The 113,509-nt window shown below is 62.7% G+C and carries 109 protein-coding genes, 1 tRNA gene and 7 pseudogenes (1 of these 117 cut by a window edge); 77 read left to right on the forward strand and 40 right to left on the reverse strand.

Annotated features, from left to right (window positions below; genetic code table 11):
* The first annotated feature begins 378 nt into the window (after positions 1-378).
* A complete protein-coding gene (locus HDG34_RS17660; protein WP_184061493.1) occupies positions 379-1,563 on the forward strand; it encodes a TIGR03118 family protein in 1,185 nt (394 codons plus the stop codon).
* A gap of 186 nt (positions 1,564-1,749) precedes the next feature.
* On the opposite strand, the gene HDG34_RS17665 is transcribed toward HDG34_RS17660, so the two are convergent.
* On the reverse strand, positions 1,750-2,487 hold the full coding sequence (locus HDG34_RS17665) for a transporter substrate-binding domain-containing protein (RefSeq protein ID WP_184061494.1): 738 nt from the start codon (positions 2,485-2,487) through the stop codon (positions 1,750-1,752).
* Positions 2,488-2,792: 305 nt separating this feature from the next.
* Between HDG34_RS17665 and HDG34_RS17670 the strand changes: the two genes are divergently transcribed.
* From HDG34_RS17670 to HDG34_RS17690, 6 genes and pseudogenes are all read left to right on the forward strand, one after another.
* The gene (locus HDG34_RS17670; RefSeq protein ID WP_184061495.1) at positions 2,793-3,374 is read left to right on the forward strand and encodes an RNA polymerase sigma factor; all 582 of its coding nucleotides are present in this window, start codon (positions 2,793-2,795) and stop codon (positions 3,372-3,374) included.
* Positions 3,375-3,386: 12 nt separating this feature from the next.
* On the forward strand, positions 3,387-3,695 hold the full coding sequence (locus tag HDG34_RS17675; protein ID WP_184061496.1) for a hypothetical protein: 309 nt from the start codon (positions 3,387-3,389) through the stop codon (positions 3,693-3,695).
* A gap of 2 nt (positions 3,696-3,697) precedes the next feature.
* Positions 3,698-3,994, forward strand: a complete 297-nt coding sequence (locus HDG34_RS17680) for a 4Fe-4S dicluster domain-containing protein (RefSeq protein ID WP_184061497.1) — start codon at positions 3,698-3,700, stop codon at positions 3,992-3,994.
* 74 nt (positions 3,995-4,068) lie between these two features.
* Positions 4,069-4,785, forward strand: coding sequence for an O-methyltransferase (locus HDG34_RS17685; RefSeq protein ID WP_184061498.1), 717 nt, complete (start codon positions 4,069-4,071; stop codon positions 4,783-4,785).
* Positions 4,786-4,846: 61 nt separating this feature from the next.
* A pseudogene (locus tag HDG34_RS39205) lies at positions 4,847-4,963 on the forward strand (DinB family protein); the annotation flags it as partial.
* Positions 4,964-4,987: 24 nt separating this feature from the next.
* Positions 4,988-5,296, forward strand: a pseudogene (locus tag HDG34_RS17690) (alpha/beta fold hydrolase); the annotation flags it as partial.
* 56 nt (positions 5,297-5,352) lie between these two features.
* Here the strand turns inward: HDG34_RS17690 and HDG34_RS17695 are convergent.
* Positions 5,353-5,964, reverse strand: a complete 612-nt coding sequence (locus HDG34_RS17695; protein ID WP_184061671.1) for a TetR/AcrR family transcriptional regulator — start codon at positions 5,962-5,964, stop codon at positions 5,353-5,355.
* A 335-nt stretch (positions 5,965-6,299) separates the two neighbouring features.
* Between HDG34_RS17695 and HDG34_RS17700 the strand changes: the two genes are divergently transcribed.
* Positions 6,300-7,004, forward strand: a complete 705-nt coding sequence (locus HDG34_RS17700; protein WP_184004977.1) for an SDR family oxidoreductase — start codon at positions 6,300-6,302, stop codon at positions 7,002-7,004.
* A pseudogene (locus HDG34_RS17705) lies at positions 7,003-7,170 on the forward strand (hypothetical protein); the annotation flags it as partial. The gene HDG34_RS17700 and the pseudogene HDG34_RS17705, both read left to right, overlap by 2 nt.
* Before the next feature lie 257 nt (positions 7,171-7,427).
* Here the strand turns inward: HDG34_RS17705 and HDG34_RS17710 are convergent.
* A complete protein-coding gene (locus HDG34_RS17710) occupies positions 7,428-7,772 on the reverse strand; it encodes a DoxX family protein (RefSeq protein WP_184061499.1) in 345 nt (114 codons plus the stop codon).
* Positions 7,773-7,774: 2 nt separating this feature from the next.
* Positions 7,775-8,698 (reverse strand): NAD-dependent epimerase/dehydratase family protein, encoded by a 924-nt coding sequence (locus HDG34_RS17715; RefSeq protein ID WP_184061500.1) that lies wholly within the window; start codon positions 8,696-8,698, stop codon positions 7,775-7,777.
* A 130-nt stretch (positions 8,699-8,828) separates the two neighbouring features.
* Between HDG34_RS17715 and HDG34_RS17720 the strand changes: the two genes are divergently transcribed.
* The 4 genes from HDG34_RS17720 to HDG34_RS17735 all read left to right on the forward strand — a co-directional run bounded on the left by HDG34_RS17720 (position 8,829) and on the right by HDG34_RS17735 (position 10,447).
* A complete protein-coding gene (locus HDG34_RS17720) occupies positions 8,829-9,434 on the forward strand; it encodes a TetR/AcrR family transcriptional regulator (protein WP_184061501.1) in 606 nt (201 codons plus the stop codon).
* Positions 9,435-9,560: 126 nt separating this feature from the next.
* Complete coding sequence (locus HDG34_RS17725) at positions 9,561-9,698, forward strand: hypothetical protein (RefSeq protein ID WP_184061502.1); 138 nt, start codon at positions 9,561-9,563, stop codon at positions 9,696-9,698.
* A gap of 110 nt (positions 9,699-9,808) precedes the next feature.
* Entirely contained in the window at positions 9,809-10,126 is a 318-nt protein-coding gene (locus HDG34_RS17730) for a hypothetical protein (protein ID WP_090807765.1), read from the forward strand.
* A 69-nt stretch (positions 10,127-10,195) separates the two neighbouring features.
* A complete protein-coding gene (locus tag HDG34_RS17735; protein ID WP_018425166.1) occupies positions 10,196-10,447 on the forward strand; it encodes a DUF1488 domain-containing protein in 252 nt (83 codons plus the stop codon).
* A gap of 284 nt (positions 10,448-10,731) precedes the next feature.
* Here HDG34_RS17735 and HDG34_RS17740 read toward each other — a convergent pair whose 3' ends face one another.
* Entirely contained in the window at positions 10,732-14,688 is a 3,957-nt protein-coding gene (locus tag HDG34_RS17740) for an autotransporter outer membrane beta-barrel domain-containing protein (protein ID WP_184061503.1), read from the reverse strand.
* Positions 14,689-15,120: 432 nt separating this feature from the next.
* The gene (locus HDG34_RS17745; protein WP_184061504.1) at positions 15,121-16,032 is read right to left on the reverse strand and encodes a CHAD domain-containing protein; all 912 of its coding nucleotides are present in this window, start codon (positions 16,030-16,032) and stop codon (positions 15,121-15,123) included.
* Between the two features lie 242 nt (positions 16,033-16,274).
* On the opposite strand from HDG34_RS17745, the gene HDG34_RS17750 reads away from it, so the two are divergent.
* The gene (locus tag HDG34_RS17750; protein WP_090807757.1) at positions 16,275-16,643 is read left to right on the forward strand and encodes an NUDIX hydrolase; all 369 of its coding nucleotides are present in this window, start codon (positions 16,275-16,277) and stop codon (positions 16,641-16,643) included.
* Positions 16,644-16,747: 104 nt separating this feature from the next.
* Here the strand turns inward: HDG34_RS17750 and HDG34_RS17755 are convergent, their stop codons facing one another.
* Positions 16,748-17,989: a cystathionine gamma-synthase family protein gene (locus tag HDG34_RS17755; RefSeq protein WP_184061505.1), complete on the reverse strand. Its 1,242-nt coding sequence runs from the start codon at positions 17,987-17,989 to the stop codon at positions 16,748-16,750.
* 202 nt (positions 17,990-18,191) lie between these two features.
* Between HDG34_RS17755 and HDG34_RS17760 the strand changes: the two genes are divergently transcribed.
* Positions 18,192-19,832, forward strand: a complete 1,641-nt coding sequence (locus HDG34_RS17760) for an MFS transporter (protein ID WP_184061506.1) — start codon at positions 18,192-18,194, stop codon at positions 19,830-19,832.
* A 10-nt stretch (positions 19,833-19,842) separates the two neighbouring features.
* Here the strand turns inward: HDG34_RS17760 and HDG34_RS17765 are convergent, their stop codons facing one another.
* Together HDG34_RS17765 and HDG34_RS17770 are read right to left on the reverse strand one after the other, a co-directional pair.
* Positions 19,843-20,235: a hypothetical protein gene (locus tag HDG34_RS17765; RefSeq protein ID WP_184005010.1), complete on the reverse strand. Its 393-nt coding sequence runs from the start codon at positions 20,233-20,235 to the stop codon at positions 19,843-19,845.
* 93 nt (positions 20,236-20,328) lie between these two features.
* On the reverse strand, positions 20,329-21,324 hold the full coding sequence (locus HDG34_RS17770; protein WP_184061672.1) for an aldo/keto reductase: 996 nt from the start codon (positions 21,322-21,324) through the stop codon (positions 20,329-20,331).
* A 233-nt stretch (positions 21,325-21,557) separates the two neighbouring features.
* Between HDG34_RS17770 and HDG34_RS17775 the strand changes: the two genes are divergently transcribed.
* The 9 genes from HDG34_RS17775 (at position 21,558) to HDG34_RS17815 (ending at position 29,781) form a co-directional block, all read left to right on the forward strand.
* Complete coding sequence (locus tag HDG34_RS17775; protein ID WP_184061507.1) at positions 21,558-22,190, forward strand: isochorismatase family cysteine hydrolase; 633 nt, start codon at positions 21,558-21,560, stop codon at positions 22,188-22,190.
* A gap of 213 nt (positions 22,191-22,403) precedes the next feature.
* Positions 22,404-22,916, forward strand: a complete 513-nt coding sequence (locus HDG34_RS17780) for a hypothetical protein (RefSeq protein WP_409259415.1) — start codon at positions 22,404-22,406, stop codon at positions 22,914-22,916.
* A gap of 105 nt (positions 22,917-23,021) precedes the next feature.
* On the forward strand, positions 23,022-23,867 hold the full coding sequence (locus HDG34_RS17785) for an AraC family transcriptional regulator (RefSeq protein WP_184061508.1): 846 nt from the start codon (positions 23,022-23,024) through the stop codon (positions 23,865-23,867).
* Between the two features lie 44 nt (positions 23,868-23,911).
* Positions 23,912-24,319: a DUF2000 domain-containing protein gene (locus HDG34_RS17790; protein WP_184061509.1), complete on the forward strand. Its 408-nt coding sequence runs from the start codon at positions 23,912-23,914 to the stop codon at positions 24,317-24,319.
* 208 nt (positions 24,320-24,527) lie between these two features.
* Positions 24,528-24,770, forward strand: a complete 243-nt coding sequence (locus HDG34_RS17795; RefSeq protein WP_184061510.1) for a hypothetical protein — start codon at positions 24,528-24,530, stop codon at positions 24,768-24,770.
* Between the two features lie 101 nt (positions 24,771-24,871).
* Complete coding sequence (locus HDG34_RS17800; protein WP_090807735.1) at positions 24,872-26,263, forward strand: class I SAM-dependent methyltransferase; 1,392 nt, start codon at positions 24,872-24,874, stop codon at positions 26,261-26,263.
* A gap of 22 nt (positions 26,264-26,285) precedes the next feature.
* On the forward strand, positions 26,286-27,641 hold the full coding sequence (locus tag HDG34_RS17805) for a sensor histidine kinase (RefSeq protein WP_184061511.1): 1,356 nt from the start codon (positions 26,286-26,288) through the stop codon (positions 27,639-27,641).
* 8 nt (positions 27,642-27,649) lie between these two features.
* Positions 27,650-28,774 carry a hybrid sensor histidine kinase/response regulator gene (locus HDG34_RS17810; protein ID WP_090807730.1) on the forward strand — a complete coding sequence of 375 codons (1,125 nt, stop codon included), beginning with the start codon at positions 27,650-27,652 and terminating at the stop codon, positions 28,772-28,774.
* Positions 28,774-29,781 carry a response regulator gene (locus tag HDG34_RS17815; protein ID WP_184061512.1) on the forward strand — a complete coding sequence of 336 codons (1,008 nt, stop codon included), beginning with the start codon at positions 28,774-28,776 and terminating at the stop codon, positions 29,779-29,781. The genes HDG34_RS17810 and HDG34_RS17815 overlap by 1 nt, the downstream gene beginning before the upstream one ends.
* 188 nt (positions 29,782-29,969) lie before the next feature.
* Here the strand turns inward: HDG34_RS17815 and HDG34_RS17820 are convergent, their stop codons facing one another.
* Complete coding sequence (locus HDG34_RS17820; RefSeq protein ID WP_184061513.1) at positions 29,970-30,860, reverse strand: 2OG-Fe(II) oxygenase; 891 nt, start codon at positions 30,858-30,860, stop codon at positions 29,970-29,972.
* 441 nt (positions 30,861-31,301) lie between these two features.
* Here HDG34_RS17820 and HDG34_RS17825 point away from each other — a divergent pair, with 441 nt between their 5' ends.
* The 6 genes from HDG34_RS17825 to HDG34_RS17850 are packed head-to-tail and all read left to right on the forward strand — an operon-like array spanning position 31,302 to position 41,879.
* On the forward strand, positions 31,302-32,549 hold the full coding sequence (locus tag HDG34_RS17825; protein ID WP_184061514.1) for an efflux RND transporter periplasmic adaptor subunit: 1,248 nt from the start codon (positions 31,302-31,304) through the stop codon (positions 32,547-32,549).
* A 15-nt stretch (positions 32,550-32,564) separates the two neighbouring features.
* On the forward strand, positions 32,565-35,720 hold the full coding sequence (locus HDG34_RS17830) for an efflux RND transporter permease subunit (RefSeq protein ID WP_184061515.1): 3,156 nt from the start codon (positions 32,565-32,567) through the stop codon (positions 35,718-35,720).
* Positions 35,717-39,031, forward strand: a complete 3,315-nt coding sequence (locus HDG34_RS17835) for an efflux RND transporter permease subunit (RefSeq protein WP_184061516.1) — start codon at positions 35,717-35,719, stop codon at positions 39,029-39,031. The genes HDG34_RS17830 and HDG34_RS17835 overlap by 4 nt, the downstream gene beginning before the upstream one ends.
* Entirely contained in the window at positions 39,028-40,662 is a 1,635-nt protein-coding gene (locus tag HDG34_RS17840; protein WP_184061517.1) for an efflux transporter outer membrane subunit, read from the forward strand. The genes HDG34_RS17835 and HDG34_RS17840 overlap by 4 nt, the downstream gene beginning before the upstream one ends.
* Before the next feature lie 9 nt (positions 40,663-40,671).
* Positions 40,672-41,298 (forward strand): chromate transporter, encoded by a 627-nt coding sequence (locus tag HDG34_RS17845; protein ID WP_090807716.1) that lies wholly within the window; start codon positions 40,672-40,674, stop codon positions 41,296-41,298.
* A gap of 44 nt (positions 41,299-41,342) precedes the next feature.
* A complete protein-coding gene (locus HDG34_RS17850; protein ID WP_184061518.1) occupies positions 41,343-41,879 on the forward strand; it encodes a chromate transporter in 537 nt (178 codons plus the stop codon).
* 20 nt (positions 41,880-41,899) lie between these two features.
* Here the strand turns inward: HDG34_RS17850 and HDG34_RS17855 are convergent, their stop codons facing one another.
* Positions 41,900-43,315, reverse strand: a complete 1,416-nt coding sequence (locus tag HDG34_RS17855) for a PQQ-dependent sugar dehydrogenase (RefSeq protein WP_311734779.1) — start codon at positions 43,313-43,315, stop codon at positions 41,900-41,902.
* Between the two features lie 404 nt (positions 43,316-43,719).
* On the opposite strand from HDG34_RS17855, the gene HDG34_RS17860 reads away from it, so the two are divergent.
* The 7 genes from HDG34_RS17860 to HDG34_RS17890 all read left to right on the forward strand — a co-directional run bounded on the left by HDG34_RS17860 (position 43,720) and on the right by HDG34_RS17890 (position 52,071).
* Positions 43,720-45,117, forward strand: a complete 1,398-nt coding sequence (locus tag HDG34_RS17860) for a PLP-dependent aminotransferase family protein (protein WP_184061519.1) — start codon at positions 43,720-43,722, stop codon at positions 45,115-45,117.
* 183 nt (positions 45,118-45,300) lie between these two features.
* The gene (gene eutB / locus HDG34_RS17865) at positions 45,301-46,347 is read left to right on the forward strand and encodes a hydroxyectoine utilization dehydratase EutB (RefSeq protein ID WP_184061520.1); all 1,047 of its coding nucleotides are present in this window, start codon (positions 45,301-45,303) and stop codon (positions 46,345-46,347) included.
* Positions 46,344-47,348, forward strand: a complete 1,005-nt coding sequence (locus tag HDG34_RS17870; RefSeq protein WP_184061521.1) for a cyclodeaminase — start codon at positions 46,344-46,346, stop codon at positions 47,346-47,348. The genes eutB and HDG34_RS17870 overlap by 4 nt, the downstream gene beginning before the upstream one ends.
* A gap of 53 nt (positions 47,349-47,401) precedes the next feature.
* Positions 47,402-48,448, forward strand: a complete 1,047-nt coding sequence (gene doeB, locus HDG34_RS17875) for a N(2)-acetyl-L-2,4-diaminobutanoate deacetylase DoeB (protein WP_184061522.1) — start codon at positions 47,402-47,404, stop codon at positions 48,446-48,448.
* Complete coding sequence (locus tag HDG34_RS17880) at positions 48,448-48,939, forward strand: Lrp/AsnC family transcriptional regulator (RefSeq protein ID WP_184061523.1); 492 nt, start codon at positions 48,448-48,450, stop codon at positions 48,937-48,939. The genes doeB and HDG34_RS17880 overlap by 1 nt, the downstream gene beginning before the upstream one ends.
* A 166-nt stretch (positions 48,940-49,105) precedes the next feature.
* Positions 49,106-50,629: an NAD-dependent succinate-semialdehyde dehydrogenase gene (locus HDG34_RS17885; RefSeq protein ID WP_184061524.1), complete on the forward strand. Its 1,524-nt coding sequence runs from the start codon at positions 49,106-49,108 to the stop codon at positions 50,627-50,629.
* A 44-nt stretch (positions 50,630-50,673) separates the two neighbouring features.
* Complete coding sequence (locus tag HDG34_RS17890; RefSeq protein ID WP_184061525.1) at positions 50,674-52,071, forward strand: aspartate aminotransferase family protein; 1,398 nt, start codon at positions 50,674-50,676, stop codon at positions 52,069-52,071.
* Positions 52,072-52,131: 60 nt separating this feature from the next.
* Here the strand turns inward: HDG34_RS17890 and HDG34_RS39210 are convergent.
* The 5 genes and pseudogenes from HDG34_RS39210 to doeA form a co-directional block, all read right to left on the reverse strand.
* Positions 52,132-52,351: pseudogene (locus HDG34_RS39210) on the reverse strand (hypothetical protein).
* On the reverse strand, positions 52,352-52,597 hold the full coding sequence (locus tag HDG34_RS17895; protein ID WP_184040027.1) for a hypothetical protein: 246 nt from the start codon (positions 52,595-52,597) through the stop codon (positions 52,352-52,354). It lies immediately after the preceding pseudogene.
* Positions 52,597-53,118 (reverse strand): hypothetical protein, encoded by a 522-nt coding sequence (locus tag HDG34_RS17900; protein ID WP_184061526.1) that lies wholly within the window; start codon positions 53,116-53,118, stop codon positions 52,597-52,599. Before HDG34_RS17900 ends, HDG34_RS17895 begins: the two co-directional genes overlap by 1 nt.
* A 183-nt stretch (positions 53,119-53,301) precedes the next feature.
* On the reverse strand, positions 53,302-54,393 hold the full coding sequence (locus tag HDG34_RS17905; protein WP_184061527.1) for an alcohol dehydrogenase family protein: 1,092 nt from the start codon (positions 54,391-54,393) through the stop codon (positions 53,302-53,304).
* A gap of 65 nt (positions 54,394-54,458) precedes the next feature.
* Positions 54,459-55,679: an ectoine hydrolase DoeA gene (gene doeA / locus HDG34_RS17910; RefSeq protein WP_184061528.1), complete on the reverse strand. Its 1,221-nt coding sequence runs from the start codon at positions 55,677-55,679 to the stop codon at positions 54,459-54,461.
* A 288-nt stretch (positions 55,680-55,967) separates the two neighbouring features.
* Between doeA and ehuA the strand changes: the two genes are divergently transcribed.
* The 6 genes from ehuA (at position 55,968) to HDG34_RS17940 (ending at position 61,533) form a co-directional block, all read left to right on the forward strand.
* Positions 55,968-56,873, forward strand: a complete 906-nt coding sequence (gene ehuA, locus HDG34_RS17915; protein ID WP_311541786.1) for an ectoine/hydroxyectoine ABC transporter ATP-binding protein EhuA — start codon at positions 55,968-55,970, stop codon at positions 56,871-56,873.
* An 83-nt stretch (positions 56,874-56,956) separates the two neighbouring features.
* The gene (gene ehuB, locus HDG34_RS17920) at positions 56,957-57,799 is read left to right on the forward strand and encodes an ectoine/hydroxyectoine ABC transporter substrate-binding protein EhuB (RefSeq protein WP_184061529.1); all 843 of its coding nucleotides are present in this window, start codon (positions 56,957-56,959) and stop codon (positions 57,797-57,799) included.
* Positions 57,800-57,873: 74 nt separating this feature from the next.
* Positions 57,874-58,533: an ectoine/hydroxyectoine ABC transporter permease subunit EhuC gene (gene ehuC, locus HDG34_RS17925; RefSeq protein ID WP_018423791.1), complete on the forward strand. Its 660-nt coding sequence runs from the start codon at positions 57,874-57,876 to the stop codon at positions 58,531-58,533.
* Between the two features lie 4 nt (positions 58,534-58,537).
* Positions 58,538-59,197 carry an ectoine/hydroxyectoine ABC transporter permease subunit EhuD gene (ehuD, locus tag HDG34_RS17930; protein ID WP_184061530.1) on the forward strand — a complete coding sequence of 220 codons (660 nt, stop codon included), beginning with the start codon at positions 58,538-58,540 and terminating at the stop codon, positions 59,195-59,197.
* 3 nt (positions 59,198-59,200) lie between these two features.
* The gene (eutA, locus tag HDG34_RS17935) at positions 59,201-59,974 is read left to right on the forward strand and encodes an ectoine utilization protein EutA (protein ID WP_184061531.1); all 774 of its coding nucleotides are present in this window, start codon (positions 59,201-59,203) and stop codon (positions 59,972-59,974) included.
* Positions 59,975-60,183: 209 nt separating this feature from the next.
* Positions 60,184-61,533 carry an MFS transporter gene (locus HDG34_RS17940; protein ID WP_184061532.1) on the forward strand — a complete coding sequence of 450 codons (1,350 nt, stop codon included), beginning with the start codon at positions 60,184-60,186 and terminating at the stop codon, positions 61,531-61,533.
* 62 nt (positions 61,534-61,595) lie between these two features.
* Here the strand turns inward: HDG34_RS17940 and HDG34_RS17945 are convergent, their stop codons facing one another.
* From HDG34_RS17945 to coxB, 8 genes are all read right to left on the reverse strand, one after another.
* Positions 61,596-61,985 (reverse strand): hypothetical protein, encoded by a 390-nt coding sequence (locus HDG34_RS17945; protein ID WP_184061533.1) that lies wholly within the window; start codon positions 61,983-61,985, stop codon positions 61,596-61,598.
* 267 nt (positions 61,986-62,252) lie between these two features.
* Positions 62,253-62,408 (reverse strand): hypothetical protein, encoded by a 156-nt coding sequence (locus HDG34_RS17950; protein WP_184061682.1) that lies wholly within the window; start codon positions 62,406-62,408, stop codon positions 62,253-62,255.
* 86 nt (positions 62,409-62,494) lie between these two features.
* Positions 62,495-63,193, reverse strand: a complete 699-nt coding sequence (locus HDG34_RS17955; protein WP_184061534.1) for a hypothetical protein — start codon at positions 63,191-63,193, stop codon at positions 62,495-62,497.
* Between the two features lie 20 nt (positions 63,194-63,213).
* A complete protein-coding gene (locus HDG34_RS17960) occupies positions 63,214-63,984 on the reverse strand; it encodes a tetratricopeptide repeat protein (protein WP_184061535.1) in 771 nt (256 codons plus the stop codon).
* A gap of 176 nt (positions 63,985-64,160) precedes the next feature.
* Positions 64,161-65,486, reverse strand: coding sequence for a ferric reductase-like transmembrane domain-containing protein (locus tag HDG34_RS17965; protein WP_184061536.1), 1,326 nt, complete (start codon positions 65,484-65,486; stop codon positions 64,161-64,163).
* A gap of 51 nt (positions 65,487-65,537) precedes the next feature.
* A complete protein-coding gene (locus HDG34_RS17970; protein ID WP_184055744.1) occupies positions 65,538-65,873 on the reverse strand; it encodes a hypothetical protein in 336 nt (111 codons plus the stop codon).
* Positions 65,870-68,407 (reverse strand): cytochrome c oxidase subunit I, encoded by a 2,538-nt coding sequence (ctaD, locus tag HDG34_RS17975; protein WP_184061537.1) that lies wholly within the window; start codon positions 68,405-68,407, stop codon positions 65,870-65,872. The genes HDG34_RS17970 and ctaD overlap by 4 nt, the downstream gene beginning before the upstream one ends.
* On the reverse strand, positions 68,404-69,090 hold the full coding sequence (coxB, locus tag HDG34_RS17980) for a cytochrome c oxidase subunit II (RefSeq protein ID WP_090807672.1): 687 nt from the start codon (positions 69,088-69,090) through the stop codon (positions 68,404-68,406). The genes ctaD and coxB overlap by 4 nt, the downstream gene beginning before the upstream one ends.
* A gap of 51 nt (positions 69,091-69,141) precedes the next feature.
* On the opposite strand from coxB, the gene HDG34_RS17985 reads away from it, so the two are divergent.
* Positions 69,142-69,654 carry a DUF2231 domain-containing protein gene (locus HDG34_RS17985; RefSeq protein WP_184061538.1) on the forward strand — a complete coding sequence of 171 codons (513 nt, stop codon included), beginning with the start codon at positions 69,142-69,144 and terminating at the stop codon, positions 69,652-69,654.
* On the opposite strand, the gene HDG34_RS17990 is transcribed toward HDG34_RS17985, so the two are convergent.
* From HDG34_RS17990 to HDG34_RS18005, 4 genes are all read right to left on the reverse strand, one after another.
* Complete coding sequence (locus HDG34_RS17990) at positions 69,618-70,130, reverse strand: CopD family protein (protein ID WP_184040088.1); 513 nt, start codon at positions 70,128-70,130, stop codon at positions 69,618-69,620. The genes HDG34_RS17985 and HDG34_RS17990 overlap by 37 nt on opposite strands.
* Positions 70,127-70,852 carry a cytochrome c oxidase assembly protein gene (locus HDG34_RS17995; protein ID WP_260321208.1) on the reverse strand — a complete coding sequence of 242 codons (726 nt, stop codon included), beginning with the start codon at positions 70,850-70,852 and terminating at the stop codon, positions 70,127-70,129. Before HDG34_RS17995 ends, HDG34_RS17990 begins: the two co-directional genes overlap by 4 nt.
* A 587-nt stretch (positions 70,853-71,439) precedes the next feature.
* Positions 71,440-72,072, reverse strand: a complete 633-nt coding sequence (gene yfcF / locus HDG34_RS18000; RefSeq protein WP_184061539.1) for a glutathione transferase — start codon at positions 72,070-72,072, stop codon at positions 71,440-71,442.
* A 72-nt stretch (positions 72,073-72,144) separates the two neighbouring features.
* Positions 72,145-72,342, reverse strand: a complete 198-nt coding sequence (locus tag HDG34_RS18005; protein ID WP_162634082.1) for a hypothetical protein — start codon at positions 72,340-72,342, stop codon at positions 72,145-72,147.
* Between the two features lie 265 nt (positions 72,343-72,607).
* On the opposite strand from HDG34_RS18005, the gene HDG34_RS18010 reads away from it, so the two are divergent.
* A tRNA-Leu gene (locus tag HDG34_RS18010) sits at positions 72,608-72,692 on the forward strand.
* 93 nt (positions 72,693-72,785) lie between these two features.
* Here the strand turns inward: HDG34_RS18010 and HDG34_RS18015 are convergent.
* The 4 genes and pseudogenes from HDG34_RS18015 to HDG34_RS18025 all read right to left on the reverse strand — a co-directional run bounded on the left by HDG34_RS18015 (position 72,786) and on the right by HDG34_RS18025 (position 76,594).
* Entirely contained in the window at positions 72,786-73,805 is a 1,020-nt protein-coding gene (locus HDG34_RS18015) for a D-cysteine desulfhydrase family protein (protein WP_184061540.1), read from the reverse strand.
* Positions 73,806-73,883: 78 nt separating this feature from the next.
* Complete coding sequence (locus tag HDG34_RS18020; RefSeq protein ID WP_184061541.1) at positions 73,884-75,080, reverse strand: aminotransferase class V-fold PLP-dependent enzyme; 1,197 nt, start codon at positions 75,078-75,080, stop codon at positions 73,884-73,886.
* 27 nt (positions 75,081-75,107) lie between these two features.
* Positions 75,108-75,277, reverse strand: a pseudogene (locus HDG34_RS39215) (RidA family protein); the annotation flags it as partial.
* Between the two features lie 21 nt (positions 75,278-75,298).
* Entirely contained in the window at positions 75,299-76,594 is a 1,296-nt protein-coding gene (locus tag HDG34_RS18025) for an L-fuconate dehydratase (protein ID WP_184061542.1), read from the reverse strand.
* A 190-nt stretch (positions 76,595-76,784) separates the two neighbouring features.
* Here HDG34_RS18025 and HDG34_RS18030 point away from each other — a divergent pair, with 190 nt between their 5' ends.
* The 19 genes and pseudogenes from HDG34_RS18030 to HDG34_RS18110 all read left to right on the forward strand — a co-directional run bounded on the left by HDG34_RS18030 (position 76,785) and on the right by HDG34_RS18110 (position 94,065).
* Complete coding sequence (locus HDG34_RS18030; RefSeq protein ID WP_184061543.1) at positions 76,785-77,546, forward strand: GntR family transcriptional regulator; 762 nt, start codon at positions 76,785-76,787, stop codon at positions 77,544-77,546.
* Between the two features lie 91 nt (positions 77,547-77,637).
* On the forward strand, positions 77,638-79,155 hold the full coding sequence (locus tag HDG34_RS18035; protein ID WP_090807657.1) for a sugar ABC transporter ATP-binding protein: 1,518 nt from the start codon (positions 77,638-77,640) through the stop codon (positions 79,153-79,155).
* Positions 79,156-79,168: 13 nt separating this feature from the next.
* A complete protein-coding gene (locus HDG34_RS18040) occupies positions 79,169-80,197 on the forward strand; it encodes an ABC transporter permease (protein WP_184061544.1) in 1,029 nt (342 codons plus the stop codon).
* A 117-nt stretch (positions 80,198-80,314) separates the two neighbouring features.
* Positions 80,315-81,256, forward strand: coding sequence for an ABC transporter substrate-binding protein (locus tag HDG34_RS18045; RefSeq protein ID WP_090807654.1), 942 nt, complete (start codon positions 80,315-80,317; stop codon positions 81,254-81,256).
* A 331-nt stretch (positions 81,257-81,587) separates the two neighbouring features.
* On the forward strand, positions 81,588-83,537 hold the full coding sequence (locus HDG34_RS18050) for a bifunctional diguanylate cyclase/phosphodiesterase (protein ID WP_184061545.1): 1,950 nt from the start codon (positions 81,588-81,590) through the stop codon (positions 83,535-83,537).
* Positions 83,538-83,566: 29 nt separating this feature from the next.
* Positions 83,567-83,989 carry a hypothetical protein gene (locus HDG34_RS18055; RefSeq protein WP_184061546.1) on the forward strand — a complete coding sequence of 141 codons (423 nt, stop codon included), beginning with the start codon at positions 83,567-83,569 and terminating at the stop codon, positions 83,987-83,989.
* A gap of 115 nt (positions 83,990-84,104) precedes the next feature.
* Positions 84,105-84,329 (forward strand): hypothetical protein, encoded by a 225-nt coding sequence (locus HDG34_RS18060; protein ID WP_184061547.1) that lies wholly within the window; start codon positions 84,105-84,107, stop codon positions 84,327-84,329.
* A 231-nt stretch (positions 84,330-84,560) separates the two neighbouring features.
* Entirely contained in the window at positions 84,561-86,267 is a 1,707-nt protein-coding gene (locus tag HDG34_RS18065; RefSeq protein WP_184061548.1) for a fibronectin type III domain-containing protein, read from the forward strand.
* 477 nt (positions 86,268-86,744) lie between these two features.
* Complete coding sequence (locus HDG34_RS40160) at positions 86,745-87,020, forward strand: hypothetical protein (RefSeq protein ID WP_409259419.1); 276 nt, start codon at positions 86,745-86,747, stop codon at positions 87,018-87,020.
* Between the two features lie 8 nt (positions 87,021-87,028).
* A pseudogene (locus tag HDG34_RS18070) lies at positions 87,029-87,285 on the forward strand (reverse transcriptase domain-containing protein); the annotation flags it as partial.
* A 19-nt stretch (positions 87,286-87,304) separates the two neighbouring features.
* Positions 87,305-87,467: pseudogene (locus HDG34_RS39220) on the forward strand (transposase); the annotation flags it as partial.
* 310 nt (positions 87,468-87,777) lie between these two features.
* A complete protein-coding gene (locus HDG34_RS18075) occupies positions 87,778-88,413 on the forward strand; it encodes an NAD(P)H-dependent oxidoreductase (RefSeq protein ID WP_184061549.1) in 636 nt (211 codons plus the stop codon).
* Positions 88,414-88,423: 10 nt separating this feature from the next.
* Positions 88,424-88,924: a DUF2867 domain-containing protein gene (locus tag HDG34_RS18080; protein ID WP_409259420.1), complete on the forward strand. Its 501-nt coding sequence runs from the start codon at positions 88,424-88,426 to the stop codon at positions 88,922-88,924.
* Positions 88,925-88,942: 18 nt separating this feature from the next.
* Positions 88,943-90,160, forward strand: a complete 1,218-nt coding sequence (locus tag HDG34_RS18085) for an AfsA-related hotdog domain-containing protein (protein WP_184061551.1) — start codon at positions 88,943-88,945, stop codon at positions 90,158-90,160.
* Positions 90,147-91,307 carry a hypothetical protein gene (locus HDG34_RS18090; RefSeq protein WP_221309167.1) on the forward strand — a complete coding sequence of 387 codons (1,161 nt, stop codon included), beginning with the start codon at positions 90,147-90,149 and terminating at the stop codon, positions 91,305-91,307. The genes HDG34_RS18085 and HDG34_RS18090 overlap by 14 nt, the downstream gene beginning before the upstream one ends.
* Positions 91,308-91,314: 7 nt before the next feature.
* Positions 91,315-92,085, forward strand: coding sequence for an SDR family NAD(P)-dependent oxidoreductase (locus HDG34_RS18095; RefSeq protein WP_184061552.1), 771 nt, complete (start codon positions 91,315-91,317; stop codon positions 92,083-92,085).
* 9 nt (positions 92,086-92,094) lie between these two features.
* Positions 92,095-92,853 (forward strand): SDR family oxidoreductase, encoded by a 759-nt coding sequence (locus HDG34_RS18100; RefSeq protein ID WP_184061553.1) that lies wholly within the window; start codon positions 92,095-92,097, stop codon positions 92,851-92,853.
* A complete protein-coding gene (locus HDG34_RS18105; RefSeq protein WP_184061554.1) occupies positions 92,853-93,308 on the forward strand; it encodes a hypothetical protein in 456 nt (151 codons plus the stop codon). Before HDG34_RS18100 ends, HDG34_RS18105 begins: the two co-directional genes overlap by 1 nt.
* 304 nt (positions 93,309-93,612) lie before the next feature.
* Complete coding sequence (locus tag HDG34_RS18110; RefSeq protein WP_184061555.1) at positions 93,613-94,065, forward strand: hypothetical protein; 453 nt, start codon at positions 93,613-93,615, stop codon at positions 94,063-94,065.
* Positions 94,066-94,131: 66 nt separating this feature from the next.
* Here HDG34_RS18110 and HDG34_RS18115 read toward each other — a convergent pair whose 3' ends face one another.
* The gene (locus HDG34_RS18115; RefSeq protein ID WP_184061556.1) at positions 94,132-95,283 is read right to left on the reverse strand and encodes a peptidyl-alpha-hydroxyglycine alpha-amidating lyase family protein; all 1,152 of its coding nucleotides are present in this window, start codon (positions 95,281-95,283) and stop codon (positions 94,132-94,134) included.
* A 272-nt stretch (positions 95,284-95,555) separates the two neighbouring features.
* Here HDG34_RS18115 and HDG34_RS18120 point away from each other — a divergent pair, with 272 nt between their 5' ends.
* The gene (locus HDG34_RS18120; protein WP_018423759.1) at positions 95,556-95,849 is read left to right on the forward strand and encodes a DUF1330 domain-containing protein; all 294 of its coding nucleotides are present in this window, start codon (positions 95,556-95,558) and stop codon (positions 95,847-95,849) included.
* Positions 95,850-95,896: 47 nt separating this feature from the next.
* On the opposite strand, the gene HDG34_RS18125 is transcribed toward HDG34_RS18120, so the two are convergent.
* The 3 genes from HDG34_RS18125 to HDG34_RS18135 form a co-directional block, all read right to left on the reverse strand.
* Entirely contained in the window at positions 95,897-96,748 is an 852-nt protein-coding gene (locus HDG34_RS18125; protein ID WP_090807642.1) for a carbohydrate ABC transporter permease, read from the reverse strand.
* Entirely contained in the window at positions 96,745-97,635 is an 891-nt protein-coding gene (locus HDG34_RS18130; protein WP_090807639.1) for a carbohydrate ABC transporter permease, read from the reverse strand. The genes HDG34_RS18125 and HDG34_RS18130 overlap by 4 nt, the downstream gene beginning before the upstream one ends.
* A gap of 174 nt (positions 97,636-97,809) precedes the next feature.
* Positions 97,810-99,042, reverse strand: a complete 1,233-nt coding sequence (locus HDG34_RS18135) for an ABC transporter substrate-binding protein (RefSeq protein WP_184061557.1) — start codon at positions 99,040-99,042, stop codon at positions 97,810-97,812.
* A 318-nt stretch (positions 99,043-99,360) separates the two neighbouring features.
* Here HDG34_RS18135 and HDG34_RS18140 point away from each other — a divergent pair, with 318 nt between their 5' ends.
* From HDG34_RS18140 to HDG34_RS18155, 4 genes are all read left to right on the forward strand, one after another.
* Positions 99,361-100,170, forward strand: coding sequence for an SDR family oxidoreductase (locus HDG34_RS18140; protein WP_184061558.1), 810 nt, complete (start codon positions 99,361-99,363; stop codon positions 100,168-100,170).
* A gap of 64 nt (positions 100,171-100,234) precedes the next feature.
* A complete protein-coding gene (locus HDG34_RS18145) occupies positions 100,235-101,317 on the forward strand; it encodes an ABC transporter ATP-binding protein (RefSeq protein ID WP_184024375.1) in 1,083 nt (360 codons plus the stop codon).
* A 94-nt stretch (positions 101,318-101,411) separates the two neighbouring features.
* Entirely contained in the window at positions 101,412-102,275 is an 864-nt protein-coding gene (locus HDG34_RS18150; protein ID WP_184061559.1) for a MurR/RpiR family transcriptional regulator, read from the forward strand.
* 78 nt (positions 102,276-102,353) lie between these two features.
* Complete coding sequence (locus tag HDG34_RS18155; RefSeq protein ID WP_184061560.1) at positions 102,354-103,589, forward strand: YbfB/YjiJ family MFS transporter; 1,236 nt, start codon at positions 102,354-102,356, stop codon at positions 103,587-103,589.
* Between the two features lie 23 nt (positions 103,590-103,612).
* On the opposite strand, the gene HDG34_RS18160 is transcribed toward HDG34_RS18155, so the two are convergent.
* Genes HDG34_RS18160 through HDG34_RS18175 form a run of 4 tightly spaced genes read right to left on the reverse strand, consistent with a single transcriptional unit; the run spans position 103,613 to position 107,112 of the window.
* Positions 103,613-103,987: a GtrA family protein gene (locus tag HDG34_RS18160; RefSeq protein WP_184061561.1), complete on the reverse strand. Its 375-nt coding sequence runs from the start codon at positions 103,985-103,987 to the stop codon at positions 103,613-103,615.
* Complete coding sequence (locus HDG34_RS18165; RefSeq protein WP_184061562.1) at positions 103,984-104,733, reverse strand: bifunctional 2-polyprenyl-6-hydroxyphenol methylase/3-demethylubiquinol 3-O-methyltransferase UbiG; 750 nt, start codon at positions 104,731-104,733, stop codon at positions 103,984-103,986. The genes HDG34_RS18160 and HDG34_RS18165 overlap by 4 nt, the downstream gene beginning before the upstream one ends.
* Before the next feature lie 17 nt (positions 104,734-104,750).
* Positions 104,751-105,812, reverse strand: a complete 1,062-nt coding sequence (locus HDG34_RS18170) for a glycosyltransferase family 2 protein (protein ID WP_184061563.1) — start codon at positions 105,810-105,812, stop codon at positions 104,751-104,753.
* 13 nt (positions 105,813-105,825) lie between these two features.
* Positions 105,826-107,112: a glycosyltransferase family 87 protein gene (locus tag HDG34_RS18175; RefSeq protein ID WP_184061564.1), complete on the reverse strand. Its 1,287-nt coding sequence runs from the start codon at positions 107,110-107,112 to the stop codon at positions 105,826-105,828.
* Positions 107,113-107,786: 674 nt separating this feature from the next.
* On the opposite strand from HDG34_RS18175, the gene HDG34_RS18180 reads away from it, so the two are divergent.
* The 8 genes from HDG34_RS18180 to HDG34_RS18215 form a co-directional block, all read left to right on the forward strand.
* The gene (locus tag HDG34_RS18180) at positions 107,787-107,999 is read left to right on the forward strand and encodes a hypothetical protein (RefSeq protein WP_184061565.1); all 213 of its coding nucleotides are present in this window, start codon (positions 107,787-107,789) and stop codon (positions 107,997-107,999) included.
* 100 nt (positions 108,000-108,099) lie between these two features.
* Positions 108,100-108,270 (forward strand): Flp family type IVb pilin, encoded by a 171-nt coding sequence (locus HDG34_RS18185; protein WP_184046198.1) that lies wholly within the window; start codon positions 108,100-108,102, stop codon positions 108,268-108,270.
* A 68-nt stretch (positions 108,271-108,338) separates the two neighbouring features.
* Positions 108,339-108,509, forward strand: a complete 171-nt coding sequence (locus HDG34_RS18190) for a Flp family type IVb pilin (RefSeq protein ID WP_184061566.1) — start codon at positions 108,339-108,341, stop codon at positions 108,507-108,509.
* Positions 108,510-108,539: 30 nt separating this feature from the next.
* Complete coding sequence (locus HDG34_RS18195; RefSeq protein WP_184061567.1) at positions 108,540-109,082, forward strand: prepilin peptidase; 543 nt, start codon at positions 108,540-108,542, stop codon at positions 109,080-109,082.
* Positions 109,083-109,118: 36 nt separating this feature from the next.
* Positions 109,119-109,943, forward strand: coding sequence for a Flp pilus assembly protein CpaB (gene cpaB, locus HDG34_RS18200; RefSeq protein WP_184061568.1), 825 nt, complete (start codon positions 109,119-109,121; stop codon positions 109,941-109,943).
* A 112-nt stretch (positions 109,944-110,055) separates the two neighbouring features.
* Positions 110,056-111,969 carry a type II and III secretion system protein family protein gene (locus HDG34_RS18205; protein ID WP_184061569.1) on the forward strand — a complete coding sequence of 638 codons (1,914 nt, stop codon included), beginning with the start codon at positions 110,056-110,058 and terminating at the stop codon, positions 111,967-111,969.
* Between the two features lie 21 nt (positions 111,970-111,990).
* The gene (locus HDG34_RS18210) at positions 111,991-112,293 is read left to right on the forward strand and encodes a hypothetical protein (protein ID WP_184061570.1); all 303 of its coding nucleotides are present in this window, start codon (positions 111,991-111,993) and stop codon (positions 112,291-112,293) included.
* Between the two features lie 68 nt (positions 112,294-112,361).
* A protein-coding gene (locus HDG34_RS18215; RefSeq protein ID WP_184061571.1) for an AAA family ATPase crosses the window boundary here: on the forward strand, positions 112,362-113,509 show its 5' portion. The gene runs 64 nt beyond the window's last position; only the first 1,148 of its 1,212 coding nucleotides appear in the window; its start codon is at positions 112,362-112,364; its stop codon lies off the right edge, out of view.

The raw sequence follows: 113,509 nt of genomic DNA on the forward strand, positions 1-113,509 counted from the left end.
TCCATCGTCGCTGCAACGGACTTGTGCCGCATCGTCCGATTACCCTTGGGATTCAATAACTGTTTCTCTTATTGACACGCAGCGACCATATCAGTGTGATGGTTGCCTTGCTCATGATCCGCCCCTCCTTAATTGGACTGGAAGATAGACGCAGACAGTTGTCGCCTGCGCTACAGCAATGTCGCAAACAGCGTGCCGCGTGCTTTTGTAGGTAGCGAAGCGATCGGCGGCGCACCGAGTGGCGGTCGTGGGGCGCGGATTCAACCGGTGGATCGCACGAGATCTGCCGCGAAATAAGCCGCTCTCCGCCGGAATAAACCCCGCGCCGTTCTCGTTCATTGACCGTTAAGTCCTTTGGGCAGAACAAGGAGTGCGGTCATGAAGTCTCTACTCGCTCTATTCGGCGTCGTTGCATGCGGCGCGGCCGTCGCGACTCTGATGTCATGCGGCGGCGGTGGCGGCAGTGGCTCGAGTTCGAGCAGCGCGAGCCCACCCGTCCAGTCGTCATTCGCAGCGACGGCCCTCGTATCCGATGGCGCGGTGCCCGCTGCACACACCGACGCCAATCTGAAAAACCCTTGGGGCGTGGCCTTCAATCCCAAAGGTTTCGTCTGGGTCGCGGACAACGGCACCAACGTCGCGACGCTCTATGACGGCAATGGCGTGCCGCAATCGCTGGTCGTCACGATACCCGACGGCAAGAACGGCTCCGCATCGCCCACGGGCATCGTTTTCAATGGAACACAAAGCTTCCGCGTCACGGAAAACGGCAAGTCTGGAGTCGCTGCGTTCATCTTCACGGGCGAAGGCGGCACCATCACCGCCTGGGCGCCCGCCGTAGGGCCGACCAATGCGTTCGTCATGTACGACGACGGTACGGGCGGCGCCGTCTACAAGGGTCTCGCGCTCGCCGCGATGAACAACGGCAACTTCCTTTACGCGACGGACTTCCATAACAACAAGATCGACGTCTTCGATACCTCGTTCACGAAGGTCGCGATGTCCGGCGCCTTCACGGACCCGGCGATTCCAGCCGGCTTCGCGCCGTTCGGCATTCAGGCGATCGGCTCGAATCTGTTCGTCACCTACGCGATGCAAGACGCAGCCAAACACGACGATGTCCCGGGCGCGGGGCTCGGCATGGTCGATGTGTACGATACCGCGGGCAACCTGAAGCAACGCTTCGCGACAGGCGGTCCGTTGAACGCGCCGTGGGGCATTGCGCAAGCGCCCGGGAACTTCGGCTCGATGAGCGGCGCAATACTGATCGGCAATTTCGGCGATGGCATGATCAATGCGTTCAACGCGTCGAGCGGTCAGTCGATGGGACAGATCAGTGGGCCGAACGGCAGTCCGATCGTCGAGCAGGGCGTGTGGGGCATCGCATTCGGCAACGATCTCAGCAATCAGCCTTCCAGCACGCTCTTCTTCGCGGCGGGGCCGAATGACGAAGCCGATGGCGTCTACGGAAGAATCGATCTGAATACGACGTCGAGCTCAGGTACGAACACGGGTACGAACACCGGCACAAGCGCGGGCGGCGGGATGAGCATTGGAATGTAGCGCTAAGCGCGCCGTTGAGAAGCGCCGCTCTTGATGCGAGAGCGGCGGTACTACGACGAGTACATCCGCCAGTGGGACGCGTTGCTCAACGATATTGTTTATGCGGGGCGATGTGCGCCTGAGCAGTGCGTGTGATGATCATCAGATCCACGCGTGGTTGAGCACCAGACCTGGCCGACGCCCGTCTTATACTCGACCCGCGAGAGCGGGATCGATCTCGTTGTTTGTCAGGCCGAATTCCGCCATGCGAGCACGATGATCTGGTGAGCCCAGATATGAACGAAGGGCTTTGTTTACCGCCTGGATCAGATCGCTGTTACTTCTATTGAACGAGAATGCCCCGAGCGGAGGCTTCTGCTGCTTGCCGTTCGTTCCCGGTTCGTGCTCGATAGCCTCGAGCATTGAGCCTCCGATCCGGTTCGCAATGATCCGATTCCCCAAGGCCGTGCTCGCATACGCATCGACGGCGCCAGAGAGAACCGCTTCGACAGCGTCGGCCTGATGCTCGAAGACGACTATTTGGTCCTCGCTTACGCCAGACGCTTTCGCTGAGTCGTGCTGTACCTGTCCGGCTATGATGCCAAGGCGCGCATCAGCGCGTTTGGCAAGCGACACGTAGCTGTCGAGCGCTTTCGGGTTTCCAGTCCGAACCAGAAAACCGTCTGCGATCCCCCATACCGGGACGCTGAACGCGACCATATTGGCGCGTTCGCGTGTGACGAACAGCGGAACGTTCATATCCCACCTGCCTGCTTCAACGCCGGGCAGGAGTTCACTAAACGACGTCGGATGATGCTCGATCCGGGTTACGCCGATCGCCCGAAGAACCGCGTCGGCCAGATCGATGTCAGCGCCCGTGGGGGTACTATCTGCTTCCGTCCAACCGAACGGGGGTTCTTCGATGTACGCAATCGTTACCTTCATCGCCGTGTCTCGCCAATTGGGAACGGCCATTAAATGCCGGGCCGAATGTTGACGATTCTACTTACATGCGCGGTTGTCGTTGCGGCGGCTCTCTCTGAAACGAACGCGGTTATGCCTGGATTGGGTGTCGGTCTTATGGACGTTGGTTGGATTTCGCGGCATCGCCACGGAAACGCACCCACGTCTTCCGGTCAATCCATGGTCACAACCTTGTCACGCACTGCCTCAAGCGAACCGGCAGTTGCTCAAGGAAAGATTTTTCGCGCTCACCACAATATTCGCGCTCCTGAAACGTCTTCAGGCGCATGGAACCGCCACCCACCTCGCACCCGATGACCGACCGAGACAGCCACATCACCGCGACCGTGGTGCGTGAGCGCACGAGGCTCGTCAATTTTATCCGGCGTCGAATACGCGACCCGGACGACGCCGAAGACATCCTGCAGGATGTGTTCCACGAATTCGTGCAGGCTTACCGGCTTCCCGCTCCGATCGAACAGGCGAGCGCGTGGCTTTTCCGTGCCGCGCGCAATCGCATCATCGATCGTTTTCGCAAGAAGAAGGAGCAACCGCTGACCGATCTGTCTGAGGCCGAGGACGAGACCACCGGTGAGTATCGCCTCGACCTCGCCCTGCCGGCGCACGATGCAGGCCCCGAAGCGCTTTACGCTCGCGCTGTATTGCTCAAGGCCTTGCAGGATGCGCTCGATGAGTTGCCGCCGAATCAACGTGAAGTATTTATCGCGCACGAGTTGGAGGGGCGGCCCTTCAAAGACATGGCGGCGGAAAGCGGTGTCACGCTCAATACGCTGCTCGCGCGCAAACGCTACGCGGTCTTGCATCTGCGCGCCCGACTGCAGGCCATTTATGACGAACTGGATATATAGAGGAGTCGAGGGATGAAGTTTCGAATCAGATGTGTGGGCAAAGCGCTGCTGGTGGTGGTCGCCGTAGGCGTGCTCGGATGGGTGGTCATGACGCTATGGAATTGGGTGATTCCGGCGCTATTCGTTGGCGCCCGTGCGATCGACTTCGCGCACGCGTTGGGCTTGCTGGTTTTGAGCCGCATCCTGTTTGGCGGATTCCGCGGACACGGCGGCTGGCGCGAACGGCGTCACTGGCGCAAATGGGAAGCGATGACGCCCGAAGAACGGGAGCATTTCCAGACGGCATGGCGATCGGGCCGCGACCGGCGCGCGGGAGATTGACCATGCGCGAGAAATCAACGGGCGACTGCAAACAGAAGCCGGGCGTGATTGCGCCAGTCGTCGACCTGAAACGTTGCGAAGGCAAGGGCGATTGCCTGGAGGTCTGCCCTGAGAATGTGTTTGAGATCCGGCGCATCGATGACGTCGATTATCTCAGCCTCGATTTGATGCACCGCCTCAAGCTACGCGTGCATGGAATGAAAGTCGCCTACACACCGAACGCGTACGCCTGCCGGTCGTGCGGTCTTTGTGTGACGGCGTGCCCTGAACGCGCGATCAAGCTCGTCAGAACGGCATAGCGTTACGCGTTTTAAGAAAAGCGCAGGCCGCCTGGCGCAGTGGTCAGTATTATCGATCTCCTCAAGGAGCGCACATGGCTTCATCAACCACGGATCTTCTGCGACAGCTTCACGAACAGAGCCAGACAGAAGTGATAGCCCGCGCACAGGCGCAATTTCAGGGATCGAGCGAGGAGTTTCTGAGTCTCGCGGAGGAATACGAAACGCTCGTACCTCGACTCCGTGGACGGTTTCTCGAAACGCTCGGGCTATCGAGCGAAGATTTCGAATCCTCGCAAGGCACTGCTCTATCGTTAGCCGTGTCAGCGGAAACGGGACGGTTCTTACGCAACATGGTGCTTTCGCACAAGCCGGCTCGAATCCTCGAGCTCGGCAGTTCCTGCGGCGTGTCCACGCTGTATTTCGCCGAGGCCCTTCGCACGTTAGGCAGTGGGACGGTTGTAGCGACTGAACTCGATGCCGTTAAGTGCGCACAACTTCGGGCCCACGTCAGAACGGCGGGCGTAGACGCTTATGTTGACCTGCGGGAGGGCGACGTCTTCCAGACCGTTTCCGAACTGGACGGCACTTTCGACATGGTGTTTATCGACGTCTGGGCCAACACCTATCTGAATCTGTTCAAGCAGATTGAGCGCCTGCTACGCCCGGGATCTATCGTTCTCGCCGACAACATGTACACCGCCGAGGATGCCGTTCGGCCATACAAGCACTACCTCGACGACGATCCGCGCTTTTCGACCACGACGCTGGACTTTGAATCAGGGGTCGAATTTACAGTCGTCGTGTCATAGGCTGACGAAGAGTGGACGCCGTCCAGAATCCGGTTCATGTGCCATTCAATCTGGGTTGCGAGCGGAGCAGCTTATGCGTTGCGGGCTCCGCGATGGTGTGCGGCGCATGACTCTCGAAGAACTCGTGCGTGAGTTACTTGACCACGATCGGACTCATTTGCTTGAACTCGAAGAACTTGATGACGAAGAGAGGACGACCGATATGAAGAACGACCCGCCCGTCATTTTCATTCACGGCTTCATCGGAACCTTGGACGCATGGCAATACGAACCCAAGCACGCCTCCCCCGATTTGCTCGGCTATGGAAAGCATCGGTCCGTCCCGTTCGAGCAGATTTCCTTACTCGCGCAAGTCGAGCATATTCGCGGGTTCGTTGACGCACGCTTCGGAGCAAGACGTGTTGATGTCGTTGGTCACTCGATCGGCGGATCGATCGCGATGCTGTTTGCACACGCATATCCAGGATACGTCCGCCGGATTGTCAATGTTGAAGGCAACTTCACGTTGGACGCCCCCCGCCGACCTACGCATTCCCACGCAGGGCCCCCGGGGCCGCAGGCGGCGTATCAGCCATCCGACCTGCTGCGGCGCCGGCTGTCCGGCGTGACCGGGTCGTCGAGCGCGTCGACGAGCGTGCGCCGCCCTACGTCGAGGATTTCGTCGGCGAAGGCCGGATCGGCGCCTACGATCGCACGCGACAGCACGAGCGCCCCGACCATCTGACTGAACGCTGCAATCGCATCGCGACGGGTTTGTTCCGTCGTCGCGCCTTCCGTGGCGATCATGGCTGCAAGCCGGTCGAGATACGCGGCGAGGCCGCGCGCGTAGGACGCACGCGCCGCGTCGGTCATCCGCGCAGCGTCGCCAGCGAAGCCGGACAGCGGGCACCCTGCTGCGACGTTGTCGCGGTGCGAGGCGGACAGGTAGCGTGCCGCCTGCTTCCCCAGGCTGCCGCCGTTTGGCGAATCCGCGTAGTCTTGCATCGCCTTTTCCATGACCGCGGTGACCAGCGCATCCTTCGACTTGAAGTGGTTGTAGAAACCGCCCTGGGTAAAACCGGCTTCCTTCATCAACTCCGTCAGCCCCACGGCATCGATTCCGCGTACCCGGAAAAGCCGCTCGGCGGCCGCGACGATCGCGCTGCGGTTCTCGGCGGCCTGCTGTCGTGACACCCCCATCGATCTCTCCCTTATACAAGCGATCGCGTCGATTGAAAAACACAATGTCGATCACCATTGACATGCCGTAATTACGTCGACACAATGCGCCGTAAGACGATGGTGATCGACATTGAGATGAGTGTAGCCGACTTTCGCGCACAACGCGAAGCAACGCCGGCGTGGCACGGATGGCAGTCCAGGTTCATCGCGGTTCTTTGATGCCGGCGGGCGGCGGACGTTGGCGCCGTTCGGCGGCGCAACGGTTCAGTACGCAAGGGCAGGTTTGTTTTCTCCGGATTTCACGCGCGCTGCGAACCGGCGCCCATGCGATTCGTCATGCGAAAGGATGAGATATGAAGATCGAAGGTGCTGTTGTTTTCGTGACGGGTGCGAACCGCGGGCTTGGCCTTGAGTTCGCGAAGCAGGCGCTCGAAAGAGGAGCGCGCAAGGTCTATGCGGGCGCGCGCGATCCGGCCAGCGTAACGCTGCCGGGCGTCGTGCCCGTGAAGCTTGACGTGACCGATCCGGCGGCCGTGGCCGCTGCCGCCGACGCGGCGGGCGACGTCACGCTTCTGATCAACAACGCGGGCATCGCGCGGCTCGGCAGTCTGACGGACGACGGCGCGCTCGACGCGTTACGCGATCACTTCGACACTAACGTGTTCGGGATGCTGTCGATGTCGCAGGCGTTCGCGGGCAACCTTGCCGGCAACGGCGGCGGCGCGATCCTGAACGTACTGTCTGTTGCGAGCTGGATAAACCGGCCGATTCTCGCGGCTTATGGCGTGTCGAAGTCGGCCGCGTGGGCGGTGACCAACGGCCTGCGTCACTCGCTGCGCGAGCAGCACACGCAGGTGGTCGGGCTGCATGCCGGTTTTATCGATACGGATCTGACGCGCGGGCTGGAAGTGCCGAAGGCGACGCCCGCCGACGTCGTGCGTCAGGCATACGACGCGATCGAGGCAGGGGCGGAGGAAGTGTCCACCGACGAGTTCACGCGGCAGGTGAAGGCCGGGTTGTCGGCAGGCGTCTATCTCGACGCTCCGGCGCCGCACTGAAGGCGCCGGAGCGCCCGCTCGTCGCGCGCGGGCAATCTGGACGGAAAAGCAGGTCGCGGGCTGGAAGGAGGTGACCTCTGCGGTTCACGCAGCCGGCGGTCTGATCGTCTCCCAGCTCTGGCACGTCGGGCGAGTCTCCGATCCCATCTTCCACGCCGCCGATATGCGCCGAGACTAGCCGGTAGTGGCCGCGCGCTGCCCCATGCATGAGGGACCGTTTCCCGTGGCACGTAAAGCGGCGATCTGCGGCAGGCGACCCGGAGCGCCCAGCCATCGCTACAAAAAGCGGACGCATGACGCACGCGATCAAACTGGAGTTGCTCCAATGCAGCTATCCGTGTGCGTATTTCAAGTACCCGCAGCACGGATTGCCCGCACGGCCTGTTAGCGTCCCGGGCTCACTCGGCTGGTGGCAAGGAACCCTCAACCGCGGACCGCCGCAGTAACCACAATGAGAGCCGAGAAGATCAGCGCCGGGGCGAGATGCCGGAACGGTTCCCGATTTCGTAGCAACGTGAAGAGCGCACCGATCATGATCGCACCGGCCAGCGTTAGGCCTAAGACTCTGGTTTGTCGTCCAGCAAGAAGTGCCGCACTCAACAACTCGAGAGCGCCACAGAGCCACTGAAACCATGCCGGATAACCCCAGCGTGCGAAGTCGCGCTTCACCGCGCCGGGTCTTGCGAGATTGACCATCCCAGCAACCGCGAACAGAACCGCTACGATCGTCGCGAGGATCGATTCTAAAGACGCACTGTTCCACACCATCGTCATGCTCCGTTGATTTGCTGAAAGTGTTTTTGTGCAGAGAGGTCCGCAATCAGGCCGGGGCCATGGGGCTCCCACGCAAGAACTCGGCGGGCATGCTGGCCGCTTACTGTCTGGTCGAGCGCCAGTGCGTCGGCGAACAGTCCAAGCGATTTGCGAGCATCGTCGAGCGACCAGAGTTCGACGCGATCGGCGCCGACCGAGGCCCGAATCGCTTCACCCATTTCGGCAACGGCAACGGCATCTTCCGCGACCACGTTGAAGATCTGTCCCGTGACCCGACCGTCCCCGCTTGCCGCCTGCTCCACAGCGCTCAGGTAAGCCGTGGCGAGATCGTCGACGTGAACGGCAGGCCAGTGGTCGCGACCATCGCCGACGACCCTCACACTGCCGGTCTGACGGACCATCCCGGCAAGCATGCCGAAGACGCCACCGCCGTAGCCGTGCACCATCGCCGGCCTGAGAATCACCGCGGCAATCGAGCGGCTCGCCGCTAGCGCCCGCACATGTTGCTCCACTGCGGGCCGCCAGGCGATGAGTGGTGTCGGGTTCAGCGCCGAAGCTTCAGTCGCGGGCTCCCCCTCCGTATTACCGTAGACCCAGGTGCCCGACGTATAGACAAACGCCGCGCCCGGCTGCAAATGGGAAAGCATCGCTACAGCCGCAGCCTCATCAACGGCACCGGCGGAAGCATCATTGGTCGACGCCATGTGCACCACGCCCTCGGCGGCACCGGCAGTCGCAGCGAAAGACTGTGGCTCGCGCAGGTCGCCGGAATGCAGTTTCACGCCGAGATCTGCCAGCGCGCTGGCAGCAGCCGACCTGTCCTGGCGCACCAGCGCCGTCACCTGATGGCCGCGGCTGATTGCCTTGCGCGCGACCGCTTGCCCGATGTAGCCAGTACCACCTGTAATGAACAGTTCCATAGCGTTCTCCTCGATGATTGCCTGCGAAGTTGATAAGTCACACGAACGAGACTTACCGGTCTCGTTTTGACAAATCTAAACGAGACTGACCAGTCTTGTCAACTACTCGGCGATCTGTTATTTATCTGGGATGAACACACCCTCTCTCCCCGACCTGAGCCCGCTGCAACGCCGTAAGCGGTCCGCCATCCTCGAAGGCGCGAGAACCGTTTTTTTAAGCCAAGGTTTCGGCCTGGCAACAATGGACGATGTCGCCGCGGCCGCTGGCGTCGGCAAACAGACGGTCTACCGCCACTTCAAGTCGAAGGAGGCGCTCTTCGTTGGTCTGGTGAGTTCGATGTGCGCTCAGGTGGGTGGACTTCTTGCCGGGGCTCAGGACGAGCAATCCGATGGATCACCCGAAGTCGAGTTGCACGAGTTGGGGTGGTTGCTGGCACGAAGCCTTATCGTGCCGGATTACCTGCGGCTTTACCGGGCCATCGTCGCTGAGGCCGAGCGTCTTCCGGAACTCGGCCAGGTTTTTTACGAAAATGGCGCAAAGGTCGTGCGTGCCTTCGCGGCAAAAATTCTGCGAAAGCGATTTGACGAATCGACTGCTGTATTGCGGGCAGCGACATTCGTTCAGTTGGTGCTAGGCGACGCGTATCTGGAACTGTCAATTGGCTACACGGTGCCCGATGTTGAAGCGCGCTTTGCGCTGCAGATTGACGAGGCCGTGGCGGCTGCACTTCGCTAAAATGGGCCAACCCTGTCGGTTTTCCGCGTAGCGACCCTCCACATCAGTTCATTTTGACGCCGCAACCAGACTAAGCGCGTATGCTGGGGGTACCACCTTCTCACGCAACGCATCAGGAGCAACACCATGGCCAAGAGTCAATTACGCAGCACTCGCGAAGCGAAAAAGCCCAAGCAACCCGCGAAGCCGTCAGTGCCGGCAAAGCCGTTCAGCACGGTTCGTTCGCGGGTGGCGAACGAAGGTGTCGCCAAGAAGAAGACGTAAATCGGTTGGCCGCGGACACGCGGCACAGCGATCACATGCAACCTGTAACGTTCACCGCAGTAAATTGATATCTCCACATTGAAGGCGCAAACCGCTTCGGGAGGTGCATCATGATCCATCACCACTCGGACCCCACTTTTCGTGGGCTTCCGCTCACGGCCGAGCAAGACTCGGAAATTCGTCATTACCTGAACAGGAAGGCCAAGCTGGGCAAGCCATGGAATACTCCCGAGCTGCGCGGGATGCTTGAGGACATGCTGCTGCCGCCAAGTACCGAAGACGACAGCGAGAGCGATATTCCGGGCGACGCGTCGAGCGCCGCTGAGCGCGCAGCCGCGTTCGTCGATCAGGACATGGAACCAATCGAGGCGTATGAGGAATTGCATGCCGCGATGGAAGCCGAAAGCATGAAAGGCGATCCGCACTAGCGGGAGCGCTCCGCGCGGGTAGTGAGCGTGCAACCCGGTCCATCCAAGGCGTAGAACGAAGGACGACACATGGCACTCAGTTTTTCCAACCCCAGCCGCAGCTATGATGGGATCAGGCATGGCGTGTGGTTCTGGGGATACGACAAAGCACGCGAGATTACCTTCTTTGTGGAAGACCGCGTACTGAAGCATTTCGACTCCGCCCTCGGTACTGACGAAGCCGAGGTGCTGGCCTCCTTCGACCGGAATCGCAATGAGATCCTGAAGGTCGCCATGACCCTCTATGCCGAGGGGCCGCAGACTCTCTACACGCTGCACTAAAGCTTCATCCGGTCACCCATGCTGAATGAGTTGATCCGGTTCAGGCGATCAACGCGTTTTCATACGGGCTCGATCCGTTGCTGCCGGTCGACGGCTTCCGCATCCTGAGGCTGTTTTTGATGCACTCTGGCCAGTCGCCGGGGCGATCGCTGACGGCTTCTCGACCGAAGTCGACTCTTGATATCAGGACCGGCAAGGCAGTTATAAGTCTCCTTTGCCTGCCTGCATTTGTGCATCCACGACCTGGAAGGTCGGGATGCAGGACACCTTGCACTTTAGAGGCCCTACCATTGGTAGCGCACGCCGAGATCGCCCGCGACGCCACTACGGCGGACATTGCTGTCTCCACTCACGGCGAACTGGTAGCCGAACTGTCCGTAAAGGTTCAGCCGCTCCTTGAGCCTGGCGGTGACACCGCCGGCGAGCTCCAGTCGCGTGGCCTGCACATTCAGCGGCACCCGGTCATTGGCGAAGGTCGTGGTGGCCTGGGCATTGAAATCCCGCCACAGGTTGGCACGCACATACGGCTGCCACACCGCTCCCTGGCTGCCTTCGATGGTCCACTTCCCGCGCACGCCGAGGCGGCCACTCGCGCCCGAAGTGGAGCCGAGGGAGACGTCACCCAGACCATCGTTCGCGTCGGAGAACGACACGTGCTGCCAGATGATCTGCGCCTGCGGCTCCAGCTCGAAACCCGGGCCGAGCGGCAGCGGGATCGGATAGCCCCCCTCGAGTGATGTCGCGAAGCCCGTACCCCGGACCGGCAGATTCGCAAACTGAGTGGTCGCGGAGCCGTCGTAGTGCGTACCCTGCACAACCGCATCGACATACCAGCCACTGGGGCCGTAGTGAGTCCAGTAGCCTCCGCCTGTATATGCATTCAGATGCATTGAGCCGGTGTGCTCCAGCGTGTATCCGGTTGCCGCTGCGTTGGTGACCAGGCCATCGACATCTGCACTGCCGTAGCCGTATGCAAAGTAGACGCCTGCAGCGTCGCGATGACCGGGCCAGACGCTTCCACGCCATACGTCGAGACCGGTCTGCACGCCTCCGACTCCGCCGCTCACGCGCGGATCGGCGTAAGCCTCGTAGCGGTTGTCGATCTGGCCGCCGAACACGCGTCCCCAGGCGGAGCTTGCCCAGCCCGAGCCGCCCGCGCCGCCGCTCTCCGTCGTGAGCGTGTCGCCGATGCGCTCATGGAGCGTCCCGAGCATCTCGACACCCATCTGCCGGGCGACCGGTTGAACTACGCCATAGGTGGCCAGTTCCGGCCCGATGATCGGGTAGACGCCTGGCGGCAGCGGATCCGGTGGGGGCTCGGTGCCAGGTCCAGTTCCCGGTTCCTCTTCGCCTCCCTCCGGCGGGGGCGGCACGACGAACGACGAGCGCAGAAACCAGTCCTCGGGATTGCTGCTGTTGACGCCACCGCGAAACAAACGATAGTCTTCGGCGCCACCGCGCGCCTCGCCGACGAGCGCAAAGGCGTCCGACGCCGTGGTGCCGCCGTTGGTTGTCTCGACGACGAGAATGCCGTTCCCCGTCGTCAATCCACCGGAGCCGCCTGCGTTCGTGATACGTACGGCTGTAGGATCGGCGCTGCCGCCGTTGATGATGAGTCTGTCCGACGGCGAGCCATCCAGACCGAGGAACGTGCGCAGCGCGAGCGTGCCGCCGGCACCCACGAAATTTTTGACAGTCATCGCACCGAATTGCCCTGCCGCGAGCCCGAAGCCCGGCTCAACCGTTCCCGCATTGGTGACGGTGTTCAAGTCCGTTCCTGTACCGCCCAGGGTTCCGTTCGCCTCCACATTGACCGGCGACTGCAACGAGCCGGTCAGATTGAGCACGCCATTGCGAACGTTGGTCGGACCAGTAAAGGTGTTCTGGCCGGATAACGTGAGCACGCCGTTGCCGGCCTTGGCCAGTGCCCCGCTTCCGGAGAGCACGCCGGACCATGTCGCGCCCATGCCGTTGGTGTCGATGGTCGACGTCGTGCCTCCGACCAGCGTTGCGTTGACGCCTGCGCTCAGCGCCGAACCCACCACCTGTATCGTTCCTCCACCGAGATTGAATGCATAGGTGCCACCCAGATTGTTGAAGTCGCCGAACAGCGAACTTCCGCCAATCTGCAGTGTGCCGCCCGACAGGTTATACGTGCCGTTGCCGGCCGCCGCGAGGAACAGTCTCGACGCGCTGCCGATCGCAAGGGTACCGCCGGTCTGGTTGATCGTACCGGTGCCCTGGCTACCCGAGGACACGACGTTCGAGCCGATGAACAGCGTCCCGTTAGCCACGTTGAAGGTGCCGCCGCTCAGGTTGAGCGTGCCGCTGCTCGGGTTGCCTTGCGTATTGCGGCCGAGCGTCATGAAGTCGGTGGTGCTGTTGCCGAATGCGACCGTTCCGCCCGCCAGGTTGTAGATGCCCGTACCGCCCTGGTTGCCGATGTTCAGCGACACCGGTGTGCCCGGCATACCGAAGACGACGTTGCCCGCGGTCTGCGTCACCGTGCCCGTGCCGCCGAAGTCGCCGACCTGGAGCGCGGAGTTGAACGTGAGCGTGCCGCCGCTCACGTTCAACGTGCCAGACGACGTCGATCCGGGGACCTGCGTCGCGAGGGAATTGCCGAGGCCCAGCGAAAGATAGTCGATCGCGGCGCTGCCGCTGGAGACCGCTAGTCCACCGCCCACTACAAAAGCCGAGCCGCCCTGAATCCGCGCACCGTTGATCGTGAACGTCCCTGCGCCAGTCTTGACGAAGATGCCGTGCAGCGCGTCGCTCGCCGTGCCGGCATTGATGATCGTGCCGGAGAAACTGGTGCTCGTGTTATCGGTGCCAACCACCAGTATGTTCGTGCCGTCGATCACGGTGCCGCTGCCCGACAGGTTCGGCAGCGGCACGACACCCGTCGCGACCCCCGGAATCGGAGTGCTTGTGACGCCCGAAATATCGAAGGTGCCGTTGTTTAACATCCCGCTGGTCAAATTGATGCTGCCGCTTCCCGTCAGCGCCAGCGTGCCGGCAGAGATGGTCGTCATGCCGGTATAGGTATTCGCATTGGTCAGCGTGAGCACGCCGTTGCCGGCCTTGGCCAGTGCCCCGCTTCCGGAGAGCACGCCGGACCATGTCGCGCCCATGCCGTTGGTGTCGATGGTCGACGTCGTGCCTCCGACCAGCGTTGCGTTGACGCCTGCGCTCAGCGCCGAACCCACCACCTGTATCGTTCCTCCACCGAGATTGAATGCATAGGTGCCACCCAGATTGTTGAAGTCGCCGAACAGCGAACTTCCGCCAATCTGCAGTGTGCCGCCCGACAGGTTATACGTGCCGTTGCCGGCCGCCGCGAGGAACAGTCTCGACGCGCTGCCGATTGCAAGGGTACCGCCGGTCTGGTTGATCGTACCGGTGCCCTGGCTACCCGTGGACGTGACGTTCGAGCCGATGAACAGCGTCCCATCAGCCACGTCGAAGGTGCCGCCGCTCAGATTGAGCGTGCCGCTGCTCGGGTTGCCTTGCGTATTGCGGCCGAGCGTCATGAAGTCGGTGGTGCTGTTGCCGAATGTGACCGTTCCGCCCGCCAGGTTGTAGGTGCCCGTACCGCCCTGGTTGCCGATGTTCAGCGACACCGGCGTGCCCGGCATACCGAAGACGACGTTGCCCGCGGTCTGCGTCACCGTGCCCGTGCCGCCGAAGTCGCCGACCTGGAGCGCGGAGTTGAACGTGAGCGTGCCGCCGCTCACGTTCAACATGCCAGACGACGTCGATCCGGGAAGAGTTGGGGCATTGCCGAGGCCCAGCGAAAGATAGTCGATGGCGGCGTCGCTGCTCGTCGCCGCCAGTCCACCGCCAATCACGAATGCGGAGCCCCCCCGGATCCTTGCGCCGTCGATCGTCAGTGTTCCGCCGCCCGTTTTGACAAACTGGCCTTGTTGCGACGTTGGATCGCTCGCAACGCCAGCATTGTTGATCGTGCCGGAGAAGCTGGTGCTCGTGTTATCGGTGCCAACAAACAGGACGTTGTTGGCGGGGGTGTCGATCGTTTCGCTCCCGGAGAGATTGGGTCGTTCAGTCACCGTCTGCTGCGCCAATGCCGGCACGGGTGCCAGGCCCATGAGCCATATGGCATGGAGGATGCAGAAAGAGTTGAGTTGCTGATGGCGCGTCGTCAGCGGAATCGTCAATCGACCGCGCGCGCCACCGGCCAACGTGCTTAACGATGCGCGATGAATCGTTCTTGCCGCCACGACGACCCTCCGTTACCTGCCGGTGGAAGTTTGCCAAGTCACGCGAGCTTGACTTCGGGAGACCGACCCATCGACGTTGACTTTGGAAAGCATCTCCCCGAACAGTCGTTGCCTTACTGGTTGTGCGCACGCGATTGAGTTGTTGCCAAGTTCTGCTAAGGGTAGGTAGGCAGATTGATTTGTCAAGAATTAACCTGGAAGGCTTCGATTGCGGTCCTGTCATGCGAGTTACCAACGGCTCGCCACCCGAGAAAAGCGCCTGAGCATATCGTCGTGTCCCGATTGGATCTCCGCTTTCCAGATTGTCACTGACGTTTGACTGTCCCGGCGATGCTTCCGGTGAGCGGCTCCTCGTGGCCGAGCGCAGCCGTTTACCAACCGCGCGACAACCCGGTGATACTTCGGCATCCACACAGTCAGATCGCGCCCGCCTCAGTTAGAGATGCCTCGGACCCGCCGCGATGCCTCCCGCATCCGTTGGGACTTCTGCTTTCCCAACCATTGCAGCGATTCGCGCACGACCTCGGGCGGAACCTCATTGAATGACGCGCTGCGAATCAGCGCCTCGCTTGCGGCAATGTCGTTGAACTGCCCCAGCTTGTTCTGCACGGATGTCAATTCCTTGATGGTGCGACCGTGTCCGCCTTTGATAACGGGTTGAAAAAACTCCAGCAGGTACCTCAGTTTTTTGCCTGCCTTTCGAACGTCGTGAAGATCCTGCTCGTGGGTGTCCTCGCTGCGTGCAGCGCGTCTGCTTCGCTTTTGAAGTGCACGCTGTGCTAGACGGACACGCTTCTCGGCGAACGCCTGAATGGGTAGATTGTCGCAACGCGACAGCAGTGTGGTTTGCGCGCGAAGCGTGACATCGTTCAGAAACGCCTCGACATCGTCGCTTTTGATCATCGTCTGGCTATGCACCACCGCCTGCGCGCGCTTCTCGCGCGCCGCGGCCACCAGCAGTTCGATCGAGGCGCCGGACTCCTTGGCGGCTCTCAGCAGATCGCCTGCTATGTCCCAGTCACGGGTTCGGCCTGCCACGGCCGCAAGACGCTTGAATTCTTCGGTGGCTTGCGCGGTCGATTCCTCTCCGAGGTATGGAGAGTACGCCCAGTACAAAGCCCGAAGCTTTCTGAAAGCGACGCGAAGCTGATGAAACCCTTCTGCATCGCTCTGCGTGGATAGCTCTCTTGCCCATTGCACGGCTTCGGCCACCACTGGCGCCGCCAGCGATGAGAAGGTACTGGCGATGGAACTCGTTTTTGAAAGTGATGAACCGGCCGTCCGGCGGTTGACTTTGAAGAGAGTGTTTGGCCGTGGCAAGGACCAGTCACCATCCATATCCATTGCAGCCTCGAGTCGGATAGAAAATTCATTTGCCGAGACCTTACCATGGCGACCCTCGAGCGCCGAGATTGTGACGCGTTGATGACATACTTTAAGCAGCCGCGCGTCCGCTGTCCTCGCTTCGAAACATTACCGGCTTCTGCTGTTCTGTATTAGGATGCTCAACTATGTCTGGCAACGCCCGATACGCCGCCGTGTGGTGCGCGTCTTGAGAGCATCTGGGGCATAAGTGGGAGTTCGGTTTGAAGAAACGCGCCACCGTGATCTGTCGCAGAGGTAAGCGAATCCTTCTGGTCGCACGTAGTCAAGCAAAGTGGGCTTTACCGGGCGGGATCCTCAAGCGTGGAGAACATCGCACGGACGCCGCACTTCGGGAACTCAAGGAAGAAACTCAACTATCCGGCAAGTCGGCCAAGCATCTCTTCGACTTCCGTGGCAAGCAGAAGCACCATCACGTGTTTTCCTGCGAAATCCCGAATCGGGCCAAAGCGCGCCCGAGTAACGAAATATCCAGATGTCGCTGGGTTCACATGGACGAGATCCGTCGCCTCATGACCAGCGGGCCGACGACCGATATCGTGAAGCTCATGTATCAGCGGCGCAGGAAGTAGCCCAGACCTTCAACTGATACCCCGGCGCCCGGATTGCACTGCCAGGAACTAAACAAGCGAGGCCGGCGCACCAGCCTCGCTCAAAATTTCGAAAGCCCGAATAACTACGCCGCGAACTTGAGCGCCTGTGCGAAATCCGTAATCAGGTCGTCGATATCCTCGATGCCCGCGGACAGCCGCAGCATGCCGTCTGAAATACCCATCGCCTTGCGCGTTTCCGGCCCGGCTTCGAAAAAGATCGTCGGCGCGACGGGAATGATCAGCGTGCGCGTGTCGCCGAGACCGGTCGCCTTGACCGGCAGCTTGAGCGCGTTGACGACTTCGACCATGCGATCCACGTTGAGTAATTCGAACGACAACAGCCACGACGCGCCCTTGAACAGCGTCTGTGCGATCTCGTATTGCGGATGGCTCTTCAGGCCAGGATAGAACACGTTGCCGATCGCTTCGTGCCCTTCGAGAAACTGCGCGAGCGCGAGCGCATTGTCGCTGCTTTGCTTCACGCGCAAGGCGAGCGTTTCCGCGCCCATCGCGATCGAGTGCGCCTGCTCGGACGACAATGCCGCGCCCATGTCTCGCAGGCCTTTCTTGCGGATCTGCAGCAGCCCTTGATCCTTTGCCGCCGAACGCCGATAGTCGTCGGCGATGTTCGGATACGCGCTCCAGTCGAACAGACCGGTATCCGTCACCGCGCCGCCGAGGGCCGCGCCATGACCCGCGATAGTCTTCGTCAGCGAGTTGATGACGAGGCTCGCGCCGACCGCCTTTGGCTTGAACAATGCGGGCGAGGTAATCGTGTTATCGACGAAGTACACGATGCCGCGCTCACGGCACACGTCACCGATACCTTGCAGGTCGGGAATCTGCGTGCCCGGATTCGCGATGGTTTCGACGAACACCATGCGCGTATTCGGCCGGATTGCGTTCTTCACGTCGTCGACGTTGCACGCGTCGACGGTCGTGACTTCGACGCCGAGCGCCCGCAACGTGCCGAACAGACTGTTGGTGTTGCCGAACACGTAACGGCTCGACACGAGATGATCGCCCGCGCGCAGCAGCGTCAGGAACGTCGCGGTGATGCCGGCCATGCCTGTGCTGAAGCAGACCGTGCCGACGCCTTCTTCGAGGCTGGTGATCTTGCGCTCGAGCGCGGCCGTGGTGGGCGTGCCCTGCCGTGCGTAATTGAAGCCGCCTTTCTTCGTGCCCTGGAACACGCCGATCAGGTCCTCGACGCGCTCGAAACCATATTGCACGGACGTATGAACTGGCTGACGCAAGGCACCGTGCTCGGTGCCCGCAATTCTGTCGCCGTGAACGATGCCAGTGGTGAAACCTTGCTTGTCCATTCCTTCTCCGCTTTTTTAGATCGATTGCTTCCAACCGATTATCACCTGTAACCGCTCGCCGGCGAAGTCCTTGGCGTCCCGTCCGGCGGCGCGGGACACCCCGAATGGGCAAAACCCGCTCCGCGATGTCGCGCTGCGGGGTTGACTAGCCTCGCTGGCACGAACAGGCTCTAAGTCTTCATCGACCAGCACGGGAGCGAACGTGGCCGACCCTGATCATCCTGGTAGCAAGCCGAGGACGGCGCACATCATCGCCGCGCAGGCGAGCCCGTGCGACGAGCTCGTCATCCGCACGCAGCCAATCACGACCGGCCGCCCGTGCCAGCGCAAGCGCCTCGCGCTGGCCGCGACGATCGGTGGTTCGAGCATGGCGTTCATCGATGGCTCCGTCGTCAACGTCGCGCTGCCGGCCATTCAGAGCGAACTCGGCGCGAGCGTCGCGGCGATGCAGTGGGTCGTCAACGCGTATCTGCTGTTTCTCGGCTCCCTCGTGCTGGTCGGCGGATCGATGGGCGACAAGCTCGGCCGGCGTACGGTGTTCATCGCGGGCGTCGCGCTTTTCACGCTGGCGTCGGCCGCTTGCGGGTTTGCACCGAATACGTTTGCGCTGGTCGCCGCGCGCGCGGTTCAAGGCATCGGCGCGTCACTGCTGGTACCCAGCAGTCTCGCGATCATCGGCGCAGTGTTCGACGACGCAGCGCGCGGACGGGCAATCGGGACCTGGGCGGGCGTCGGCGCGATCACCTCGGCCGTGGGGCCGGTGGCAGGCGGCTGGCTCGTCGACGCGTGGTCGTGGCGCGCGATCTTCTTCCTGAACGTCCCGCTCGCGGCGCTGACGATCGCGCTCGCCATATCGGCGGTGCCCAACAGCCACGGGGCCGATGCGCCTGGACAGCTCGACTGGCCCGGCGCACTGAGCGCAGCCACGGGCCTCGCCGCGCTGACGCTCGGCCTGACCGAAGCATCGGCGCGTGGCTTCGCGCATCCGCTCGTATTCTGTGCGATTGGCGCCGGCGTGCTGATGCTCGCCGCATTCGTGACCATTGAGGCGCGCAGCCCCAACCCGATGATGCCGCTCGACCTGTTTCGCTCGCGCGACTTCGCCGGCGCCAACCTCGTCACACTGCTGCTTTACTTCGGCCTTGGCGGCACGTTCTTTTTCCTGCCGTTCACGTTGATCCGCGCGCATGGCTACACCGCGACCGAAGCGGGGGCGGCGCTGTTGCCGGTGCCTTTCATCATCGGTTTGCTCTCGCGCTTCACTGGCGGTCTGACTAGCCGCTTCGGTTCGCGCACGCTGCTGACCGTTGGCCCGGGCGTCGCCGGCGTCGGGTTCACGTTGCTGGGGCTGCCGTTCGTGCGCGGCAGCTATTGGGCTGAATTCTTCCCTGCGCTCGTCGTGCTTGGGCTCGGCATGACGATCACCGTCGCGCCGCTTACCACGACCGTGATGGGCGCGGTGCCGAGCGACCGCACAGGCGTGGCGTCCGGCATCAATAACGCCGTTGCGCGCGTGGCGGGCCTGCTGGCGATTGCGGTGCTCGGCATCGTATTCGTGTGGTCGCACCACGCGGCGCTATCGGCGCGCCTCGACGAACTGCATGTGCCGCAAGATACGGGCCAGATCGGACAATTGCTGGCGCCGGTCGAGCAAGCGGGAGGGGCGGCGGGTGACTCGCATACGCCGCGCGAGACATCCGTGGCGCGCGCGCAAGCCGATGCGATGACCGACGCGCTGCGGGCCGTCGCGCTCGTCTGCGCCGCGTGTGCGTTCGCCGGAGCGGGGCTTGCGATGGCCACCATCCAGCCGCTGAAACGGCCGGCGGTGGCGCGCCCGGAGTGAGATACGAAACTCAGTGGTGAACAGGCCGCACCGGGGACCCCGTCGGCCGGATCACCGCGGCCGCTCGCGCCTCGATTCTTGCCGCCGACGAAGTCGGTTGATGTGGCGCGCTGTCGTACCCGTTCATTTGTTCATCGATGACGAAATCCGCGACTCTCATCGCGTCCATCGCGTTGCCGTCCACGTCGTTCCACTCGCGAATCGCGCGATTGACCTTGGTTAGCGCGGTGACAGCAAGCAGTATGGCGTCGGTCTCGGTGATCTTGCCTTCGAGATCGTCTACGAGGTAGTCCGCAACACGTAGAGCCGCGCCGATCAGATTGCTGTCGTCGCTCAAGTCCGTCAGTACCGCATGAACCACTGCGAGGCAAGCATCTTTGCGTGCAAGTGCGATGTCTGTCATGAGGTTCTCCAGAGTCCAGGTGCAAACACAATTTATTCCGGGTGCTCCCTGCATGTCGAATGCGCCCCCCGCGAAGCCGCCACCGCGTTGCCTTTACCAGCGCTGGTGGACGTGCGGCGCGATATGGCGCTGATACACATCCCGGACCCGTTGCATTACCTCGTCGGACAGCGGCGCGAGGCTCGCGGCCGAGACGTTCGACGCCGCCTGGGCCGCGATTTTACTGCCCGGGATGATGACGGAGACGGCATCCTCCATCAGGATCCAGCGCAGAGCCAGCTGCGCCATGGAGGCGTTCACGGGTACCAGGCCGCGCAGTTCATCGACCGCTTGCAACGCGACGTCGTAGGGTACGCCGGAGAACGTTTCGCCGACGTCGAACGCCTCGCCATGCCGATTGAATGCACGATGGTCGTCTGATGCAAAAGTCGAATCCGCGGACATCTTGCCCGTGAGCATGCCGCTGGCCAGAGGCACTCGCGCGATGACTGCAACGTCTTTCTTTTGCGCTTGCCTGAAGAACAGATCGGATGGACGCTGACGGAACATGTTGTAGATGATCTGCACCGAAACCACGTTCGGATATTCGATCGCCTTCAGCGCTTCTTCCACCTTTTCGACCGACACGCCGTAGTAGCGGATCTTGCCGGCGGCGACGAAGTCGTCCATTGCGTCGAACACCTCGGGACGGTAGTAAACCTCCGTCGGCGGGCAATGCAGCTGGACCAGGTCGAGCGTGTCGACGCCGAGATTCGAGCGACTCCGGTCGATGAAAGCTTCGAGCTCGCGCTTGTTCAGATAGCCGCTGGTCACATGCGGGTCGAGTCGGCGCCCGAGCTTGGTGGCGACAATCGGACGTTCGCCGCCTCGTTGCCGCAGCACGTCGCGGATGATCCGTTCGGAGCGACCGTCGCCGTAGACATCGGCCGTGTCGATGAACGTGACACCGTTATCGAGCGCGGCATTCAGCGCGGCCTTGGCGTCATCTTCCGCAACACTGCCCCACGAGCCGCCGATCGCCCATGCCCCAAAACCGATTTCCGACACATTCCAGCCGGTACGACCAAATTTTCTCGTCGAAAGCGTCATTTCGATGCTCATCCTCTGTTTTTTTGCGAAGTTGCGTCGCAGGTGGTTCATGACCCTTGCGGGAGCGCCGGCGACCTTTGTACATAGTGTAGCAAGCGGGCAGGGCCGTTGAAGTGGGGTATGCGTCCGGGCGGAATCGATGATCGCCCGCGCGATGCGATGAAGTATGATTTCCACGGCATCGAAGCGGCTGCTCCGACAACAGGACGTGAAACCCGGATGAAGGTGGCGTAATGACAACCAACGCAGGTTCTGACGGCATCGCGAACGACGGGCTCGGCGTCACGCGCACGAGTGCACGGATTCCGGCCATCGCACCATCGCGAACCGCGCTTGTCGTCATGCACTACCAGACCGACATTCTCGGACTCTTTCCGTCGGTCGCGCCCGCCTTGCTCGCCAATACGCGCAGCTTATGCGACGCGGCCCGGGCCAAAGGCGTCAGCGTCTATTTCGCCAACCTCAGGTTCAGTCCGGGCTATCCGGAAGTCAGCCCGTTGAACAGGAACGGGCAGGGAATCAAAAGTCTCGGCCTCTTCCTCGCAGACCGGATCGCGCCAGAGTTGGGCCAGCAGGCCAACGAACCGCTCGTCATCGCGCATCGTGCGAGCGTGTTCTTCGGCACCGATCTGGAGGCGAAGCTTTCCGGGCAAGGTATCGATTCGCTGATCATGGTCGGCATCGCGTCGACCGGCGTCGTGCTCTCCTCGGTCGCGTACGCCAGCGACGCGGACTTCCGCCTGTATACGGTGAAGGATTGCTGTTACGACCCGGACCAGGTGGTCCACGAGCATCTGTTTTCTACCGCATTCGATTCACGCACAACGGTGCTGTCACTGGCGGACGCGTTACTGCTGCTCGCGTAGACCAATATCGCCAGCTCGATTACGTCTTTGCCCGGCGTTCCGTTGGTTTCGCTACGAACAGACCCCGCTATCGCACCAGCGCTTTCGGGCCGCCCGGCGTGACCGCGTAACCGTCGGTGCATGCCGTATTCGGCGATCACGATGAGTTACTCGCCACATCGGCATATGATTTGCTGGCTGATACTGGAAGAGAAACCAACCGGATGACATAACGTGGCGTCGAAAACAACGGGCATCGCCCCGCTCCAGATGTTCGAAAGCGTCGTCATCCGGTTGTACGACGGCGGCGTCCTGTCGCCGGCCGTGCTCGAACGTGTGATCGGCGCCTTCGCGCAAGCGGATGTCGACTGGCAAGACACGGTGGAGGGCCGCTCCGTCGACGGTCGTTCACTGCACGAAATCGTCGCGCTGACGATGCTGCCGGGACAACCTGTCCGATCGGCATCGGCATCGTTCATGACTGTGATCGAACACATCGCGGGCGTCGCGCCGGATACGGACGAGAAAGCAGCACAGCCAAAAACCGCGCGACGCAAAAAAACCGCGCCGCCCGTGGATGAAACGGACGCGGAGTCGGAGTCCGAATCGCAAGAACTGCTTGCGCAATTGTCGGGCGACGGACGATCCAGCAAGCGCCGCCGCGCGACTGAACAGGATCGGCCGGCGGGTTCGCGCGGCTATAACCCGTTCGTCAACGCACGGCCTCCGCGTTCGAAGAAGCCGTGACGCTGGTTGCCTTCGTCGACAGGAACGGTCGTTGGCCCAACCCGATTCCCCCCTGCCGTACACTATCCGCTGGCCGCATCGCCCGCTGCCCGCCAGCTCCAACCCATGCCCACTCCACTCAGTCCCGCCAACTGGCTAACCGCCCGCCGCGATGCCGAAACCGGCATCGAGAGCCTGCGCGCGCATTTCGGCGGCCACGCCTACGATCCGCACGATCACGACGACATGTTGATCGGCTATACCGAGCAGGGCGTGCAACGCTTCCAGTGTCATCGGTCGTTGCACACGAGCGTGCCGGGCCGCGCGATCCTGATCGAGCCCGGCGCGCTGCACGACGGTCACGCGCCAGAGGCGGCCGGCTTCACCTACGCGATGCTGTATCTGCCGCAAGCCTGGGTCGAGCGCGCGGCGCGGCGGCTCGATCTGCCGGGACTGGCCGGCGTCGAGGCGGCGTTCGGCCATACGCTGGTCGACGACCGTGCGCTCGTCGATGCGATCGGCCAGGCCTTCGCCGCGATCCACGGCAACGAGGGCCGGCTCGCGCGCGACCAGACGCTCGATCGTCTGCTGCTGCAACTCGGCGCCCAGCTACGCGATGCGCCGCTGACCGGCGACCCCGCCGCGTCACCTGCGATCACGCGGGTGCGCGATCTGTTGCACGAACACATGGACGGCAATCTCGGGCTCGACGAACTCGCCGAAGTTGCCGGCATCGACCGGTTCAGGTTGACACGTCTGTTTCAGCGCGCATTCGGCACCTCGCCGCACGCGTATCTGGTGCGCTTGCGCCTGCGCGCCGCGCGGCGCCTGCTCGCGACCGGCCGCACGCCCGCGCAGGTCGCCGCCGAAGTCGGCTTCGCGGATCAGAGCCATCTCGGCCGCTGGTTTCGTCGGGCGTACCGCGTGACGCCGGCGGCGTACCGACAGATGTGCACAAACGTTCCAGACTGATCGCGCGGCATCGTCGATCATGAGCGGCTCAACGAGGAGTCGTCATGTTCGATACCAAAGTGGCGCTGATCGTGCGCAGTGATCTCGCGGTCTGGCAGAAGCTCAATGTGGTCGCGTTTCTCGCGACCGGTGTCGCGGCCGCGGCGCCCGATGCGCTGGGCGAACCCTACGAGGATGCCGCCGGGCACCGCTACGGCCGCATGCTCGGCCAGCCGATGATGGTGTTCGCCGCCGACCGGTTCGGTCTGCAGGGCGTGCATCGGCAGGCGCTGTCGCGCGAGCTCGGAATCGTGCCGTATGTGCACGCGATGTTTTCGACGGGGCATGACGCGGCGAATCGCGCAGTCTTTCGCGCCGAGGACGCGGCGAATCTGGATCTCGTCGGTCTCGCACTGCACGGACCGAAGAAAGCCGTCGATAAGGCCGTGAAAGGTTTGGCCTTGCACGAATGAGTCAACGAGTGCGCGAGCCGCTCGATTGTCGACGGTACTCGCGCCGAACTCTAAAAGAAAAACGTTTGCCGCGCCGGACGCGAATTGCGTTTAAACAAAAAAGGCTCATTCGGCGAATGCACGGGGCATATCCAAAGGGCATAGATCAGAAAGGCACAAGTAACGCACCCCCTCAATAGCGGATCGTGCCGCCATCGTGGCAATGCGATTGCAAGTCGTTGTCGAGAAACGAATTGTCGGCGATTGCACCCGCGTGCTCGCCAACTCGTTTCAAATGGTTCTTTGCAAAAACGGCTTTCTACAGCACGGACATGCTCGCAAGAAATCCTTGCATATACGTTTCATCCTGAATTTGAACTCAGTCAGAATTGAACGTGTTGATGTTACACTGCAAGCCGCTGGAGCCATTCTGGCAAAGGGCTTTGGTGTTTCCAGCTCAACTGTGGTTTGAAACGCGTCCACGACTTGTCGCCGGTGTCGTGCGTGCGGCAGCCATTCACTGGACTTCTCCAACACCCTGCTGCGTTCCCGGATTCCTCAGGTACTAATACCGTGTACTCTCAAACGCAAATCGACCCGGTGATCAGCTTCCGCAACTCGCAGCGCGAGCACGTGCGTGGGACGATCATTAACCTCCAGAGAAAGTCCTTGGTCATGGAGGTCTATAACCCCTATTCCATCGTGCAGGTCAGCGAGGTGTTAAGCGAGCTGAGCGTGCGCATGGGCACCAAGAATGCCTATCTCGGCAAGGCGGTGGTGGTGAGTCTGGTGAACACCGGTCTGACCGCGGTGGTTTCGCTGGCACTCATCGACGAATGGCGCGAGCTTAGCGTTCTGCCCAATGAAGCGAAGTCGGTCGGCCGGGAAGCAGAACTCTTTATTAGTGACTGGGACGCGCGCTTCAATATCCGGCGCGACTATCAGATCGTCGTGAACGAGATGCGCGCATTCCTGTCGGAAGTGTCGCGCTGGGTCGAGCAGGTCGACCTGACCGAGAGCTTGCCGAAGACCGAAGAAGGCAGGCTGCGCGAGGACCTGTTCTACGAGCTCGCCACGCCGATCATGCTCAAGATCAAGTTCTTCCTCGACCGCCTGGAGGAAGAGGCCGAGCGCGTCGACGCCGAGACCGCACCCGTGCATCGCACGTATGCGCAAGCGGCACTGCATCCGTTGCTGCTGCGCGCGCCATTCGTCTACCGCACGTTCACCAAGCCGCTCGGCTACGCCGGCGACTACGAGATGGTCAACCAGATCCTCAGCGATCCGCAGCAGGGACCGACCACATACTTCCAGATCGTCAATACCGCGTTCCTGCACGCGGCGGTCGCGACTGCGCACCGCAACCGCATCACGCTGCTGATCGACTTTCTGACGCGTCAGGCCGAAGCGGCGCGCGCTGCCGGCAGGCCGTTGCGCATCCTCAACGTCGGTTGCGGGCCCGCTTTCGAGATCCAGCGCTTCGTGCGCGAATATCCGCATCCGGAGCTGCTGTCCTTCGAGCTGGTCGACTTCAGCGAGGAAACGCTGGCGTTTACGAAGGACGCGATCGAAAGCTCGGCGAATGCCGCGGGCCATAAAGCCTCGGTGCAAATGGTGCATCAGTCGGTGCACGATCTGCTCAAGCGTAAAATTTCAACGGACCCCTCCGCGCGCGAATTCGACGCGGTGTACTGCGCGGGTCTGTTCGACTATCTGTCGGACAAGGTCTGCGCGCGTCTCCTGAGTTACTTCGCCGCTCGCACGCGAGCTGGCGGCCAGTTGCTGGTCACCAACGTCCATTCGGCGAATCCGGAGAAGTACGGGATGGAGCATCTGCTCGAGTGGTATCTGATTTATCGGAACGAAAGCGGCATGAGCTCGCTGCTTCCCGCCAACTCCACTGACCAGAAGCTCTACGTCGACGAGACCGGGGTGAATGTGTTCGCGGAAGCCACGATCCTCTGAAACCGTGTCGACATCCCTGTTCATGACTACCAGTCCCCTGCAGAGCGGCTATCAAACCGAGCTGGCCGACTTTCGCGTCACGTTCAGCCGGGGCGGCGCGTGCACAGCGATTGCGCTCGTGCTGCTCGGCGTGGGGCTGGATTACGCGCAGTATCCGCAGTATCAGACGTCGTTCGCGCTCGCGCGCCTGCTCGTGTCGTTGATGATCGGCGGTATCATCGCCTTGCTCGACACCAGCATGGGGCGGCGGCTTACTCCATGGCTGACGCTGTCCTGGCTGCTGCTGCCGCAGGCGATGATTTCATGGATGATCTGGCGCACCGATGGTGTTCTGTCGCCCTACTACATGGGCCTGAATCTGGCCATCTTTGCGTCCGGCATTGCGTTGCCATTCGGTCTGTGGCAAAACCTCGTGTTCGGCGTGCTGTCCTGTTTTCTGTATCTGCTGGCCTGCCTGTTGCCTCCGCATGACGGCGTGCCGCTCGGCACGATGACCGTCAATGTTCTGCTCCTTCTGTTTGCCGCTGCCGCAAGTGCCGTCTACACGTTTTTCAACGAACGCGTGCGCTTCATGCTGTTTCGCCTGAAGGCCGAGGTGTCCGAGAAAAACGCGGAGGTCTCCGCGAAGAACGCCGAACTCGAAGTGATCAATCGGCAGTTGCTCGACATCAAGGGCCAACTGCTGCAGCAGGAAAAAATGGCGGCGATCGGTACGCTCGCGGCCGGCCTGCTGCACGAAGTGAACAACCCGGTGAACTTCTGTCTGATGGCAATCGAGGTTGCGCTGGAAGAGCCGATCTCGAAGAAGGAGCCGACGCTGCAGGAGTGTCTGGTCGATGCGCGGCAGGGCATGCAGCGGATCCAGCACATCGTGTCGGACCTGAAGACGTTCGCGTATCGCAAGCCCGGCGCCGAGGCGGAGCTGGGCACGCCGTTCCTGTTCGAAAAGGCGCTCGATTCGGCGATCCGGCTCGTCGGGCATGAATTGCGCGGCGTCACCGTCACGCGCGAGCTGCCCGCGGATACGCTGGTGCAGGGCGACGAGGCGGCCATCATCGGCGTGCTGATCAACCTGCTGTCGAATGCGGTGCTGGCGATGCGCAAGGCGGCCACGCCCGCGCCGGCGATTCACGTCAACGTCAGATGGACCGAAGACCGCCTGCATGTGACGGTAAAAGACAACGGGCCGGGCATCGCGCCGGAGCATCTCGCGCGCGTGTTCGAGCCATTTTTTACCACCCGCGAAGTGGGACAGGGCCTGGGCCTCGGGCTGTCGATCAGCTATGCGGTGATCGAGCGTCATGGCGGCCTGCTGTTTGCTGAGAGCGAGCAGGGAAGTTGGGCTTCATTCAGTTTCGATCTGTCGCCCGCACCCTGAGAAATACCATGAATGACATCCGACAGACACAGCCCACTCTTCTCTACGTCGATGACGAAGAGTTGGCCTGCAAATATTTCGCGCGCACCGTAGGTGCCGATTACGAGGTCCTGCTCGCGACGAGCAGCGACGAGGCGATCGCTATCCTCGAGCAGGACAACGCCCGCATCGCGGTGCTGGTCACGGACTTCCGCATGCCGGGGCGTGACGGTGGCGACCTGCTGCGCCAGGTGGCGCTGGAATATCCGCACATCGTGCGGATTCTGGTCACTGCTTATGCAGACGTCGAGATGTTATTGCAGACGGTCAACACCGGCGAGGTGTTCCGCATCCTCGAAAAGCCGCTGAAGCCGGCGGCAGTGCGCGATACGCTGCAACTGGCGTTTGATCGTTACCACGAACGCACGATGCAGAATCAGCGCCTGATCGCCATCGACGAAACCCTGGCGTTCATCGCGCACGAACTGAACACGCCGCTCGCGGCGATCGCGCTGAACGCGCACAGCATCGAAGATCGCATCGACGCGGAGCGCGATGCGGAAGGCGAAATTCTCGGCGCCGCGAAATCGATGCGCGAGAGCGCGCAGTACTGCATGGCGGTGGTGTCGTCCTTCTGGCGCTCGGTCCACAACGGGCGGCGCCGGCAACTGGAGGGCGACGAGGCGCGCATCGAGAGTACCGCGCATGGGCTGATCTCGGCGTTGCTCGATACATATCCGTTTACGACCGCGCAGCGCTCGTGGGTACAGGTCGACGTCGACAGCGACTTTGCCGTGCTCACGCAGCCGAATTGCGTGGCGCTCGTGCTGTCGTCGCTGTTGTCCAACGCGTTGCGCGCGCTCGCGGATGTGCCGTCGCCGTCGGTGCGCTTTACCGTGACAACGGAACCCCACCCGAGCATCGGCATCTGCGACAACGGGCCGGGAATTCCGCCCGAGATCAAAGACCGCCTGTTGACGGACCCAATTACAACGCACGCGAAATCCGGGGGGAACGGCTTGGGCCTGATTCTATGCAACCGTGTCATGCAGTCCTGTGGCGGCGGACTCAGGATCGAGTCCACGTCGTGGGGAGGCACCACCGTAGTGCTGGATTTCCCCCATATCAAAGGTCAAACGCACAGGAGTTGTTGATGAACGAAGCAAAAGCCACAGAGGAGTTGGCGCCGGCGATCATCTTCGTCGATGACGAAGCTACCGCCGTAAAGTACTTCCAGCGTGCCATCGGAAGCCTGGCGCCGGTCCTGACTGGCGGCTCGGTGGAAGAGGGCAAGGCGCTGCTCGACGAGCACGGCGACAGGGTGGGGGTGCTGGTCTCCGACCAGCGTATGCCGGGCGAGTTCGGCAACGAGCTGCTGCGCTATGCGAGCGAGCGCTTTCCGCATGTCGTGCGAATTCTGACCACCGCGTATTCGGAAATCGATCAGACCGTCGCGGCCGTCAACCTCGGTCATATCCATCGCTACATCAAGAAGCCTTGGGACATCACGGCGCTGCGCATGGAGCTGAAGCAGGCGCTCGAGCTGGCCGAGCTGCGCAAGGAGCGCGACACGCTGGTGCGCGAGAAGCTGGGCGTGCTGCAAAAGCAGGTGGTCGCCACTCGCATCGGTCTGGTGCGTTCGCTGTCGGCCACGCTGATCGGGCCCGAGCGCTTTCAGCCGGTCGAGACGTATCTCGCCGCAGCGGTACTCGCCGACGTGCCGAACTCCGAGCCGGACTGGCTGCTGCAGGACTACTCCGATCTGATCGCAGCCGAGAGTGCCCGCAGCGGCGCGTTCGGTCATACGGTGGCCGCGCACCTCGCCACGCTGCGTAACCGTCACGGCAGCGCGAGCGTGACCGCGAGCGACGCACTGACGACGCTGGTCGGGGTATTTTCCGAGGCAGGCATCAATGTGCGCCGCGAAGGCGATGGTCTCGTGTGCGACCAGCCGGCCACACTCGCGGAGTTTCTCGCGGAGCCGGGCAACAACGCGGTGTCGAGCGGGCACGCGGTATGGCTGGCGAGCCTTCTGTGGCTCGACGGCAATGACGTTGCACTGCAGCCGGCAAGCGAAGGCGATGCGATCGCGTTCCGGCCGGCGCAGCGCGGTAGCGAGTTCGCCGCCGATCGCCTCGCCACGTGGATCGAGCAGTTCTGATTCCCTTGCTTCGAGGGCGCGGCGTCTGACGCGCCACTACTCGCACTGGCTTCGCGCTGCAACCCGCCTCGGCTAGCAGCGCGAAGCAGACAACGGCTCGCGCGAGTCGTTCGAATGTTTTTCCACGCGCGCGGACCGACAGCACGCTCTTTTCACCTCGATAAGCGTTGCTTGTCAGGCCTGACTTCTCAAGCCTGAACGCGCGGCGCGAAGCGCCGCGTCCGAATCCACTTGGTCGCCACCCACTTGTCGCCCGTGCGCAGCGGCGTGCTCGCGTGCAGCGAGCTCGGATCGCACAGCCCGTAGCGGTTGCCATATTCGAAGTAGAGCGCGTGCCCGCGCTGCGGCGCGACCGACCAGCCAAGCTGCGGAAACACCGTCTCACCGCCGCCTTCGACATCTTTCAGATACATCAGCAGCGTGCCCATGCGCTGGCCGCTGCGCGCGATCGACTCGCGATTCGCTTCGTTGCTCGTCATCAGATAGTCGACGTGCGGCGTCGACTCCGCGCCTTCCTCATAGTGCAGCATTTGCAGGCCTTCGCCGTTCTCGACCGGGGTTGCCGTGAGTTCCGCGATGCGCGCCTCGATGCGCGAGATCAACGGCGTCTCGCCCAAACGGAAAAACATCCCGTGACTGCTGCGATGACCGGCGATCACATCGCGGCCGGTCACTGGATCGACGACGGCCGACCGGTCGAGCCGCGGCTGTGCGAGCGCGATCAGCTGCTCGCATTCATCGGCACTCAGGAAATTGGCGATGTGCACGGCGGCCGGTCGTTGCAGCCGCGACAGCATGCGCACCTTGCGCTCGCCGAGTTGGATCAGCGGAGCGTCGGGCACGCGCAGCGGCTCGGGCTGGTAGCTGAGCGGCGCGCTGCCGACTTCGAGCTTGTCGCCGGGCAGCGCCATACCGTACAGGAACGCCGATGCGACCGCATCGACCATCGCCGACGCGAGCTCGGCCGCGTTGTCGCGGCTCACCAGTTCGTCGACGATCGCTTGGGGCGCGACGCCGCGCGAAAGGTTGGCGGCGATCCAGTCGCGGACTTCGGCTGGGAAATTGACGGTGATGGACATCGGGGCGAGGTTGTGGGGTGTCGTGACAGTCGCGGCGCGCGCGACGCTGGCTCGCGATGATAGCGGACGATTGTGACGATTCTGGACGCACGGCCCGGTTGTCAGTTGGCTGTCGTCTGTTACCGCATATTGCGATGTCCCGCCGCGCCCATAACTCTGCCCATGCGGGTGTCCGCCCCCACGTGCCGCCCGATCGATGCCCCGGACTCTTCCACCGGCCAATATGTTGCGCCCCTGTAACTCAAGGCCGGCGCAAGCCGGTTACATTCACGCATGCCCGTATTCAAGCTCTTGCCCCACTTCCTTACGTCTTCATAACAACACGTCCGGAGGCGTTCGACTGATGACAACGCGCGTGAACCATGGCACTTTTGCGCAGTCCCGTCAGCGGACGAGCTTCCAACCGAGTATCAACACCAATATCCGTTCCCGGAGATCAACATGAGCGAAACCGTGTCCCCGCCGCCAAAGCGCTCCCGACGCGGGCTCATCATCTTCGCGGTTGTCGTGCTCATGCTGGTCGCGCTCGTCGTGGTTCATCTGATGACGCGCAAGAAGCCGGTGCGCGAGAACGCGGCGATCGTCGTCACCGTCGCGCAGGCGACGCTCGGTTCGATGCCGGTCACACTGAGCGAGCTCGGCACCGTCACGCCGATCGCAACCGTGACCGTGCTGCCGCAGCTGAGCGGCTATCTGACCGAGGTCGGCTATCACGAAGGCCAGGAGGTGCAAAAAGGCCAGTTCCTCGCGCAGATCGATCCGCGCCAGTATCAGATCAGCAAGCAGCAGGCGGAAGCGACGCTCGCGAAAGACCGCGCGTCGCTCGCGCAGGCGCGCGCCGATCTCGAGCGCTATACGCAGTTGAACGAACGCAAGTCGATCGCGCAGCAAACCTTCGCGGATCAGCAATTCCTCGTGCAGCAGGACGAAGCGGCGGTGAAGGTCGACCTCGCCAACATCGCCCAATTCGATCTCGACCTCGCCTATTGCCGCATCACCGCGCCGATCGCGGGCAAGGTCGGCTTGCGGCTCGTCGATCCGGGCAACTACGTGACCGCGTCGTCGTCGACCGGCATCGTCGTCATCACGACCGTGAAGCCGACTACGGTGCAGTTCACGGTGCCGCAGGATTCGCTCGCGTCGATCGTGCAGCGTCTCGCCATCGGCGCGAAGCTGCCGGTCACCGCGTATTCGAGCGATAACTCGCGCGAGATCGCGACCGGCACGCTGTACGCGGTCAGCAACCAGATGGCGACCGCGACCGGCACCGTCACCTTGCGCGCGACCTTCGCGAACGACGACGAAACGCTGTTCCCGAACGAGTTCGTCAACGTGAAGCTGCTCGTCGACACGATGCAGAACGCGGTGCTCGTGCCGACCGCCGCGGTACAGTCCGGCGCGCCGGGCGACTTCGTCTATCTGGTCAATCCGGACGGCACGGTGTCCGTGCACAAGGTCAAGCTCGGACCGAGCGACGGCAAGAACACGGTGATCGTGTCGGGACTCGCGGCCGGCAACCAGGTCGTGACGGACGGCATGGATCGTCTGAACGACGGCGCGAAGATCCAGCCGGCGCATCCGAAGTCCGCCGCCGGCCCGAAAGCGCCCGCCGCCGCGTCCGAAGCCGCGCCGGCGTCGAGCGCGTCGGCATCGTCTGCGCCGGCCGCGTCCGAAGCCGCCTCGTCGTAACGGACCCCCGCGCCGATGAACATTTCCCGCCTGTTCATTCTTCGCCCGGTCGCGACGCTGCTGCTGATGATCGCGCTCGTGCTCGTCGGTCTGATCGCGATGCGCGTGCTGCCGGTGTCGTCGCTGCCGAACGTCGACTATCCGACGATTCAGGTGCAGACCTTTTATCCGGGCGCGAGCCCGACGGTGATGGCGACCACCGTGACCGCGCCGCTCGAGGTGCAGCTCGGCGAGATTCCGGGCCTGCAGCAGATGACCTCGTACAGTTCGGACGGGGCGTCGGTGATCACGCTGCAGTTCGATCTGTCGCTGAACCTCGACATCGCCGAGCAGAACGTGCAGCAGGCGATCAACGCGGCGAACAGCTATCTGCCGTCTGGCTTGCCGGCACCGCCGACCTACGCAAAGGTCAATCCCGCCGACCAGCCCATTCTGACGCTCGCGGTCACCTCGAAGTCGATGTCGCTGACGCAACTGGAGGACGTCGCGAACAACCGCCTCGGCACGAAGATCTCGGAAGTGGCGGGCGTCGGCGTCGTGACGACGAGCGGCGGCAACGTGCCCGCGATCCGCGTCGAAGCCGACCCGCACAAGCTCGCCGCCTACGGTCTGAACATCGACGATCTGCGCACGCTGCTCAGCTATGTGAACGTGAGCCAGCCGAAGGGCAATTTCGACGGCCCCGATCTCGACTACACGATCAACGGCAATGATCAGATCACCGATCCGAAGGACTACCTCGACACCGTAATCGCCTACCAGAACGGCTCGCCCGTATTCATGCGCGACGTCGCGCGCGTGAGCCAGGCCGCCCAGGACGTCGAGCGCGGCGCCTGGTACAACGGCTCGCCCGCGATCGTGCTGAACGTGCAGCGCCAGCCGGGCGCGAACGTGATCCAGACGGTCAACCAGATCATGAAGGAGCTGCCGCAGCTCGAATCGACGCTGCCGGCCGGCATGAAAGTGACCGTGGTGTCGGACAGCACCGGCGTGATCCGCGCGTCGGTCGCGGACGCCGCGTTCGAACTGATTCTCGCGATCGTGCTGGTCGTCGCGGTGATCTTCGTGTTCCTGCGCAACGTGCCCGCCACGCTGATTCCGAGCATCTCGGTGCCGGTCTCGCTGATCGGCACGCTCGCGGTGATGTACCAGCTCAACTACTCGATCGACAACCTGTCGCTGATGGCGTTGATCATCGCGACCGGCTTCGTGGTCGACGACTCGATCGTGATGATCGAGAACATCGTGCGCTATCTGGAAGAGGGCATGTCGCCGCTCGAAGCCGCCCTCGAAGGCGCGGGGCAGATCGGCTTCACGATCCTGTCGCTGACTATTTCGCTGATCGCGGTGCTGATTCCGCTGTTGTTCATGGGCGGCGTGATCGGGCGGCTGTTCAGCGAGTTCGCGGTGACGCTCGCGGTCACGATCGTGATTTCGGCGGTCGTGTCGCTGACGGTGGTGCCGATGCTGTGCGCGCGGATGCTGCGCGCGCAGGCCGAGCGCCATCCGAGCCGCTTCGAGCGCATCAGCGAGGGCCTGTTCGACAAGACGCTCGCCGCCTACGAGCGCGGCCTGCGCTGGGTGCTCGATCATCAGACGCTGACGCTGATGGTCGCGATCGCCACCGTGGTGCTGACCGGCATCCTGTATGTGGTGATTCCGAAGGGACTGTTTCCGGTGCAGGACGTCGGCGTGATCCAGGGCATCAGCGTCGCCGACAACTCGGTGTCGTACGCGGCGATGGTGCAGCGCCAGAGCGCGCTCGCCGAGGCGGTCCTGAAGGACCCGGACGTGGTGTCGCTGACGTCGTACGTGGGCATCGACGGCACCAATGCGACGCTGAACAACGGACGCTTCCTGATCAATCTGCGCGAGCGCGACCAGCGCTCGGACACCGCCCAGGAAATCGCGCGCCGGCTCGCGCAGGAAGTCGCGCACGTGCCCGGCGTGAAGCTGTTCATGCAGCCCGCGCAGGACCTGACGCTCGACACGACCGTGTCGCCGAACCAGTACAGCTTCGTGTTGCGCGGACCGAGCCAGCAGGCGTTCCAGAAGTACGTGCCGGAACTCGTCGCGCGCCTGAAGCAGATTCCGTCGCTGTCGGACGTGCAGAGCGATCTCAATAGCGACGGCCTCAGCGTGAACGTCGAAGTGAACCGGCAACTGGCCGCGCGCTTCGGCATCACGCCCGCGACGATCGACAACGCGTTGTACGACGCGCTCGGCCAGCGCATCGTGTCGACGATCTTCGAGCAGTCGGCCCAGTACCGCGTAATTCTGGTCGCGAAGCCGGAAACGATGCCGACCGTGCAGTCGATCGGCAATCTGTATCTGCCGAGCCAGACCAGCAGCACGGGTCAGGTGCCGCTTTCCGGCATCGCGAAGATCGAGATCGCGAAGGCGCCGCTCGTGATCAGCCATCTCGCGCAGTTTCCGTCGGTGACGGTGTCGTTCAATCTCGCGAAGGGCGCATCGTTGAGCACCGCGGTCAAGGAGATTCACCAGGCCGAGCAGGCGATCGACCTGCCGCCGTCGATCACGTCGTCGCTGCAAGGCGCGACCGCGGCGTTCGAGGATTCGCTCTCCAGCGAGGTCTATCTGCTGATCGCGGCGCTCGTTGCCGTGTATATCGTGCTCGGCGTGCTGTACGAGAGCTTCATCCATCCGGTCACGATCCTGTCGACACTGCCGTCGGCCGGTATCGGCGCGCTGCTCTCGCTGATGCTCGCGGGTATGGATCTCGACGTGATCGGCATCATCGGCATCGTGCTCTTGATCGGCATCGTCAAGAAGAACGCGATCATGATGGTCGACTTCGCGCTCGATGCCGAACGCAATCATGGCAAGGCGCCGCGCGATGCGATCTTCGAGGCGTCGCTGCTGCGTTTCCGGCCGATCCTGATGACGACGTTCGCCGCGATGCTCGGCGCACTGCCGATGCTGCTCGGCACCGGCACCGGTTCGGAACTGCGCCGGCCGCTCGGTCTCGCGATCATCGGCGGCCTGACGCTGAGCCAGGTGCTGACGCTGTTCACGACGCCGGTGATCTATCTGTTCTTCGACCGCATGGCCACGCGCGTGAACCGCTGGCGCGCCGAGCGCGCTAAGCGCAACGGCGGCGACGAGCCGGGCGGGCGTCCGCCGGAAGGCGGCGCGGAGGGCACGCGGTGAACATCCCGGCAATCTTCATCCGGCGGCCGGTCGCGACGACGCTGCTCGCGATCGCGATCCTGATCTCCGGCACGCTCGCGTATTTCCGCATGCCGGTCGCGCCGCTGCCGAACATCGCGTTTCCGGTGATCGTCGTCCAGGCCAACATGGCCGGCGCGAGCCCGAATATCATGGCGTCGACGGTGGCCGAGCCGCTCGAGCGGCGGCTCGCAACCATCGCCGACGTCGCGGAGCTGACCTCGATCAGCTATGTCGGCTCGTCGTTGATCATCGTCGAGTTCGGCCTGAAGCGAGACATCAACGGCGCCGCGCGCGACGTCGAGGCGGCGATCCAGGCCGCGCGCGCCGATCTGCCCACCACGCTGCGCAGCAATCCGAGCTACCGCCAGTACAACCCGGCCGAGGCGCCGATCATGGTGCTGTCGCTGACCTCGGACACGCTGACCAAAGCGCAGCTCTACGACTCCGCCGATTCAGTGATCCAGCAGCAGCTGTCGCAGGTGCAGGGCGTCGGCCAGATCACGCTCGGCGGCGGCGCGTTGCCGAGCGTGCGCGTCGAGTTGCAGCCGGGCAAGCTCAATAGCTACGGGATCGGCATGGAAGACGTGCGCGCGGCGATCAGTGCGGCCAATGCCGACAGCGCGAAGGGGCATATCGACGTCGGCGATCAGCGCTACGTGGTCACCTCGAACGATCAGATCACGCACGCGGCGCCGTATCGCGATCTGGTGGTCGCGTATCGCGACGGCGCGCCGGTGCAGTTGCGCGACGTCGCCCAGGTGCGCGACTCGAACGAAAACATCCGCAACGCGGGGCTGTTCAACGGCAAGTCGGCGATTCTCGTGATCGTCTATCCGATGCCGGGCAGCAACGTGGTCAGCACCGTGCAGCAGATACGCAACGTGCTGCCGGCGATCGAAGCGACGTTGCCGAGCAACGTGCACGTCGATGTCGCGATCGATCGCTCGCAGTCGGTCACCTCGTCGGTCAGCGATACCGAGCGCACGCTGTTCATCGCGGTGCTGCTGGTGGTCGGCGTCGTGTTCATCTTCCTGCAGTCGCCGCGCGCGACGCTGGTGCCGGCGGTCGCGTTGCCGCTGTCGATCGTCGGGACCTTCGGGCCGATGTATCTGCTCGGCTATAGCATCGACAATCTGTCGCTGATGGCGCTGACCATCGGCACCGGCTTCGTCGTCGACGACGCGGTCGTCGTGCTCGAAAACGTCGTGCGATACATCGAGCAGGGGTTGAGTCCGAAAGAGGCCGCGCTGAAGGGTGCGGGCGAAGTCGGCTTCACGGTGATCTCGATGAGCCTGTCGCTGATCGCGGTGTTTCTGCCGATCATCCTGTTTCCGGGCATCGTCGGACTGATGTTCCATGAGTTCGCGATCACGCTGTCGATCGCGATCCTGATTTCGCTGGTGATCTCGTTGACGGTCACGCCCGCGATGTGCGCGTACGTGCTGAGCCGCGACAACGCCGGTCATTCGAAAGCGCGTTGGGCGCGCTGGATCGAGCGGCAGTTCGATCGCTTCAAGGACGTCTACGCACGCACGCTCACGGCCGTGCTCGATCATTCGCTGCTGGTGATCCTGCTGCTGTTCGCGCTGCTGGTCGGCAACGTGTTCATGCTCAAACTCGTGCCTGCCACCTTTTTCCCCGAGCAGGACACCGGCATCGTGATCGGGCAGATCATCGCCGACCAGAGCATTTCGTTCACGGCGATGCAGAAGAAGCTCGCGCAGTTGCAGTCGATCGTGCAAAGGGATCCGGCGGTGCAGTCGGTCGCGGGCTTTACCGGCGGGCGCGCGCTCAATACCGCCAATGTGTTCATCGAGCTGAAGCCGCTGTCGCAGCGGCACGCAACCGCCACCCAGGTCGTCAACCGGCTGCGGCCGAAGCTCGACGAAGTGTCGGGCGCGCGACTCTTTCTGCAGGCGCAGCAGGATTTGCGCATCGGCGGGCGGCAATCGGCGGCCGAGTACCAGTACACGCTGACGAGCGACGATTCCGCCGCGCTGTTTGCGTGGACGCCGAAGCTCGTCGCCGCGTTGTCGAAGGAGCGCGGGCGGCTGCTCGACGTGAACTCCGACTTGCAGCAGAACGGCCTGCAGAGCTACCTGACGATCAATCGCGCGACCGCCGCGCGCTACGGCTTTGCGCCGAATCAGATCGACAACGTGCTGTACGACGCGTTCGGCCAGCGCACCGTGTCGACGATCTACAACCCGCTGAACCAGTACTTCGTCGTGATGGAGGTCGCGCCTGAGTACTGGCAGTATCCAGAGACGCTGAAGCGGATCTATCTGAGCACGTCCGCCGGCAATCCGACCGGCACGGCCGCGACACAGATGCCGCACGGCACGGTATCGGCAACGACTACCGCGACCACGACCGGCACGTCGTCGAACACGAACTCGCGCAACTCGGACGCGCAGTCGAACGCGACCAACAACAGCATCGCCAACAGCAAGGGCGGCAGTTCGACCGGTAGCGCGGACAGCACGGCCGCCGAAACGATGGTGCCGCTGTCGGTGCTGACCTCGTATAGGAACAGCCATACGTCGACGCAGGTGAACCATCAGAGCGGGCTCGTCGCCGCGACGATCTCGTTCAACCTGCCGGCCGGCGGGTCGCTGAGCCAGGCGGGCGCGGCGATCAACGAAACGATCCGCGAGATCGGCATGCCCGCGAGCATCCACGGCTCGTTCGCAGGCGCGGCGGCGGCCTATTCGCAGTCGATGGGCGTGGTGCCGCTGCTGATTCTCGCGGCGCTCGGCGTCGTCTACATCGTGCTCGGCGTGCTGTACGAGAGCTCGATCCACCCGCTGACGATTCTGTCGACGCTGCCATCCGCGGGCATCGGCGCGACGCTCGCGCTGCTGATCTTCGGCACGCCGTTTTCGGTGATCGCGATGATCGGCATCATCCTGCTGATCGGTATCGTCAAGAAGAACGGCATCATGATGGTCGACGTCGCGATCCAGTTGCAGCGCCAGCAACAGATGCCCGCGCGCGACGCAATCCACGGGGCCGCGCTGATCCGTCTGCGGCCGATCATGATGACGACATTCGCGGCCGTGCTCGGCGCGGTGCCGCTCGCGGTCGGCATGGGCCAGGGCGGCTCGCTGCGCCAGCCGCTCGGTATCACGGTGATGGGCGGGCTGATCCTGAGCCAGATGTTTACGCTCTATACGACGCCGGTGATTTATCTGTATCTCGACCGTCTGCGTGCACGGCTGGTGAGATGGTCCGCGGGGCTGCGCTGGAACCGCGACGCGAAGCCGGGACAAGCGGATACGAAGGCATGACGATGAAGATTTCGACTGAACGAATGACAGGGTCTCGCGCCGGGTTGCCGAGCATCGCGACGCTCGCCGTCGCGCTGCTGGCGCTGTTCAACGCCGGCTGCATGGTCGGCCCGGACTATCATCGGCCGCAGGTCAGGGTGCCCGCCACGTACTCGGAACTGCCGGGCTGGACCCAGGCCGAGCCGAACGCGACCGGCCCGAAGGGCACATGGTGGAGCGCGTTCAACGATCCGTTGATCGACGAACTCGAACCGCTCGTCGCGGTGTCGAACCAGACCGTGCGCGTGGACTACGCGAACTACCAGCAAGCGCTCGCCGAAGTGCGCGCCGCGCACGCGGCCCTGTTTCCGACCATCGGCGCTACCGGTTCGGCGACGCGCGAACGCGCGAGCAGTGGTTCGGTCAGTGCCTCGGGAAGCTTCGTCAACGGTACGGCGACGCGCATCGTCAATTCGGGCTCGCTGGAAGGCAACGTGAGCTGGGCGCCGGACCTGTGGGGCCAGGTGCGCCGCACCGTCGAGGAAAACGCCGCGAGCGCGCAGTCGAGCGAAGCGACGCTCGCGAATGCGACGCTCTCCGAGCAGGTCGCGCTCGCGACCGCGATCATCGAGCTGCGCACCAGCGACGCGAACATCGACCTGCTGCAGCAAACGGTCGTCGCGTATCAGCACTATCTCGACGTCGTCACCGAGCAGGATCGCGCGGGCACGATTGCGCCGAGCGACGTGATCACCGCGCGCAGCCAGTTGAATACCGCGAAGTCCGATCTGATCGCGCTCGGCGTCGCGCGCGCGCAGAACGCGCATGCGATCGCGGTGCTGGTCGGCAAGAACCCGGAAGAGCTGTCGATCACGCATAGCACCGCGATGCCGGCGCTGCCGTCGGCGCCGGTCGGCGTGCCGTCGACGCTGCTCGAACGCCGCCCCGACATCGCCGCCGCCGAGCGCAAGATGGCCGCGCAGAATGCGGCGATCGGCGTCGAGGTGGCCGCGTATTACCCGGACATCTCGCTGTCGGCCGTGGCCGGATTCACGCAGTCGCCGCTGTCCGGTCTGCTGAAGGCCGCGAACTACGTGTGGTCGCTCGGCGGCAGCGCGACCGAGACGCTGTTCGACGGCGGCCTGCGCAGCGCGGATGTCGACGCGGCGAAGGCGGCCTACGACGCGGCCGTTGCCAACTATCGCGGCACGGTGCTGGGCGCGTTCCAGAACGTCGAGGACGACCTGTCCGGCCTGCGCATTCTCGCCGAGCAGGCGCTCGTGCTCGAAACGGCGGTGCGCGACGCGGACCGTGGCGCGGAGATCGCGTTCAACGAATACCAGGCGGGCACCGTCGATTACACGACGGTCGCGATTGCGCAAGCGACGCAATTGACGACGCGGCAGACCGCGCTGAACGTGCAGGAATCGCGCTTGCTGCACGCGGCGTCGTTGTTTGGCGATCTGGGCGGCGGGTGGTCGACCGATGAGCTGCATGATCCGCGGCATCCGGCGGCGGCTTCTTCGGCTGCCTCGGCACCTTCTTCGGCTTCCTCGCCTTCGGCTGCGTCTGCTTCATCGGCGACGTCATCGGCGACGTCTGCGGCTATCGTGCCGGGCGCGCGGCAAGTGCGGCACGATCAAAACGACTAAGGACGAGCATTGGCCAAAGGCATCCACGGGCAAGACGTCAGCGACCCGGTATCGACACCCGAAGACGACGCGCCACACCATGCACCACCGCCGCGCGAAGTGACCTCGCTCGGCCTCTTTCTGATCTTCGCCCGCATCGGTCTGACGAGTTTCGGCGGCGGACTGAGCGGCTGGTTCATGCGCGAGTTCGTGCACGACCGCCACTGGATGAGCGAGGACGAATTTCTCAACGGCCTCGCGTTGTCGCAGGCGCTGCCCGGTGTCAACGTGAAGAATCTGGCGATCTGGATCGGCTACCGGCTGCTCGGCTGGCGCGGCGCTGTTGCGGGATTCTGCGGCATCATTTTTCCGGCGGCCGTCGTGATCATTCTGCTCGGCGCGTTCTTCTCGGCGATCGCATCGTTTCCGCTCACGCATATCGCGCTCGCTGGCGCCGCGGCCGGCGCGATCGGGCTGTCGCTGTCGATGGCGATCACCGCCGCACGCCGGCTGCCGCGCCGCGTGTTTCCGTATCTGGTGCTGCTCGCGACGTTCGCGGCCGCCGCGGTGTTTCGCGTGTCGCTGGTATGGACCGTGCTGATCGCCGGCGCGTTGAGCGTCGGCTATGAATACGTGCGCGAGGCGCGCCAGCCCTGATCGGCTTTTATCGCCGCAAGTCAAACTCCACAAAAGCTTCTGCCGTGCTCAGAATTCTTATCGCCCTGTTTTCGGTGTTCGCGCCGCTGTCGATCGTCACCGTCGGTGGCGGGCAAGGGATCATCCCCGAAGTGCAGCGCCAGGTCGTCGACGTGCATCACTGGATGACCCATGCGCAATTTCTCAGCGACTTCGCGATCGCGCGGCTCGCGCCCGGTCCTGGCTCGCTGCTCGCGACGCTGATTGGCTATCAGGTCGGCGGACTCGGTGGCGCGCTCGTCGCGACCGTCGCGCTATTTGGGCCGACTGCGTTTCTGATGTATGGCGTCGTGCACGTATGGAACCGGCACGAAGGCGCGCGCTGGCTGAATGCGTTGCAGGCCGGGTTGCGGCCAGTGGCTGCCGGGTTGATTCTCGCGGCCGTCTATGTGCTGATCAAGGAGCTCGAAGGCGGGTGGATTGCGTGGCTCACCGCGGCCATCGCGACCGTGCTCGTGATGACGACGCGTATCAATGCGTTGGTGCTGATCGCGGGCGGCGCGGTTGTGTTTGTGGTGGCGCATTTTGGGGGGTTGTTGTAGCGCGCCACCGGAACTTCTTCCTAGTTGTGTGTAATTCGCCTGATCGTACTGGTCACGAGATCCACGTAGAACAGGTCGCCATTCTGGCCCGCCTTCAGATCCACCGGTCCTCCCTGCAGACCCCTTGCGAAAGTCTGGGGCACATTGTTCGGAGGTTGCATGGTCCAGATGCATTGCCGCAGAAGATCACCAAAGTACAGTGCGTTTTTGAATTGAGCAGGGTAGGTTGTGCTCGTATCGTCGGTAAACCCGATCGCAGAGATGACACTGCCGTTCTGGTCCGGCCCTCCGCCGTTCCGCTTGCCGCCGCAGGTTCTTCCGCGACTGTCATCGGGTGAAATGTAGCTCGTGTGAGCGTACGCATAAAACGGCGCCGTGGCACCCACGAACTTTCCGCAGTAGCCCGTGTTTTGATAGTCGGGCTCGGGAGCCGCAGCGAAGTTGGCGCCAGGGCTCCATCCTTCGTAGCACGGCCAGCCGAAGTCTTGGCCGTCGACAGTGACATGATCGATTGCCTCCCAACTGTTCCAGCCCACATTGCCGATATACAGCTCGTCCGTACTACCAGGCAGGCGGGCGAACCGGAACGGATTGCGTAAGCCTTGCGCAACCAGGGCAACGCTTTGAGTTGTCGAACCCGGGTTCGTGATCCGGAGAACAGCGCCGTCGCTATAGGGAGACACGCCTTGACTGCGAAACGCGCCCTGCGGCAGATTCGTGCCATCGCCGCACGCAGTATCCAACTGTCCGTAGTCCACCTGATCGAAGCTCGCGCCGTCGCCAGCGCTAACGTACAGCGTTCTGTTGTCAACTCCGAAGACTAGTCCGCCAATACTGTGAGACGTGTAGAAAAAACACCACGTTTGATTGCCTGACCGTGCGGGAGGGAGGATCTTCGTTTCGGTCGTGCCCGCTCCCGCCGTTGTCAGCAGCGAAAGCTGGCCGTGAGTCAGAACGTTTCCGCTACAGGCGCCTGTAGCTGGAGGCGTCGTGTAAAGCACGTAAATTTTGCCGTCGTTCCGAGGATCGACCGCAATCCCGAGAAGTCCCCGGTCGACATCGTTGCAGACTTCATTGCTGAGGTCGGCGATCAACGTACAGGTAGGCGTCGCCAGGTCGCAATTCCAAACCCTGCCGCCTTTTTCGGCGATGAAGACCCTGGTCTGGCTTGCGTTGAAACTGATTGCCGTCGGCTGATTGAGACAACCGCTGTATAAAATCCGCTCTGTAAATCCCTTTGGAAGCACCGGCTGCGGCCTGGTCGTGGAGACGGGCTGACATATGACCGATTGCCCAATGGCGACGGAGGTCGGTACACCAGGGTTGCTGGGAGGATCGGCGTGCGCCGGATCGGCGAAACATGCCAACCCCAGCAGCGCTGCCAGTACGACGATCACGCGGGTCTGAGTTGCCCGCCAGAAAATAGGGGGCGACACCTTATCCTCCTGTTCGCGAGTTGAATACAAAAACACCAGCAGACGTATGACCGGAGCATTGACTGCTGTATGTGCATCGCGATTCGCGAATTGTGAATGGTTGAATGATAGGACTCGTACCCGCGAATGGTGGCCAATTCTCTGCCGCCGCACGCCACCTCACGCAAGCCACATAACGTCCACTCACGCGTTTTCCATGTTGAACTGGCGACGCTGGAATAGGTGGCCTCGTTCAACCGTCATCCTTGGATGGCGCCGCTTGGCGAGATCCTGCCCCACATTTTTTCGCGTTAAATGCCCTAGGACATTAATTTCCTCCCCCGTTTCTGCCGCACTATGGGAGATTAGGCGAGACGACGCCGACTCCTCACGGCGCCAGCATCCACCACAACATAGGAGCAGCGGTGATCGAGCAGTGGCGCGAGGCCGTGCGCGCGGTGCACGGCGTGGAATCGAAATACAAGCGACTGGTCAAGGCGATTGCCGGCGACATCGAGAACACGTCGCTGCCGCCGGGCGCGCGCCTGCCGCCGCAACGCGACGTCGCCGCCGAACTCGCGATCAGCGTGCAGACCGTGACCAACGCGTACAAGGAACTGGAGCGGCAAGGCCTGATCCGCTGCGAGGTCGGGCGCGGGAGCTTCGTCGCGGCGCGCGTCACCGAAACGATGTCGAGCTACATGCTCGATACGGCCGAGCGTTCGGTGGTCGACTTTTCGATCGCGCGCATCATTCACACGTCCGAGCATGACGCGATGTGGCGCAAGGTCTGCGCGACGCTGTCGACGCTCGACGATCAGCCGTGGATTCGCGCGTTCCGGCCGATCGCGGGCTTCGAGCATCATCGCCAGGCGGGTATTGCATGGCTCGCGTCGCTCGGCATGCCGGCTTCGGCCGATACGCTGCTCGTCACGAACGGCGCCGCCCACGGCATTTTTCTCGCGCTCGCTTCGCTGGTGGGGCCGGGCGACACCGTGCTGTGCGAAAGCCTGACGGATCACGGCGTGATAGGTTCGGCCAACGTGCTCGGCTTCACGCTGAAGGGCCTCGAGATCGACGAGTACGGCATTCACCCCGAGCATTTCGAGGAGATGTGCGACAGCGAGCGCATCTCGGCGCTCGTCTGCACACCGACGCTGAACAATCCGACCGTCGCGTTGATGCCCGATTCACGGCGTCGCGCGATTGCGAAAATCGCCGAACGCTATGGCGTATACGTGATCGAGGACGACGTGTACGGGCCGTTGCCGGCCAAACATTCCACGCCCATTTCGAGCCTGATTCCGGATCTTGCGTTCTACTGCACGAGTTTTACGAAGTCGGTGATGGCCGGCTTGCGCATCGGTTATATGACGACGCCGCGCCGGCTCGCGCTGCGCGCCGAGAGCGTGCTGCGCGTGAGCAGTTGGATGGCGACGCCGCCGATGGCCGAGGTCGCCACGCGCTGGGTTGTCGACGGCACGGCCGCGCGGCTCGTCGAAATTCAGCGCGAGCGGCTCGGGCGGCGTCAGTCGCAATTGCAGCAGACGCTCGGTAAATATGTGCTGGGCGCGCATCCGCAGGCGCTATCGGCGTGGCTGCGGGTGCCCGATCACTGGCGCACCGATCGGCTGGTGCGCGAACTGCGCAACCGCGACATCGCAGTCACGTCGCCCGATCCGTTTCTCGTGCGCGACGCCGACCGGCCCAACGCGGTGCGGGTTTGCGTCGGCGCCGAGGTCAGCGAAGACGCCTATAAAGCCGCGCTCGAAACGATGCGCGACGTGTTCGAGCAGTACCCGCAGGTGCACGATTTCGCCTGATCGCGCCGGTGCGCGAATTGCGTAACGCGCTGACCGAAATGAACTAGGACAATAAAAATCCTTTTTTAGAACACTAGACTGGGCTGCATGGAAAGCGATGCGGTCGCGAGTCACTGCGTTTATCTGCGATAGCCGTGCCCGCATCGAATAGCGAATCGACCTCTTTGATGCAGGGCCTGGTGCATGTCCGTTCCATCGTCAACCGTTCCATTGTCAGCCAATCTTTCGTTAGCCGACATTTACCGCGCGCGCAGCCGTATCGACGGTCGCGTGTGCCGTACGCCGCTCGTCGAATCGCCGAGGCTGTCGGCGCACGCGGGCACGCCGGTTTATCTGAAACTCGAAACCGTGCAGCCGACCGGCAGCTTCAAGCTGCGCGGCGCGACCAATGCGCTCGCGCAGTTGGCCGAGCAGGGCTGCACTCGCGTGGTGACCGCATCGACCGGTAATCATGGCCGCGCGCTCGCGCATGCGGCGCGCGCGCTCGGTATGGACGCGACCGTGTGTCTGTCGCGCCTCGTGCCCGCCAACAAGGTCGACGCGGTACGGGCGCTCGGCGCGCACGTGCGCATTACCGGCCAAAGTCAGGACGAGGCCGAGCACGAAGCATTGCGGCTCGCGCGCGAAGAAGGCTATGCGTACGTGCCGCCATTCGACGATCCGCGCGTGATCGCCGGACAGGGCACGATCGGGCTCGAAATCGTCGAGGCCTTGCCCGATGTCGCGAACATCGTGGTGCCGTTGTCGGGCGGCGGGCTGTTTGCCGGCATCGCGCTGGCGGCGAAAAGCACCAATCCCACGATTGGCTTGACAGGCGTCACGATGGCGCGCGGCGCCGCGATGCATGCGAGTCTCGCCGCCGGTCGGCCGGTGCTGGTCGAGGAAGTCGACACGCTCGCCGATTCGCTCGGCGGTGGCATCGGACTCGAAAACCGCTATACGTATGCGCTGACGCGCGATCTGATCGACGAGACCGTGCTGCTCGACGAGGCGTCGATTGCGCGCGGCATCGCGCATGCGTATCGGCAGGAACGGCTCGTCGTCGAAGGCGCGGCGGCGGTGGGGATTGCCGCGGTGCTCGATCACGCGCTGCCCACTGAACGCATCGCGCGCGGGCCGCTCGTGCTCGTCGTGACGGGCGCGAACATCGATATGAATCTGCATCGGCGGATCATCGGCAACGAAACCTCCCAAGCCGCGCCGTCACCGAACTCACACACCCCATCATGACCTCGATCACGCTCCTTGGCGAAGCCGAGCTTCGCAAACTCGTGCCGCTCGATATCGCGGCCATCGATCAGATCGAAGCCGCCTTTGTCGCGCTCGCGACCGAGGCGGTCGCGATGCCGCCGATCCTGCGGCTCGATCTGCCCGCGCATAACGGCGAAGTCGACGTGAAGACCGCGTGGCTGCCGCGCCTCGACAGCTTCGCGATCAAGGTCAGTCCAGGTTTCTTCGACAACCCGTCGCTCGGTCTGCCGAGCCTGAATGGTCTGATGCTGGTGTTGTCGGCGAAGACCGGGCTGACCGAAGCGGTGCTGCTCGACAACGGCTATCTGACCGCCATACGCACGGCGGCCGCCGGCGCGGTCGCGGCGCGCTGGCTCGCGAAAGCGCACACGCCGCAGGTCGCGGTGATCGGCGCGGGCGAGCAGGCGCGTCTGCAACTGCGGGCCTTGATGCTGGTGCGCCGCGTCGAACACATACGCGTCTGGGCGCGCGACGCGGCGAGCGCGCTGCGTTTCTCCGCGGAAGTGAACGACACGCTCGGCGTGCGATGCGATGTCGCGGCCAGCGTTCATGACGCGCTCGCCGAAGCGGACGTCGCGATTACCACCACGCCGAGCCGCACGCCGCTGATCGACGCCGCCGATCTGCATCCGGGCCTGCACATCACTGCGATGGGCTCGGACGCCGAGCACAAGAACGAAATCGCGCCGGCCGCGCTGGCGGCGGCGCGCTACGTATGCGACCGCGCGCAGCAAACGCGCGTGCTCGGCGAACTGCATCACGCGCTCGCCGCGGGCACGATGCGTGACGATGCGGCGATCGTCGAATTGGGCCAGGTGATCGCGAAACAGGCCGCGGGCCGCACGAGCGACGCCGACGTGACGATCTGCGATCTGACCGGAACCGGCGCGCAGGACACCGCTATCGCCGCGCTCGCATTGCAGCGCGCGCGTGCCGCAAAGGCGGGAACCACATTTGGCAACGACGCGCCGCCTAAATGACGCGCGATGAACGGCAATACGCCGCGCAAGTGGCTCACGAAGGAGTAGTACAGATGCGGGCATCCCCGATTCAACCGACGGTCGATTTCAACGCCGACGGCGAACAGCATGGTTTCCTGAAGCTGCCTCATTCGCACGACGTCTCCGCATGGGGCGCGGAGATGATCCCCATCACCGTGATCCGCAACGGCGAGGGACCGACCGCGCTGCTAACGGGCGGCAATCACGGTGACGAATACGAAGGGCCGATTGCGCTGTCGAAGCTCGCCGCCACGTTGAAGGCGAGTGACGTACGCGGGCGCGTGATCATCGTGCCGTTCATGAATTTTCCGGCGTTTCGCGCGGGCACGCGCACGTCGCCGATCGATCACGGCAATCTGAATCGCAGCTTTCCGGGCAAGCCGGACGGCACCGTGACCGAGAAGATCGCCGATTATTTTCAGCGCTATCTGCTGCCGCTCGCCGACTATGTGCTCGATCTGCACGCGGGTGGCCGCACGCTCGACTTCGTGCCGTTCGCCGCGATTCACGTGCTGCCCGACACGACGCAGCAGGCGCGCTGCGAGGCAGCAATGCGCGCATTCGGCGCGCCGTACTCGATGCGGATGCTCGAACTCGATAGCGTCGGCCTTTACGACACGGCCGTCGAGGAAGCGGGCAAGGTGTTCGTGTCGACCGAACTCGGGGGTGGTGGCACGGCGACCGTGCAGAGCGTGGCGATTACGGAGCGTGGTGTGCGCGGCTTTCTGCAGCATGCGGGAATCATCAGGCAAGACGAAGCAATGGGTCACTCGAGCGCGAGCGCGCCGCGCACGACGACGCTGCTCGATATGCCCGACGGCACCTGCTACACGACGAGCGAGCACGACGGCCTGCTCGAACTGTGCAAGGACCTCGGCGACATGGTCGACGGCGGCGAGGTGATCGCGCGGATCTACGACGCGAAGCGCACCGGCGCCGCGCCGATCGAATATCGCGCGCGACGCGGCGGCATGCTGGCCGCGCGGCATTTTCCGGGGCTCGTGCGGATTGGCGACACGGTTGCGGTGGTCGCCGACGTGCTCGAACGAGGCATACCGGTAACGCGTCTGAACGCGTGATGAAATTCGACCGCTACGATCTCGCGATTTTGCGCATTCTCGCGCGCGATGGACGCATCACGAAGTCGCGCCTCGCCGAAGAAATCAATCTGTCGATTTCGCCGGCATGGGAGCGCGTGAAGCGCCTCGAAGAAGAGGGCGTGATTCGCGCGTATCGCGCGGATATCGATTGGGTGCGCGCGTTCAAAGGCAGCCGCGTGGTGGTCGAGGTCACGCTCGCGCGTCATACCGCGCCGGACATGCGGCGCTTCGAGGAGCGCATCGCGGCCGCGCCCGAAGTCGTGCAATGCCTCGCGACGGGTGGCGGTGTCGACTATGTGATGCAGGTGCTGTCGCGCGATATCGACCACTATCAGCGCTTCATCGATACGTTGCTGACCGACGAATTGGGCATCGAAAAGTACTTCACCTATATCGTCACGAAGGTGGTGAAAAGCGGGGCCGAAGGCTTGCCCGAATGGGCGGAACAATCGATTGGCGAGAACGGCTGAGTGGCGCGCTACTTGCGGTCGACGTACGACGAAAAGCCCCACCCGAAAAAACGATAACCATGCGGCGAATTGCAGAAAAAACGTAGTCTTCGAGAAGCGACAACAAAAAAAACCGCAGTGCCGCCGGACCTACAGTGATAGCAGACATCGCACAGAGGAGGTCGTCATGTTGCTGGGTCATCCGGTCTTATTCAAATCGCTGTGCTACGTGGATGGACGCTGGGTTCATAGCGCGAGCGCCGCGAGCGTCGCGGTGCAGAATCCCGCGAATCAGGAAGTGCTCGGCCATGTGCCGATGCTCGACGCGGCGCAGATCACCGCGGCGGTCGATGCCGCGCAGCGCGCGTTCGACACGTGGCGCTGGGTGCCGGTCGCCAAACGTTCGGCGCTGCTGTTGCGCTGGCATGAGCTGATTCTGCGTCATCAGCAGGATCTCGCCGCGATTCTGTCGCTCGAACAGGGCAAGCCGCTTGCTGAAGCGCGCGGCGAAATTGCGTATGGCGCGAGCTTCGTCGAATGGTTCGCGCATGAGGTGCGGCGCCTGAATGGGCGCACGATTCCGACGCATATCGATGGCGCTCATCTGGGCACGATCATCGAGCCGGTCGGCGTGGCCGCGCTGATCACGCCGTGGAATTTCCCGTGCGCGATGCTCACCCGCAAGGCCGCCGCCGCGCTCGCCGCCGGTTGCACGGTGGTTGCGAAGCCCGCACACGAGACGCCGTTCTCCGCGCTCGCGCTCGCGCAACTCGCCGAAGAAGCGGGCTTTCCGGCCGGCGTGTTCAACGTCGTGCTCGGCGAGCCGCAAATGGCGATGGAAACGCTGGTTTCAGATAGCCGCGTGCGCTCGGTCAGCTTCACCGGCTCGACGCGTGTCGGCGCGCTAGTGATGCAAACGGCCGCACGGGCAGGCATCAAGAAGACCGCGCTCGAACTGGGCGGCAACGCGCCTTTCATCGTGACCGAAGATGCGGACCTCGAACACGCCGTGCGCGTCGCGGTCGCGGCGAAGTTCCAGACCTCGGGCCAGGACTGCTGCGCGGCGAACCGGATCTTCGTCGCGCGTTCGTTGTATGAAGCGTTCGTCGCGCGATATAGCGATGCCGTGAAGGCGTTGAAAGTGGGCGGCGCATTCGACCCGAACGTGGACGTCGGCCCGCTGATGCACCAGGCCGCGTTCGACACGACCGTGCAGCGCGTCGCCGACGCGCGTGAGAAGGGTGCGCGCGTCACGGTAGGCGGCGCGGCGCACGAGCGCGGCGGCTGGTTCTTCGAGCCGACCGTGGTCGCCGATGCGGCGCCCGGCATGCGCATTTACGACGAAGAAAATTTCGCGCCGATCTCGGCGGTCACGCCGTTCGATTCGCTCGACGAAGTGGTCGAACGCGCGAACGACACCGAGTATGGACTTGCCGCCTACGTGTGCGCGAAAGATCTGAACACCGTGTTTCAACTGATCCGCCGACTCGACTTCGCGATGGTGTCCATCAACGGCGCGAAATTCACCGGCGCACCGATTCCGTTCGGCGGCATCAAGTCGTCGGGGCTTGGACGCGAAGGCGGCGTCGAAGGCTTCGAGCCGTTCGTCGAGACACGTTATTTCTGCCTTGGCCAGCTTGGCTTGCCGGTCAGCGACAGCGCCCCCGCTCGTGCCGCTGCACATGCGATGGCGACGGACGCAATGGCCTGAACCTACCGATTCATTCATCCAGACATCACACGAAGGAGCGACCCATGACTCAATTCGATCAACTACTGAGCGCCGATCGCGCGCATTTCATGCATCCGTCGACGCACGCGCACGATCACGCGAGCGGCGCGCTGCCGGGCCGGATCGTGACCGGCGCGAAAGGTATCCGCATCGAGGACCATCAAGGCAAGACTTTTATCGATGCATTTGCCGGCCTTTATTGCGTGAACATCGGCTACGGCCGCACCGAAGTGGCCGAAGCGATTTACGAGCAGGCGAAGAAACTCGCGTATTACCACACGTATGTCGGCCACTCGACCGATACGATCATCGAGCTGTCGTCGCGCATCATCGACTGGTCGCCGCAGGGCATGAAGAAGGTGTACTACGGCATGTCCGGTTCGGACGCGAACGAAACGCAGATCAAGCTCGTCTGGTACTACAACAATGTGAAGGGCCGCCCGAACAAGAAGAAGATCATTTCGCGCGAGCGCGGCTATCACGGCTCGGGCATCGTCACCGGCAGTCTCACGGGATTGCCGAGCTTCCACCAGTTCTTCGATCTGCCGATCGAGCGCGTCAAGCATACCGTGTGTCCGCACTGGTATCGTCGCGCGCCGGCCGGTATGAATGAAACGCAGTTCGTCGCGTACTGCGTCGACGAACTCGAAAAACTGATCGCGCGCGAAGGCGCCGATACGATCGCGGCCTTCATCGGCGAACCGGTGATGGGCACGGGCGGCATCGTACCGCCGCCGGCCGGTTACTGGCCCGCGATCCAGCAGGTGCTGAAGAAGCACGACATCCTGTTGATCTGCGACGAAGTGGTGTGCGGTTTCGGCCGGCTCGGCTCGAAGATGGGTGCGCAGCACTACGGCATTCAACCCGATCTGATCACTGTCGCGAAGGGTTTGACGAGTGCTTACGCGCCGCTGTCCGGCGTGATCGTCAGCGAAGGCGTATGGGACGTGATCGATAAGGCATCGCAGGAATCGGGTGCGTTGGGGCATGGCTGGACCTATTCGGGCCATCCGATCTGCGCGGCGGCGGCGCTCGCCAACCTCGAGATTCTCGAACGCGAGAACCTGATGCAGAATGCGGCGCAAACCGGCGCTTATCTGCTGGAGCAATTGCATGCGGCGTTCGACTCGCATCCGCTCGTCGGCGAAGTGCGCGGCGTGGGCATGCTGGCCGCGCTGGAGTTCATGGCCGACAAGGATGTCCGCACGCCGTTCGATGCGGCGCTGAAGGTCGGGCCGCGTGTGTCGGCTGCCGCGATGCAGCGCGGACTGATCGCGCGGGCGATGCCGCACGGCGACATTCTCGGCTTTGCGCCGCCGCTGGTGACGTCGCGCGGCGACGTGGACGAGATCGTGAAGCTGACGCGCGAGGCGGTGGATGAGGTGGCGTCGCAGGTGTTTACGCCGGCTGCTTCGCTTTGATCAAGTGAGGTGAACGAGAGCCCCGGCTGCTGCGATTCGGTTCATGGTCGGGGCTTTCATTTACTTCGTGCGGTAGTGCCGCCATAGCTTCATGATGGCTACATAGGCAAGCGCTGCCACGATCAATTCAATAGTCATCCACACTACGAAATATAGAATCCGAAGCACGCCACCATGCGAGCGCCTCGCTTTCCGTCCACGGATAGGGGTATGGGTGGACATAATGGATCGACAGAACGAAAAGGCCGAAAAATAGCGCGACCTGAGATCGCAAGAACAGCTACTTTGGCGCTGAAAGATTCAGTCGCGCGGCCAGATCCGGATGCGCTTCGCCTAGACATCGAAGTGCCAGCGCTCCAAGCTTGCGGGCCGATTCGTCATCCAACGGAGTTTCCGGTGCTTCAGGAATATCGAGGAACATCGCCCGATCCAGGGTTGATTGAATAGCACGACGCGACACGTTGCTCATTTTGAGCGTATTCGTGTCGTCGTCGTAGATAAAGACGACAGCAAGGTCTCGGACCATCAATAGCCTCTGCACTGGTTGTATGTTTCAAAAGCACGTTGCTCGCACGCAAAGCGAGTTCTCAAATCGCCGCCGTATGTTTTTGACAGCATCTTGCACGCGATCATATTGCGCTCATATTCCATCTCGCACTCGATCTCTTGCCGTTCGCTCACACCGCGTGCACCAAGGATCGTCACATCTCCGCCTGTCGAAGTGTCAGAATACTCGAACGGCTGGGCATTGCCCAGATTCTGCGGTATGGGCGGGCTGCTGCCATATTGCGAGCGTGCCATGCTAACGTCGTCCGCTTGTTGCGCGCGCCCGCGACAATCGCACGCCCATGCGTAACCCAGGGCTTTGCCCATTGCGTAACCGGTCGAATACGAGCGAAGCCGATCCTGCGGAAACCATTCGCCGGTTTCGACGTTCAGCGCCATTGCGGATGGCATTGGCGGAAAGTTTGAGTATACCGAATAGAGGATACGGCAAAGCAAGCACTCTTCCTTGCCACCGGTTCCTTCCTGTTTCTGTCGCTCCATTTGACCTCTTCTGATTTTCCAGAAAACACCCGACGAATTAATCATCCGAAGGAGTCACGGTCAACTGCTTTAATTTGAGATGGAGTCGTTTTGACAAACATTGACAATAATTGACACGCGCGAAAAAAGCCCGCCTTGATGAGCGGGCTCGCATATTCCTATTGCAACGAGAGTTACCGAGACTTAATGCGCGGCTTCGCCGCCATAATGCCGATCCGGAATCACAACGATATTTCCCACAAAGCGCTTCTCCATGAACCGCGTCTGCGCATCATGAAACTTCGACAACGGATAAGTCGCCGCCAGAACCGGCCGGATCGTCCCGTTCTGAATATAGTCGAGCACGCGTTTGAACGCGCCACGCGTGCCCTGCGACGATCCATTCAACTGCAACTGCTTCAGATACATCGTGCGCAGATCGAGCTGCACGACCGGCCCCGCGATCGCGCCCGCGGTCGTATATCGTCCCTCAGGCCGCAACACGTTCAACAGCTTGCCGAACAGCGCCCCGCCGACAAGATCGGCGACTACATCGACGGCCCGCCCCTCGGTCATCCGTTCGACGTCCGCGACGAAATCGCTACTATCGCGCAGCATCACCCCTTGCGCGCCGAGCGCTAGCACGGCCTCTTCCTTACCCTTGCTGACCACCGCATACGGAATCGCGCCGCGCGCGCGGCATAGCTGGATGATGGCCGAGCCGACGCCGCCGGACGCGCCGGTAATCAGCACCGTTTCGCCGTGCTTGACGGCCGCGCGTTCGATCATTTGCTCGCCGGTGTGATAAGCGCACCAGAACGTAGCGAGTTCGGCGTCGGAATAGGTGCAGTCGACCCGATGCGCGTTTTCCGCGGGCACGGCCGTGTATTCGGCGTAGCCGCCGTCGCGGCCGTGGCCGATGTAGTCGATATCGGCGAGGCTGTCGTCGTCGCGGTTGTAGATCGACGCGTCGACGATCACGCGCTCGCCGATACGCGCGTCGCTGACGCCGCGACCCACCGCGACCACGCGTCCGACGATATCCGCGCCCTGAATGCGCGGAAACGTCAGCGTCGAGCGGCCGCGTCGCCACGTCGACACCGCTTGCGGATCGTCCTCGGTGCCGTAGGCGCCCTGGCGGACCCACACGTCGGTATTGTTGAGACCGCATGCGGTGACGTCGATCAGTACCTCGCCAGCCGCGCACGAGGGCACCGGCACGTCGTCGCGATAGACCAGTTTGTCGAGGCCACCGTGCGCGGTCAGCACGACGGCCTTCATCGTTTTCGGAAGCATGTTTCCCCTTTCGTTGAAACGGGCGTCGTGCTTCGCGAGTTCACGCGGGCACGACGCCCGCGCAATCACGGTTTGACGAACAGCTTACGTGGCGTCCTGCAAAAGGTCTCGACGCCGGTCCGCGTAATCAGAATGCTCTCGGTGATTTCGAGGCCCCAGTCGTCGAGCCACAGGCCCGGCATGAAGTGAAACGTCATGCCGGGTTCGAGGACGGTCTTGTCCCCAGGGCGCAGGCTCATCGTGCGCTCGCCCCAGTCCGGCGGATAGCTCGCGCCGATCGGATAGCCGCAGCGGCTGTTCTTCTCGATGCCGTATTTATGCAGCACCGCGAAAAACGCATTGGCGATGTCCTCGCAGGTATTGCCCGGTTTCGCCGCGGCGAGCCCTGCCTCAATCCCTTCGACCACCGCACGCTCGCCCTCGATGAAATGCTTCGGCGGCTTGCCGAGGTACACGGTGCGCGACTGCGGGCAGTGATAACGCTTGAAGCAGCCGGCAATTTCGAAGAACGTGCCGGCGTCCTTCGCGAACGGCGTGTCGTCCCAGGTCAAATGCGGGGCGGCCGCGTCGGCGCCGGTCGGCAGCAGCGGCACGATCGCCGGATAGTCGCCGCCATAACCGTCGATGCCGGTAATGCCTGCCGAGTAGATCTCCGCGACGAGGTCGTTCTTGCGCATGCCCGGCTCGATTCGCTCGACGATGTGCGCGTGCATCTTCTCGACGATGCGCGCGGCCACGCGCATGTACTCGATCTCGCGCGCGGATTTGACCGCGCGTTGCCAGTTGACGAGGCCGGTTGCGTCCTGCCATTTCGAGTCCGGCAAATGCGCGACGAGCGAGCGATAAGCGGCGGCGCTGAAATAGTAGTTGTCCATTTCGACGCCGATCTTCGCGTTGGCCCAGCCGCGTGCGGCGATCACGTCGCGCGCGAGGTAGTCCATCGGATGACGCGCGGTGGATTGCACGTAATGATCCGGATAGCCGACGATCTGATCGTGCTGCATGAAGACGGTGCGCTTGGCACCGTTCGCGTCCTGACCGCGGCCGAACCAGACCGGCTCGCCATCCAGCGCGAGCAGCACGCACTGATGCACGTAAAACGACCAGCCGTCATAGCCGGTGAGCCAGGCCATATTGGTCGGGTCCGACACGATCAATAGTTCGATGCCGGCCGCCTGCATGGCCTTGCGCGTTTTCGCGAGACGCGCGGCGTATTCGTCGCGTTCGAACGGCAGGCGCACGACGGGCGCCGCGATTCGCGATTCGTGTTGCGTCGTATCTGACATCTTCCCCTCTCTCTGAGCGTGACGTCGTTGCGGAAAGTGGCGCCCGGTGCAAGTGAACGGGGCGTCCACGGGTATCTCTCGCCGCAGTCTAATGCCGCGAAAAAACGCCGCTGAATGTGCTAGTTCAATGTTCGTGACGTTGTCGACGGACGCTGGATGTTTGTTGCAGTGCACGCTGCGCCGCCCTTGTCCGCGCGTAAAAAGAATTGTTCTAGAGCAATCTGGATCGCAAATATGGCTGCGTATTCTGGTTCGCACCACACGTACGACGAACGGGACCGAATCGATATGAACACCGCGCGAGTTACCGATCTGTTGAGCGCTTCAGGCATCGCCCCGGCAAGTCTTTCCTCCGAGGAGCGCGCGGTCGCCTCCGCAAGCACACCGGCGCGCCGAGACGAAAGCCCGGCGAGCAAGCCATTGATCCGGCTCGACCGGATCACGAAACGATATGGCGCGCTGACCGTGCTCGACGAACTGTCGCTCGACGTGATGCCCGGCGAGAAGCTCGCGCTGATCGGTCCGTCGGGATCGGGCAAGACGACGATCCTGCGCATCCTGATGACGCTGGAAACGATCGACGGCGGCCATATCGAAGTGGACGGCGAACAGTTGTTCCATATGCCGCGCGGCGGCCAGATGGTGCCCGCGAACGAACGGCATCTGCAAAAGATGCGCGAGAAGATCGGCATGGTGTTTCAGCACTTCAATCTGTTTCCGCACAAGAGCGTGCTCGACAACGTGACGCTCGCGCCGATGCTGACGAAGGGCGAGAGCCGTGAGTCGGCGCAGAGGCGCGCGCTCGAACTGCTCGACATGGTCGGCATGGCCGATAAGGCGAAGAGCCGTCCCGCGCAACTGTCGGGCGGGCAGAAACAGCGCGTGGCGATCGCGCGGGCGCTCGCGCTCGCACCGCGGATCATGCTGTTCGACGAGGTGACGTCCGCGCTCGACCCTGAGCTCGTCGAGGAAGTCCTGAACGTGATGCAGCGGCTCGCGCGTGAGACCGACATGACGATGCTGCTCGTCACGCACGAAATGGGCTTCGCGCACGACTTCGCCGACCGCGTGCTGTTCTTCGACCGCGGCAGGATCGTCGAGGAAGGCAAGCCCGAGGACATCTTCACGCATCCGACGCACGAGCGGACTCAGACGTTCCTGCGCAAGATCCTCGCCGCGGGACATCGAATCTGAGCAGAGCCGTAAGAGATTGCTTTTCCCACGCTGCACGTCACCCACTACTACGTCATACCACTACGCCTTAGGAGCCAAAAATCATGAAGCTAAAGGGGATTCTGATTGCGGGAGGGTTGTCGCTGCTGACGCTCGCGAGCCTCGCACATGCCGCCGACGACAAGCTCACGCAGCTGCGCCAGCAAGGCTTCGCGCGGATCGCGATCGCGAACGAACCGCCTTTCACCGCAGTCGGCGCCGACGGCAAGGTGACGGGCGCGGCGCCGGACGTCGCGCGTGCGGTGTTCAAGAAGCTCGGCGTCAACGACGTCGTCGCGTCGGTCTCCGAGTATGGCGCGATGATTCCGGGCCTCGCGGCCGGGCGGCATGACGCGATAGCGGCGGGGCTGTTCATGACGCCGCAGCGTTGCGCGGCCGTCGCTTATTCGCAGCCGGTGTTATGCGCGGTCGAAGCGTTCGCGGTCAAGAAAGGCAACACGAAGAGCATCAAGACCTACGAGGAAATCGCGAAAGATCCGAAGGCGGTGCTCGGTGTGGAAGGCGGCACGACCGAACAGAAGCTCGCGACCGCCGCGAATATTCCGACCGATCGCGTGATCATCGTGCCGGATGGGCAAAGCGGTCTGAAGATGCTGCAGGACGGCCGCATCGACGTGTTCGCGTTGCCGCTGCTGTCGATCACCGATCTGCTCTCAAAGGCGAAAGACCCGAACCTCGAATCGATCGCGCCGGTGCAGAACACGCCGGTGCAGTGCGACGGCGTCGCGTTCCGCAAGCAGGACACCGCGCTGCGCGATGCATTCGACGTCGAGCTGAAGAAGATGAAGGAGTCCGGCGAGTTCGCGAAGATCGTCGAGCCCTATGGCTTCTCGGCGAAGGCCGCAATGTCGACGAGCCGCGAGAAACTGTGCGCGGCGAAGAACTGAGTCCGCGATAAGACGCCATGCGCGCAACGCGATAGCGCGCATGGCCCATGACACATTGTGCGCGAGGTGCGTCGATGAACCACTGGTCCGGCTATTTGCAGCTGATTCTGCAGGGAGCGCAGACAACCGTCGAACTGACGCTGATGGGCGCGGTCCTCGCGCTCGTGATGGCATTCGTCGCTGGACTCGGGCGCCTGTCGCGTTTCTTCGTGGTGCGGGCATTGGCCACGTCGTATATCGAGTTTTTTCGCGGCACCTCGATATTCGTGCAGCTGTTCTGGGCGTATTTCGTGTTGCCGATGGCCGGCCTCACGCTGACGCCGCTGCAGGCCGGCGTGCTCGCGCTCGGTTTGAACGTCGGCGCGTATGGCGCTGAAGTGGTGCGCGGCGCGGTCGCCGCGATCGGCCACGAGCAGCGCAGCGCCTGCATTGCGCTGAATCTTTCCCGCTATCAGCGCATGCGGCACGTGATCTTGCCACAGGCCTTGCCGCTGATGCTGCCCACGTTCGGCAACAACGCGATCGAGCTGCTGAAGGGCACGGCCGTCGTGTCGCTGATCTCGCTCGGCGACATGACGTTCCAGGCGCAGGTGGTGCGCTCGCAAACCGGCAATACGTTGATCCCGTTCGCGACGATTCTCGCGCTGTACTTCGCCATGGCCTGTCTGATCTCGTTCGGCATGCGCAAGCTGGAAAGCCGGATGAGTTTCGGTCTCGACCGCATCAGGAGATAGACGAATGGAATGGGACTGGAGCTTCGTGCGCGAGATTCTGCCGACCCTGCTGCAAGGGTTGGAGATCACCGTGCTCGCTACTTTGCTCGGCGCGGTGGTGGCGGCCGTGGTCGGCATGGCGATTGCCATTTTGCGGCTGGCGCCGAATCGCGCGGTGTCGCGCGCCACGTCGGCGATCGCGAGTTTCATTCGCGGCACGCCGCTGCTCGTGCAGTTGTACTTCGTGTTCTACGTGCTGCCCGACATCGGCATACGGATGCCGGCGCTCGCGGCCGGTGTGCTCGCAATCGGCGTGCACTACGCGACGTATGCGGCTGAGGTTTATCGCGCCGGCATCGAAAACATTCCACGCGGGCAATGGGAAGCAGCAAAGGCCTGCAACCTGAGTCCCGCGCAAACGTGGCAGCACGTGATCCTGCCCGAAGCGGTGCCGCCGATGGTGCCCGCGCTCGCCAATTATCTGATCTCCATGTTCAAGGAGACGCCGTTACTGTCGGCGATCACGGTCCTCGAATTGATGAATCAGGCAAAGATCATCGCGAATACGGATTACCGCTATCTGGAGCCGATGACGCTTGTCGGCGTGCTGTTCCTGATCATCAGCCTGATCGCGGTGGCCGGTGTGCGACTCCTTGAAAAGCGTTTTCCGGCTCCGGGGCATTGAACGATGCAAATAACTATTCGACAGTTCGAACGCGCGCCGCATCTGATCGAACGCGCTTTCGACAAACGTATCGGCCTCCTGATCCTCGCAACCGATCACACGACCGAGCCGGACTTCGCGGCACTCGTCGCAAACGAGCGTATCGGCATCTATGTGAATCGCGTGCCGTATGCGAACCCGGTGACGCCCGACAATCTGCGCGCGATGCAGCCATCGCTGAGCGCGGGCGCGGCGCTGATCCTGCCTGACGAAACGCTCGACGTCGTGATGTATTCGTGCACGTCGGCATCCGTGATGATCGGCGATGCGCAGATCGAGCGCGCCATTCATGCGGCGAAGCCATCGGCCAAAGTCCTCACCCCGACCGCTGCCGCGGTCACTGCGCTGAGCACGCTGGACGCGCGGCGTATCAGCGTGCTGACGCCGTACACCGCCGAAACCAGTCGGCCGATGTTCGAGTACTTTGCCGCGCAAGGCTTTGCGATCGACCGCTTCTCATGCCTGGGTCTGACCGACGACCGGGAGATGGCACGGATTTCGCACGACGATATCGTCGCCTTCGCGCGCGACGCGACAGCGCCCGACTCCGATGCGCTGTTTATTTCGTGCACCGCGGTGAGAGCTGCGCCGATCATCGCGCGAATCGAAGCCGCCATCGGCAAGCCGGTAGTGAGCAGCAACCTCGCGACCGCGTGGATGTGCTTGCGCCTTTGCGGCGAGAACGAGGCGAGGCCACAGCAGGGTCATTTGATGACGCTGCCGTTGCTGATGCGCTGAGAGTACTGCGCGACGCCAATCATGTTGTTTTTCCCGAACGCGCGCGACGCGTCGCCGACGCACGCGTACGGATTACCGCATCCGTTGCAGCCTTTATGGAAAACCCCGATGCCTGCATCGTCCTAGAACATCGTTGCAAGCGCGGGTCGCCGGTATCGTGGATTCGGGCGACGTTGCCTGTGTCGCATAGAAACATCCCAGGAGAAGACATGCACTACGTACATTCATGGACCGCGCAGAGCGCGCAACCGCAGGCGCGCAGCTTGCTGCGACGCGCAATCGCGGCGTCGGCACTCGGAAACGCGACCGAGTGGTTCGACTACGGTATTTACGCCTACGGCCTGAGCTATATTTCGGCCGCGTTGTTTCCCGGCAGCACCGCACAGGCCACGTTGTTCGCGCTCGCGACGTTCGCCATTTCGTTTCTCGTGCGTCCGCTTGGCGGCCTGTTCTGGGGGCCGCTCGGCGATCGCCTCGGCCGCAAGCACGTACTCGCGTTGACGATCATCCTGATGTCGGTCGCAACGCTGCTGGTCGGACTCGTGCCGACTTACGCGAGCATCGGCTGGTGGGCACCGGTTATCCTCGTCGTTCTGCGGATGATCCAGGGCTTTTCGACGGGCGGCGAATATGGCGGCGCGGCGACTTTCATGGCCGAATACGCGCCGGACAATAAGCGCGGCTTTTGTGGCAGCTTCCTCGAATTCGCGACGCTGTCGGGTTTCTCGCTCGGCGCGTTTCTGATGCTCGGTTGCTCCGTCGTGCTCGGCAACACGGCAATGCATGCGTGGGGATGGCGTCTGCCGTTTCTGATTGCGGCGCCGCTCGGCCTGATCGGTTTCTATCTGCGCTCCAGGCTCGAAGACACGCCGGTCTTTCGCGAGCTCGAACAAACGATGCACAAGGAGCAGCATAGCTGCGTCACGCTGAAGGCATTGCTGCGCGATTATTGGAAACCGCTGATTCAGCTCGGCGGACTCGTGGTTGCTTTGAATGTCGTCAACTACGTGCTGCTCGCCTATATGCCGACGTTCATGCAGAAGCAGCTCGGCATGAGCGACAACATGTCCCTGCTCGTGCCGCTGATCGGCATGCTCGCGATGATGGTGTTTCTGCCGTTCGCGGGCACGTTCTCGGATCGCGTGGGACGCAAGAACGTCTGGTGGTTTTCGCTGATTGGCCTGTTCGTCGCGGCGATTCCAATGTTCCTGCTGATGAAGCTCGGCGTGGCGGGCGCGTTCATCGGCTTTGCGGTGCTCGGGCTGTTGTACGTGCCGCAACTGGCCAGCATCTCGGCGATGTTCCCCGCGATGTTTCCGACCCAGGTCCGTTACGCGGGGATGGCGATTGCGTATAACGTGTCGACGTCGATTTTCGGCGGCACGGCGCCGATGGCGAACGAATGGCTGGTCGCGCATACGGGCAATGCGCTGGTGCCCGCTTATTACATGATGGCCGCGTGCGTGGTGGGGGCGATTGCGTTGATCTACGTGCCTGAAACGCGCGGGTGTTCGTTGCGCGGGCAAGGCATTCCGGGGAAGCAGGAAGTGATTGTTTGAGGTGACATGGCGTGGCCAACCGCGTATCGATGCAGTTCGGCCACGCGTGTTTGATTGAGCGTTTATTTCAGCTGGCTTTGCGCGAGCCTCGACTTCAGCAGTTCGTATTTCTCCCGCGACGTATCAGCGAACGCCGCCTCACGACTCGAACGCGTATCGTCGAATGGAATCGGTTCGGCAAACTGGCTGACCGTCAGATCCCATCTGCTGCCGTCGATCAGGTTGTAGAAGTGCGTGCCCCCCGACGTACGCGTCGTCAGAATCTCGCCACCGAAATAGTCCTGCATGATCAGAGACGTAACGCTGCAATGATTCTGCGCGGGATTCGTCGACGACCACGCGTGCGTGGGGCTCGACGTATCGCCGGCCCATACGCGTGCAAGGACGCGGTATAGATCGATGGGCGTCGCAAAGATCTTCGATACGGCAGGCGTCTGTGCTTCCTGTGTCATGGCGGCAATCCTTCGTTCGATGAGCGGAAAAGGTCGTGGAAAACAAAAAGCCCCGTCGTTGCCGGCGGGGCTTTCTGGCGCATGTCGCTGCGAATGATGTCTAGCGGCGTATGCGTATGCGAGTCCCCACAGGCAGTCCCACGCGGGCATGCGCATGATGATGCTTTGCAGTCGGGCGGTATGTGAGGGCTTGCATAGTGAGCGAGTGTGCCTTCGATTGCGCGACGCGTTAACGAATCATCGATAACTGCGTCGCGCTGACCGTGCTTACGACTTCGCGCCGCTCAGGATCGCGAGGCTCGGGCAGTAGTGCGTCGCGCTCAGATACGCGGCCTGCTGCGAGCGCACGCCTGCGCTGCTCGACGTCGGCGGATCGATGAATCCCTGCGCGTTGTTCGATCCCGCAGGTGCCGTCAGCGTCATCGTTACTGGGGATAGAAATGAACGCGGCGCGCGTCGAATCAGGCGTTCGACCGCGGATGGCTTGCGCCGATGTGCTTCAACGCAATTCAACCGCCGGACAGAACCGTGTCCTCGACTTCGTAGCGCTCATTGCCAACTGAAATCAGATTGATGCCGGCATGCTTGCGCGTCAGCGTGTCGCCGGGCATCGGCCGATCGCTCGCGGACGCGGCCGTGCCGACTACCCGGCCGTTGACGCCGAAGAAAATCGCCCGCGTGGCGCCGTCGGGCCAGTAGACCACGACCGTAGTCGATCGATCGCCGTGATGCACGACGCCGAACTTGCACATCGTTTTGGTCTGTCCGTTGCCGCGCTCGCACGGCAACGTGCCGCTCGCGCTGATAGGCGATTCCTTCACGGGCCCGCGGCCGTTCTGCGAGCCGGCCTGAGCGCTTTCAGTCGAAATCGAAATCAGCGTCACGCCTTCCGCTTCGCCGACCACGCGCGCGCGCCGCTGATGCCCGACGATCGCGCGCACGGCGGCGCTGTCGCGCGAGCCCGGACAGCCGACCAGCATCGCCATATGGTCGAGATAGTTCACGGTCGCGGCCGACTCGCCGAGCCGCCGGCATGCATCGCCCGAGTGCGGATAGCCATCGCCGAGCACGACGAACGACGCGGGCCATTCGAACGGTTTCTCCATGCCAGTTGCCTGCGCGGAAGTCGAAGCCCCGGCGGCACCGAATGCAATCGCCGCAAGCGCGGCGCACAGCGCCGAAGCAAAAGACCGGATCGTGCGTCGCATCGAAGTTCTCCTCGGCTTGCTCACGCTCGAGCCGCGCCGGCCGCCAACGCGGCCTGCGCCCGCTGCAGCCACTCGCGATTATGCTCGCGCGCGTGGCGCGGCCAATGTTTGGCGTCCTGCACGATTTCCGCATAGAGCGCGCCGGCGCGGCGGCGGTCCGCATCTTCCGGTTGCGCGGCGAGCCAGTCGGCGAACAGGCAGCGCGGCGCGACGTCGGTCGCGCAGGTCAGCGCCTGTTCGAATGCCGCGCGTGCGCCCGGCGCATTCCGCGCGGCCAGCGTGCGCGCGTTCAGCAGCGCCGGCTCGCCCTGGTTGCGTGCCCGCGGATTGACCGAGAACAGATCCGCCAACGTCGCATCCGCGGCCGTGTAGTCGCCGAGCGCGAACTGCGAGCGCGCGAGACCGAGCAGCAGCGCAGGATCGTTTGCAAATGGGCCGTTCGCCGCGGTCTGGAAATGTTCGAGCGCTTCGCGCGGATTGCCGGCCGCGAGCAAGGCCTCGCCGAGCCGCATCCGATGCTGCACGGTCGGCGCGCGGTCGAAATCGGCGCGCGCTTCACGCAGCGCGCGATTCGGATCGACGAATTGCGTGATCGCCTGCGTGGCCACCCGCGCGCCGCGCGAGTGGCGCAGATCCGGCAGATAGATCGCGAAGAAGTACACGACACTGCCGAGCAGCGGAAAAGCAAACAGAATGAATAGCCAGTAGATGCCCTGGTTATTGCGCATCGCGTGGACGGCGAAGAAGATCGCGATGAAAACGTGAAGACCAATTCCAAAAAAGTAGGGCATATCGATTCAACCTTCGAGCATGAGGAAAAGCGCGCCGCGAGCCCGTCATTGGCGTAACCGGGCCCTAATGCAGCGAACCGACCCGCAGATACGCGAATAGAAGCGACAACGCCACGACGATCACGCCGGTGGCAATGACGAGACGGTTGGCCAACAGTCGGCGCATCGCAAGTCTCCTAGACGAAACTGTAGCGTTCGGAATGGTAGCGGATGCGCGGCACTTTCATTTCGCCGAGCGCCGTTTCGATCGCATCCATCATGGCGTCCGGGCCGCAGATGAAATACTCGTGATCGGCGAACTCGGGCGGGAGATGTCGCCGGAACATCGCGGCGTCGATGCGCCCGACTTCCCCGCTCCAGCCTTCGGGCGGGTCCGACAGCACATAGACGATGCGCAGATCGAGCCGCGCTTTCAGCGCATCGAGCTCCTCGCGGAAAGTCAGCGAGTCCCAAGTCTTGCCGCTGTACAGTAGCACGAGCGGACGTTGGTCGCCGCGATCGGCGAGCGAGCGGATCATGCTCATCATCGGCGTGATGCCGATACCGCCCGCGATCAGCACGTGCATGTCGGTCGGATGCCCGATCGTGAACGCGCCATACGGTCCGTCCAGATACACACGCCGACCTGTTTCGATCGTCTTCACCTGGCTCGTGAAATCGCCGAGATTGCGGATCGTCATTTCGACGCGGCCGTTCGCGGCCTCGGCGCTCGACGAGAACGAAAAAGGATGTCCGGTGATCCTGAACGGGCTGCCCCACACGTTGAGCCAGCCGAACTGGCCGGGCTTGAAGCGAAAGCCAGCGTGGCCGTCGGGCTGCATCACGAGCGTCGTCGTGTCGCCGCGTTCGGCGCGCACTTCCGCGATCCGGTACGGACGCCTGATCATGAAGAGCGGTTTGAACAGACGCACGTACAGCAGCAGCGCTACCCAGAATGCTGTCATGCAGATCCACAGCGTGCGCTTGAACGGATCGGTCAGATAGAAGCCCCAGCCGATCATATGCAGCACGCCGCCGAAGATCGCGACTAACGCGAGCCCGATATGCGACAAATGCCACAGCTCGTAACGAATCTTCAATTGCTTGCGCCATAGCGCGGTGATCACCAGCACGATCACCGAGCCGATCGACAGGAACGCGAACCACGCGCCCCACGGTACCTCGAGCAGCGAGCCGGGCATCGCGACCTTGTCCGAGCGGATCGCGAACAGGATCAGCGGGTGCGCGACGACCAGGCTGACCGCGAGCAGCGACACGCGTCGATGGAAATGATAGATAACGTCCTCGCCCCACGGCTCGGTCACGTGACGAAAGCGCGCGGTGAGGCCGAATTGCAGGCCCATCATCGCGAGTCCGGAATAGCCGAGCGCCACCGAGAATTCGGTGCCGAAGTTGCGCGCGGGCGGGAGCGTGCCGGTCAGCAGCGCAAACAGCGGCGCGAGAATGAACAGTAGATAGATGACCGACCAGACGGCCTTGTGCACGAGATCTCGAGACTGCATCGGTGCTTCTCCATGCCGGGTGCGGCGGTCCCGCTCGCGCTCAGTCCGCGTTTAGACGCAGGTGGTGAGCAGCAGCGCGGGCCCGAACGTGATCACGGTCGCGACCAGCGCCGCGATCAGGGTCCAGACGACGACGGTATGCATGAACGAGCTGATGCGTTCGGGACCGGGGTCGCGGGTCGCGGCGCGATAGCGCCATAGCCAGCCGATCGCGATCAGATGCAGCAGCAGAATGATCGCGAGACTCGCGCGCAGCGGGCCGGTGGGCCACGCGAACGCGCAGCCGATCGCGTGCAGCGCATACAGGATCACGAACGCGAGACACCAGATCGCGAAGCCGACGGCGAGCCACCACAACCGCCGCGGCGAAAGCGGACGCGCATTCATGGTCTGGCTCCCAGCACGGCGACGAGGCTCGGCAGCGCGAGCACGAGTCCAAGCGCGATGATGCCCGTCGCCAGCGTGTAATCGACCCACAGGCGGGTGAGGCGCAGATCGGTCAGGCGTCGCGCGGAAACGAAGCCCGCGCCGACGCGCAGCACGTTGCTGATGAGGAACAACAACCCGACGCCCGCGTGAACTGCGATGTACGTGAGCAGCGCCGCGGCCGTCGCGCCGAGCGCATGCTCGCGCGGATTCGGTGTCACGCCGTTGATCAGCATCACGCAGGCGATGAGCGCGACGATCAGCGCGATCGCGCTCAGCCCGATCGTGCCGTGCGGTTTGCGCTCGGCGGCGGCCGCGCGCAACGAGCCACGCGTGGCGGCTGCGGCGACCGCGAGCGCGACGGCCGCGACGAGCGCGAGCCCGCGGTTCGGGTGCGGCGTCACGGCTGCCGGCCAGTTCGGCGCGGCAATCCACAGGTAGAACGTGCCGAAGATCAGCGAGGTGAACAGCGTGCTGTTCGCGATCAGCGCGCAGATCATCGAAAGCCACGACGGCGAACCGACGACCTCGGTATGCGGCGGCACGCTGACGCCTCGGCCGACCGGCAGCGCGCCGTAATCGCGCGCGTGCCCCGCGCTCTGGCCCGCGTAGATGAAGAGGCCAAACGTCACGAATGCGAATGCGACCGACAGCAGATAGAACTTGAACAGCATCGCGAGCACCGCCGCGGCGGTCACGAGCGCGGTGACGAGCGGCAGATAGGTTGAGTTCGGCAGCACGATCAGCTGTTCGGGCTCGCCCGATGTCATATGCACGCCTAGCGTCTCCTGCCAGCCGTTGCGCGTGAAACCGAGGTAACCCTCGCCGCGCGCCAGAGAGGTCGCTAGCTGGCCAGGGGGCACCTTTTCGGTTTCGGCGTCCATGTGCGGGATCGACGCGAATGCGTACGGCGCGGGCGGAATCGGCATCGCCCATTCGAGCGTGGTCGAATCCCACGGATTGCGTCGCACGCGCTGGCCGAAACGCAGCTGCGCGATGATGTCGATCACGACGAGCGCGAAGCCGATCGTCATCACGAAGCTGCCCACCGACGACAGCAGATTGAGCCAGTTCCAGCCTTCGTCGCCGCTATAGGTGAAGACGCGCCGCGGCATGCCTAGCAGGCCGGTCAGGTGCATCATGAAGAACGTCATGTTGAAGCCGATGAACACGAGCCAGAACGCCGGCACCGAAAGGTTATGCACGGCGGTGCGCCCGGTCAGCAGCGGCAACCAGTAATAGAACGCCGCGAGCATCGGAAACGCGAGCGCGCCGGCCACCACGTAGTGCAGGTGCGCGACGACGAAGTAGGTGTCGTGCGCCTGCCAGTCGAACGGCACGATCGCGAGCATCACGCCGGTCAGGCCGCCGCACGTGAACACGAAGAAGAAGCCGAAGATGTACAGCATCGGCACGTCCCAGCGCGGGCGGCCGTGCGACAGCGTGGCGAGCCACGCGAAGAACTGGATCGCGGTGGGCACCGCGACGATCGCCGAGCCCGCCGAGAAGAAAGCGAGCGCCAGATGTGGAATGCCCACCGTAAACATGTGATGCACCCAGATGCCGAAGCTCAGGAACGCGAGCGCGATGATCGCGACGACGATCGTGCGATAGCCGACGAGCTTGCGGCGCGCGAACACGGGGATCATCGTCGACAGCACGCCGGCCATCGGCAGGAAGATGATGTACACGTCCGGGTGGCCGAACAGCCAGAACAGATGCTGCCACAGCAGCGGATCGCCGCCGCGCGTCGGATCGAAGAACGGCAGGTTGAACGCGCGCTCCACCTCGAGCAGGATCGAGCCGAGAATCAGCGGCGGAAACGCGACGATCATCATCATCGCGGTGACGAGGATGTACCACGCGAAGATCGGCATGCGATCGATCGACATGCCCGGCGCGCGCATCTTGAGGATCGAGACGGTGAGTTCCACCGCGAGCGAAAGCGCTGAAATCTCCACGAACGTGATGCCAAGCAGCCAGATATCGGCATTGAGACCCGGCGTGTAGACGTTCGAGCTGAGCGGCGTGTACATGAACCAGCCGCCGTCCGGCGCGGAGTGCAGGATCAGCGACACGGTCAGGATCGTGCCGCCGAACAGATAGCACCAGTAGCCGTAAGCGGTCAGCCGTGGAAACGCGAGGTCGCGCGCGCCGAGAAACTTCGGCACCAGGTAGACCGCGAAGCTTTCCACCATCGGGATCGCGAACAGGAACAGCATCATCGATCCATGCATCGTGAAGACCTGGTTATAGGTCTCCACATCCATGAAGGCCGCATGCGGCGTCGCGAGCTGCACGCGCGTGAGCATGCCGAGAATCCCGGCGATCGCGAAGAACACAAACGACGTGATCATGATGCGCAAGCCGAGGACGGTATGGTTGACCGAGGTAAGTCTCTGCACGCCTGGTCCGGTGGCCCAGATCGCCGCAAGCTGGCGATGCAGCCGCAGCGCGTTGATGCTCTGTGATGGCGGCTCGACGGGCACACTCATTTCTTCACCTCCCCGTTGGCGGCGGCGTTTTTGACAGCAGCCGGAAAATCTTCCGGACGATCGACGATCACGGTGAAGTGCATCCCCGCGTGACCGATGCCGCAAAACTGGTTGCATTGTCCGGCGTACTGGCCGGGCTGATCGGCCTGGATACGCAGCAGGTTGTGGTGGCCAGGGACCGCGTCGATCTTGCCCGCGAAGCGCGGAATCCAGAATGCGTGCACGACGTCCATGCTGGTCACGACGATGTCGACCGGCGTGCCCGCGGGCAGGTGCAGCACGTTCTCGGTTTCGACGTTGCCGAGTTCCGGATAGCGGAAGGTCCAGCGCCATTGCTGCGCGATCGCCTCGATGCGCGCGGGCGCATGCGCGCGCAGCGGCAGCAGCAATTCGCCCGCGTACAGCGCGTAGCAGATCAACGGGATCAGGATCACTGCCGGCAGCACGAGACCGCCGAGCACGATCCAGCGCGCGGGCGACACGTGCGAGCCCCAGCCGGGCCGGAAGACCGTCATCAAAAACAGTACGAGCACCATCGCGAACAGGATCGCGGCGCCCGCCAGCATCACCCACCACAGCCCGGCGATCGATGCGGCGGCCGGACCCGATGGCTCGAGCGTCGAGAGCGGCCCGGTGCAGCCGGACAACGCGGCGAGCGATCCGGCTTGGACGGCCAGGCGCAAGCAGCTATGATGCTTTGCATCACCAGGCATCCGATGCGAGGGCACACCACCATGGCAAACAAAGGCAATGCTGGAAACGAGACGCGAAGCGAAGTGATGCTCGAGCTGTTGCGGCTCGACAAGGGGTCGGTGGTGGCGCTCGTCGGTCATCCGATTCACGTGATGATGGTGCATTTCCCGATCGCGTTCGTCGTCGCGACGTTGGGCGTCGACGTAATCTACTGGTGGACGGGCGACCCGTTCTGGATTCGCGCCGGCTTGTGGGCCGCCGGCTTCGCGTTCTGGAGCGGCGTGGCTGCGAGCGTGGTCGGTACCGCCGAGCTGCTGCTGGTGCGCGGTATCCGCCTGAAGGAAGCGAGCTGGTCGCATGCGGTCGCCGCGATGACGCTCGTCGCGCTCGCGGGTGCGAACTGGGGCGTGCGCCTTCATTACCCCGATGAGATCCTGCCGCATGGGCTCGTGCTGTCGGTGCTCAGCTCGGTGATGACGGGCTTCGCCGGCTGGCATGGGGGCAAGCTCGTGTTCGATCATGGCGTCGGAATTCTCGTTTCGCCGAAGGAGTGATGCAGCCAGCGGCCAAGTCCACCGGGCTCGAACAGATGCGGGGCCAGCAGGTTCGAGTCGATGTGAGGCTTGGCCAGCACGATCCAGATGATCGCGACGATCACGATCAGATAAGCGATGGTCAGCGCGATCGCCGAGGCACGGCTGAACCTGCCGTCGGGCAGATACAGATCGTGTAGCACGAGGCCGGCCAGCACATGCAGCATCGCCATGATGCCGACGAACACCATCTTCGCGGTGAACCATTCGACGAAGGTGGCCTGCAGAAAAATCAGCGCGGTGCCGCTCGCAATCGCGACGAAAGCGGCGGGCGAGGTCAACTCCACGAACACGAGACGCGTGATGCGGTGCAGCCGGTCGAGTTCGGTGCCCGCCGCGAGCCCGCGGCGCTGCCAGAACAGATACGGCAGCACGATCAAACCGCCCGACCAGACGGCGATCGCGGCCAGATGAATGAACTTCAGCAGGGTCGTCACAGCGCGGGCTCTCTGACGCGCAGGCTTGACCAGACGAGCGAAAGTCCTGCCGCGAGATAAGGGATCATCGCCAGTACCCACATCAACAGTCCGGCGAGCTGCTGGTCGGCGAGCGGGGTGAGCCCCCACGCGGCGGTGGTCGCGAAGTGCGCGACGTAGAGCGGCACCGGCGCGAACACGATCAACGCGCCGAGCAATCCCATATGGCCGATCGTCGCGACGAGCGCCATCAGCGCGGGGCCGGTCGGCAGCGACGGCGAGAAGATGCTGCGCCACATGAGCCATGCACTGCCAAGCAAAGTAATCTGCATCAGCCAGTAGCCGGGTACCGTCGCGAGTCCCCACGCATAAGGCCCAGGCGCATGCCACAGCCAGATGATCACCGCATGAGCGGCGACCACCGGCACGAGCGGCGGATGCGCGAGGCGCGGCAGCGGAAACGCGAGGGCGAGCAGGGGGGCGACGGCAGCGATCAGAATGATGTGATGGGTGACGCGCGCGGAGAACAATGCCGAGGACAACGCGCAGAGCGGCGACACGAACACGAGGGCCATCAATGCGACGGCGCCCCATCCCGCGCGTGCATTCGCCGAGCGGTTGCTGGCCACGAACCATGCGAGCGCCGCGAGCGCGACGAGCAATGGCGGATCCGTATTCCAGCGCAGCCACAAGCTTTCGGGGACAGCCGCGGGACCACAGTAGGCGACAGGAAAATATGGCATGGGCGATGTCTTCAACGAGTCCAGGTGCTTCTTCAGTACACGCAAGCAAACGCGTGACAGATAACGCCTTCGAATTGTCGGGACGGCTCACGATCCAACTGATCGCTCACGTACTCTAGCGCAAATAAACTGTTTAGGGACGGCTATCTGAATCCTGTTAGTTTTTGCGTGACAGAATGTTTTCAATTTTTCACTCGAGGCTTTTGCCGGCTGGATAAAAGCCGGTGTAATGGCGGCGGTAAGATTGCAATGGTGCGGCGCAATACTTCAGGCTGACCTGCCCGGCGTACTATGATGAAATCATGTGACGGAGACCCGCCATGTTTCATGATCCCATCCGAATTCCCGCAATGATCGAATTGACATTGCTTGCGATCGTGCTGATCGTTGTCAGCATCGTACGCGCGAGGCAGCAAAGGAAGCGGGCGCGGAATCGGGCCATGGCGGAGCAGCGAAGCTCTGATAAAACGCGAATGTAATATTCGCGTTTACTGCATCTTTTAATACCTCCGTATTCAGCTATTTTTCTGGTCTTTGTCACTTCTATCGATGGCTTTTCGGCGTGGCGGCAGCCACGCCGGTCGACTTTATAGCGATGGACGCTCCAGTTGGACCCACTGCTGCACGCTGGCGCGCTGCCATTGTTGCGTGGCGTACTCCTTGAGCTTGTGCGGAACGGGATCGCCGTTCAGCACGAGGCGATTGAGCATCAATGCGAGGTCCGTATCGGCGATGCACCACTCGCCGAACAGATTTGGCGAATTGGCCGTAAGCAATGCATCGGCGGCGGCGAAGAGTTTTTGTGCCGCTTCTTGTGCGCTGGCGGAAAGCGGGCCGCCGCGCGATCCGTAGAAAATGACTTCGGTGGAACGCTCCTGGCGAACCGGTAGCAGATCGCTGCGCAGCCAGGCCTGCAGTTGGCGCGCTCGCGCGCGCAGACGCCGATCTTGAGGATAGACCGGGGTGTCCGGGAAAGTCTCTTCGAGGTACTCGGTGATCGCCGACGACTCGGATAACGCAAAGTCTTCGTGTATCAGGGTCGGCACGCGCCGCGTCAATGAGCGGGCCGCATAGTCGGTGGCGTGATTCGCCTTGTTCGCGAGATCGACGGTCGAAAGGTCGAACGGCAAGCGCTTCTCGCGAAGCGTCACGAAGACGGACATCGCGTAGGGGCTTGCGAATTGGGCGTCGGCGTAGAGGTGAAAGGGCGGGTGTGCCACAGGGGTCCGTTTTCGTTAGTCATCGATGTCGAGCTTCGAATACTAGCTGCTCGTCGCGCGCCGTGCAGCCTTTCACCAGTGCGGATTGGCCATCTCGCACGCGAGCAGGCAGCCTAACGCCGACACGGTGCCGACCGCGCCGAGACCAAATCCTACGGCAAGGTTCTCCGCCGTCGTTGCGCAACCCTGCAGCAGCGTTATCGACGTCAGCAGCGACGCGAGAAAAAGACGATACCGAAGTCGCGAAGAAGATGTGCGTCGTGGTGACATGATATGTTCGGCGTGAAGGGCGCTCTTTCAGCGCATCAGCGTACGAGCATAGCGGTCCGCCATTTGTCGCATTCACCCGAGTAGCGGCCCACAAGCGTCAGACCTTACGAGCTCTTGCGAGGCGCCGGGCCGCGCTCGAATCGGTCGCCGGGCAGCGATACGGGGTGAACGCCTCGTCAGTTTTTCGACCGGTATTGCAACTGCAGAACAATATCGCGCGAGGGGCTTCAAAAAAATAATCAGGCTGATACAATGGCGCCCCTCTGCCCAGGTGGCGAAATTGGTAGACGCACTATCTTGAGGGGGTAGCGCCGAAAGGCGTGTGGGTTCAAATCCCGCCCTGGGCACCATTTCGAATCGTCGATTCGAATCTTCAAGCGCTTCGCGCTTTCTTCAGACAACGGCGGCCGTATCAGACCATCGCGTTGTCTCCGCTTCTGCGCTCAGAACTCGTTCCGATAGGCAAATAGCCCCGGAAGACCGCCGCTCATCACGAATAGAATTTTCTGTCCGGTACTGTACTTCCCGTTGCTCACGTTTTCCACAAGACCCGCAAATGCTTTGCCGCTATACACGGGATCGAGCAACAGACCTTCCGTCGATGCCATCAGCCGAACAGCCGTGCGCATGTTATCGGTTGGAATGCCATAGCCGGGTCCGAGCTGCGCTTCGTCGATCGAGATCGCGTCATCACTCACGCTTAGGCCCGGGTCGATCAGCCGGACCGTCTGATTCGCCTTATCCAAAGTAACCGTGTGCGCGTGGCCAGCGTTCCCATACACCGTGAATGCTGCAATACGCGACGGATCCAGGCTCAGCGCAATAAAACCCGCGACCAGCCCCGCATGCATGCCGCCGCTTCCATTCGGCACCACGACGCGATCGAAGGCCACGTTTTGCGCTTGCGATTGCGCGACGATTTCAGCTGCGCAGTCCGCGTAGCCGAGACAACCGACCGGGCTCGAACCGCCCAACGGACACACATAGACGTTACGGCCCTGCGCTCGCAACTCGTTCGCGCGTTCCTCGGCGAATTGCAATGCGTTGGCCGTGCCGGGAAGATCATGCACGCGCGCATCGAATAGCGCATCGAGCAGCACGTTGCCGTTCTCCATGTAGTCGTGGTCGAAACGTGGCACGGTTCTCGTCAGCACCAGCTCGCATTGAAGCCCGACGCGAGCCGCCGCGGCAGCCGTGAGGCGCGCATGATTCGATTGCCGCGCGCCGACGGTAACGATGGTGTCCGCGCCGCGCGCGAGCGCTTCGCCAATCAGGAATTCGAGCTTGCGCAACTTGTTGCCGCCGCCACCTAGTCCCGTCAGATCTTCTCTTTTGACGTAGATATCCGCCCCGCCGAGGCGAGCGCTCAGGCGCGCAAGGTGCTGAATTGGCGTCGGGCCTTCGAGAAGCGCATGGCGCGGAAACTTTGATAAATCGAGGCGGTGCGATGAGGCGGAGTTCATGGTCGTGTGCGGGCGATTGAGTTGAAAGAGACGTTTCCATTCATTTGACTGACGCAAAGTTCTCTTTGACTCGAGTGCTCAATGCGTCAACGTCCGTATCCCGGCCAGTAGTCCATCAACTTCGGCGTCGGTGGTCAGATAGCTGACCGATGCGCGTGCGATCTGTTTCAGCCCTCTGCTAGTCATATCGAACGGCGTGTACGCGACGCCATTCGAGCCGATCGTGATGCCCTGTGCCGCCAACGCGCCTCGCACCGACATGGCATCGAGTCCGGCGACGTTGAACGACACCAGACCGGATCGTTCGACACCCTGGTCGAGCACCCACACGCCCTCCATCGCGGCCAACCGCTCGCGCAATGTCTGCGCGGTCCGGTCGATCTGCGCGCGGATGTTGTCGATGCCGATTTCCAGCGCTTCGTCCAATGCATTCGCCAATCCGCAATGCAGTGCAAGCGACGCTTCCGATGATTCGAAACGCACGGCATCGTCGCGCAGTACAGGGTCGCCATTGGCGTCGAGCGGCGCGGAATACGTGTCGACGAAGGCCGGCGTCAAGCGGGACAGAAAATCTCGCCGGACGTATAGCAGCCCGGTGCCGCGCGGTCCACGCAGTGCCTTGCGGCCCGCGCCGGCCAGCACATCGCAGCCGACTTCGACGACGTCGATCGGAAGCTGTCCGACCGCCTGCGCCGCATCGATGAAATACGGAATGCCGTGACGGCGTGCTATCTGCCCAATCGCGGCGGCCGGATTGATCAGTCCGCCATTGGCCGGCAGCCACGTCAGCGCAATCAGTCGGACCCGGTCGTCGAGCATCGCTTCGAGCGCGCGAGGATCGACCCTGCCGCTCTCATCGGAAGGAATCGTCTCTATCGATGCGCCCGCGCACTGCGCCAGAAGACGCATCGTCGCGAGATTGCCGCCCCATTCGTGCCGCGCAACGAGGATGCGTTGCCCCTCGCGCCACGGACCCAATGCCGCGAAAGCAGCGCCCCAGCCCGGCGAGTTGCCAGTCGTCAACGCGATCTCGGTGGGCTGAGCGTTCAGCAGTCGCGCGGCGAGCGTGCGCGCCCGTTCGGTCTGTTCGCGGGCAGCCGCGCCCGCTTCCATGGGTCCCATCGAGGCTTCGCGCAACAGATGCGCGTGAATCGCTTCGAGCGTGGCGGCCGACGGCAGCGACGCGCCCGCATGATTGAAGTGCGTGGTACTGCGCACACCGGGTGTGCGGGCGCGTATTGCGTCGATGACAGCGGGCGACAGCGGAGAAGACATTGGCGGCTCCGAGTGTGTGAGTTGAATTCAGACGTTCTGCAAGGCGACACCCGCTTCGACTTCGACGGCGACCCCTGCCGGCAGCGACGCAACATCCACCGCGCTGCGCGCGTGACGGCCGGCGTGCTCGCGATGAACACGTTCAGGCGCACGATGCGTGCCACGCGCTCGAGCCGGTCGCCCGTCGCCGCGACGACACCAACCCTTACCCTCCAGCTTCATTCCTGCCACGCCTCTCCTTCCGGATACCAGTACCTGTCCAGCGTCCCTTCCAGCATCTCGATGCTATACCCGGCCCTTTGCGGCGGCATATAGTGCCCGTTGCGGATCGCGACGGGATCCACGAAATGCTCATGCAAATGATCGACGTATTCGAGCACGCGATTCTCGAGCGACGCCGACACGCAGATATAGTCGAACAGCGAAATATGCTGCACGTACTCGCACAAGCCGACACCACCTGCATGCGGGCACACCGGCACACCAAACTTCGCGGCCATCAGCAGTACGACGATCACTTCGTTGAGTCCGCCGAGCCGGCAACTGTCGATCTGGCAGAAGTCGATGGCTTGCGCCTGCAGCAGTTGCTTGAACATCACGCGATTGTGGCAATGCTCGCCGGTTGCGACGCCAATCGAACCGAGCCGCCGGCGAATCGCCGCATGACCGAGGATGTCGTCGGGACTCGTGGGCTCCTCGATCCACCACGGGTCGAACTCAGCGAGACGGCGCATGTTCGCGATCGCCTCATCGACGTCCCACACCTGGTTCGCGTCCATCATCAGCTTCCGGTTCTCGCCGATCTCTTCGCGCAGAATGCGCGCGCGCCGTACGTCTTCCTCCAGATCGCCGCCGACCTTCTGCTTGAAATGCGTCCATCCCTGCGCGACGCCTTCGCGCGCGAGACGGCGAATCTTGTCGTCGTCGTAACCGAGCCAGCCCGCCGATGTCGTATAGGCCGGATAGCCGTGCGCGAGCATTTCCTTTTCACGCTCGCCCTTGGTCTTCGCATGACGATGCAGCATCGCGAGTGCTTCGTGCGGCGTGATTGCATCAGTCACGTAGCGAAAGTCGAGGCAGCGCACGAGTTCTTCCGGGCTCATGTCGACCAGCAGCTTCCAGACCGGCTTGCCGACGGATTTCGCCCACAGGTCCCACACCGCGTTGACGACCGCCGCGGTGGCAAGATGAATCGCACCTTTGTCCGGGCCGATCCAGCGCAGTTGGCTATCCGAAGTAAATGCGCGCCAGAAAGCGCCCATATTTGCAGCGATATCTTCGAGCTTCTTGCCGACGATCAACGGCGTGAGTGCATTCACGGCAGTCACGCAGATTTCATTGCCGCGGCCAATCGTGAACGTGAGGCCGTGGCCGGTGAGATTCGGCGTGTCGGTTTCGAGCGTGACGTAAGTGGCGGAGTAGTCCGGCGCGGCATTCATCGCGTCGGAGCCGTCCAGCGAACGTGAGGTGGGGAACCGGATGTCCCGAACGGACAGCCTTGTGATCGTTGTCATCTGCGCACCCTCCGGGCTATGGCTATCGGCTTGTCGTCCGCGGACGCAGACGGATCGGTTTCGTGCGCACATTCTCTGTGTGCGCGTTCCTGCTGCGCGTACGGGTAAGCCCGGAGTTGCCAGATACCAGGCATCCCTAGCTATTTCCAGGCATTTGTACGCGTTGACAACGCGGCATTCACTTTCTAGCATGCTAGCATGTCTTCTCGAAATCAGGGCCTTCGTGAATTCCTCGACCGAACTTGAGAATGCCGCCGGAGACCCGTATGTCGCACTGCAAAAAGTCGGCGGCGGCGAGCGCGGCAGCTTGACCGACGCGGTCGAGGCGGCGTTGCGAGAAGCGATTGTTACGTTGGCGTTGGAACCCGGCATGATGATCGACAAGATGGCCGTGTGCGAACGCATGGGGGTGTCGCGCTTTCCGGTGTCGTCCGCGTTGGCGAGGCTTGCGCATGCGGGTCTCGTCGAGGTTTTGCCGCAACGCGGCACGCGCGTCAAACCGATCGCGCTCGACGACATCCGCCAGCATCTGTTCATCCGCAGCGCACTGGAAGTCGAGACGGTGCGTGGGGTCGCGCTGATGCACGACACGGCGACGCTCGACGCATTGGCAAGCAATCTCGATCAGCAGCGCAGTCTGGCTGGAAGTGGCGAACGTCTGGCATTTCACGCGCTCGATCTGGCTTTCCATGAAATCCTGCTCGACGCGGTGAAGCTGCCGCGCGTGAAGGAGATCGTCGCGGTGTCGCGCAATGCGCTGGACCGCGCGAGACAATTGCTCGCGAGTCCAGAACGGCTCACGCATACGCTGGAAGAGCACGAGAGCATCTTCAAGGCCCTTTGCGCCGGCGACGGCGATGCGGCCGCGAAAGCGATGCACGATCATCTCGACCAGGTCGTCGCCGAATTGCAGCGGTCCGCAAAAGAGCGGCCCGACCTGTTCGCGCCTTGAATGAAAGCTGGAATGAAAGCCGTTGTTCAAGCCGTAAAAAGCTCCACCGTAACAACGTTGGTGATATAGGCAGCCGTCGACAGATCAGCACATGAACCCACTCATTTCCGTCAACAATCTTTGCAAGAGCTTTCCGGGCGTAAGAGCGCTTCATGACGTCCGGTTCGAACTCATGGCCGGCGAGGTCCATGCGCTGATGGGCGAGAACGGCGCGGGCAAGTCGACGCTGATGAAAATTCTCGCCGGCGTCTATACGCGCGATTCCGGCGAAATTCTCTTCGACGGCAAGCCCGTCGATTTTCAAGGTCCGCGCGACGCGCAAGCTGTCGGCATCGGCATCATTCATCAGGAACTGCAACTGATGAATCATCTGAGCATCGCGCAGAACATCTTTATCGGCCGTGAGCCGCGCAAGGGTCTGGGTCTCTTTCTCGATGAAGACAAACTGAATGCACAGGCGAGCGAGATCCTCGCCCGCATGCACGTGAAACTCGATCCGCGCACGATGGTCGGCACGTTGACTGTCGCGAGTCAGCAGATGGTCGAGATCGCGAAAGCACTGTCTTTCGATTCGCGCGTGCTGATCATGGACGAACCCACGTCCGCGCTCAACGATGCCGAGATCGCCGAGCTGTTCCGGATCATCCGTCAATTGAGAGAGCGCGGCGTCGGGGTCGTCTATATCTCGCACAAGATGGACGAGTTGAAGCAGATCACCGATCGCGTGACCGTGATGCGCGACGGTGAGTATGTGGCCACCGTGCCGACCGAGGGCACCGCCGTCGAGACGATCATCGGCATGATGGTCGGACGCACGCTGGGCGACGTGACGCCGGTCGAGAGCGCGCCGGTGAAAGGCGAACTCGCGCTCGAAGTGAGAAATCTCGTCGCAGGTCCGCTCGTGCGCGACGTCAGTTTCGAATTGCGCAAGGGCGAAATACTCGGTTTCGCAGGCTTGATGGGCGCGGGCCGCACAGAGGTCGCGCGCGCGGTGTTCGGCGCCGATCCGGTCGAATCGGGGGAGATACTCGTGAAAGGCGTGAAGGCGTCGATCAAGAGGCCCAGTGATGCGGTCAAGCGCGGCATCGGCTACCTGTCCGAAGATCGCAAGCGCTTCGGTCTCGCTACGGGAATGGATGTCGAATCGAACATCGTGATGGCCGATCTCGGCAAGTTCCTGTCAATCAATATGTTTCTGCGCCGCGGGCAGATTCGCAAAAGAGCGCAGCACTTCATCAAGCTGCTTGCGATTCGCACGCCTTCGGCGACGCAGCAGGTGCGGCTCCTGTCGGGCGGCAATCAACAGAAGATCGTGATCGCGAAATGGCTCGAGCGCGATTGCGACGTACTGTTCTTCGATGAACCGACGCGCGGCATCGACGTCGGCGCGAAAAGCGAAATCTACAAGCTGCTGCGCTCGCTGGCGGCGCAAGGCAAGGCGATCGTGATGATCTCCTCCGAGCTGCCGGAAGTTCTGCGCATGAGCGACCGCATCGTCGTGATGTGCGAAGGCCGCATTACCGGCGAGCTGTCCGCCAGCGAAGCGACGCAGGAGCGCATCATGCATCTCGCGACGCTGCGCGAAACCCTGAAAACGGTACAAGCCTGAAGAGGTCTACGACATGACATTGCGAACGGATACCGCGGCGCTGGACAACGAAAGGCGCACTTCCGGGCTGAAAGCCCGAATTTTCGCGCCGACCGCCGTGCAAAAGATGCTCGCGTTCGCGAGCCTCATCCTGTTGCTGGTGTTCTTCAGCTTCGCATCGCCGGCCTTCATGCAGATTGACAACATTCTCGGCATTTTTCAGGCGACAGCTGTGAACGGCGTGCTGGCGATTGCCGCCACGTTCGTGATCATTACGGGCGGCATCGATCTGTCGGTCGGTACGTTGATGACATTTACCGCCGTGATTTGCGGCGTGTTTCTCACGTACTGGCATCTGCCGATGTGGATGGGCGTGCTCGCGGCACTCGCGACGGGCGCGGTATGCGGCACGGTATCGGGCACGCTGACCGCCAAAATGAAGATCCCGCCATTCATCGCGACGCTCGGCATGATGATGCTGCTCAAAGGTCTTTCACTCGTCGTGTCGGCGGACAAGCCGATTTATTTCACCGATACCGAGAACTTCTACCGCATTTCCCAGGATTCGCTGATCGGCTATTTCCTGCCGGGCGTGCCGATTCCGAATGCGGTACTGATCCTGTTCTTTCTCGCGATCGTCAGTTCTATTACGCTCAATCGCACCGCGCTTGGCCGCTATACGTTCGCACTCGGCAGCAATGAGGAAGCGGTGCGGCTCTCGGGGGTCAATGTCGATCGCTGGAAGATCGCGATTTACGGCGTGGGCGGCGCGATCTGCGGCATCGCGGGTCTGCTGATCGCGTCGCGGCTCAATTCGGCGCAGCCGGCGCTCGGTCAAGGCTACGAGCTCGATGCGATCGCGGCGGTCGTGATCGGCGGCACGTCGTTGAGCGGCGGTTCGGGAACGATACTCGGCACCATCATCGGCGCTTTCATCATGAGCGTGCTGACCAACGGACTGCGCATCATGTCGGTCGCGCAGGAGTGGCAGATCGTCGTGACCGGTTTGATCATCATTCTGGCGGTGTATGCGGACATCCTGCGGCGCAGCCGGAGAAGTTGACGCAGGAGCAGAAGCAGCAAATAAGCAGGGAACGCAGGAGCAGGAGAGAGAGGGCACGTGAAGGCTCCCTCGAACGCTCGATAGCGGCTTGATAGCCCAACCATTGGAGGAGGCCCCATGTTGAAGAGAAGACTGATCGGTATCGTGGTCGGTGTCGGTGCGCTCGTCGGCGGAAGTAGTCTCGCGTATGCGGACGAGCCGTATATTCCGCTTATTTCGAAAGGCTTCCAGCATCAGTTCTGGCAAGCCGTCAAATCGGGCGCCGAGCAGTCCGCGAAAGCGAACAACGTCAGGATCACGTTCGAGGGACCGGAAACGGAAGCGATGGTCGATAAGCAGATCGACATGCTGTCGGCCGCGCTCGCGAAGAAGCCGCAGGCGCTCGGCATCGCGGCGCTCGACAGTAAGGCGGCCATCCCCTTGCTCAAGCGCGCCCAGAACGAAAAGATTCCGGTGATTGCATTCGACTCGGGCGTCGACAGCGATATTCCGTTGACGACCTGCTCGACGGACAACGTCGCCGCCGCCGCGCTCGCCGCCGACAAGATGGCCGCGCTGATCGGCAATTCCGGCGAAGTCGGCGTGATCGTGCACGACCAGACGAGCCGCACCGGTGTCGATCGCCGCGACGGTTTCGTCAATCAGATCAAGTCGAAGCATCCGAACATCAAGATCGTGTCCGTGCAATACGGCGCCGGCGATCACCTGAAGTCCGCGGAAATCGCCAAGACCATGATCCAGGCGAATCCGAACCTGAAGGGTATCTTCGGTGCAAACGAAGGTTCCGCGGAAGGCGCGGCGATCGGCGTCAAGGAATCGGGCAAGAAACTCGTGCTGATCGGCTTCGACTCCGGCAAGGAGCAGAAGGAGAACATCATGTCGGGCTTGATGGCCGGCGCGATTACGCAGAATCCGGTCGGTATCGGCAAATGCACGGTCGACTCGGCGGTCAAGGCGCTGCACGGCGAGAAGCTGCCGAAGAAGATCGACACCGGTTTTTACTGGTACGACAAGACCAACATGAACGATCCGAAGATCGCAGCCGTGCTTTACGACTAAGCGAGGCCGGCGATCGCGACTCGGCAAGCCGAGGCTGCGACAATCATCAAAGAGGGAGAGCCACGATCTTCCTCTTTTTTTATTGCCGTTCCGCAACTTCGGAATCGCGCTATATCGAGCGGTCCGTTGCGCCGCAACAACATGTAATCCGAACGCTCGTACTCGATCGAGCAAGTCGGGATTCGGGCTCATGCAGGGCTTTTGATCCACGGCTGCCGGTCATTTCACGCCATTGCATGCATTAATCTGATACTTTATGTTGATGTAATCGCTGCACGAGCCGTCCATTCGCATGCCGATTCGGACCCACCCACCGTCGAATGCGCAGGTCATGGCTTTTACCGAACCAAGGTCTCCATTTTCCAGGTGGGTCGTGTCCTCGGCCCAGAACCTGAGTCCGGACAACCGGCAGATTCTGCTTGCCAACCTGTTCACGCGAACCGCATCGATCGTTTTCGCGTCGATTTGCGAAATCAGCGTATGCGCAACCGCGTATTATCTTTATCCGATTCCTCTATATGCCGCGTGGGGCATTGCGGTCGTCGCATTGCTGATCGCGCGGCTCACGCTGATCTGGTTATGCCGCACGCGGGCAGCCCTTGGGCTGCCCACGCCGACTTCCGCGTTTATTTTCGCGAGTCTGTTGTGGAGCGCGTTATTCGGGTTTGGCACATTCCTGTGCAATATCAGCGGAAGTCCCACGCTTTTTCTGCTTGGAAACGTCTGTGCGGTCGGTGTGATCGGCGGATTGTCCGGACGCAATGCGGGCACGCCGCGGCTTGCGTTATTGCAGATCGTTTTTATTCTCGGCTTTCTGAGTGTCGGCGCGGCGATGTCGCCGGGCAATGGCAAGCTCGTGCTGCTATTTCAGGCTCCGTTTTGCGCGGCCGGCTTCTTCACGGTCGCGCTGCGCAGTAATCGCGACACCGTTGCGTTGCTGCTCGCGCGGGAAAACAGTCATCGCCTCGCGCGCCAGGATAGCCTGACCGGTTTGCCGAATCGCGCGCGTATCAACGAGCTGCTGATCGAACGCACCGGCGAGAGTTCGACGCGGCAGGGCGAGGCGTTCGCGGTGCTGCTGATCGACCTCGACGGCTTCAAGGCGATCAACGACAGTCTCGGTCATGCCGCCGGCGACCAGATTCTGCAGGAAGCGGCCTCCCGTTTGCGCGATCTGCTGCCGAGCGGCGACCACGTTGGCCGCCTGGCGGGCGACGAGTTCGTCGCGATTTCGGACGACGCCGGGCAGCTTCGCGACGTGCGCGTGCTGGCCGATCGCATCGTCAGAACGCTGGCGCGGCCGTTCGTGTTGAGCGAAGCGCTCGTGCATATCGGCGCGAGCGTCGGCATCGCGCTCTATCCCGAACATGCGAAAACGGGTCCGCAATTGCTGGTCTGCGCGGACCGCGCGTTGTACGGCGTCAAGCGCAGCGGCAAAAGCGCGTTTGCGATTTTCGATGCCGAGAAGCACGTATCCGACGAAAGCCTGAGCCTGCTGCGCAGCGACCTCGAAGGCGCGCTGAAGTCGTTCGATGGTTTGCGCATGGAGTATCAGCCGATCATCGATCTGCATACCGGCGCGGTAGCGGGCCGCGAGGCGCTGATTCGCTGGGCCCATCCGACGCGCGGCGAGTTGTCGCCGTCCGCGTTCATTCCGACCGCCGAGCGCACCGGCCTGGTCCTCGCGTTGGGTGAATGGGTGCTGCTGCAATCGTGCATGGCGGCGTCGGCGTGGCGCGACAAGGTGATCGTCGCGGTCAATGTATCGCCGGTGCAATTGCGCGAGGAATCGTTCGCATCGACGGTGACGGCAATACTTCGGAAAACGAGGCTGCCGCCGACGCGGCTCAATCTCGAGGTCACGGAAACGGCACTGCTGAACGACGACGAAGTGACTCGCCGCAATATCACCAGATTGCGCGCATTGGGTATCGGGCTGGCGCTCGACGACTTCGGCACCGGCTTTTCGACGATGTCCACGCTCGTGCGCTTCTCGTTCGACAAGCTGAAGATCGACAGTTCGTTCGTCCGCGAGTCCGTGCATCGGCGCGAATCGGCGGCCGTGGTGCGCGGCATCGTCGCGCTGGCGCGCGAGATCGGCATGCCGACCACGGCCGAGGGCATCGAAACCCAGGAGCAGCTCAATTTCGTGCGCGTATGCGGTTGCACGCATGCGCAGGGTTATCTGCTCGGCAAGCCGATGTGCAACGAAGAAATCGAGCAGTGCGAAGCGGTGCTCGACGCGCGTGTCGCCGACAAGGCCGCGCCTGCGGACTTTTGATATCCGTTACCGATGCGATCGAGGTCGTGATGTCGTCTCCCTTGCAATTTCAACTGCGAATCACCGCGTCGATGGAACTCGCCAACTCGCTGCGCGCGGACCCTTCGTGCGCCGCGCATCCAGCGCTACGTGCCATTTTGCAAACGCATCACGCAACGCTCAAATGCCAGTTCGATGCATTCGCCGACTACGTGAGCGAAGCGCAGAGAATGGGCATCGAGAACTACCCGCTTTATCAATGGACACGGCAAACCATCGAGAACCCGGAGAAGAAAGCGAAGTACCTGCAGTCGTTCACGCTCCATGTGAATGGCGACGAAGTCTATGACAAGGACGTCGCCGATGCCCTCGAGGCCGGCTTGTCGAAGCTGATCGACGCGAACGGTATTGTTCGCGTGTCACGGTACGACACGAATCCCGGAAACAATCCGCAGCCGCCCGCGCGCGTGTGAGGTAGCCGCTTAAATTTCAGTCCGAAAGCTTCATGGTCAAGCGGTTTAACATTTGAGGACATGCCGCGAAGTTCGTGAGACGATGCAATTTCATTTATTTTTGTGGGAGTGCGACATGGGACTTCTGGACGAAGTGGGCAAGATTGCCGGTGCGGTTGCCGCCGTTGAAGCCGCGGAGAAAGTCGATCCGCAAGCGGGTCTGCTGACCAAAGGCGTGGCCGCTATCGCCGGTTTCGAAGGCGCTGGAAAGCTGGAATCGCTGGTGGAAAAGAAAGAAGAAGAGAAGCAGGACGACGCCGACAACGCTCAAGCCACGGACGATACAAGCTCCCAGACCTGAACGGACGTCAAGCGGATTGCCGGTTGCATGCGCGCGATCGAATCACGCGCTGCACCGGCAATCTGTTTTTATAGACCTTTCGATATCGAACCCTCCTTCCGCTATTCGCCCGATCTTTCATCGGGCTGTCATCGCCGTCCGGCTACGATCGTCCGTCACTTTCCGTCCGCGCTCGCCCCGCGGGGCGTTGTTTTGCGCTGGCATTCTTCCACCTGAACAACCATACCGGACATGTCGAACAGAAAAATCGTCAAGACAACGCCTGCCGATGAGCACGGCGCATCGATCGTCTCGCGTCGCGGCTTTCTGAAGTTCGCCGGCGCATCGAGTCTCGCGACGGCGGCGGGCGCGCTCGCATCGACCGCGCGCGGCGCCAATAGCGGCACACCCGATGGCACGCCCGAACAGATCCATCTGACCTGGGGCAGCGATCCGACGAGCGAAATTACCGTGTCGTGGTCGTCGCTCGCGCCCGCGGTCAATCCGCAGGTGCGCATAAGCGGCGCCAATAACGGGGACCACGCGAAACATACGGTGCACGCGGTGCAAAGCACGTACACCGACGGCCTCAACGGCGAGGTCGTATTCAACTATCACGCGCGCGTGCGCGAGTTGAAGGCCGACACGAGCTATCAGTACGAAGTGACGGCCGATAACGACGGCAATGCAGCGCAACCCTTCACCGCGAGTTTTCGTACCGCGCCGCGCGGCCGCGCGCCGTTTCGCTGGACGAGCTACGGCGATCTCGCGACGCCGAATACGAACTGGGTGCTGTCGTCGCCGCAAAGCCGCTTCGCGGTGGCGGCCGTCGAGCGCTTTCAGCCGCTCTTCCATCTGCTGAACGGTGACCTCTGCTATGCGAATCTGAATCCGACGCAGCAGCCCGAGGTGTGGCGCGACTTCGGCAACAACGCGCAGACGTCGGCGTCGAACCGGCCGTGGATGCCGTGTCCCGGCAATCACGAGCTCGAATTCAACAACGGCGAGCAGGGCCTTGCGTCGTATCTGTCGCGCTACGTGCTGCCCGATAATCACACGCGTTTTCCGGGCCGCTGGTACAGCTTCCGCGTCGGCTCGGTGCTGTTCATTTCGCTCGATGCGGACGACGTCGTCTATCAGGATGCCGCCGCTTTCGTCGCCGGGCCCGCGCCGCTGACGCCGGTCGCGAGTACCGGCAATCCGCCGATTCCGGCGGGCACGTCGCTGTACGTACGCGGCTATAGCAATGGCGAGCAGACACGCTGGCTCGAAAAAGTGCTGCAGCATGCGTCGCACGATAACGACGTGGACTGGATCATCGTGCAGATGCATCAGGACGCGCTCAGCTCGTCGAAGACCGGCAATGGTTCCGACAAGGGCATTCGCGAAGCGTGGCTGCCGCTGTTCGATCGCTATGGTGTGGACCTCGTGCTGTGCGGTCACGATCACGACTACGAGCGCAGCTATCCGGTGCGCGGTTGCAATCACAACAAGGGCACCGACATCGCGACGGGGCACCCGGTCGATACGTTGCAGCCCAAGCCGATCATGTCGGCGGTATCGGCGGGTGCATCGACGTTCGATACGAGCCACGGCACGATCCACCTGATTCTCGGCGGCGGCGGCACGAGCGCGCCGCTCGACGTGTACGGCGTCGATACCGGCACGGGCCTGCCGCAGGCGCGCATCTTCACGAAGCCGAATCGCCCGGTGCCGTCGACGACCGCGGGCACGTTCGTGCGCGCGAGCGCCGACGCGGTCGAAGACGCAATCTGGTCCGCCCAACGCGACACCGGCACCGGCTACGGCATCGCGGTGTTCGACTACGATCCGGGGCAGCGCGGCGGCGACACCACGATCACGATGAACTACTACCATGCGCCGGGCGCGGATCAGACGCCGACACCGGAATACGATCTGTTCGAGACGATCGAATTGAAGAAGAAGCGGCGCGGGTAGAAGGATAGATTTGATTGACTGATCGGCATTCAATTTTCAGGGGCCGCTCATCACGAGCGGCCCTTGTTTTTGTGCGCCCAGCATGGGCGCATTCCTGCGGGTGCAAAGTCCCGCCATAAGCTGGTCACGGCGAATGAAGTGAAGCGCAACTGCACGAGGGCGACCGAGTGTGGAAAGGAAGGGTGGAGCGTAAATTGCGAGCCGATGAACAAGAACTGCATAGAAGGCGCTGCTGAGCAGGGCGAGCGGGCAAGACGCCGCGAAGCTCTTGTGACCAAGGCGAAGCGGCCTAAATGCGGCGGTTGTGCGATGAAGGAGTGCGTTCTTACCTGGGGAGATCTCGCCTCATGCCTGACAGGGCGACGGTCCTGAGCCGGAGCGAGAAGTCCGCAGAGGCCATATTAACTGGAAGGCTAAAGCTGCCAGCGAAGGGCCGAACGAGTAGGAGGGCCGAAGGCCGTGGTGCTCGGAGGTGCAATGCAGCAGAAGTCCGCGAAGGCGGAGCGCGACGAAAGGAGGCGTGGTGAAGCCACGTCGGAATCGTCGCGTGATAAAGCACGGGCGGCGCACGACGAAGCCGGAAGCCTGGGGCGCGACGACCGGCTTGCGCAGGCGTTCGCGAGAGCGAATCTGGTGATGGCGTGGAAACGCGTCAAAGCCAACCGCGGCAGTGCAGGGGTGGATGGGAGGTCGATCGCTGAGACGGCGGCATATCTCAAGACGCACTGGCCCTGGATACAGGAGCGTTGCTGAATGGCAGTTACCGGCCCGAGCCGGTGAGGCGCGTGCAGATACCGAAGCCCGGGGGCGGATGCGAGAACTGGGGATACCGACGGTGACGGACCGGCTGATCCAGCAAGCTCTGCTGCAAGTCCTGCAAGCCATCATTGACCCTACGTTCTCCGAACACAGTTATGGTTTCCGGCCGGGGCGTCGGGCGCGTGACGCGGTGCTGATGGCACAGCGGCATGTGCAGGACGTCTACCGGGTGGTGGTCGATGTGGACCTGGAGAAGTTCTTGCATTGCGCAACCTGAGTCGGCGCATGAGCGAGGCTACGACGCGGCGAAGAAGGTGGAGGGGCTCAAGCGGCACATTGCAGCCGATACCAATGGTTGGTTGCTGATGTTCAACCTGACGCCAGCCGATATTGCTGGCAACAGGGGAGCACACTGTAGTGGATGCATTGAAGCAGCGCTGGGCCCGGAGCCGACTACCTATCTATTGTGATAGGTTTTTGAGATGTTCATCGATGATCAAATAGGCCCCCTATCGTTTTTGAGCGGCATGCAAGACCGGCACTCGCCGAAACTGCATTCGGTAAAAAAGAAAAAATCGGTTTGTTTCTCGCTATCACCATGCTAAATAATCAGTAATCACATTCGAATGCAACGGGCTACCAAGGCCACCTCGGGAGTATCCGAGCGCTTGAAAAACCCTTTTTATTGCGGCGTGGCCGATTGGCTGCATGCTCGGTTCAGTGAATCAAAACATAGCCTATCCATTTCTGTATGAAGATGAATAAAAAAACACTTGTTATTTTGGGCCATCCTGACTTGGCGGCTTCTCGGGTCAGTGCAGAATTCGTGCGGCAACTAGAAGATTATCCCGTCACACTGCATGAAATCTGCAAATTTCATGAACATTTCCGGTTCAACGTCGAGCGCGAACAGGCGTTGCTAACCGCCCATCACCGCATCGTTTTTCTTTTCCCCCTGTACTGGTACTCAGTGCCAGCACTGCTAAAAAAATGGCTGGACGACGTTTTCCTGCCGGGATTCGCCTATGCTCGAGAGGGTGACAAGCTTGCTGGTAAAGAGTTCTTGGTCCTCACGACTGTCGGCGCACCGCCCGAAGGCTACCGTGCCGGGGGCTTTAATCGCTTTACGCTGGACGAACTGTTACGCCCGTTCCAGCAGACAGCCAACTATGTAAAGGCCAAGTATCTGCCGGCCATAGCAATCTACGAGTCTGTTTTTCTTGACCAGACAACACTGGAAGCTGAAGTTCGCGCGGCGTGCCGCCAGATTGTCGACGACTACGTCGACCCTTCCCAGCTATACGAGCAATTGCTGGAAAAAGCTGAGGCGCAGCAGATTGCACTACTGGACACTGCGACGCAACTGAAAGACCAATCGTCGATCTAGGCAGCTCCGCGTGTACGTCCGTGATATTTGCTCGAATGCTCCCTTGCTGGCTGCCCGTAACGAGTTGGACTTCTTCCATCAGGACCGATGCTTGGTTTCTTCACGCGTTACCGCATTTGAGTCCTACTGTGGCATGACGAATAGCAGCTCCCAGTTGCTTCGAACTGCCTTCTGGTTGCGCGATCGTTTTTGCGCGCTAGCGGGAGTTCGTCCAATTAATGGATTTGCGCAGGAAAGACCGAAAGCAAGTCCAGTAGCCGGTGATGTAGTCGACTTCTTTAAAGTCGACTACATCACCAACGATGAACTCTTTCTGGTTGCTAACGACCGCCATTTGTGCGTCCTGGTCGCGCTCATGCTTTCGCCTGCATTGGGTTTGAAGCGGGAGTTGACCATAACCGCAAGCGTGAAAACCCACAATCTTTTCGGCAAAGTTTATATGGTGCCTGTTGCATATGCTCATGGCCTTATCGTGCGGCGCATGCTGCGCCAACTGACAAGCCGTGCTTGAACTGTTGAGATCAGTAGAATGGAACTTCTTGCTATTACTCCCAATTTATTGCACAAGGACAGTCAGGATGATGTGCTTGTTCGCTGTGTGAAAGACACGCCGTCCGTGCGACTTACAGCTCGACAGTGGGATGAGCTAGTCGCTAATGCCTCGCAAGAAGAGCACGAGCTACTAGACAACGTCTACATTCCCGAAGGCACAGGCCGAATTCTTAAGGATGTCCCGGCACAAATATCAGCAGCAGACGCTATGCGCCTGAACGGTTTCGAGATTGATCTGTCTTCGTTTTATTCGTTGGATGGCGACCGGTGGCGTTTGACCGCCACGGTTCTCCCCTTGGGCGTAATCCGTCTATTGCAGCGATTGGGGAGCGCCATTCATTCGCCCATCGTGGATGATGCGAAGCTTGCGAAATTGCGAGTGTTGCTGTCCACGCACCTTGCACCGGGGCTAGCACCGACATTCAGCTATCTCGCTCATAACGATACCGGTAACTATTTTTTTTACCGGAAAACGCACGAGCACGTGCCCGGCCTTATGCTAATCGAGATCGCCAGACAGGCGATGTATCACTACGTCTATTCGACTACGGGTTTCCACCGCGGAGAGGTGTCGATTTCAATGTCCAATCTCGACATCTCTTTTGATCGCTACGTTGAATCGGCTTACGAATTGGAGATCTTGGTCAGTCAAAGCGACCGGCTCATGCGCAATCAACCTCGCGTCATCGACAAAACGGCCTCGTTCTTTCAGAACGGAAGACCGGTCGCTCGGATCCGCCTGCAGGGGACGATCATGAAACTTCCGCTATTCAAGCGCCTGCGTACATTGTCATTTCCAGAAACCCATTGGTTCACTCTTTCTCATCGCGTCTCGCCAACCGGGTTGCTAACCGATCGAACGGGTGGCGTGTATCCAGTGAAAATTGAGCAGCTGTCGATGGTTGGTGTGCGCCTGACTCATCCACCTCGCAACGGCGCCTATGCTGGACTTGGCATTCATGTGCAAGGGGACGGATTCATCGTACTGCCGCTGTCGAAACGTAATGACGACGCACAGGGGAGCGCAGTCGAGTTTAGCTTCGCAGCGCTGGACGCGCGGCAGCGCTACGCGTTGCAGGAACTGATCAAATGTAACGGCTTCTTTAACGGAAGCAGTACACAACTCGACAGCCCAGAATACGCATTCCCGCAGACTTTGCAGCAACAGAGGAAACAACTTCGTGAAAACGGATAACCGGTATCGGCGCTGCAATGAGTCTATTTCATTAGGACGCCGACTACGTCTGAAAAATCGCCTGTATTTTGCACCAATGGGCATTGATGCCGCCGAACACAGTGGCTGTGCGTCAAGTGAGTTGATCAATTTTTACGAGGGAATTATCGCCGGCGGGGCTGGCATGGTGGTACTGGGAAACGCCTCCATCGATTCGAACACGCGACTTCAGGTACGTGGCCTGTGTCTGCATGACGATGCTCATATGGCAGCGTTGCGTCCGCTATTCGTGAAAGGTCGTCGGCAACAATGCGAAGTTGTCGTTCAACTACAGCATTACGGTGCTCAAGGCAACACGGCGCTATCAGGTGGTGTGCTGCTCTCGCCCAGTGGCGTACCGTGCGCGCGGGCACAGGGAAAGGATCCCGGATATCGTACAGTGGAGATGACGTTGTCGAACATTGCTACCGTGCGGCGACAGTTCGTGACCGCGGCCGGACGCGCCCAACTCGCAGGCGCACGCATGGTCCAGTTGCAAGCCTCCAATGGATATCTACTCAGCAGCTTCATTTCGCCATACACGAACAGGCGCACCGACGCCTATGGCGGCGACCCGGGGCGACGCATGCGCCTGTTGTGCGAAGTGATCGCCGATATTCGTCACGCCTACCCTGCAATGGAGGTCTCTGTCCGGCTTGGCATCGACGACGGCCTGCCGGAAGGCGGGCAGCGTCCTGAACTGATTGCGCCGCAACTCGCGATGCTTGATCAACTTGATGTGGCCGCAATCGAGCTCTCGATGACTGTTGGCGAGACCTTTCACCAACTGCTCCAGCCTTCAGATTCGGTACGCGCACGTCTCGCCAATGGCATACGCGTGATTCGCGCGGCCACCCGACTGCCGCTGGGGTTTGCCGGTTTCGTTGCGGACCTGGCTGACGCCGAGAAGGCAAGAGCCGAACTGGGCGTTGACCTGGTAGGAATGTCGCGAGCCCTGTTTGCAGACAACGAGCTGATTTTGAAAACGTTACAAGGACGCGACCACGAAATCCATAGATGCCGCTTCGACGGAAATTGCTTCAAGGACAAATCGAATGCTGCCTTGGATCGCGTCTACTGTTGCGTAAATCCTCGATATCGCAGGCCATCTCACATTCGATATATCTAAATTAAATATGAGCTTTCAGGGAAAGTTTGGCCTCGTGACCGGGGGAACGCATGGCATTGGCTTTACACTCGCTCAGGATCTCGTCCGGGCAGGTGCGCGGCTCACGCTGACCGGGCGAGATACTGAGCGTGGTATGGCCGCGGAACGGGCGCTGAAGGGCCGTGCTCGTTTTGTTCAATGTGACGTTAGCAAGGAAGACGAAGTCGATGCGCTCTTCAAGCGCATTGAAGTCGAGGAAGGCACACTCCATTTCGCAGTCAATAATGCGGGCGTTACCGCTCCGCGCGCGCCAGTGCTGGAGCTGGATCTGCGAGCCTGGAAAACGGTGTTGGACGTCAATCTGACTGGAACCGCACATAGCCTCAAGCGCGAGTTGCAATTGATGGGTCGTCAACCGGGCAGTTCAATTGTCAACGTGACTTCCTGCGCGGGTGTGCTCGCGGTTGCTGATCAAGCGGCTTACTCGGTGAGCAAGGCGGCGCTTAATTGCCTGACTCAAGTCGCCGCTATTGAAAATGCTACGGATCGCGATGGCCGCCATGCGGTGCGGGTCAACGCAGTCGCTCCAGGTCCGACGGTTGGGGGCATGAACACGGCCGAGCGGCTTGCGGCGAATCCTGACGCTACTCAACGGAAGTTGGCGGTAACGGCGATGAAACGCATGGCCGACCCGAAGGAGATAGCGGAGGCGATACTTTTTCTGCTCAGCCCGCGATCGTCGTACATAACCGGGACCGTGCTTTATGTCGACGGTGGTTACAGTAGCGGCAAGTTCTGACGGAGAGATATGAAAACGGTCCTCATCACAGGAGTTAGCCGCGGTATCGGCGCTGCGCTATCCCGGGCCTATCTAGCGCGTGGCTACCAGGTATGTGGTATCGCTCGTGTGGCTCCGCTTGCCCAGCCCGGTTTGCATTTTGTCACCGCGGATCTCACTGACTTCGACCATGTGAAAGACGCTGTCGCAGATTTGCATCGACAGGTGGGCGGACAGCAACTGGATACCCTGTTTCTGAATGCCGGCACGTTTGGCGAACCGCCGGCCCGGGCGGAGCGGGTTGATACGCACCAATTCCTTGATGTGATTCGAATCAACGTCGCTGCGGTCAAGGCCACCCTGGATGCCTGCTTGAACCTCGGCTGGCGTCCGAGACGTGCAGTCGCTTCCGCCTCTGTCTCGGGCAAAAGGCCGCGTGCCGGGATGGTCAGCTATGCCACTTCCAAGGCGGCATTAAATGCGCTGATAAAAATTTATCAATTGGAGAATCCCGACATCGAGTTCTTGCCATTGGGGCTGTGCAATGTGGGTACCGATGCATATTCCACGATGACATCTGGCGTCGGGGCCGACCTTTCTGAATTGCACGCACTCAAGCAACGCGCTTCGACACCCGGCTATGTCGTCACTGCTGACGAGCGAGCGCGCGCCATTATCGATGTGTTGGAGGTGGCACCCAGTCTAAATCTGACATGGGGCGAATTTTATGAGATTCGCGAATTGCTGCCGCGGTTATCCGAAATCTACAATCAACAGAGAGAAAGCTGATGAACATCTGTTCTTCTTCCGCCCGTATCGTGCGCATTGGTGCCATTTATGATCTCATTGCCACGGCTGTTCTGGTCTTCCCGCCAGTCGTTCCGGTCGTATTGGATAAGCTGCACGCGTTGGACGCCGCTCTTGGCTTTCATACGCAATTTGCGCCGCTTGATCCGACGTCAGTCTTTTTCTTCAACCTGGCTGGCTGCTTTGTTGTGGTTTGGGCTTTGGCCAAGCTGAAGACCCCGACGCCCGAAATTGGCAGGATGGACGCAGGGCTGCGATTTGCCCTTGTGTTATGTCAGATTTGGGCCGTATTCGAAGGTGGCACACCGCTGCTCCTGGTTATTTCGGCCGTGCTCCTCGTCATAGGCGTTCTTGAGTGGCTGGCGTCGTCCGGCTCAAAAGGCGGAGCCCGTATTGGATCCCCCGACGGTTCTGTCGTTGGCCCACAAGGCAAATGATGGGCCTGACTTTGTGGTTTCTGTCAGTCAGAGGTGGACGCGAACCGAAGACAGCCGGATGAGTGGTTTGAGGGGGGCGGAGCCAGCGATAATGCTGGCACGCCCAACTCATCCGCATGGGCTTCACGGGTACGGATCGGTTCGAGAATGTCTGACGGCGGTCGGCCATTCTTTCACGCTCACCGCAAGCGCAACGGCCCATTCATTTTGTTACACGTCTTACCGCCACGGACTGTCGTGGTTACAAAGGCCTTTCGAAAGCCCCGCTATACTCGGCGCCGTCTCACTAAAACAAAGACCCGATATGTCGAAGAAAATCATCCAGATGGTTGCCGTGGCTGCATTGAGCGCCGCGGCGTCGTTGCCGGCACTCGCCGGTGATATGAACAACATGCTCGGTGGCGCGCTCGGTGGCGCGCTCGGTGGCGTCGCTGGCGCGGCAGTCGGCGGCGCGGTGGGCGGCAGCACCGGCGCGGTGATCGGCGGCGCGGTGGGCGGCGGGGCGGGCGGCGCGGTCACGTCGAATCGTCACGAACGTACCGGCGCGATCATTGGCGGCGCGCTCGGTGGCGGCGCGGGAACCGCGGCCGGCAACGCGATGGGCGGCCGCACCGGCGGCCTGGTCGGCGCCGCGCTCGGCGGCGGCGCGGGTTCGGCGCTCGGCGGCAACATCTCGCGCTCGAACTCGTATGCCAACGACCACTCGCGCGGCTACCAATCGGGCAAGCACCATCACAAGCATCGTCGTTACGACTGAGACGGCTTGACATCGACAGGGCCGGTCCGCGTCCGCATCACAGACGAATGCGGCGGCCCTCGTCCATCACGCATGCAAAACCAGTTTCTGAATACGCCAGTTCAGCAACTCGGCAACGAATAATACGTTTTCCGAAGGACACGCCATCTCGTGAATCCAGCCGAACTGCTTCGGCTGTTTGCCCGCTTTGCCTAGTACGCCGAGCACTTTGCCGTCGAGCGTCATCTTGTAGATGCGGCCCGGAAACGCGTCGGCGCTATAGAGCACCTGATTCGGTCCAGGCGAGATGCAGATCGCCCAGGGCGAGCCCGGCGCGAACGTGCCCGCGGCGAGGTCCGCTTCGCTCGGCATGTTGCCGATCGCGGGGTGCGCGTCCGGGGGCACCGGTACGTCGATCGTGAACTGGCGCAGGAACGTGCCCTCGGTATCGAACACCTGGATGCGCCGGTTGCTGCGATCGGCCACATAAACGTGGTCGTGCGCATCCACCGCGATGCTATGCGGCGTATGGAACTGCCCCGGTCCCGTGCCGCGATCGCCCCATGACTTCAGCCAGTTGCCGTCGCGATCGACCTTCGCGACGCGCGAGTTGATGTATCCGTCGCTGATATAGGTGTTGCCCGCCTTGTCCCACGCGACGTCGGTCACCTGGCGAAAGCGTCCGGGTTCGGAGGGCAGCGGCGGATTCGGATGCTTGAGCGGCGCGGTCTCCTCGTCCGATGCTTCCTGCTTGCGGCCGAACACCATCGCGACGCGTCCTTCCGGCGTAAACTTGATCACCATGTCCGAGCCCTTGTCGGTGACCCAGATGTTGTCGTGCCGGTCCACCTTCGCCGTGTGCGCGAACGACCACGCATACAGGTTGTGGCCGATCTCGCGCACGAAGCGTCCATCGGGCGCGAACTCGAGCAGTTGCGCGGCGGCCGCGCCATATGCGGGGCCGCTGGTGTTGCCGCGCGACAGCACGAAGATATGGCCATGCGAATTGAGCGCGACGCCCGAGCATTCACCGAAGTACCTGTCGTTCGGCAAACGTACGGGGTTGGCAATCGAGTCATAAGCAATCGTGGGCACGGCGGGTGTGTCCGCGGCGAACGCCGGCGGCATGGCGAGTCCGGCGGCGCTACCCACAAGCAGGCTCATGAAAGTCCGACGGCTCATCGCCCGGTGGTCGGGACCGCCGCAGCATGCACAAAACGACTCGTATCGCTCGCTCATTCGTTGTCTCCTTTGGTCCATCGCTTGAAGTGTGCAAAGGCAAGCCTAGTGCACAAAACGTTTAATGGCTAAATCGTTTTGGCGATGCTGAAAGAGACACTTCCCGTTATGCGCGATCACGTGCTGGTGGTGGCAGATGCTGTCCAGGTCGCGGCGCGCGGCGGCGCGGTACCGCTCGGCGTCGCGAGCCAGCCCGCTTTGCTACTATGTAAGACCGCGACTGCTTAGGTCCGCTTTAGTCCCGCGTTGGTCCATCACACAAGGAGATTCGAATGAGCAAAGGTTATTGGGTATCGTCGTACCGCAAGACGAACGATCCGCAGAAACTGGCCGCATACGCGCAACTGGCCCCTGCCGCGGTGGCGGCGGCGGGCGGCAAGTTCCTCGTGCGAGGCGTGGCGGACGAGGCGCGCGAGCAGGGCCTCAAGGAGCGCACGGTCGTGATCGAGTTCCCGACGTACGAGGCGGCCGTCGCCGCTTACGAAAGCGAGGAGTACAAGAAGGCGCTGGCCGCATTGGGCGATGGCGTCGAACGCGATCTGCGCATCGTGCGCGGCACCGACTGACGCGCGACCCGCAAGCGAACACTGCGCGGCACGCGCCGCGCAGTCACTCACTTCACCGCGCCGAGCGCGAGCCCCTTCACCATATAACGCTGCAACCACGCAAACACGATCGAAACCGGCAACGTCGCGCACAAGGTCGCGGCCATCACCAGATGCCATTCGACCACGTACTTGCCCGCGACCATATCGGTCACCTGCACGGTCAGCGTCTTGTTTTCCGGCGAGCGGATCAGCGTATAGACGACCGCGAACTCGTTCCACGCATTGATGAACGTGAAGATGGCGGTCACGACGATCGCCGGCACCGCGAGCGGCAGAAACACCTTGAACACCGCGCGCGTGCGGCTGCAGCCTTCGAGCCACGCGGATTCCTCGAGATCCTGCGGCACGGTCTGAAAGTACGACGACAGCATCCACACCGCGAACGCGATATTGAACGCCGCGTACGACACGATCACGCCGATCCTCGAATCGACCAGGTTGCCGTCGCCCCACGGAATCATCGCCGCGAGCCGGAATAGGCCGACCACCAGCAGGATCGGCGACAGCATCTGCGTGACGAGCAGGAACTGCCGATACAGGCCGCGTCCGCGAAACGGGAAGCGCGCGAGCGCGTAAGCGGCGGGCAGGCACACCGCGAGTGCGAGCGCGGTGGACAGGAAACTGATGATCGTGCTGTTGCGCAGCGCGACGCCGAAGTTGGCCGCGTCCCACATGTCGATGAAATTGCGCCACTGCCACTGCACCGGCAGCCAGCGCGCCGGATAGACGAAGATCTCCGAGGCCGGTTTGACCGCGGTGAAGAACATCACCGCGAACGGAAACAGTATGACGATCACGAGCGGCGTCAGCGCGATCCAGCACCACAGCGAGCGTTTCGTCTTCGCGCTCAGACTCATGATGGCACTCCTTCTTTCGCGCGTTGCAGACGCAGATAAGCGATCGAGAACACGAACAGCATCACGAGCATGATCAGCGAAACGGCGGCCGCTTCGCCGGGCCGTCCGAGCCGGAAGCCGAGTTCGTACAGGTAGGTGACGAGGATGTGCGTGCTGTTGTCGGGGCCGCCTTGCGTCATCACCCAGATGATCGGAAACGAGTTGAACACGTAGATCACGTTCAGCAGGATCGCCATGTTGATGAACGGGCGCAGCAGCGGCATCGTCAATTGACGGAACTGCTGCCAGGCGCTCGCGCCGTCGATACGCGCGGCTTCGTAGATATCGCTTGGCACCGAAGACAGGCCGCCAAGAAAAATCGTCACCGTAAACGGAATCGACACTAGAATGCCGACCGCGATTTCGACGGGGAACGCGAACTCGGGCGTCGCGAGCCAGTGAATCGGCCCGCCGATCAGGCCGAGCCGCTGCAGCGTGACATTGACCATGCCGTAGTCGTCGTTGAAGGCCCAGCGCCAGACGACGGCGGTCATCGTCAAAGAGACGGACCACGGCAGCATCACGATCGTGCGTGCCACGCCGCGACCGTGAAAGTCCTGATTCAGAATCAGTGCGACAGGTACCGAGATCAGCACCGTGCCGCCCACCACGCACACGGTCCAGATGATCGTGCGGCGTACCGAATCGAGAAACACCGGGTCCTGAAACACGTTGATGAAGTTCTGCGCGCCGGTGAAGTCGCGGATCGCGCCGAAGCGCGATACCTCATGCAGCGATTGCCACACGATGTTGAAAATCGGATAGCTGATGATGAACAGCGCGAGCACGAGGCTCGGCGCGATCAGCAACCAGGGCGCCTGCGCGCGCGAAGAAACGGAACGGCTCATGCGTGCTCGATCGTAAGACGCGCCCGCTCTCTGGCGGCGGGCACGACGGAATGGGCCGGAGGGTGCATCGTGCTGCATAGGCTCGAATGTGGGAGTGGCGTGGCGCAACGCGCGGCGCTTTAGCTACGGCGCCGCGCGTCCCCTGTTCGTCTCGTTACTGTCAAAAGCCGCGTATCAGTGACCGAGCGACTTGTTCGCCTGCGCAGCGGCCGCATTCAACGCTTCCGCCGGTTGCGCCTTGTTCAGGTAGATCGCCTGCATCGCGTCGGTCACGGCTTTCGCGGTGTCTTCCCAGCCGGTCACGGTCGGCGCGAAGTGAGCCGTGGGCAGCAGCGCGACGAATGCCTTGATGTCCGGATCGTTGAACGCCGGGTCCGCCGCTTCGGCCTTCGTGGTCGGCAGGAAGCCTTCGGTCGTCGTGAACTCGACGCGCGGTTCCTTCGTGAACAGATAGTCGAGGAATTTCCACGCGGTCTTCTTCACCTTCGAGTTCTTGAACATCACGATCGAGTCGGTGACCGCGTAGGTGGCGTGCGTCGTGCCCATCGGCAACGGATCGATACCGTACTTCAGGTTCGGCGCTTCCTTCTTGATCTGCTTGGCGAGGAACGGCGCGGAGATCACCATCGCGACGCGGCCCTGCTTGAACAGGTTCTGCACGTCTTCGCGGCTATAGCCGGTGACGCCCGGTTGCGTGAGACCCTGGTCGATCATCTGCTTGTACATCGTCGCGGCCTTCACGCCCGCCGGCGAATTGAACGCGGCCTTGCCGTCCTTGCCGACCACTTCTCCGCCCATCGTCCACAGCGCGTAGTAAAAGTAGACGTCGGTTTCGATTTCCTTGCCTTGCAGACCGAAGCCGGCGATGCCTTGCGCCTTCAGCTTCTTCGATGCATCGATCACCTCGTTCCAGGTCTTCGGGCCGTCGGGGTAGCCGACCTTCGCGAGCAGATCCTTGTTGTAGTACAGCGCGCGGGCGGAAGCGGCGATCGGAAGCCCGTAGGTCTTGCCGTTGATCTGGCCAGGCGCGAGGAACGGACCGATGAAGCGTGCCTTGAAGTTCGCGTCCATATAACCGTCGAGCGGCTCGGCGACATCGTCCTTCACGAAGTCGAGGAGCCAGCGCGTGCCGACGATCGCGAGGTCCGCGTTGGCGCCGCCGGAGATGTCCGTTTGCAGCTTCTGTTGCAGCGTGTCCCAGTTCACGTCTTCGATCTTGATGGTCGTGCCGGGATTGGCCTTCTCGAAGTTGCGGGCCATTTTCTCGAAGTACGGCGCGGTCGCGTCGCTGTAGTGAGCGACCGTCACGCGGACCGTCTCGGCATGGGCCGAGACGGCGATACCTGCAAACGCGAGCGCCACGGCGACTTTGCCTAGCGCGAGGGAAGCACGGGCATGCAACGACATTTTTCTCTCTCCTGTGGGTGGTTTGCTGCCGTCGCCGGCCGCCTTGGGTAAATTGTTTGAAAAAATCCTACATGACGCAAAATAGCTTGTCACGTAGGGTCTGCGATATTTTTTCTCGGGCTGTTTTGTGCATAAGATGCTGTAAAGCATGGGGTATTCTGCACGGCGCGACGGGATGGGAAACCCACTCTTCGGGATGACAGTAGTCGTCGCGGGCCGGATATGTAGGAAATTTACAGCGTTACGCGTAGCGCGAGCCGGGTGGCGGACGGCGCCGGCAAGACGGCCGAAACGGCCAGGCCAACGAGCGAGGAACACATGGATCGTGTCGTATTGGTAACGGGCGCATGCGGCGGTATTGGCAGCGTGTTATGCGAGCGCTTCGTCGAGGCGGGTGACACCGTGCTCGCACTCGACATCGACGCGACCGCGCTCCAATCGTTGAGCGCGCGACTCGGCGCGCAACGGGGCGCGCAACAGGGCGCGCAACAGGGCGCGGACCGGGTCGTGCCGGTCGCGGTCGATCTCGGCGACGCCGCTGCGGTGCAGCACGCGGTGGCCGCGGCGGTCGCGCAGCGTGGACCGGTCGACGTGCTGGTCGCGAACGCGGGCGCGGCGCTCGGCGCGTCGCTCGCGACTACCGACGCCGCAAGCTGGCAGCGCGACATCCATCTGAATCTGAACGGCACGTATCACACGGTGGAGGCGGTGCGCGTGTCGATGATCGAACGGCAGCGCGGCGCGCTCGTGCTGATCGGCTCGGTGAACGGTCTCGCCGCGCTCGGTCATCCGGCATATAGCGCCGCGAAGGCCGGCCTGATCAGCTATACGAAGGCGCTCGCGCTCGAGCTGGGCCGCTTTGGCATTCGCGCGAACATCGTGTGTCCGGGCACTGTGAAGACGCAGGCGTGGCAGGCGCGTGTCGACAAGAATCCGCAGGTGTTCGAGGAGCTGAAGAAGTGGTACCCGTTGCGCGACTTCGCGACGCCCGACGACATCGCCGATGCGGTGCTGTTCCTCGCATCGCCGCAAGCGCGCGTGATCACCGGCGTCGCGTTGCCGGTCGACGGCGGCTTGATGGCGGGCAACCGCCTGATGGCGCAGGAGCTGACGCTCGAGTCGTTCTGAGCCGCGCGCGGCGCGTGCACTACGGCATCGGCAATACAACACACAGCAAGACAATGAGGACAGCATGGCAGCAGTGCAACTGAGCGGCATCTTCAAACGCTATGGCGACACCCAGGTCGTGCACGGCATCGATCTCGACATCGACGACGGCGAGTTCGTCGTGCTGGTCGGTCCGTCGGGCTGCGGCAAGAGCACGCTGATGCGGATGGTGGCCGGGCTCGAGGAAATCAGCGGCGGCGATCTGATGATCGGCGGCACGCGCGCGAATACGCTCGCGCCGCAGCAGCGCAACATCTCGATGGTGTTCCAGAGCTACGCGCTGTATCCGCATCTGTCGGTGTATGAAAACATCGCGTTCGGTCCGAGAATCCGCAAGGAATCCTCGGAGAAATTCAAGCCGCGCATCGATGCGGCCGCGAAGATGCTGAACCTCAGTGACTATCTGGACCGCTTGCCGCGCGCATTGTCGGGCGGTCAACGGCAACGCGTGGCGATGGGCCGCGCGGTGGTGCGCGAGCCGTCGCTGTTCCTGTTCGACGAACCGCTGTCGAATCTCGACGCAAAGCTGCGCGTGCAGATGCGCACCGAAATCAAGGCCCTGCATCAGCGCCTGAAGAACACGGTGATCTACGTCACCCACGACCAGATCGAAGCGATGACGATGGCCGATCGCATCGTCGTGATGAACGCGGGACGTATCGAGCAGATCGGCCGTCCGCTCGAACTCTATGACCGGCCGGCGAATCTGTTCGTCGCGAGCTTCCTCGGCTCGCCGTCGATGAATTTCGCCGAGGGCGTGATCGTCAATCGCACGCAGGGTGCGGGCCTCGCGTTGAAGCTCGCGGACGGCAGCGAGGTCGCGCTCGAACGCACGCCTGCGTCGGCCGTGGTCGGTGCGAAGGCCACGCTCGGCGTGCGGCCCGAGCACATCGAGATCACGACGCAGATACCGGATGCCGCGCTCGACGTCGAAGTGATCGAGCCAACTGGCGCCGAAACGCACCTGTACGGGAAAATAGGCGGCGCTTCGTGGTGCGTGACCACGCGCGAGCGCTCGAAGATCGAGCCCGGTCAGCGTGTCGCGCTGCGTCTGCCGGCCGAACACATCCATCTGTTCGATACGGAGAGTGGACGCAGGCTGGTCTGAACCGCGTGCGGCTTGAACTTTGATCAGGCCGATTCAAGCCGAACAAGCTGCGAGCGACGCGGATCCATATGAAACAGCCCCTAAGGAACACCGGGTGTCCGCACCGAACTTGATTCCCCACATCCGCAACGCACTCGCGAGTCTGCGGCCCGCCGAGCGCAAGGTCGCCGACATGGTGCTCGCCGACGTCGACTTCGCGATGCGCGCGAGCATCACCGAACTCGCGCAGCGCGCCGAAGTATCCGAGCCTTCCGTCACGCGTTTTTGCCGCGCGATCGGTGCGCACGGTCTGCGCGACTTCAAGATGCAGCTCGCGCAGAGCGTCGCGGGCGGGCTGCCGTATGCATCGACCGCGGTCGCGCGCGACGACGACGTGCAGACCTTGATGGACAAGGTCGGCGAAGCGGCGATCGACGGCATCACGCATGCGCGCGGCGCGCTCGATCCTGCCGTGGTCGAAAGCGCGATCGCGGCGCTTTCGAGCGCCCGGCGCGTGTTTTTCTTCGGCGTGGGCTCAGGCTCGGGGCTCGTCGCGCAGGACGCGGCGCTGCGTTTTTTGCGCATCGACATCGCGGCGGCCGCGTTTACCGATGGTCATTTGCAGCGTCTATACGCGGGTTTGATGGAGCCGGGCGACGTCGCGTTTGCGATCTCGCATTCGGGGCGCAGCGTCGAAGTGAATGAAAGCATCCAGATCGCGAAGGAGCGCGGCGCGACGACGATCGCGCTGACCAACGTCGGCTCGCGACTCGCATGGCTCGTCGATATTCCGCTGCTGCTGCGCGTGGCGAGCCCGATCGATCCGAACACGCCGGGCGTGTCGCGGCTCGTGCATCTGTGCATCATGGATGCGCTCGCGATCGGCGTCGCGCTGAAGGCCGGGCCCGGGACGCTGGAAAAGATGCGCCACGCGAAGGCGCGGCTCATGCCGCATGAGCCGGAAGGGGCGGGCGGGTAAGGCGCGCACATTCCGCGACTTTCGTCGTCGCTCCAGGTAGAATCGGCTCGCAGCGTTCCCGTTTACGTCCGTCCGCCCATGTCCTCCCGTTCCGCCGACACCGCATCGCACGCGCCATCAACGACCACCGCCGAACGTGTGCCGACCCTGCTGCTGGCCGCCGCGCTATCGCTCGGCAGCGCGTCAGCGCTCGGCTTCGCGCGCTTCGCGTACGCGCTGCTGTTGCCGTCGATGAAACTCGACCTCGGCTGGAGCTTCGCGCAGGCCGGCGCGATGAACACCGCCAACGCGCTCGGCTATCTGCTCGGCGCGCTCGTGTTTCCGCGCCTCGCGCGCCGCTGGTCGGCCGGCGCGCTGTTCGCGGCCGGTTGCGTGCTGACCGCGCTGCTGATGGCCGGCAGCGGCCTCACCGCCAGCACGCATGCGCTGCTGACGCTGCGCGTGATCACCGGTGCGAGCAGCGCGGCGATCTTCATCGGCGGCGGCGTGCTTGCGGCGCGGCTCGCGTCGGCGCGACCGCGCGACGCGGGACTCGTGCTCGGTCTGTATTACGGCGGCACCGGCTGGGGGATCGTCGCATCGTCGGTGCTGGTGCCGGTGGCGATCCTTGATGCCGCCCACGGCTGGCAATTCGCGTGGATCGCGCTCGCGGCGGCCTGCGCGGTGTTCGCCGCGGTCGCGATCGGCGCGGCGCGCAGGATCGAGCGCGCGTACTCGAGCGCGGCGGCTGCGGCGCATGCGGCCGGCGCCACCCCTGCCCCGGGCTGGCCGCACTTCGCGGCCGCGCTCGCGGGCTACGGACTGTTCGGCGTCGGCTATATCGGCTACATGACGTTCATCGTCGCGCTGCTGCGCAACGCCGGCATGAGCGCGGCGGTCGTCACCGGTTTCTATCTACTGCTCGGCGCGGCGACCGTGGTGTCGGCGCGCATCTGGTCGACGCTGCTCGATCGCATGCGCGGGGGCCAGGCGCTCGCCCTGCTCAACGCGCTGCTGGCGATCGCGACGCTGCTGCCCGCGCTCTTCACGCAGCCGTGGGTCGCGTTCGTTTCGGGCGCGCTGTTCGGCGCGACGTTCCTGTCGGCGGTCGCGTCGACGACCGCGTTCGTGCGCCACAATCTGCCCGCGAGCCACTGGGCGAAGGGCATCAGCGCCTTCACGATCGTGTTCGCGTTCGGGCAGATCGTCGGGCCGGTCGTGATCGGCTGGGTGTCGGATGGCGCCGGGCTCGCGCGCGGGCTCGTGTATTCGGCGCTGCTGCTGGCGGCCGGCGCGGTACTCGCAGCGTGTCAGAAGGCGTTGCGCGCGCCGTGAGTCGCCTTGTGCGTGCTTCGTATTCAGCGATACGTCCAGCACCGATGCGCGACGAACGTGAGCGGCGGCACCACGCACACGACTAGCGCGATACCGAGCGCGGGCGGCCCGCCCGCAAGCTGCGTCAGGTGCGCTACGAGCGCGGTCGACGTCAGGCCGCCCAGCGACACGACCACGAACCGCCCAGCGTTCAGCAACGCAGGCAGCGCAGAAAAACTCCAGAACGTGTTCAACAGATAAGAGGCCGCCGTCGCCCAGGTGAACGCGATCGCGTTGGCCCACGGCGGCGACATGCCGGCGTCCGCGATCAGCGTCAGCGCAATGCATACATGCAGGCCGGTCGCGATGACGCCGCTCGCGCCAAAGCGCATCAGCCTGACCCGTTCGACCGGCATCATCGCGACGCTCCCTCGCGCTTGCGCAGGATCGCGAACAGCGATACGCCATAAGGCAGCGGCGCATGCGCGAGCCAGTGGCGCTCGGCGCTGAAGACGCGGTACAGCGCCGCGTTGAGCAGCCACGGCGGGATCGCGTCGCCGCTGGAATGCTTGCGACGCAGCAGCCGGTCGGCCCAGCGCGCGGCCACCGCGACCGGATACAGCAGCGTGTTGAAATAGCTGATGCGTTCGACTTCGTAGCCGGCCACGGCCGCGCAGCGCATCAGCGAGCCGCGGCTATAGCGGCGGTAGTGGTGCAGGAAAACATCGTGCGCACTCCAGAGACTTTGTCCGGCTGGCACCGTCACGATGATGCGGCCTCCCGGCGTCAGCAGGTCGCGCATGCGCGCGAGCGAGCCGGCGTCGTCGGCGATATGTTCGAGGCAGTCGAAGAAACAGATCAGGTCGAAGCGTTCGCCGTTGAACGGCACGTCGTCGGGGCAGTGGCCCGCGCGGATGTCGAACTGGTTGCCGGTCTTGCGCGCGCTCAGCGCCCGAGCGGTCGGGTCCATCTCGAGGCCGCTGACGGCGCCGAAGCCGGCCAGCATGTCGAGGTTGCCGCCGGTGCCGGAGCCCACTTCGAGCACGCGTGCGCGACGCGGTAACGCGAGCCGTTCGAGCAGCGTGCGCAGCACGTCGCGCCGCGCGCGAAACCACCAGTGCCCGGCTTCGGTCTCGGCCATTTCGAGGTAGGCATCGGGAGACATAGTGGACTCCTCCGCTTTCAGTGGCCGACTACGCGAAACCGCGGCGCGGCACGCCTGCGTGTCAGTTCGACGCGCGCCACGTGCGCCGCGCGCGCATCCTGACGCACGCCGGGCAACATGCTGACCTTGCTCTTCGCCTGATAGCGACGCCGCACCAGATAAACGGGCCGTTCCTTCGACTCGTAGTAAATGCGGCCGACGTATTCGCCGATCACGCCGATGCCGATCAGCTCGATGCCGCCCATGAACAGCATCACCGAGATCGTGGACGCGTAACCGGGCACCGGATTGCCCGACCACAGCGTGCGGCCGATGACGAACCCGCCGTAGAAGAACGCGAGTGTCGCGATCGACAGTCCGATATAAGTCCAGCTGCGCAACGGTACCGTGCTGAAGCTCGTGATGCCTTCGAGGGCGAAGTTCCACAGCCGCCAGCCGGAGAACTTCGAGTGACCGGCACTGCGCGGCTCGCGTTCGTATTCGACGATCACGGTGCGGTAGCCGACCCACGCGAACAGGCCTTTCATGAAGCGACGGCGCTCCGGCAGGCTGCGCAGCGCGTTGACGACCTGCCGATCGATCAGCCTGAAGTCGCCGACATTCTCCGGCAGCTTCACTTCGGACAGCGCGTTGTGCACGCGATAGTAGAGCGCGGCCGCCGTGCGTTTGGCGAACGTATCGCACAGGCGGTTCGTGCGTTTGGCCGCAACCACTTCGGCGCCCGCGAGCCAATGCTCGACCATCACCGGGATCAGGCTCGGCGGGTCCTGCAGGTCCGCGTCGATCGGAATCACCGCATCGCCGAACGCTTCGTCGATGCCGGCGGTCAGCGCCGCTTCCTTGCCGAAGTTGCGCGTCAGGTCGATCACGCGAATGCGCCGGTCGCGGCCGCTCTGCGCGATCAGCCGATCGAGCGTCGCGTCGCTGCTGCCGTCGTTGATGCAGACGATCTCGAAGCGCGTGCCGTCGATCGATTCCAGCACCGGCACTACCGCCGCGAAGAAGCGTTCCACCGCGTCCTGCTCGTTGTAGAACGGCACGACGAGTGAGATCAGTGGCGTGCTTGTATGAATTGGCATGACGCTTCCCCGTTTATCGAATGATTCGAACCGCGTGCGAATAGGCGAGGGTGGTGCGCTCGCCGCGTTCTTCGTCCCCCACGCGCACGCGGCGCACGACCATCAGCAGCATCAGCAGCAGAACGATCGGGCCGATCTGCGGCAACTCGGCCGTGCGGTTGAAAAATTCATAGACCGGCAGCAGCCACGCGAGCGCAATCACACTCTGCTCGCCGCGCAGCCAGCCTTTGTCGATGCCGAGCGCGGTCAGGCAGGCCGTCGCGATGCCGAGCCACGCCAGTTCGTAGTGCCACACGTAGGGGTTCGTCAGCAGCGTGGCGACGACGAGACTCGCCGCGCGCAGCCGCGTGTCGCGCGTGTTTCGCCACACCTGCCATGCGGCTGCCGCGGCGATGAGTCCGACGCAGGCCTGGGCCGCAAAGGCCGCGGCGATCGGCGCACCGCCCTCGCGCAGCACCGCGAACGCGGTCGGCGACGCGAGCCAGTAGCCACGGCATTGCTCGAGCAGCGTCTCACGCGCAATGCCGGTGTTGACGAAGAAGAGCCGCACCGATTGCACGCCGCATATCAGCACGCTGAACGCGCCGAACAGCGCCGCGCTGAACGCGGCGGCCGCCAGTGTGCGCCATGCGCGTGCGGCAATCAGCACGAGCGGAAACAGCACGGCCATCTGCGGCTTGATCGCGAGCAGACCGAGGCACAGCCCCGCGCGTACCGGATGCCGGCGCAGCCAATGCAGCGTGAGCGCGGCGATGCCGGCGGTCAGCAGCGAGTTCTGGCCGAAGATGGCTGGCACGAACACGCACGGCGAGGCCGCGACGACGAACCATGCGAAGCGCGAGCCCCTGAAGCTGTCGGCAAGGCCCGACACGCGCAGCGTGCCCGCGCTGAGCAGCACGATGCCGCCGCCGACGAACACGAAGTACATGATGAGCCGCGGTAACAGCGCGAGCGGCGCGATCAGCACGAGGAACGTCGGCGGATAAAGCCAGGGCATCACGCTGTCGTGGCTCACGTTCGTGAATAGCGCGCGCTGTAGCTTGTCGAACGACGCGTGGTCATAGATCTGCATGGCCGAACCGTGCAGCAGTCCATACGAGGCCGACCAGAAAATCGAAAAATCCTCACCGGGACGCGTGAGCCGCGGGTCGGTGAAGCCGTGGCTCGCATAGGCCCACAACGCGATGATCCCCACGTACAGCACGCACATCCCACAGCAGTAGAAGACGATGCGCTCGGGCGTAAGCCAGCCGTGAATCTCGCTGTCGCCGCTGCGCATGCGTAGTTGTGATGCGTACATGATCCCCGCCCCCCGCGTGATCCGGATCGGGTCTATCGACCCGCCGTTCGTTCTGTTTATAGGTTCCGTCTTGTATGTGTCGGCGCGTGACATCGAATTAAAAACCGTGTCGTTGCGCTGAACCGGTCAGCCCATTGTTGGCGGAAATTGATGCGACTTTCAAGCTCGCGTTTTTCTGGCCGCGCGCCGCGCACTGCCGACTCCGCCAAAAAGCGGGCCAAACGGCCAGCTTTGTGTGCGCCAACGCACCAAGCCGTCTTGCCGATGAGACGCTTTGGACCGGCGCGCCCTTCGGGAACGGCGATTTTTCGATGGAATTTCTTTTTTACTGGAGTAGGGAAAGTCCTGGGAAAAAAATGCCGAGCCTTGCCCGGCGTGGCATTACGCGATCCGCGAAGTGTTCGGCGGGTCAGGCAAAACGTTGCGCATTCGGACATTTCGGACGCGAATACGGCGCGAGGCTGGGGGCCAGTCGGCTCGAACCCGCGTCGTTACGCTGTTTCCGCAAAGCTGGTCCCGTCCTTGCAATAGGGAGTGCGCGGAAGTCGACGACACGATGCTGCGGACCTGAACAGGCAGCACACCATGGCGAGAGAGGGAGCCAACGTCGACTGACTAGCGGATGCCGGCCTCGAGCCGACGCCAAGAAAAGAATCACGAAAGACGGGGGATGTATGCACAACAAGATCACGCGACTGCGCGGCGATACCAGGCCCGTGTGCGGCGCACATCGTGCGGCCATGCTGCGCCAGCGGCACGCGGCCGCGATGCTGCGGCTCGCCCGGCAGCTGCCGCTTCACTTTCCCCGTTTCCTCCAGTTCGTGTCGCCCAGCGTTGCGACCATGCGGATCAAACACCGCGCGACGCTGATCGGGCGGCGAAACTAGCCAGCAGCTTCCCGCATTTCGCTGCAGTACCCGCAGTCCCATCGCCCACGCCAATCCTGGTAACGGGTTCCATTAGTTAGTCTTCCAGAGGAGTCGAATCATGAAGAACATCATCGCTGCCGCAGCCCGTTTCGTTCGTGACGAAGACGGCGTGACCGCCATCGAATATGGGCTGCTCGCCGGCCTGATCTCGCTGTTGATCATCAGCGGCGCGACATTGCTCGGCACGCATCTGCAGACGATTTTCAACAACCTCGCGGCCTCGGTCTGAGTCCTCGAGTCGACGGACGAACCTCGCGATTCGTCCGTCCCCTTCCCACTGGAAAAAGGAGGTCTGTCATGAAGAACCTGATTGCTCGCGCAGCACGTTTCATTCACGACGAGGACGGTGTGACCGCCATCGAATACGGCCTGCTCGCCGGCCTGATTGCACTGCTGATCATCGGCGGCGCGACCACGCTCGGCACCAACCTCAGCACGATCTTCAACAATCTCGCGGCCTCGGTCTGACGCGGCTCAATCATCCTTGACGAGGTCATCATGACGCTGCCACCTCTGCCGCCACATCCTGTACCGCTGTGCGTGATCGTGCTGGTGATCGTGGCCGCGAGCACGGACATGAGCGCGCGGCGCATTCCGAATCGCCTGATCTCACTCGGACTCGCCGTCGCGCTTGCCGTGCAGATGTCGATTCACGGGCCGCTCGCCGGCGCGCTCGACTGGTTGATCGGCGCGGCGTGCGGCCTCGCTTTGCTGTTGCCGTTCTATCTGCTTGGCGGCATGGCCGCCGGCGACGTGAAGCTGCTGATGATGATCGGCGCGTGGGTCGGCCCCGCGCTGACCTGGCGGATCGCGCTCGCCACTTTTCTGCTCGGCGGGATCTGGTCTCTGCTGATCGTGCTGCGTCGCGGCCGCTTCGCGCGCGTGCTCGCGAATCTGCGGCAACTGCTCGGCGGCCTCGTCGTCGCGCCGCTCGGACAGCCAAACCTGATCGATGCGCGCTCCGGATCGGTCGGGTCGATTCCCTACGGCGTCGCGATCGCGGCCGGAACCCTCGGAATGCTGTTCGCGGCCGCGCTATAGCCGGACGTTTCCACTGAACGATGCGGGAGTGTTGCCATGAAAAACAGTCGGGCTTTAGTGATGCTGACGATCGCCGTGCTGGCGGGCCTCGCGGCCGTGAGTTTCGCGTCGCGCTGGCTGCTGCAGACGTCGGCGGGCGCGGTGACGTCGGTTGCGGTGGCGTCGTCGGAGGTCAGCCTCGGCCAGCCGCTGAACCAGAACCTGATCCACATGGTCAGTTGGCCGACTTCGAGCGTGCCGCCCGGTGCGTTCGCCGACGGCAAGGCGCTTGAAGGGCGCGTGCTGCTGACGAGTCTCGCGCCCGGCGAGCCGGTGCTCGAATCGAAGCTCGCGCCGCAGGGCACGAAAGGTGGCTTGTCAGCGGTGATTGGTGAAGGCAATCGCGCGATCACCGTGCGCGTGAACGACGTGGTCGGCGTCGCGGGCTTCGCGCTGCCGGGCAACTACGTCGACGTGATCGTCAATACGCAGCAGACGAACAAGACCGACACGCCGCAAAGCATCTCGAAGATCGTGCTCGAAAAGATCCTCGTGCTGGCAGTCGCGCAGCAGGTCAGCCGCGACGACACCGCGCCGAAAGTGGTCAACGCGGTGACGCTCGAGGTGACGCCCGAGCAGGCCGAGAAGCTCGACCTCGCGCGCAGCGTCGGCACGCTGTCGCTGGTGCTGCGCAATCAGGTGGACAAGCAGACCCCGAGCACCGGCGGCGCGACCAAGCTGACCTTGCTCGACGTGCCGGCTTCGGCGCCGGCGGCGCCCGATGTGCATCCGGTGCGCACGCACTATGCGGCGCGTCCGGCGCCCAGGCGCGATTGCGTCGGCGTGCTGTCGGGGGTGACGGGCAGCGTCGAATGTTTCTAGCGCGGTCGCGGCGCGCGGGTTTGCGCGAGTTCACGTCAGGCGTCGCGATCTGAATCAGAAGGCAATCAAAAGACGTCTCGGTTCACACCTATCGAGCGACGGGGGCAGCAACATGAAAACACAACAACGGTTCTCATCCGGTGGCGGCAAGCATTGCCGCTCGCTCGGCGGCACGGTGCTCGCCGCCGCGCTATGCGCCGGATTGACGGCCGCGCACGACAGCGCGGCACAAACGATGGCCGCCGCGCACGTGCCGCCGGGCTGGGGTGCGCAGACAGCGCCGCTGCCGATCGGCCGGGGCGCCGTGCCGATGCTGGTCAGCAACACGCCGATGCCGAGCGGCGCGACGAGCGGCAGGATGGTCGCCCCCGCGCAGCTGACCGGGCCGAACTGCACAGGCGAGATTCGCGACGAATCGAGCGTGTCGGTGGCAGTCGGCAAGTCGATTCTGGTGCCGCTCGTCGAGGCCGCGCGCAACCGTACGCTCGGCAATCCGGTCGTCGCGCAGGCGACGCTCGTGTCGCAGCGCACGCTGTACGTGGTCGGCATGAGCGTCGGCACCACGAACATGATTGTGCAGGGCCGCAGCGGCGCATGCCAGATCATCGACGTGAGCGTCGGCGTCGATGCCGAAGGGCTGCAACGCACACTCGCGCAATTGCTGCCGAACGAGCGCGGCATTCGCGTGTCGAGCGCGGCCGGCAATCTCGTGCTCGCGGGCCGCGTGTCGAGCGGGCAGGCTGCGCAGCAGGCGATGAGCATCGCCGGCGCGTACACGGGCGCGCAGCCCACCCAGCAAGACCAGGCGAGCACCGCGAGCTTTGGTAACGGCGGTACGATCTCGCAGCAAAGCTCGAGTGTTAGCAAGGGTTCCGAAGTCATCAACATGATGACGGTCGATTCGCCGCAGCAAGTGATGCTCGAAGTAAAGGTCGCCGAGGTGTCGAAGACGTTGCTCAATCAGTTGGGCGCGGCGGTCAACATCCAGGGCGGCTTCGGTTCGTGGACCGGAGCGCTCGTGAGCAGCCTGCTCGCCGGTGTCAGCAGTGGTATCGCGGTGAGCAAGGCGAACAACAGGCCGTTCAATATCGCCGTCGACGCGCAGAAGAGCGACAGCCTCGGCAAGATTCTCGCGGAGCCGAACCTCGTCACGCTGAGCGGCCAGGAAGCGTCGTTCCTCGCGGGCGGCCGGGTCTTCATTCCGGTGCCGCAAAGCAACGGCACGGGCGGCTCGACGATCACGCTGCAGGAAGAAGAGTTCGGCGTCGGCCTCAAATTCACGCCGACCGTGCTCGCGGGCAGCCGCGTGAATCTGAAGGTCGCGCCGGAAGTATCGGAACTGTCGCCGACCGGCGTCACCGTGTCGGCGAGCGGCACGAGCAACACCACGGTGCTGCCGCTGATCACGACGCGGCGCGCGTCGACGACGGTGCAGATGAACGACGGCGAGACCTTCGCGATCGGCGGGTTGATCCAGAACAACATCACCGGCTCGCTGAAGGCGTTGCCCGGCATCGGCGAAGTGCCGGTGCTCGGTGCGCTGTTTCGCAGCACGTCGTTCCAGCAGGATCGCACGGAGCTGATCTTCATCGTCACCGTGCATCTGGTGAAGCCGATGCCGGCGGGCGACTATCCGCTGCCGACCGATAGCTTCACCGGTGTATCCGACGGCACGGTCTACGCGACCGGCAACATGGAAGGCCGCCGGCCCGCAGCGCAGGCAGCGGGCGCCGCGAACCCGAATGCGCCACAGATGCCCGCGCAACCGCAAACGCAACCCGCGTTGCCCGCACCGGTTCCGACGCCGGCACCGACCGAAGGCTCGGCCGCGCCCGCCGCGCTGCTGCCGCCCGACACCCAGGCGGACCGGCCGGCACCGTCGGCGGCGGTGCCGCCAGCGGACAAGACGACCGCAACGGCAGCGTCGGCAGCGCGAGCGCACACCAACGCCGAACCCGCACTCGCCAAAGCCGACGCCGTGAGCCCAGGCAACCCGACGATCAAGGGCGCACAGCCCAACCCGTAACGCGCCGCGAAGGAGACTCTCATGAAATCCGAACATCTTCTGATCACGCGCCGCGCGGCGTTGCTGCTGATGCTGGGCGGCTCGTTGAGCGGCTGCATGTCGAGCTCGCCGATCTGGGACGCACACGTCGGCGACGCCGTGCGCACCGTGACGCAGATGCAGATCATCGATCCGCATGCGGGCGAGCACACGCCATCCACACCGGGCGTCGACGGCAAGGCCGCGGTCGCCGCGCAGCAGCAGTACGACAAGTCGTTCCAGACGCCGGTCACGACGTTCAATCCGTTCGTGATGGGTATCGGCAGCAGCGGCGGCAGTCAGTGATGGCGAACGCGGCGCATGGGGCGGACGCGCCGTCCGCCGGTTAATTCGACAGCTCGGTTGGGAACATCATGATCAACATCCTGGCTCTCTCTGAAGACGGCGCACGGCTCGCGCAGATCGCGCATCTGAGCGGCGAAGCCGGCGACTACCGGATCACGCGCGCGATGGGCACGCCGTCGCTGCTCGGCGAACGCGGCGACACGCTCGACGCGTTCGACGTGCTGATCGTCGACGCCGCGTCGCTGAAGGACGCAGAGCTCGCGGTGGTGGAGCGCCTGCATCGCGAGCATGGGCGGCTCACCTGCATCCTGCTGATTCCCGACGCATCGCCGCAGACGCTGATCGCCGCGATGCGCGCGGGCTTTCGCGACGTGCTGAACTGGCCGCTCGATTCGCGCCAGTTCGGCGACGCGCTGCAACGCGCGCAGGCGCAGAGCCTGCAAGGCGGCACGCGCGATACGCGGATTCTGTCGTTCGTGTCGTGCAAGGGCGGCGCCGGCACCAGCTTCATCGCCGCGAACGTCGCGCATGCGATCGCGACTCTGCCGCAGAAAAAGCGCGTTTTGCTGATCGATCTGAACCAGCAGTTCGCGGATGCCGCGTTTCTGGTCTCCGACCAGACGCCGCCGTCGACGCTGCCGCAAATCTGCGCGCAGATCGAACGCATGGATGCCGCGTTCTTCGACACGAGCCTCGTGCACGTGAGCGACAGCTTCCATATTCTCGCCGGCGCGGGCGACCCGGTGAAGGCGGCCGAGATCAAGGAAGACCGTCTCGAGTGGCTGCTCGGCGTCGCCGCGCCGCATTACGACTTCGTGCTGTTCGATCTCGGCCAGACGCTGAACCAGCTGTCGATGCTCGCGCTCGATCGCAGCGACCAGATTCATCTCGTGCTGCAGGCGAGCATGCCGCACGTGCGGGCCGGCCGCCGGCTGCAGGAGATTCTCTGCTCGCTCGGCTATGCGCAGGAGCAGATGCGGCTGATCCTGAACCGCTATACACGGCACGGCGAGCGGCCGCGCGCGGCGCTCGAATCCGTGCTCGGCATGAGCGCGTATCAGGTGATCCCCGAGGATGCCGAAACGGTGACCGATGCGATGAACCTGGGACTGCCGGTGTCGAAGACCGCGCGCGGCAGCGGGGTTGCGCGCAGCCTGCAGGCGCTCGCCGAAAACATCGCGGCACGCGCGACCAAACCGGGGCGTTCGCGCGCGAA

This window comes from Paraburkholderia sp. HC6.4b, assembly GCF_014200875.1.
GTDB lineage: Bacteria > Pseudomonadota > Gammaproteobacteria > Burkholderiales > Burkholderiaceae > Paraburkholderia > Paraburkholderia tuberum.

Coding starts and splice junctions, on each gene's coding strand:
- HDG34_RS18205 (WP_184061569.1), top strand. CDS start 110,056: ATGAAAACACAACAACGGTTCTCATCCGGTGGCGGCAAGCATTGCCGC.
- HDG34_RS17735 (WP_018425166.1), top strand. CDS start 10,196: ATGGCACTCAGTTTTTCCAACCCCAGCCGCAGCTATGATGGGATCAGG.
- HDG34_RS17660 (WP_184061493.1), top strand. CDS start 379: ATGAAGTCTCTACTCGCTCTATTCGGCGTCGTTGCATGCGGCGCGGCC.
- HDG34_RS18145 (WP_184024375.1), top strand. CDS start 100,235: ATGGCAGCAGTGCAACTGAGCGGCATCTTCAAACGCTATGGCGACACC.
- HDG34_RS18175 (WP_184061564.1), bottom strand. CDS start 107,112: ATGTACGCATCACAACTACGCATGCGCAGCGGCGACAGCGAGATTCAC.
- HDG34_RS17665 (WP_184061494.1), bottom strand. CDS start 2,487: ATGAAGGTAACGATTGCGTACATCGAAGAACCCCCGTTCGGTTGGACG.
- HDG34_RS40160 (WP_409259419.1), top strand. CDS start 86,745: ATGCAGCAGAAGTCCGCGAAGGCGGAGCGCGACGAAAGGAGGCGTGGT.
- HDG34_RS18030 (WP_184061543.1), top strand. CDS start 76,785: ATGCTAGCATGTCTTCTCGAAATCAGGGCCTTCGTGAATTCCTCGACC.
- HDG34_RS17900 (WP_184061526.1), bottom strand. CDS start 53,118: ATGGAGCGACAGAAACAGGAAGGAACCGGTGGCAAGGAAGAGTGCTTG.
- HDG34_RS18005 (WP_162634082.1), bottom strand. CDS start 72,342: ATGTCACCACGACGCACATCTTCTTCGCGACTTCGGTATCGTCTTTTT.
- HDG34_RS18065 (WP_184061548.1), top strand. CDS start 84,561: ATGTCGAACAGAAAAATCGTCAAGACAACGCCTGCCGATGAGCACGGC.
- HDG34_RS17790 (WP_184061509.1), top strand. CDS start 23,912: ATGTTCGATACCAAAGTGGCGCTGATCGTGCGCAGTGATCTCGCGGTC.
- HDG34_RS17945 (WP_184061533.1), bottom strand. CDS start 61,985: ATGACACAGGAAGCACAGACGCCTGCCGTATCGAAGATCTTTGCGACG.
- HDG34_RS17830 (WP_184061515.1), top strand. CDS start 32,565: ATGAACATTTCCCGCCTGTTCATTCTTCGCCCGGTCGCGACGCTGCTG.
- HDG34_RS17775 (WP_184061507.1), top strand. CDS start 21,558: ATGACAACCAACGCAGGTTCTGACGGCATCGCGAACGACGGGCTCGGC.
- ctaD (WP_184061537.1), bottom strand. CDS start 68,407: ATGAGTGTGCCCGTCGAGCCGCCATCACAGAGCATCAACGCGCTGCGG.
- HDG34_RS17810 (WP_090807730.1), top strand. CDS start 27,650: ATGAATGACATCCGACAGACACAGCCCACTCTTCTCTACGTCGATGAC.
- HDG34_RS17715 (WP_184061500.1), bottom strand. CDS start 8,698: ATGGAACTGTTCATTACAGGTGGTACTGGCTACATCGGGCAAGCGGTC.
- ehuB (WP_184061529.1), top strand. CDS start 56,957: ATGAAGCTAAAGGGGATTCTGATTGCGGGAGGGTTGTCGCTGCTGACG.
- HDG34_RS18120 (WP_018423759.1), top strand. CDS start 95,556: ATGAGCAAAGGTTATTGGGTATCGTCGTACCGCAAGACGAACGATCCG.
- HDG34_RS18160 (WP_184061561.1), bottom strand. CDS start 103,987: ATGATGCCGGTCGAACGGGTCAGGCTGATGCGCTTTGGCGCGAGCGGC.
- HDG34_RS18190 (WP_184061566.1), top strand. CDS start 108,339: ATGAAGAACCTGATTGCTCGCGCAGCACGTTTCATTCACGACGAGGAC.
- HDG34_RS18185 (WP_184046198.1), top strand. CDS start 108,100: ATGAAGAACATCATCGCTGCCGCAGCCCGTTTCGTTCGTGACGAAGAC.
- HDG34_RS18045 (WP_090807654.1), top strand. CDS start 80,315: ATGTTGAAGAGAAGACTGATCGGTATCGTGGTCGGTGTCGGTGCGCTC.
- HDG34_RS18210 (WP_184061570.1), top strand. CDS start 111,991: ATGAAATCCGAACATCTTCTGATCACGCGCCGCGCGGCGTTGCTGCTG.
- HDG34_RS18140 (WP_184061558.1), top strand. CDS start 99,361: ATGGATCGTGTCGTATTGGTAACGGGCGCATGCGGCGGTATTGGCAGC.
- ehuD (WP_184061530.1), top strand. CDS start 58,538: ATGGAATGGGACTGGAGCTTCGTGCGCGAGATTCTGCCGACCCTGCTG.
- HDG34_RS18105 (WP_184061554.1), top strand. CDS start 92,853: ATGAACATCTGTTCTTCTTCCGCCCGTATCGTGCGCATTGGTGCCATT.
- HDG34_RS17755 (WP_184061505.1), bottom strand. CDS start 17,989: ATGGACAAGCAAGGTTTCACCACTGGCATCGTTCACGGCGACAGAATT.
- eutB (WP_184061520.1), top strand. CDS start 45,301: ATGTCCGTTCCATCGTCAACCGTTCCATTGTCAGCCAATCTTTCGTTA.
- HDG34_RS17680 (WP_184061497.1), top strand. CDS start 3,698: ATGCGCGAGAAATCAACGGGCGACTGCAAACAGAAGCCGGGCGTGATT.
- HDG34_RS18055 (WP_184061546.1), top strand. CDS start 83,567: ATGTCGTCTCCCTTGCAATTTCAACTGCGAATCACCGCGTCGATGGAA.
- HDG34_RS17700 (WP_184004977.1), top strand. CDS start 6,300: ATGAAGATCGAAGGTGCTGTTGTTTTCGTGACGGGTGCGAACCGCGGG.
- HDG34_RS17950 (WP_184061682.1), bottom strand. CDS start 62,408: ATGACGCTGACGGCACCTGCGGGATCGAACAACGCGCAGGGATTCATC.
- HDG34_RS17695 (WP_184061671.1), bottom strand. CDS start 5,964: ATGGGGGTGTCACGACAGCAGGCCGCCGAGAACCGCAGCGCGATCGTC.
- HDG34_RS17905 (WP_184061527.1), bottom strand. CDS start 54,393: ATGCTTCCGAAAACGATGAAGGCCGTCGTGCTGACCGCGCACGGTGGC.
- HDG34_RS17825 (WP_184061514.1), top strand. CDS start 31,302: ATGAGCGAAACCGTGTCCCCGCCGCCAAAGCGCTCCCGACGCGGGCTC.
- ehuA (WP_311541786.1), top strand. CDS start 55,968: ATGAACACCGCGCGAGTTACCGATCTGTTGAGCGCTTCAGGCATCGCC.
- HDG34_RS18195 (WP_184061567.1), top strand. CDS start 108,540: ATGACGCTGCCACCTCTGCCGCCACATCCTGTACCGCTGTGCGTGATC.
- HDG34_RS17885 (WP_184061524.1), top strand. CDS start 49,106: ATGTTGCTGGGTCATCCGGTCTTATTCAAATCGCTGTGCTACGTGGAT.
- HDG34_RS18115 (WP_184061556.1), bottom strand. CDS start 95,283: ATGAGCGAGCGATACGAGTCGTTTTGTGCATGCTGCGGCGGTCCCGAC.
- doeA (WP_184061528.1), bottom strand. CDS start 55,679: ATGTCAGATACGACGCAACACGAATCGCGAATCGCGGCGCCCGTCGTG.
- HDG34_RS17940 (WP_184061532.1), top strand. CDS start 60,184: ATGCACTACGTACATTCATGGACCGCGCAGAGCGCGCAACCGCAGGCG.
- HDG34_RS18095 (WP_184061552.1), top strand. CDS start 91,315: ATGAGCTTTCAGGGAAAGTTTGGCCTCGTGACCGGGGGAACGCATGGC.
- HDG34_RS17880 (WP_184061523.1), top strand. CDS start 48,448: ATGAAATTCGACCGCTACGATCTCGCGATTTTGCGCATTCTCGCGCGC.
- HDG34_RS17670 (WP_184061495.1), top strand. CDS start 2,793: ATGGAACCGCCACCCACCTCGCACCCGATGACCGACCGAGACAGCCAC.
- HDG34_RS18180 (WP_184061565.1), top strand. CDS start 107,787: ATGCACAACAAGATCACGCGACTGCGCGGCGATACCAGGCCCGTGTGC.
- eutA (WP_184061531.1), top strand. CDS start 59,201: ATGCAAATAACTATTCGACAGTTCGAACGCGCGCCGCATCTGATCGAA.
- HDG34_RS17710 (WP_184061499.1), bottom strand. CDS start 7,772: ATGGTGTGGAACAGTGCGTCTTTAGAATCGATCCTCGCGACGATCGTA.
- HDG34_RS18020 (WP_184061541.1), bottom strand. CDS start 75,080: ATGTCTTCTCCGCTGTCGCCCGCTGTCATCGACGCAATACGCGCCCGC.
- HDG34_RS18165 (WP_184061562.1), bottom strand. CDS start 104,733: ATGTCTCCCGATGCCTACCTCGAAATGGCCGAGACCGAAGCCGGGCAC.
- HDG34_RS17770 (WP_184061672.1), bottom strand. CDS start 21,324: ATGACGCTTTCGACGAGAAAATTTGGTCGTACCGGCTGGAATGTGTCG.
- cpaB (WP_184061568.1), top strand. CDS start 109,119: ATGAAAAACAGTCGGGCTTTAGTGATGCTGACGATCGCCGTGCTGGCG.
- HDG34_RS17685 (WP_184061498.1), top strand. CDS start 4,069: ATGGCTTCATCAACCACGGATCTTCTGCGACAGCTTCACGAACAGAGC.
- HDG34_RS18035 (WP_090807657.1), top strand. CDS start 77,638: ATGAACCCACTCATTTCCGTCAACAATCTTTGCAAGAGCTTTCCGGGC.
- ehuC (WP_018423791.1), top strand. CDS start 57,874: ATGAACCACTGGTCCGGCTATTTGCAGCTGATTCTGCAGGGAGCGCAG.
- HDG34_RS17955 (WP_184061534.1), bottom strand. CDS start 63,193: ATGCGACGCACGATCCGGTCTTTTGCTTCGGCGCTGTGCGCCGCGCTT.
- HDG34_RS17960 (WP_184061535.1), bottom strand. CDS start 63,984: ATGCCCTACTTTTTTGGAATTGGTCTTCACGTTTTCATCGCGATCTTC.
- HDG34_RS18025 (WP_184061542.1), bottom strand. CDS start 76,594: ATGACAACGATCACAAGGCTGTCCGTTCGGGACATCCGGTTCCCCACC.
- HDG34_RS17815 (WP_184061512.1), top strand. CDS start 28,774: ATGAACGAAGCAAAAGCCACAGAGGAGTTGGCGCCGGCGATCATCTTC.
- HDG34_RS17720 (WP_184061501.1), top strand. CDS start 8,829: ATGAACACACCCTCTCTCCCCGACCTGAGCCCGCTGCAACGCCGTAAG.
- HDG34_RS17730 (WP_090807765.1), top strand. CDS start 9,809: ATGATCCATCACCACTCGGACCCCACTTTTCGTGGGCTTCCGCTCACG.
- HDG34_RS17745 (WP_184061504.1), bottom strand. CDS start 16,032: ATGGATATGGATGGTGACTGGTCCTTGCCACGGCCAAACACTCTCTTC.
- HDG34_RS18040 (WP_184061544.1), top strand. CDS start 79,169: ATGACATTGCGAACGGATACCGCGGCGCTGGACAACGAAAGGCGCACT.
- HDG34_RS18050 (WP_184061545.1), top strand. CDS start 81,588: ATGGCTTTTACCGAACCAAGGTCTCCATTTTCCAGGTGGGTCGTGTCC.
- HDG34_RS17985 (WP_184061538.1), top strand. CDS start 69,142: ATGGCAAACAAAGGCAATGCTGGAAACGAGACGCGAAGCGAAGTGATG.
- HDG34_RS18100 (WP_184061553.1), top strand. CDS start 92,095: ATGAAAACGGTCCTCATCACAGGAGTTAGCCGCGGTATCGGCGCTGCG.
- HDG34_RS17895 (WP_184040027.1), bottom strand. CDS start 52,597: ATGGTCCGAGACCTTGCTGTCGTCTTTATCTACGACGACGACACGAAT.
- HDG34_RS17805 (WP_184061511.1), top strand. CDS start 26,286: ATGACTACCAGTCCCCTGCAGAGCGGCTATCAAACCGAGCTGGCCGAC.
- HDG34_RS18130 (WP_090807639.1), bottom strand. CDS start 97,635: ATGAGCCGTTCCGTTTCTTCGCGCGCGCAGGCGCCCTGGTTGCTGATC.
- HDG34_RS18060 (WP_184061547.1), top strand. CDS start 84,105: ATGGGACTTCTGGACGAAGTGGGCAAGATTGCCGGTGCGGTTGCCGCC.
- HDG34_RS17840 (WP_184061517.1), top strand. CDS start 39,028: ATGACGATGAAGATTTCGACTGAACGAATGACAGGGTCTCGCGCCGGG.
- HDG34_RS17675 (WP_184061496.1), top strand. CDS start 3,387: ATGAAGTTTCGAATCAGATGTGTGGGCAAAGCGCTGCTGGTGGTGGTC.
- HDG34_RS18155 (WP_184061560.1), top strand. CDS start 102,354: ATGTCCTCCCGTTCCGCCGACACCGCATCGCACGCGCCATCAACGACC.
- HDG34_RS17725 (WP_184061502.1), top strand. CDS start 9,561: ATGGCCAAGAGTCAATTACGCAGCACTCGCGAAGCGAAAAAGCCCAAG.
- HDG34_RS18015 (WP_184061540.1), bottom strand. CDS start 73,805: ATGAACTCCGCCTCATCGCACCGCCTCGATTTATCAAAGTTTCCGCGC.
- HDG34_RS18085 (WP_184061551.1), top strand. CDS start 88,943: ATGGAACTTCTTGCTATTACTCCCAATTTATTGCACAAGGACAGTCAG.
- HDG34_RS18170 (WP_184061563.1), bottom strand. CDS start 105,812: ATGCCAATTCATACAAGCACGCCACTGATCTCACTCGTCGTGCCGTTC.
- HDG34_RS17870 (WP_184061521.1), top strand. CDS start 46,344: ATGACCTCGATCACGCTCCTTGGCGAAGCCGAGCTTCGCAAACTCGTG.
- HDG34_RS17995 (WP_260321208.1), bottom strand. CDS start 70,852: ATGCCATATTTTCCTGTCGCCTACTGTGGTCCCGCGGCTGTCCCCGAA.
- HDG34_RS17820 (WP_184061513.1), bottom strand. CDS start 30,860: ATGTCCATCACCGTCAATTTCCCAGCCGAAGTCCGCGACTGGATCGCC.
- HDG34_RS17965 (WP_184061536.1), bottom strand. CDS start 65,486: ATGCAGTCTCGAGATCTCGTGCACAAGGCCGTCTGGTCGGTCATCTAT.
- HDG34_RS17785 (WP_184061508.1), top strand. CDS start 23,022: ATGCCCACTCCACTCAGTCCCGCCAACTGGCTAACCGCCCGCCGCGAT.
- HDG34_RS18110 (WP_184061555.1), top strand. CDS start 93,613: ATGTCGAAGAAAATCATCCAGATGGTTGCCGTGGCTGCATTGAGCGCC.
- doeB (WP_184061522.1), top strand. CDS start 47,402: ATGCGGGCATCCCCGATTCAACCGACGGTCGATTTCAACGCCGACGGC.
- HDG34_RS18075 (WP_184061549.1), top strand. CDS start 87,778: ATGAAGATGAATAAAAAAACACTTGTTATTTTGGGCCATCCTGACTTG.
- HDG34_RS17765 (WP_184005010.1), bottom strand. CDS start 20,235: ATGACAGACATCGCACTTGCACGCAAAGATGCTTGCCTCGCAGTGGTT.
- HDG34_RS18125 (WP_090807642.1), bottom strand. CDS start 96,748: ATGAGTCTGAGCGCGAAGACGAAACGCTCGCTGTGGTGCTGGATCGCG.
- HDG34_RS17970 (WP_184055744.1), bottom strand. CDS start 65,873: ATGAATGCGCGTCCGCTTTCGCCGCGGCGGTTGTGGTGGCTCGCCGTC.
- HDG34_RS17890 (WP_184061525.1), top strand. CDS start 50,674: ATGACTCAATTCGATCAACTACTGAGCGCCGATCGCGCGCATTTCATG.
- HDG34_RS18135 (WP_184061557.1), bottom strand. CDS start 99,042: ATGTCGTTGCATGCCCGTGCTTCCCTCGCGCTAGGCAAAGTCGCCGTG.